The sequence below is a fragment of the Leucobacter edaphi genome, assembly GCF_016522535.1.
In the GTDB taxonomy this organism is placed as follows: domain Bacteria; phylum Actinomycetota; class Actinomycetes; order Actinomycetales; family Microbacteriaceae; genus Leucobacter; species Leucobacter edaphi.
In genome coordinates this window covers 226504-341846 of the sequence record NZ_JAEHOI010000002.1, presented here as the reverse complement: position 1 = coordinate 341846, position 115343 = coordinate 226504, and the positions used below count along the sequence as shown (strand labels likewise).

General features: G+C 70.5%; 98 protein-coding genes and 1 tRNA gene (2 of these 99 only partly in view). 37 read left to right on the top strand and 62 right to left on the bottom strand.

The window, feature by feature from the left end:
• Positions 1-128, bottom strand: the beginning of a protein-coding gene (gene rpsB / locus JD292_RS02900) for a 30S ribosomal protein S2 (protein WP_200131225.1). 721 nt of this gene lie to the left of the window's left edge; only the first 128 of its 849 coding nucleotides appear in the window; its start codon is at positions 126-128; its stop codon lies beyond the left edge, outside the window.
• A 294-nt stretch (positions 129-422) separates the two neighbouring features.
• Between rpsB and JD292_RS02895 the strand changes: the two genes are divergently transcribed.
• On the top strand, positions 423-1190 hold the full coding sequence (locus JD292_RS02895; RefSeq protein ID WP_200131224.1) for a M23 family metallopeptidase: 768 nt from the start codon (positions 423-425) through the stop codon (positions 1188-1190).
• Between the two features lie 11 nt (positions 1191-1201).
• Here the strand turns inward: JD292_RS02895 and JD292_RS02890 are convergent, their stop codons facing one another.
• From JD292_RS02890 to JD292_RS02870, 5 genes are all read right to left on the bottom strand, one after another.
• Positions 1202-2182 carry a tyrosine recombinase XerC gene (locus JD292_RS02890; protein WP_200131223.1) on the bottom strand — a complete coding sequence of 327 codons (981 nt, stop codon included), beginning with the start codon at positions 2180-2182 and terminating at the stop codon, positions 1202-1204.
• 519 nt (positions 2183-2701) lie between these two features.
• The gene (gene dprA / locus JD292_RS12095) at positions 2702-4129 is read right to left on the bottom strand and encodes a DNA-processing protein DprA (RefSeq protein ID WP_369411120.1); all 1428 of its coding nucleotides are present in this window, start codon (positions 4127-4129) and stop codon (positions 2702-2704) included.
• Positions 4126-5685: a YifB family Mg chelatase-like AAA ATPase gene (locus JD292_RS02880; RefSeq protein ID WP_200131222.1), complete on the bottom strand. Its 1560-nt coding sequence runs from the start codon at positions 5683-5685 to the stop codon at positions 4126-4128. Before JD292_RS02880 ends, dprA begins: the two co-directional genes overlap by 4 nt.
• Positions 5682-6074 (bottom strand): YraN family protein, encoded by a 393-nt coding sequence (locus JD292_RS02875; protein WP_200131221.1) that lies wholly within the window; start codon positions 6072-6074, stop codon positions 5682-5684. The genes JD292_RS02880 and JD292_RS02875 overlap by 4 nt, the downstream gene beginning before the upstream one ends.
• A 141-nt stretch (positions 6075-6215) precedes the next feature.
• Positions 6216-6539: a DUF2469 family protein gene (locus tag JD292_RS02870; protein WP_200131220.1), complete on the bottom strand. Its 324-nt coding sequence runs from the start codon at positions 6537-6539 to the stop codon at positions 6216-6218.
• A gap of 167 nt (positions 6540-6706) precedes the next feature.
• Here JD292_RS02870 and imuA' point away from each other — a divergent pair, with 167 nt between their 5' ends.
• Genes imuA' through JD292_RS02850 form a run of 4 tightly spaced genes read left to right on the top strand, consistent with a single transcriptional unit; the run spans position 6707 to position 13968 of the window.
• Positions 6707-7381 (top strand): DnaE2-dependent mutagenesis accessory factor ImuA', encoded by a 675-nt coding sequence (gene imuA', locus JD292_RS02865; RefSeq protein ID WP_200131219.1) that lies wholly within the window; start codon positions 6707-6709, stop codon positions 7379-7381.
• A complete protein-coding gene (locus JD292_RS02860; protein WP_200131218.1) occupies positions 7378-9069 on the top strand; it encodes a DNA polymerase Y family protein in 1692 nt (563 codons plus the stop codon). The genes imuA' and JD292_RS02860 overlap by 4 nt, the downstream gene beginning before the upstream one ends.
• Complete coding sequence (locus tag JD292_RS02855) at positions 9069-12611, top strand: error-prone DNA polymerase (RefSeq protein WP_200131217.1); 3543 nt, start codon at positions 9069-9071, stop codon at positions 12609-12611. Before JD292_RS02860 ends, JD292_RS02855 begins: the two co-directional genes overlap by 1 nt.
• Positions 12612-12651: 40 nt before the next feature.
• Positions 12652-13968 (top strand): nicotinate phosphoribosyltransferase, encoded by a 1317-nt coding sequence (locus JD292_RS02850; protein ID WP_200131216.1) that lies wholly within the window; start codon positions 12652-12654, stop codon positions 13966-13968.
• A gap of 102 nt (positions 13969-14070) precedes the next feature.
• On the opposite strand, the gene JD292_RS02845 is transcribed toward JD292_RS02850, so the two are convergent.
• Genes JD292_RS02845 through JD292_RS12420 form a run of 3 tightly spaced genes read right to left on the bottom strand, consistent with a single transcriptional unit; the run spans position 14071 to position 17328 of the window.
• Positions 14071-14346 (bottom strand): DUF3039 domain-containing protein, encoded by a 276-nt coding sequence (locus JD292_RS02845; protein WP_200131215.1) that lies wholly within the window; start codon positions 14344-14346, stop codon positions 14071-14073.
• A 40-nt stretch (positions 14347-14386) separates the two neighbouring features.
• Positions 14387-15958 (bottom strand): hypothetical protein, encoded by a 1572-nt coding sequence (locus tag JD292_RS02840; RefSeq protein ID WP_200131214.1) that lies wholly within the window; start codon positions 15956-15958, stop codon positions 14387-14389.
• The gene (locus JD292_RS12420; protein ID WP_369411119.1) at positions 15928-17328 is read right to left on the bottom strand and encodes an ATP-binding cassette domain-containing protein; all 1401 of its coding nucleotides are present in this window, start codon (positions 17326-17328) and stop codon (positions 15928-15930) included. Before JD292_RS12420 ends, JD292_RS02840 begins: the two co-directional genes overlap by 31 nt.
• A gap of 262 nt (positions 17329-17590) precedes the next feature.
• Between JD292_RS12420 and JD292_RS02830 the strand changes: the two genes are divergently transcribed.
• Positions 17591-18634, top strand: a complete 1044-nt coding sequence (locus JD292_RS02830) for a glycosyltransferase family 2 protein (protein ID WP_369411118.1) — start codon at positions 17591-17593, stop codon at positions 18632-18634.
• Positions 18635-18659: 25 nt separating this feature from the next.
• Here JD292_RS02830 and JD292_RS02825 read toward each other — a convergent pair whose 3' ends face one another.
• The 3 genes from JD292_RS02825 to JD292_RS02815 form a co-directional block, all read right to left on the bottom strand.
• Positions 18660-21050 (bottom strand): CDP-glycerol glycerophosphotransferase family protein, encoded by a 2391-nt coding sequence (locus tag JD292_RS02825; RefSeq protein ID WP_200131212.1) that lies wholly within the window; start codon positions 21048-21050, stop codon positions 18660-18662.
• 138 nt (positions 21051-21188) lie between these two features.
• Positions 21189-22874 (bottom strand): S1C family serine protease, encoded by a 1686-nt coding sequence (locus tag JD292_RS02820; RefSeq protein ID WP_200131211.1) that lies wholly within the window; start codon positions 22872-22874, stop codon positions 21189-21191.
• A gap of 155 nt (positions 22875-23029) precedes the next feature.
• Positions 23030-26173: a hypothetical protein gene (locus tag JD292_RS02815; RefSeq protein WP_200131210.1), complete on the bottom strand. Its 3144-nt coding sequence runs from the start codon at positions 26171-26173 to the stop codon at positions 23030-23032.
• Between the two features lie 169 nt (positions 26174-26342).
• On the opposite strand from JD292_RS02815, the gene JD292_RS02810 reads away from it, so the two are divergent.
• Positions 26343-26416: transfer RNA gene (locus JD292_RS02810), tRNA-Met, on the top strand.
• A gap of 421 nt (positions 26417-26837) precedes the next feature.
• On the top strand, positions 26838-27704 hold the full coding sequence (locus JD292_RS02805; protein WP_200131209.1) for a DUF4190 domain-containing protein: 867 nt from the start codon (positions 26838-26840) through the stop codon (positions 27702-27704).
• Between the two features lie 88 nt (positions 27705-27792).
• Here the strand turns inward: JD292_RS02805 and JD292_RS02800 are convergent, their stop codons facing one another.
• Together JD292_RS02800 and JD292_RS02795 are read right to left on the bottom strand one after the other, a co-directional pair.
• Positions 27793-30798, bottom strand: coding sequence for a UPF0182 family membrane protein (locus JD292_RS02800; RefSeq protein WP_369411117.1), 3006 nt, complete (start codon positions 30796-30798; stop codon positions 27793-27795).
• Between the two features lie 122 nt (positions 30799-30920).
• The gene (locus JD292_RS02795; RefSeq protein ID WP_369411116.1) at positions 30921-32018 is read right to left on the bottom strand and encodes a YlbL family protein; all 1098 of its coding nucleotides are present in this window, start codon (positions 32016-32018) and stop codon (positions 30921-30923) included.
• A 167-nt stretch (positions 32019-32185) separates the two neighbouring features.
• Here JD292_RS02795 and JD292_RS02790 point away from each other — a divergent pair, with 167 nt between their 5' ends.
• The gene (locus tag JD292_RS02790; protein WP_200131207.1) at positions 32186-33655 is read left to right on the top strand and encodes a zinc-dependent metalloprotease; all 1470 of its coding nucleotides are present in this window, start codon (positions 32186-32188) and stop codon (positions 33653-33655) included.
• A 181-nt stretch (positions 33656-33836) separates the two neighbouring features.
• Positions 33837-34733, top strand: coding sequence for a hypothetical protein (locus JD292_RS02785; protein ID WP_200131206.1), 897 nt, complete (start codon positions 33837-33839; stop codon positions 34731-34733).
• Here the strand turns inward: JD292_RS02785 and JD292_RS02780 are convergent.
• Together JD292_RS02780 and nudC are read right to left on the bottom strand one after the other, a co-directional pair.
• Positions 34723-36435, bottom strand: coding sequence for an ATP-dependent helicase (locus tag JD292_RS02780; RefSeq protein WP_200131205.1), 1713 nt, complete (start codon positions 36433-36435; stop codon positions 34723-34725). The genes JD292_RS02785 and JD292_RS02780 overlap by 11 nt on opposite strands.
• Positions 36425-37393, bottom strand: coding sequence for an NAD(+) diphosphatase (gene nudC / locus JD292_RS02775; RefSeq protein ID WP_200131204.1), 969 nt, complete (start codon positions 37391-37393; stop codon positions 36425-36427). The genes JD292_RS02780 and nudC overlap by 11 nt, the downstream gene beginning before the upstream one ends.
• 123 nt (positions 37394-37516) lie before the next feature.
• Here nudC and JD292_RS02770 point away from each other — a divergent pair, with 123 nt between their 5' ends.
• Entirely contained in the window at positions 37517-38803 is a 1287-nt protein-coding gene (locus JD292_RS02770) for a phosphotransferase (RefSeq protein ID WP_200131203.1), read from the top strand.
• Here the strand turns inward: JD292_RS02770 and JD292_RS02765 are convergent.
• Both JD292_RS02765 and JD292_RS02760 read right to left on the bottom strand, forming a co-directional pair.
• A complete protein-coding gene (locus JD292_RS02765) occupies positions 38800-42291 on the bottom strand; it encodes an ATP-dependent DNA helicase (protein WP_200131202.1) in 3492 nt (1163 codons plus the stop codon). The genes JD292_RS02770 and JD292_RS02765 overlap by 4 nt on opposite strands.
• A 38-nt stretch (positions 42292-42329) precedes the next feature.
• A complete protein-coding gene (locus JD292_RS02760; RefSeq protein WP_200131201.1) occupies positions 42330-45608 on the bottom strand; it encodes a PD-(D/E)XK nuclease family protein in 3279 nt (1092 codons plus the stop codon).
• Positions 45609-45770: 162 nt separating this feature from the next.
• Between JD292_RS02760 and JD292_RS02755 the strand changes: the two genes are divergently transcribed.
• A complete protein-coding gene (locus JD292_RS02755; protein WP_200131200.1) occupies positions 45771-45995 on the top strand; it encodes a DUF3107 domain-containing protein in 225 nt (74 codons plus the stop codon).
• Between the two features lie 111 nt (positions 45996-46106).
• Here the strand turns inward: JD292_RS02755 and JD292_RS02750 are convergent, their stop codons facing one another.
• The 3 genes from JD292_RS02750 to JD292_RS02740 are packed head-to-tail and all read right to left on the bottom strand — an operon-like array spanning position 46107 to position 49487.
• Positions 46107-47522 carry a bifunctional phosphopantothenoylcysteine decarboxylase/phosphopantothenate synthase gene (locus tag JD292_RS02750; RefSeq protein ID WP_200131199.1) on the bottom strand — a complete coding sequence of 472 codons (1416 nt, stop codon included), beginning with the start codon at positions 47520-47522 and terminating at the stop codon, positions 46107-46109.
• Complete coding sequence (locus JD292_RS02745) at positions 47519-48745, bottom strand: methyltransferase domain-containing protein (RefSeq protein ID WP_200131198.1); 1227 nt, start codon at positions 48743-48745, stop codon at positions 47519-47521. The genes JD292_RS02750 and JD292_RS02745 overlap by 4 nt, the downstream gene beginning before the upstream one ends.
• Before the next feature lie 19 nt (positions 48746-48764).
• The gene (locus JD292_RS02740) at positions 48765-49487 is read right to left on the bottom strand and encodes a ferritin-like fold-containing protein (protein WP_200131197.1); all 723 of its coding nucleotides are present in this window, start codon (positions 49485-49487) and stop codon (positions 48765-48767) included.
• A gap of 140 nt (positions 49488-49627) precedes the next feature.
• On the opposite strand from JD292_RS02740, the gene JD292_RS02735 reads away from it, so the two are divergent.
• Positions 49628-51178, top strand: a complete 1551-nt coding sequence (locus JD292_RS02735) for a DEAD/DEAH box helicase (protein WP_439649258.1) — start codon at positions 49628-49630, stop codon at positions 51176-51178.
• A 62-nt stretch (positions 51179-51240) separates the two neighbouring features.
• Here JD292_RS02735 and JD292_RS02730 read toward each other — a convergent pair whose 3' ends face one another.
• Positions 51241-52092, bottom strand: a complete 852-nt coding sequence (locus JD292_RS02730; protein ID WP_200131196.1) for a PHP domain-containing protein — start codon at positions 52090-52092, stop codon at positions 51241-51243.
• A 78-nt stretch (positions 52093-52170) separates the two neighbouring features.
• Complete coding sequence (locus tag JD292_RS02725; RefSeq protein WP_200131195.1) at positions 52171-52923, bottom strand: SDR family NAD(P)-dependent oxidoreductase; 753 nt, start codon at positions 52921-52923, stop codon at positions 52171-52173.
• Between the two features lie 140 nt (positions 52924-53063).
• On the opposite strand from JD292_RS02725, the gene JD292_RS02720 reads away from it, so the two are divergent.
• Positions 53064-54449, top strand: a complete 1386-nt coding sequence (locus tag JD292_RS02720) for an aminopeptidase P family protein (protein WP_200131194.1) — start codon at positions 53064-53066, stop codon at positions 54447-54449.
• Positions 54450-54494: 45 nt separating this feature from the next.
• Here the strand turns inward: JD292_RS02720 and JD292_RS02715 are convergent, their stop codons facing one another.
• The 5 genes from JD292_RS02715 to JD292_RS02695 form a co-directional block, all read right to left on the bottom strand.
• Entirely contained in the window at positions 54495-56108 is a 1614-nt protein-coding gene (locus JD292_RS02715) for a phytoene desaturase family protein (protein ID WP_200131193.1), read from the bottom strand.
• Positions 56109-56133: 25 nt separating this feature from the next.
• Positions 56134-56529 carry a YchJ family protein gene (locus JD292_RS02710; protein ID WP_200131192.1) on the bottom strand — a complete coding sequence of 132 codons (396 nt, stop codon included), beginning with the start codon at positions 56527-56529 and terminating at the stop codon, positions 56134-56136.
• Positions 56526-58235, bottom strand: coding sequence for a DUF885 domain-containing protein (locus tag JD292_RS02705; RefSeq protein WP_200131191.1), 1710 nt, complete (start codon positions 58233-58235; stop codon positions 56526-56528). The genes JD292_RS02710 and JD292_RS02705 overlap by 4 nt, the downstream gene beginning before the upstream one ends.
• Before the next feature lie 69 nt (positions 58236-58304).
• A complete protein-coding gene (locus tag JD292_RS02700) occupies positions 58305-58940 on the bottom strand; it encodes a response regulator (protein WP_200131190.1) in 636 nt (211 codons plus the stop codon).
• On the bottom strand, positions 58937-60310 hold the full coding sequence (locus tag JD292_RS02695) for a sensor histidine kinase (RefSeq protein ID WP_200131189.1): 1374 nt from the start codon (positions 60308-60310) through the stop codon (positions 58937-58939). The genes JD292_RS02700 and JD292_RS02695 overlap by 4 nt, the downstream gene beginning before the upstream one ends.
• A gap of 167 nt (positions 60311-60477) precedes the next feature.
• On the opposite strand from JD292_RS02695, the gene JD292_RS02690 reads away from it, so the two are divergent.
• The 3 genes from JD292_RS02690 (at position 60478) to JD292_RS02680 (ending at position 62599) form a co-directional block, all read left to right on the top strand.
• Positions 60478-61569 (top strand): ABC transporter permease, encoded by a 1092-nt coding sequence (locus JD292_RS02690; RefSeq protein WP_200131543.1) that lies wholly within the window; start codon positions 60478-60480, stop codon positions 61567-61569.
• Positions 61566-62294, top strand: coding sequence for an ABC transporter ATP-binding protein (locus JD292_RS02685; protein ID WP_200131188.1), 729 nt, complete (start codon positions 61566-61568; stop codon positions 62292-62294). The genes JD292_RS02690 and JD292_RS02685 overlap by 4 nt, the downstream gene beginning before the upstream one ends.
• 77 nt (positions 62295-62371) lie before the next feature.
• A complete protein-coding gene (locus tag JD292_RS02680) occupies positions 62372-62599 on the top strand; it encodes a hypothetical protein (RefSeq protein WP_200131187.1) in 228 nt (75 codons plus the stop codon).
• Between the two features lie 73 nt (positions 62600-62672).
• On the opposite strand, the gene JD292_RS02675 is transcribed toward JD292_RS02680, so the two are convergent.
• A complete protein-coding gene (locus JD292_RS02675) occupies positions 62673-64259 on the bottom strand; it encodes an aminotransferase class I/II-fold pyridoxal phosphate-dependent enzyme (protein ID WP_200131186.1) in 1587 nt (528 codons plus the stop codon).
• A gap of 124 nt (positions 64260-64383) precedes the next feature.
• Here JD292_RS02675 and JD292_RS02670 point away from each other — a divergent pair, with 124 nt between their 5' ends.
• Positions 64384-65298 carry a LysR family transcriptional regulator gene (locus JD292_RS02670; protein WP_200131185.1) on the top strand — a complete coding sequence of 305 codons (915 nt, stop codon included), beginning with the start codon at positions 64384-64386 and terminating at the stop codon, positions 65296-65298.
• 9 nt (positions 65299-65307) lie between these two features.
• Here JD292_RS02670 and JD292_RS02665 read toward each other — a convergent pair whose 3' ends face one another.
• The 7 genes from JD292_RS02665 to JD292_RS02635 all read right to left on the bottom strand — a co-directional run bounded on the left by JD292_RS02665 (position 65308) and on the right by JD292_RS02635 (position 73081).
• Complete coding sequence (locus JD292_RS02665; RefSeq protein ID WP_200131184.1) at positions 65308-66834, bottom strand: DHA2 family efflux MFS transporter permease subunit; 1527 nt, start codon at positions 66832-66834, stop codon at positions 65308-65310.
• Between the two features lie 66 nt (positions 66835-66900).
• Entirely contained in the window at positions 66901-67653 is a 753-nt protein-coding gene (locus JD292_RS02660) for an amino acid ABC transporter ATP-binding protein (RefSeq protein ID WP_200131183.1), read from the bottom strand.
• Positions 67650-68522, bottom strand: coding sequence for an amino acid ABC transporter permease (locus tag JD292_RS02655; RefSeq protein WP_200131182.1), 873 nt, complete (start codon positions 68520-68522; stop codon positions 67650-67652). The genes JD292_RS02660 and JD292_RS02655 overlap by 4 nt, the downstream gene beginning before the upstream one ends.
• Positions 68523-68535: 13 nt before the next feature.
• Positions 68536-69381: an ABC transporter substrate-binding protein gene (locus JD292_RS02650; RefSeq protein ID WP_200131181.1), complete on the bottom strand. Its 846-nt coding sequence runs from the start codon at positions 69379-69381 to the stop codon at positions 68536-68538.
• 123 nt (positions 69382-69504) lie between these two features.
• Positions 69505-70818, bottom strand: coding sequence for an amidohydrolase family protein (locus JD292_RS02645; protein WP_200131180.1), 1314 nt, complete (start codon positions 70816-70818; stop codon positions 69505-69507).
• Positions 70819-70827: 9 nt separating this feature from the next.
• Positions 70828-72480 (bottom strand): adenosylhomocysteinase, encoded by a 1653-nt coding sequence (locus JD292_RS02640; protein WP_200131179.1) that lies wholly within the window; start codon positions 72478-72480, stop codon positions 70828-70830.
• Positions 72473-73081 carry a hypothetical protein gene (locus JD292_RS02635; RefSeq protein ID WP_200131178.1) on the bottom strand — a complete coding sequence of 203 codons (609 nt, stop codon included), beginning with the start codon at positions 73079-73081 and terminating at the stop codon, positions 72473-72475. The genes JD292_RS02640 and JD292_RS02635 overlap by 8 nt, the downstream gene beginning before the upstream one ends.
• 77 nt (positions 73082-73158) lie before the next feature.
• On the opposite strand from JD292_RS02635, the gene JD292_RS02630 reads away from it, so the two are divergent.
• Positions 73159-73482 carry a GNAT family N-acetyltransferase gene (locus tag JD292_RS02630; protein ID WP_200131177.1) on the top strand — a complete coding sequence of 108 codons (324 nt, stop codon included), beginning with the start codon at positions 73159-73161 and terminating at the stop codon, positions 73480-73482.
• Between the two features lie 56 nt (positions 73483-73538).
• On the opposite strand, the gene JD292_RS02625 is transcribed toward JD292_RS02630, so the two are convergent.
• Both JD292_RS02625 and JD292_RS02620 read right to left on the bottom strand, forming a co-directional pair.
• The gene (locus tag JD292_RS02625) at positions 73539-74222 is read right to left on the bottom strand and encodes an asparagine synthase (protein ID WP_233613242.1); all 684 of its coding nucleotides are present in this window, start codon (positions 74220-74222) and stop codon (positions 73539-73541) included.
• A gap of 58 nt (positions 74223-74280) precedes the next feature.
• Positions 74281-74985 (bottom strand): metal-dependent transcriptional regulator, encoded by a 705-nt coding sequence (locus tag JD292_RS02620; RefSeq protein WP_369411115.1) that lies wholly within the window; start codon positions 74983-74985, stop codon positions 74281-74283.
• 71 nt (positions 74986-75056) lie between these two features.
• Between JD292_RS02620 and JD292_RS02615 the strand changes: the two genes are divergently transcribed.
• The gene (locus JD292_RS02615) at positions 75057-75470 is read left to right on the top strand and encodes a DUF488 domain-containing protein (protein WP_200131175.1); all 414 of its coding nucleotides are present in this window, start codon (positions 75057-75059) and stop codon (positions 75468-75470) included.
• On the opposite strand, the gene pdxR is transcribed toward JD292_RS02615, so the two are convergent.
• Both pdxR and JD292_RS02605 read right to left on the bottom strand, forming a co-directional pair.
• Positions 75427-76887 (bottom strand): MocR-like pyridoxine biosynthesis transcription factor PdxR, encoded by a 1461-nt coding sequence (pdxR, locus tag JD292_RS02610; protein ID WP_369411114.1) that lies wholly within the window; start codon positions 76885-76887, stop codon positions 75427-75429. The genes JD292_RS02615 and pdxR overlap by 44 nt on opposite strands.
• Before the next feature lie 32 nt (positions 76888-76919).
• On the bottom strand, positions 76920-77777 hold the full coding sequence (locus JD292_RS02605; RefSeq protein ID WP_200131173.1) for a DNA-methyltransferase: 858 nt from the start codon (positions 77775-77777) through the stop codon (positions 76920-76922).
• Between the two features lie 155 nt (positions 77778-77932).
• Here JD292_RS02605 and JD292_RS02600 point away from each other — a divergent pair, with 155 nt between their 5' ends.
• Positions 77933-78289, top strand: coding sequence for a VOC family protein (locus JD292_RS02600; RefSeq protein WP_200131172.1), 357 nt, complete (start codon positions 77933-77935; stop codon positions 78287-78289).
• A 24-nt stretch (positions 78290-78313) separates the two neighbouring features.
• Here the strand turns inward: JD292_RS02600 and JD292_RS02595 are convergent, their stop codons facing one another.
• Complete coding sequence (locus JD292_RS02595) at positions 78314-79423, bottom strand: enoyl-CoA hydratase/isomerase family protein (protein ID WP_200131171.1); 1110 nt, start codon at positions 79421-79423, stop codon at positions 78314-78316.
• Positions 79424-79490: 67 nt separating this feature from the next.
• A complete protein-coding gene (locus JD292_RS02590; protein WP_200131170.1) occupies positions 79491-80861 on the bottom strand; it encodes an MFS transporter in 1371 nt (456 codons plus the stop codon).
• 63 nt (positions 80862-80924) lie between these two features.
• Between JD292_RS02590 and JD292_RS02585 the strand changes: the two genes are divergently transcribed.
• The 5 genes from JD292_RS02585 to JD292_RS02565 all read left to right on the top strand — a co-directional run bounded on the left by JD292_RS02585 (position 80925) and on the right by JD292_RS02565 (position 85191).
• Positions 80925-81761, top strand: a complete 837-nt coding sequence (locus JD292_RS02585; protein WP_200131169.1) for a DUF3097 domain-containing protein — start codon at positions 80925-80927, stop codon at positions 81759-81761.
• A 128-nt stretch (positions 81762-81889) separates the two neighbouring features.
• Positions 81890-82771, top strand: a complete 882-nt coding sequence (locus tag JD292_RS02580) for an arginase family protein (protein WP_200131168.1) — start codon at positions 81890-81892, stop codon at positions 82769-82771.
• Positions 82768-83202 (top strand): Fe-S oxidoreductase, encoded by a 435-nt coding sequence (locus tag JD292_RS02575; protein WP_200131167.1) that lies wholly within the window; start codon positions 82768-82770, stop codon positions 83200-83202. Before JD292_RS02580 ends, JD292_RS02575 begins: the two co-directional genes overlap by 4 nt.
• Positions 83203-83244: 42 nt before the next feature.
• Complete coding sequence (locus JD292_RS02570; protein ID WP_200131166.1) at positions 83245-84342, top strand: alpha/beta fold hydrolase; 1098 nt, start codon at positions 83245-83247, stop codon at positions 84340-84342.
• Positions 84343-84453: 111 nt separating this feature from the next.
• Positions 84454-85191 carry a tyrosine-protein phosphatase gene (locus tag JD292_RS02565; RefSeq protein WP_200131165.1) on the top strand — a complete coding sequence of 246 codons (738 nt, stop codon included), beginning with the start codon at positions 84454-84456 and terminating at the stop codon, positions 85189-85191.
• Positions 85192-85202: 11 nt separating this feature from the next.
• Here JD292_RS02565 and JD292_RS02560 read toward each other — a convergent pair whose 3' ends face one another.
• Both JD292_RS02560 and JD292_RS02555 read right to left on the bottom strand, forming a co-directional pair.
• Complete coding sequence (locus tag JD292_RS02560) at positions 85203-85451, bottom strand: anti-sigma factor family protein (RefSeq protein ID WP_200131164.1); 249 nt, start codon at positions 85449-85451, stop codon at positions 85203-85205.
• Positions 85451-86077: a sigma-70 family RNA polymerase sigma factor gene (locus tag JD292_RS02555; RefSeq protein WP_200131163.1), complete on the bottom strand. Its 627-nt coding sequence runs from the start codon at positions 86075-86077 to the stop codon at positions 85451-85453. Before JD292_RS02555 ends, JD292_RS02560 begins: the two co-directional genes overlap by 1 nt.
• 105 nt (positions 86078-86182) lie before the next feature.
• Here JD292_RS02555 and aroA point away from each other — a divergent pair, with 105 nt between their 5' ends.
• The 3 genes from aroA to bcp all read left to right on the top strand — a co-directional run bounded on the left by aroA (position 86183) and on the right by bcp (position 89318).
• A complete protein-coding gene (aroA, locus tag JD292_RS02550; protein ID WP_200131162.1) occupies positions 86183-87658 on the top strand; it encodes a 3-phosphoshikimate 1-carboxyvinyltransferase in 1476 nt (491 codons plus the stop codon).
• Entirely contained in the window at positions 87655-88713 is a 1059-nt protein-coding gene (rsgA, locus tag JD292_RS02545; protein ID WP_200131161.1) for a ribosome small subunit-dependent GTPase A, read from the top strand. Before aroA ends, rsgA begins: the two co-directional genes overlap by 4 nt.
• A 131-nt stretch (positions 88714-88844) precedes the next feature.
• Positions 88845-89318, top strand: a complete 474-nt coding sequence (gene bcp / locus JD292_RS02540) for a thioredoxin-dependent thiol peroxidase (protein WP_200131160.1) — start codon at positions 88845-88847, stop codon at positions 89316-89318.
• Between the two features lie 98 nt (positions 89319-89416).
• Here the strand turns inward: bcp and JD292_RS02535 are convergent, their stop codons facing one another.
• Positions 89417-89851: a hypothetical protein gene (locus JD292_RS02535; protein ID WP_200131159.1), complete on the bottom strand. Its 435-nt coding sequence runs from the start codon at positions 89849-89851 to the stop codon at positions 89417-89419.
• A gap of 198 nt (positions 89852-90049) precedes the next feature.
• Here JD292_RS02535 and JD292_RS02530 point away from each other — a divergent pair, with 198 nt between their 5' ends.
• Positions 90050-90298: a WhiB family transcriptional regulator gene (locus JD292_RS02530; RefSeq protein ID WP_200131158.1), complete on the top strand. Its 249-nt coding sequence runs from the start codon at positions 90050-90052 to the stop codon at positions 90296-90298.
• Positions 90299-91091: 793 nt separating this feature from the next.
• Here JD292_RS02530 and argG read toward each other — a convergent pair.
• The 6 genes from argG to JD292_RS02500 form a co-directional block, all read right to left on the bottom strand.
• Complete coding sequence (gene argG / locus JD292_RS02525) at positions 91092-92513, bottom strand: argininosuccinate synthase (protein ID WP_200131157.1); 1422 nt, start codon at positions 92511-92513, stop codon at positions 91092-91094.
• 303 nt (positions 92514-92816) lie between these two features.
• The gene (locus tag JD292_RS02520; RefSeq protein WP_200131156.1) at positions 92817-93824 is read right to left on the bottom strand and encodes a malate dehydrogenase; all 1008 of its coding nucleotides are present in this window, start codon (positions 93822-93824) and stop codon (positions 92817-92819) included.
• Positions 93825-93889: 65 nt separating this feature from the next.
• A complete protein-coding gene (locus tag JD292_RS02515; RefSeq protein WP_200131155.1) occupies positions 93890-95113 on the bottom strand; it encodes a PQQ-binding-like beta-propeller repeat protein in 1224 nt (407 codons plus the stop codon).
• Between the two features lie 46 nt (positions 95114-95159).
• Positions 95160-95345 carry a hypothetical protein gene (locus JD292_RS02510; RefSeq protein WP_200131154.1) on the bottom strand — a complete coding sequence of 62 codons (186 nt, stop codon included), beginning with the start codon at positions 95343-95345 and terminating at the stop codon, positions 95160-95162.
• Positions 95309-96286 (bottom strand): hypothetical protein, encoded by a 978-nt coding sequence (locus tag JD292_RS02505; protein ID WP_200131153.1) that lies wholly within the window; start codon positions 96284-96286, stop codon positions 95309-95311. The genes JD292_RS02510 and JD292_RS02505 overlap by 37 nt, the downstream gene beginning before the upstream one ends.
• Positions 96287-96411: 125 nt before the next feature.
• Complete coding sequence (locus JD292_RS02500) at positions 96412-97248, bottom strand: aldo/keto reductase (protein WP_200131152.1); 837 nt, start codon at positions 97246-97248, stop codon at positions 96412-96414.
• A gap of 205 nt (positions 97249-97453) precedes the next feature.
• On the opposite strand from JD292_RS02500, the gene JD292_RS02495 reads away from it, so the two are divergent.
• Entirely contained in the window at positions 97454-101608 is a 4155-nt protein-coding gene (locus JD292_RS02495) for a DUF3418 domain-containing protein (RefSeq protein ID WP_200131151.1), read from the top strand.
• 58 nt (positions 101609-101666) lie between these two features.
• On the opposite strand, the gene JD292_RS02490 is transcribed toward JD292_RS02495, so the two are convergent.
• Positions 101667-102155, bottom strand: a complete 489-nt coding sequence (locus JD292_RS02490) for a YflT domain-containing protein (protein ID WP_233613241.1) — start codon at positions 102153-102155, stop codon at positions 101667-101669.
• 165 nt (positions 102156-102320) lie between these two features.
• Here JD292_RS02490 and JD292_RS02485 point away from each other — a divergent pair, with 165 nt between their 5' ends.
• From JD292_RS02485 to JD292_RS02475, 3 genes are all read left to right on the top strand, one after another.
• Entirely contained in the window at positions 102321-103589 is a 1269-nt protein-coding gene (locus JD292_RS02485; RefSeq protein ID WP_200131150.1) for a magnesium transporter MgtE N-terminal domain-containing protein, read from the top strand.
• Positions 103586-104290 carry a DUF1003 domain-containing protein gene (locus JD292_RS02480; protein ID WP_200131149.1) on the top strand — a complete coding sequence of 235 codons (705 nt, stop codon included), beginning with the start codon at positions 103586-103588 and terminating at the stop codon, positions 104288-104290. Before JD292_RS02485 ends, JD292_RS02480 begins: the two co-directional genes overlap by 4 nt.
• Before the next feature lie 119 nt (positions 104291-104409).
• Positions 104410-105498: a P-loop NTPase gene (locus tag JD292_RS02475; protein WP_233613380.1), complete on the top strand. Its 1089-nt coding sequence runs from the start codon at positions 104410-104412 to the stop codon at positions 105496-105498.
• A 147-nt stretch (positions 105499-105645) separates the two neighbouring features.
• Here JD292_RS02475 and JD292_RS02470 read toward each other — a convergent pair whose 3' ends face one another.
• Both JD292_RS02470 and JD292_RS02465 read right to left on the bottom strand, forming a co-directional pair.
• On the bottom strand, positions 105646-105870 hold the full coding sequence (locus JD292_RS02470; protein ID WP_200131148.1) for a hypothetical protein: 225 nt from the start codon (positions 105868-105870) through the stop codon (positions 105646-105648).
• 168 nt (positions 105871-106038) lie between these two features.
• Positions 106039-106413 (bottom strand): twin-arginine translocase TatA/TatE family subunit, encoded by a 375-nt coding sequence (locus JD292_RS02465; protein ID WP_200131147.1) that lies wholly within the window; start codon positions 106411-106413, stop codon positions 106039-106041.
• Between the two features lie 157 nt (positions 106414-106570).
• On the opposite strand from JD292_RS02465, the gene JD292_RS02460 reads away from it, so the two are divergent.
• Entirely contained in the window at positions 106571-107203 is a 633-nt protein-coding gene (locus JD292_RS02460) for an O-methyltransferase (protein WP_200131146.1), read from the top strand.
• 79 nt (positions 107204-107282) lie between these two features.
• Positions 107283-107501 (top strand): hypothetical protein, encoded by a 219-nt coding sequence (locus tag JD292_RS02455; RefSeq protein WP_200131145.1) that lies wholly within the window; start codon positions 107283-107285, stop codon positions 107499-107501.
• Positions 107502-107594: 93 nt separating this feature from the next.
• Here the strand turns inward: JD292_RS02455 and JD292_RS02450 are convergent, their stop codons facing one another.
• Both JD292_RS02450 and dapE read right to left on the bottom strand, forming a co-directional pair.
• Complete coding sequence (locus JD292_RS02450) at positions 107595-107765, bottom strand: DUF3117 domain-containing protein (RefSeq protein ID WP_200131144.1); 171 nt, start codon at positions 107763-107765, stop codon at positions 107595-107597.
• 155 nt (positions 107766-107920) lie between these two features.
• Entirely contained in the window at positions 107921-109027 is a 1107-nt protein-coding gene (dapE, locus tag JD292_RS02445) for a succinyl-diaminopimelate desuccinylase (RefSeq protein WP_369411113.1), read from the bottom strand.
• A 47-nt stretch (positions 109028-109074) separates the two neighbouring features.
• Between dapE and dapD the strand changes: the two genes are divergently transcribed.
• A complete protein-coding gene (gene dapD, locus JD292_RS02440) occupies positions 109075-110031 on the top strand; it encodes a 2,3,4,5-tetrahydropyridine-2,6-dicarboxylate N-succinyltransferase (RefSeq protein WP_200131538.1) in 957 nt (318 codons plus the stop codon).
• Positions 110032-110226: 195 nt separating this feature from the next.
• Here dapD and JD292_RS02435 read toward each other — a convergent pair whose 3' ends face one another.
• The 6 genes from JD292_RS02435 to argB all read right to left on the bottom strand — a co-directional run.
• Positions 110227-110634, bottom strand: a complete 408-nt coding sequence (locus tag JD292_RS02435; RefSeq protein ID WP_200131143.1) for a hypothetical protein — start codon at positions 110632-110634, stop codon at positions 110227-110229.
• A 183-nt stretch (positions 110635-110817) separates the two neighbouring features.
• The gene (locus JD292_RS02430) at positions 110818-112116 is read right to left on the bottom strand and encodes a citrate synthase (protein WP_200131142.1); all 1299 of its coding nucleotides are present in this window, start codon (positions 112114-112116) and stop codon (positions 110818-110820) included.
• Between the two features lie 183 nt (positions 112117-112299).
• Entirely contained in the window at positions 112300-113403 is a 1104-nt protein-coding gene (gene dapC / locus JD292_RS02425) for a succinyldiaminopimelate transaminase (RefSeq protein WP_200131141.1), read from the bottom strand.
• 1 nt (position 113404) lies between these two features.
• Entirely contained in the window at positions 113405-113725 is a 321-nt protein-coding gene (fdxA, locus tag JD292_RS02420; RefSeq protein WP_200131140.1) for a ferredoxin, read from the bottom strand.
• Positions 113726-113886: 161 nt separating this feature from the next.
• Entirely contained in the window at positions 113887-114498 is a 612-nt protein-coding gene (locus JD292_RS02415) for a hypothetical protein (RefSeq protein ID WP_200131139.1), read from the bottom strand.
• A 16-nt stretch (positions 114499-114514) separates the two neighbouring features.
• Positions 114515-115343 carry the 3' portion of an acetylglutamate kinase gene (gene argB, locus JD292_RS02410; protein WP_200131138.1) on the bottom strand. 74 nt of this gene lie beyond the right edge of the window, so only the last 829 of its 903 coding nucleotides appear in the window; its start codon lies beyond the right edge, outside the window; it ends in the stop codon at positions 114515-114517.

Here is a 115343-nt window from a genome sequence, read left to right as displayed (position 1 = left end):
AGGTCGATGATGTAGATGCCCGAGCGCTCGGTGAAGATGAAGCGCTTCATCTTCGGGTTCCAACGGCGGGTCTGGTGTCCGAAGTGGACGCCGCTGTCGAGCAGCTGGCGCATGGTGACGACGGCCATTGCCGGTCTCCTGTTCTGCGCACCCCTTCGGGCGCGCGCTTGCGGTTGTTATCGATCGCGGGTGCGATCAGATCCTGGTGCCCCCGGGTTCAGCCGCCCGAACCGAATGGAACGGGACCGATGGCGTCTCACCGTGGTGATGGGCACGCGAAGTCACCTCTTGCAAGGTGCCCGTCCAGTGTAGCACCCGGAGGCGTCGCTCACCGCAGTCCGACGCACGGTATTTCAGCGGCTTTTTCCACAGCCTCTCCGCCCCACGCACCCCGCGCAACGGTGCTCCTCGATGATTGCGGCATGAGCCCTCCCCCGATCGCAATCCTGCGCCTGATCGTGCGCCTGATCCTGCGCCTGTTCGCACGCTTCCTCCGGCCGCGGTCGCGACCGAGCAGCCCGACCGCCATCCTGCTGCTGAGCTGGGCTCTGCTCTGCGCGGCCGCTGGGACCGGCCTCCAAGCCCCGCCCTCCGTGCCGAGTGCCGGCGCGGCCGGGCGTGATCCGCGGGCGGGAACCGGGGATCCGGTGACGCGGGTCATCAGCGCGCGGCACTCACCGCGCCTCCCGGGCGCGTTCGACCCCGCGCCGGTTCACCCTCCGACCCGAACAATGCTGAGTGGCGGGGTCACGGAGGCGCCCCCGCCCGCGGCATCGGACCGCGTCCCGGATGGACTCTGGGTTCCCCCGTTCGGTCTCCCCCTGAGGATCACGGAGCCGTTCCGGCCTCCCGAGCATCGATACGGGCCGGGGCATCGCGGCATCGACATCGCCGCGGGCGAGGGTGAAGCCGTCGCCAGTCCGGTCACCGGGGTCGTCTCTTTCGCGGGAGACGTCGCGGCTCGCCCCGTGGTGACCGTTCGCTCCCCCGATGGCGCGCTCTTCTCGCTCGAGCCCGTTGGCGACGCACCGCCCGTCGGTACGGAGGTGGTCGCCGGGGACCGCATCGGCGCGGTCGGCACGGGCGGGCACTGCAGCGGCGGCTGCGTGCACCTAGGGGTGCGCGTGAACGGCGAGTACGTGGATCCGATGCTGCGTTATCTGGGGCGGCCGCGGCTCCTGCCGTGGTAGACGGGATCGGTTCAGGCGCGCGGGTGGGCTTGACGGTACCGTTCGGCGAGGCGCTCCGTGGAGACGTGGGTGTAGACCTGCGTGCTGGCGAGGCTGGAGTGGCCGAGCATCTCCTGGACGATGCGGAGGTCGGCTCCCCCGTCGAGGAGGTGCGTGGCGGCGGTGTGCCGCAGGGCGTGCGGGCCGCGGGGGCCGCCGCCGGGTTCCTGCTCGAGTTCGCGGGAGACGAGTCGATAGACGGCATTCGGGGTGAGGCGGCCGCCTCGGTTCCCCAGGAAAAGCGGCCGCTCGGGCGCCCCGGCGGCGGGGGCCCCGGAGTTCTCCCCTTTTCGCGGGCCGTGCACGCCCGCAGCCGCTGGGCGGTTCGCCGCTCGCGCGGCGAGCGCTGGCCGCCCGCGTTCGAGGTAGTTCCCGATGGCTTCCGCGGCCGGCGCCCCGAGTGGAACCACGCGCTCTTTGCCTCCTTTTCCGAGGACCCGTACGGTGCGCTCGCGCTGGTCGAGCCCGTTGACGGGAAGCGCGCACAGTTCTGAGACGCGCAGCGCCGAAGCGTAGAGGAGCTCGAGGATCGCGCGGTCGCGGAGTGCTGCCGGATCACCGGTGTCGGCTCGGTGCCCGGCCCGCTCGAGGATGCGGGCGACCTGTTCGTTGGCGAGCACTCGAGGGAGCGATCGCGGCGCCTTGGGCGCGCGGAGTCGCGAGGCAGGGCTGCCGGGAACGCGTTCGGTGCGTTCGAGCCAGGAACCGAAGGACTTCAGCGTGGCGACGTTACGGGCGAGCGTCGACGGGGCGAGACCGCGCTGCTGCCGGTGCCAGAGCCAGCCGCGCATGAGTTCGAGGTCGAGGCCGGCGAGATCTCCGACCCGCTGCTGTTCGGCGTATTCGAGCAGGTCGGCGAGGTCGCGGCGGTATGCTCGCGCCGTGTGCTCGGAGTAACCGTACTCCAGCTCGATGGCGCGGAGGAACCCCTCGATGGCCTCGTCCAGCTTCATGTCTCTATCTTCCCCTGATCCCTCCTCTCATCGGTCCGTGTTCCTCGCGCGCGGCGTTTTTTCTGTGGTGTCGGCCCCGGTGAAGCCCCGTGCACCGTCCGCTTCCCCTGGTACCCTGGCAACACTGGATGTGCCTCGTCATCGCAGAGCAGCGGGAGGAGTTGCCGGATGGTCGTCATTTCTCGAGTTGTTCCACGCGCAGGCGCGCGAGCCTCGCCTGCGGTGCGCGCGGCGGTCGCTCTGTCCGGGGCGCTCCTGCTGAGCGCCGCGGGGTGCAGCCTCGGCCCTGTGGAATCGCAGCCCCCTTCGGACCCGGCCGTCGTGTCCCCCGCGAACGAGCGGGAACCTCGCCTCGGTTCCGAGACGCACCCTCCGGGAGCCGAATCGAACCGCTCAGCGCACAAGCACAGGGCTTCGCTCGAGCAGCAGCACATGGCTGAGCTTGAGCAGCAGCGCAGAGGGGACCTCTCGCTCCTACAGGCGAACGGCTCCTCCCTGCTCCCCTGAAGTAACGCGGCATCACCCCCGGAGTTTCCACCTCCGTTCTTCGTGCGCGAAGGTTTCATCGCGGGCAACATGCCCGAGGATCAGCAGTTCCGCGTAGCCGACGCGTGCGTCCCTGTTGCTCACCCCGGCGAGCCGCGCCGCTTCGTGCTCCGACCGGGCCCCGCGCAGCGGGAGTGCATCGAGGAGGCGTCGGTGCAGCGCCGTTTCTCCCCTCGATTGACCGGCCTCCTGGCTGGCCACCGGCTCGGCGCGTTCTCCGCTCCCCGGGCGCCGCACGGGCTCTGTTCCCTGTTCCGCGCTCGCGCGCGAGCGCGAGCGCTGGTTCCCACCCCGAGAGGGAGCAGGCCCGCCCCTCCCCACCCGTTCGGGGCGCGCGAAACCGGATTCGGGCGCCCCTGCCAGGATCCGGAGCTCCTCTGCGTTGGTGATCAGCGCCGCTCCGTAATCGCGGATCAGCGCGTGGCACCCGGCGGAGGCCGAACTCGTCACCGGACCGGGCACCGCACCGAGCTCCCTGCCAAGAGCCGCCGCGTGCCCTGCCGTGTTCAGGGAACCGGAGCGCACCCCCGCCTCGGTGACGAGTGTCGCTGCGGCGAGCGCCGCAATGATCCTGTTCCGCTGGAGAAAACGCCACCGCGTGGGTGCGGCTCCCGGCACCATCTCCGAGACGACGGCTCCACGCTGGGCGATCGTTGCGAGCAGCTCGGTATGCGCCGCGGGATAGGGCCGATCGACTCCGCCGGCCAGGACGGCCACGGTGGCGCCATCGTTGCCGAGCGCGACTCGGTGCGCCACCGCGTCGATGCCGTAGGCAGCGCCGGACACCACCGTCGCTCCCATGTTGCACGCCGCGTCGGTGAGTTCTGCGGTCACCGTGGATCCGTAGCCCGTGCAGGCGCGGGCGCCCACGATCGCGACGGACGGCGTGCGCAGGAGTTCCGGATTGCCGCGCACCCAGAGCAGGATCGGCGCGTGCTCCCCGAGATCGGCGAATCCGTCCGGCCAGGCGTGGTCGCTGGGCAGGAGCAGCGACGCCCCGTTCCGGATGCTGGCGCGGAGATCCTGCCGGATCGCGTCGACGCTGTACCGGGGTTTCCAGCGGGCCAGTGCTTGCGCGAGCACCTTTGGAGTGAGCTCGAGGTCGCTCTCCGAGCGGATGCGCGCGTGGAGGGTGCGCGGATCCCGGGAGTCAATCGCCAGTTCCAGAGCTTTCGGAGCCCCGTAGCGCCCGATCAACATGCCGGCGATGCGGTCACCGGGTTCGGTCAACCTGGACCACGCCACGCGGGCGAGAGCCTCCAGGCAGGAGGCGTTCCCGTTCGCGGGCCCCTCCGCCTGTGTGCGGCCCGGTTCCCGATGAGTGCCGTTCAGCTTCCTGAGCGCTTGATCGACCTCGGCCACGCTCCCGAGTGCTTCGAGCACGCTGAATACTCCGCTCACAGCTGGCCGCCATTCCTCAGGGCGAGCGCCGCCCCGATCTCGGGTCGTCCGGGACGGTCGAGCTCGGCGAGATCCGCGATGCTCCACGCAACGCGGAGGACGCGATCGTAGCCACGAAGCGTCAGCGCGCCGAGCGCGAGGGCACGATCAAGGATCGCCGTTTCCGAGCGTGCGAGGCGGTACTTCCCGCCCCTGAGCCAGGTGCCCGGCAGTTCGCCGTTCACTTTCCACGGGGTGCCTGCGAGTCTGCGGGCCGAGCGTCTGCGGGCCAGGACAACGCGCCTCCGCACGCTCGCGCTGCACTCTCGATGGTCTTCGGAGGCCGCATGGGGGACCCGAGTGACGCGCTGCAGGCCGAGGCGCAGATCTATTCGGTCGCTCAGCGGCCCGGAGATTCGCTGCATGTAGCGGACTCTCGTGTTCGGGCTGCAGGTGCAGACGGTTTCTCTTCCCGGGGACCCCGCGTTTCCGCAGGGGCAGGGGTTCGCGGCGATCACCAGCTGGATTCGCGCCGGCAATGTCGCTCGAACCCGTGACCGTTGCAGTTCGACGACTCCCCGTTCGAGCGGCTGGCGCAGTGCGTCCAGCACGACCCTGTTGAATTCCGGTGCCTCGTCGAGGAAGAGCACTCCGTGACACGCGCGAGTGATCGCGCCGGGCGTGATCCGGTCCCCTGCGCCTCCCCCGATGATCGCCGCGGATGAAGCGGTGTGGTGGGGATGTTCGAACGGCGGCCGACGGATCAGTCCTGTGAGCGTTCTGCCGCCGAGCGAGGCGATACTGGACGCTTCCATCGCCTCGGCGTCGTCGAGGTCGGGAAGGATCGTCGGAAGCCGCTCCGCAAGCAGGGTCTTCCCGGCACCGGGCGGCCCGACCATGGAAATGTTGTGCCTCCCGGCCGCCGCGATGACGAGCGCTTCAACGGCTTCGCTCTGACCTTGCACATCTGCGATGTCGCGATCCTCCGGAGGCTCCTCAACGACCGCGCTCCGGGGCCGCTGAGTGACCGTCGACGTCACTACTCGTTCGGTGCGCTCATCTGCGGTGTGCCAGGCGACCGCGTGAACCAGGCTTTGAACGGGAATAGCCGTGATCCCCGGGACGAGCGCTGCCTCGGCCGCACAGCTCGCGGGAACCATGACGCGCGTGAAACCGTTCGCTCGCGCGGCGAGCACCGCTGAGAGAAGCCCTGCCGGCCGCCGAAGCCCCCCGTCGAGACCGAGTTCGCCGAGGTGTGCGACAGCGGACAGTCGATCGATGGGCAGTCGGCCGGAGGCGGCGAGGGCCGCGAGGGCGATCGCAAGGTCGAATCCCGTTCCGTGCTTGGGGAGAGAGGCCGGGCCCAGGTTCACGGTGATGAATCGGTCAGCGAGCGGGAGGCCGGCCTGGGTGGTGGCGGTGCGCACCCGCAGCTTGGCTTCGGCGAGCGCGGTGTCCGGAAGGCCGATGATCGCCATGCCCGGGAGCTGCTGGGATACCGCGGCTTCGACATCGACGACGGCTCCTTCCAACCCGGTAAGCGCGATCGAGGCCGCCCGGCACACTGCCCGGGTCACTGGATTCCCCGGAGATAATCGAGCTTGGGGGGCTCGCCAGCCCGGATCACGATCCCGATCACATCCATCCGGAGCGCGGCGCCCCGCATCTTGTGCTCCCGCACCCAGTCGAACAGGGTGCGCCGGATTCTCGCGGCTTTCTGGGGAGTGATCGCCTGCAGCGGGCTCCCATACCCCGTGCCGCTCCTGGTCTTCACCTCAACGGCGATGACATGGGTGGCGTCCTGCACGACGAGATCGAGTTCCCCATGCGTGCTTCGCCAGTTCCGATCGAGGATTCGCATCCCCCTGGCCGCAAGATAGTCGGCCGCGATCTGCTCGCCGCGGCGCCCGAGCTCTTGTTTTCCCGGAGCGTAGTCCTCGCGGGCAATGATTCCGTTGTCTCTCATAATGCACCTCCTGGTGCACCATCATGGGAGCGCGGGACGTCCTGCGCGAGAGCGCAAATGGTTCAGTGGATAACTTCCGCTGAAATGGGGGATTCGCCTCGCCTGTGAGCGAGGGTTATGGATCGCTGCGGGCCCCTCGGGCTACTCGTCGAGCGCGAGTTCCTGCGGCAGCGAGAATTCGCGGGCGGAAAGCTCCTCGACGTTCACGTCCTTGAACGTGAGCACGCGCACGGACTTCACGAAGCGATCCGCACGGTAGACATCCCAGACCCAGACGTCGGACATGCTGAGCTCGAAGTAGAAATCGGTGCCGGCGTCCTGACGCTTGAGGTCCACCTCGTTCGCAAGGTAAAAGCGCCGTTCCGTCTCGACGACATACCGGAACTGCCGGGCAATATCCCGGTACTCGCGGAACAGCGACAGCTCCGCCTCGCGCTCGTAATCGTCCAGCTCGTCTTCGTCCATCCCGACCATCCTACGCTGTTCCCGCCTCCCCCGCCCGCGACGTCTCATCGCTGGAATCATTGACACCTTCAGGGGCTTTCCCGAGCCTCTTGCAACGACGCGGCAAACGACCCGCGCGACGCAAAAACCAGATTGACTAATTCGAACATATGTTCGAACATTGCTGCATGAGTCAGTCCGCAACCCTCCACTCGCTGCAGCAGCGCATCTCCGAGATGCAGCCGCTGCGGCTCGGAGAACGCGGGCTGCCCACCCTGCCGGGCCTGCGCGGTCTGCTCCCTGGCGGTGCCATCCGCCAGGGAGCAAGCTACTCGGTCAACGGGTCGCTCCAGCTCTCGCTGTCAATGCTCGCCGCAGCCTCAACGGCAGGCTCCTGGTGCGGGGTGATCGGGTTCCCCGGTTTCGGGGCGGAAGCGGCCGCAACACTGGGGATCGCGCTCGACCGCTGCGTACTCATCCCTGATCCGGGCAGTGATGCGCTCGGATTCGCTGGTCTCCTCAGCGAGGTCCTCAGCGTCGTGTTACTCGCCTCGCCGAGATCGATCGGCTCGGGTGAGACGGAACGCATCTCCGCGCGGCTGCGGGATCACGGATCCGCGTTGATCGTCGCGGGCGCTTGGCCGCGCACCGAGAGCACACTCACCGTTACGAGCTCGCGCTGGAGCGGCCTTCGGCGCGGGGGCGGGCTCCTCGCGGATCGCGCGCTCACCGTGCAGTCCCAGGACCGCCGAGGCACGCGCACGCACACCGTGGCCTTCGCGGATGGGCGCGTCGCCGACCACGCCGATCCAGCAGCAGATCCGGGCTCCCTCCCCCGCATGCGCCTGGTGGCCTCGTCATGAGCCGCGGGGAACGAGTCATCGTCGTCCGCATCCCGGACTGGCCGATCCACGCTTTTTTCCAAGAGCGAGAGGAACTCGTGGAGGAGGGGCCCGCGGCGCCATCGCCGGGCGTCTCCGCTGCGCCTCCGATCAGGCCTGCAGCTGGGAGTCCCACGAGTCTCGAGGCGATCGCTTTGATCGCCGACCACCTGGTGGTCGCCTGCTCGGAGCGAGCCCGCGCAGAGGGCGTGACCCCGGGAATCCGCGAGCGAGAGGCACAATCCCGCTGCCCGAGTCTGGCGACGCATCCGCACGACCCGGAAGTCGATGAGCGCAGATTCGCGCCCGTGCTCGCAGCGATCGAGGCGCTCATCCCCGGAGTCGAACCACGCGTACCAGGCGTCTGCGCCATGCGCGCCCGTGGCCCCGCCCGCTACTACGGAGGCGAACCCCCTGCTGCCGCAACCCTCCTCGAACTCCTCACCGAACTGGGATACCCCGAAACGAGGATCGGGATCGCCGACGGCCTGTTCGCTGCCGAGCAGGCCACTCAAGCGGCGCAGGGCGCCCCCGGCCTCACCAACCCGGGACCGGGAATCGCGCTCGTTCCAGCCGGTCAATCCCCCGCGTTTCTGAGTCGGCTTCCCGTCGAACGGGCCACCGGAGCTACGCTCGCGAACACTCTGCACGGCCTCGGGATCCGAACGCTTGGCGCCCTCGCTGCGCTCCCGGAAGAGGCCGTGGAGCAGCGTTTCGGGCCGGCGGGGGTCGCTGCCCACCGTGCCGCCACCGGCCGGCCGGCACGCCAGGGTGCCGCCGAGGTCCGTCCCCGCCACGCACCCCGAGAGCTCACGGTCGAGCTCTCGTTCGAGCCCCCTATTGAAACCGCCGAGCAGCTCGGTTTCGCCTGCTCGGGTCTCGCCGAGCAGTTCATCACAGGCCTGATCCAGGAGCGCCGGGTCTGCACCTCGCTCCGCGTCTCCCTCACCGATGACACCGGAGACACCCACGAGCGCGAGTGGGCCCACCCGCGCCGGTTCACCGCCTCCGACACCGTCGGCAGAATCCGCTGGCAGGCGGCCTCGATAGCGCGAGAGACAGAACGCGGCGGGGCCGGGATCGTGCGCGTCCGCATCTCGCCCGTGCACACCGACCGCGCCGCAGCTCACGAGCCTGGTCTCTGGAACACTGAGCCCGATGAGCGCGTGCACCACCACCTCAGTCGCATTCAGGCCAAGCTCGGCCACACCGGCGTCGGCACGGCCGAGCTCTCGGGGGGCCGCCTACTCCTCGACCGACAACGCTTCCTTCCCTGGGGCACCGCGATCGCGCACGGCAGGAATGCCCGGGGAAACGCGCGCCGTCATCGTGCCGCAAGGGGCACGGGCCCCTGGCCCGGTTCCCTTGCCGGGCCTTCGCCGAGCCTGCTCTTCCCCGCGCCACTTCCCGCGAAACTTCTCGACCGCGCCGGGCACGATGTCCTCATCGACGAGGAAGATCTTCTCTCGGAGACTCCCTATCGGCTCTGCGTTGCCCGCACCGCGTTTCCCGCTGAGATCTCCGGTTGGTCGCTCCCCTGGGCGATCCGAGAGCGCTGGTGGACCGGCACACCCGCGCGGTTCCGGCTTCAGGTACTCCTCGAGAACGGAGATGCCTGGCTCCTCCTCCACGAAGCCGGCCGCTGGCTTGCAGAGGGGAAATACGACTGATGGGCTGGAACAATCCCCCGCTCCCCTGGCAAGAGTTCGAGCGACGGCTCTCCGGTCGCGGTCGAAGCAGGCTCCCAGGCGCAGACGGCCTCGAAGCGATTCCCGCCGATTTCCTCGAGACCGAGACGCTTCCCGCTGTCGAGCTGAAACTGGCGGCGGAGACGCGAGACGGCGCGGAGCAACCACCCGCCCGGCTCGCCGGGCCGAGCGGCCCCGTCACGCCCTACGCGGAACTCCACGCCCACTCCCACTTCAGTTTCCTCGACGGCGCCTCCTCGCCGGATGAACTCGCCGAGGAGGCGATCAGGCTCGGCCTCTCAGGTCTCGCGGTCACCGATCACGACGGCCTCTACGGTGCCGCGGTCTTCGCCGACGCAGCAGAACACGCCATCCGCGCGAGCGGCGCGGATCTGCTGACCGTGTACGGCGCCGAGCTCACTCTCGGCCTCGACGCACCCCAGCTCGGTGCCGCCGACCCCTCAGGAACTCACCTGCTCGCTCTTGCCCGCGGCACCGAGGGGTACTACCGGCTCGCCTCCGCAATCACCGAGGGCCAGCTCGCCGGCGGCGAGAAAGGACGCCCCAGCTATGACCTCGAGGAGCTCGCCGCCACGAGCGAAGGTCACTGGGCGATCCTCACAGGCTGCCGAAAAGGCCAGGTCGGACGCGCACTCGAACACTCGGGCACTCGCACAGCCGGCGATGAGGCGGCGCGGGCCGAGCTCGAACGCCTCATCGCGCTCTTCGGCAGGGACAACGTCCATGTCGAACTCACCAACCACGGCCATCCCGGTGACGAGCCGCGCAACGAGCGGCTCGCCGCGCTCGCGCACGCGCTGCACCTCCCCACGCTCGTGACCGGCAACGTCCACTACGCCACTCAGCGAGACGCCACCCTCTCAGAAGCGATGGCTGCGGTGCGCGCACGGCGAAGCCTGGAGGAGCTCGACCCGAACCTGCCAGCTTCAGGCGCCGCCCACCTGCGCAGCGGAGCCTCCATTCTTCGCCGCTTCAGACGCTATCCCGACGCCGTCGCGCGCACCGTTCCCCTCGCCGAAGAACTCGCGTTCCCGCTTCGGGCAGCCAGGCCAAAACTCCCCAAGCTGCCGGTTCCTGAGGGGCACACGCTCATGAGCTGGCTCCGTCGGCTCTCCTTCGAGGGGGCTGAACGCCGCTACGGGACGCTCACACCGCGCGTGAAAGAACGGCTCGAACGCGAGCTCGATGTCATCGAGGCGAAAGACTTCCCCGGCTACTTCCTCATCGTGCACGACATCGTGCAGCACGCCCGGCAGCTCGGCATCCTCTGCCAGGGGCGAGGCTCAGCAGCGAACTCGGCCGTGTGCTACGTCCTCGGCATCACCGCGGTCGACTCGATCTTCTACGATCTTCCCTTCGAACGCTTCCTCTCGAGCATGCGCGACGAAGAACCCGACATCGACGTCGACTTCGATTCCGAACGGCGCGAAGAAGTCATCCAGTACGTCTACGAACGCTACGGCCGCCGCAACGCGGCTCAGGTCGCCAACGTGATCACCTACCGTCCCAAGGCGGCGGTGCGCGATGCGGCGAAAGCACTCGGATACGGAACGGGGCAGCAGCGCGCATGGACCAAGGGGCTCGAACGCTGGAATTCCCTTCCCGACCAGGGCGAAAGCTCGCTCCCACCGCAGGTTCACGAGCTCGCGAACCGTTTCCTCACCGCCCCAAGACACCTCGGGATCCACTCGGGCGGCATGGTGCTCACCGAGCGGCCCGTCGGAGAGGTCTGCCCGATCGAGCACGCGCGCATGGAGAAGCGCACCGTGCTCCAGTGGGACAAGGAATCCTGCGAAACGATGGGCCTCGTCAAGTTCGACCTCCTCGGGCTCGGCATGCTGAGTGCGCTTCGCAAAAGCATGGACATCATCGCCGAGCACACCGGGAAACGCTGGACCCTCGACGAGATCCCCAAAGAAGAACCGGGAGTCTACGACATGCTCTGCCGCGGCGACGCCATCGGCGTCTTCCAGCTCGAAAGCCGCGCCCAACTCAACACCCTCCCGCGGCTTCGGCCACGCACCTTCTACGACCTCGTCATAGAGATCGCCCTGATCAGGCCCGGCCCTATCCAGGGCGGCGCCGTCCATCCCTACCTGCGACGTCGCAGCGGCAACGAGGAGATCACCTACGCCCACCCCAAACTCGAGCCAGTCCTCCGGCGCACCCTCGGCGTCCCTCTCTTCCAAGAACAGCTCATGCAGATGGCCATGGCCGTCGGCGGCTGCTCGGCCGAGGACGCCGACCTCCTCCGCCGCGCGATGGGTTCCAAGCGCGGCCAGGAGAAAATCGGTGGGCTCAAGGCGAAGCTCTTCGACGGGATGGCCGCGAACGGCATCGAGGGCGACGAGGCCGTTCACATGTACGAGCAGATCGAAGCCTTCGCAGGCTTCGGCTTCGCCGAAAGCCACTCCATCAGCTTCGCTCTCCTCGTCTACGTGAGTGCCTGGTTCAAGCTGCACTATCCCGGCGCGTTCCTCGCAGGGCTGCTCCGCTCGCAGCCCATGGGGTTCTACTCCCCGCGCACCCTCGTCGAGGACGCCCGCAGGCACGGCGTCGAGGTGCGGCCACCCGATGTCCAACGATCCAACGCGCACTCAGATCTCGAATCGCTGCGCCCTCACGCAGGCGCGGCCGACGAAAACGCCACCGCCGGCAGCGGCGAACCGCCCGAGCGGGAAGCCCGCCGCGCCCCGCAGCGCTGCACCGCACACGAACCAGCAGGTGACACACCACCGCAGGTGCCGCCCTTCGACCCGAAAGGGCCCGACGCCTCCGGCGCCCATCGCCAGGACCGCGGCTTCGCGGTGCGGCTCGGACTCACCGAGATCCGCGGCATCGAGACCGCCGCCGCCGAACGCATCGTGCGGGCCCGAGAGGACGCTCCCTTCGCCGACCTCGCCGACCTCGCCCGGCGCGCGGACCTCGACCGCACCCGCCTCGAGGCACTCGCCGCCGCTGGAGCCTGCGACGGCCTCGGCCTCGACCGCCGCGAAGCGCTCTGGGCGGCAGCCCCCGCCGCCGACAACCGCGAACGCTTCCTGCCCGGGATCGGCGTCCACGTGCAACCCCCGCTGCTTCCCGTCCTCAACCCGGCGGAACAGACCGCGCTCGACCTCTGGACCACCGGAATCGCCACGGGCACGCACCCACTCGCGCTCCTCAGACCCGGCCTCGACTCCCGCGGCATCGTCCGCTCCGACCGCCTCCGCACCGGCAGGCCAGGCACCAGCGTTCAGGTGGCCGGGCTCGTCACCCACCGACAACGCCCCAGCACGGCCGGCGGCGTCACCTTCATCACACTCGAGGACGAGTCCGGCAGCGTCAACATCGTCACCTGGGCCGACACCTGGGCCAAGAACCGGCTCGTCGCCCGCTCCTCACCCGCACTCATCATCGGAGGCACCCTTGAACGCTCGCCCGAAGGGGTCTACAACGTCATCGCGGAAACCTTTGAGCCCCTCGCGGCCCCGGCAGGAACCACCTCACGTGACTTCCACTGAGAACCCCCGGTCCCGCCCTCGGCACAGATATGCTGACCACGTGGAAACGTCAACCGCCCTCCTCACAGACCACTACGAGCTCACGATGGTCGACGCCGCCCTCAAGGCCGGCACCGCGAACCGTCGCAGCATGTTCGAGTTGTTCGCGCGTCGACTCTCCGGCGCCCGCCGCTACGGCGTCGTCGCCGGCACCGGCCGACTACTCGAAGCGATCAGGAACTTCCGCTTCGGCGACACCGAACTCGAATACCTCCGCGCCAACCGCGTCGTCAACGACGACACCCTCGACTGGCTCGCGAACTTCCAGTTCAACGGAAACATCTGGGGCTACGCCGAGGGCGACGTCTTCTTCCCGGGTTCACCGCTCATCACCGTCGAGGCCTCCTTCGCCGAGGGGGTCCTCCTCGAGACCCTCGCCCTCAGCATCCTCAACTCCGACAGCGCCGTCGCCACCGCGGCATCCCGCATGGTGCACTCCGCCGCCGGCAAACCCCTCGCTGAAATGGGATCCCGCCGCACCAGCGAACGCACCGCCGTCGCCGCGGCCCGAGCCGCCTACATCGCCGGCTTCAGCGCAACCTCGAACCTCGAGGCCGGTCGCAGCTACGGCATCCCGACCATGGGCACCGCCGCACACAGCTTCACCCTCCTCCACGACAGCGAACGCGAGGCCTTCGAAGCCCAGGTCGCCGCACTCGGAACCGACACGACCCTCCTCGTCGACACCTACGACATCGACGAGGGCGTCCGCACCGCGATCGAGGTCGCAGGAACCGGCCTCGGCGCCGTCCGCATCGACTCCGGCGACCTGCCCGTCGTCGTCGCACGCGTCCGGCGGCTCCTCGACGACCTCGGCGCCACCAACACCCGGATCACGGTCACCAACGACCTCGACGAATACACGGTCGCGGCACTCGCCGCCTCGCCCGTCGACAGCTTCGGCGTCGGCACATCCGTCGTCGTCGGCTCCGGCACCCCGACAATGGGCATGGTCTACAAGCTCGTCGCCCGCCAGGACGATGCGGGCGAGTGGGTATCCGTCGCCAAGAAATCCCAGGACAAGGCCTCAGTCGGGGGTCGCAAGAGCGTCCGCCGCAGCTTCAACGCGAAGGGCGTCGCCACCGCAGAACGCATCTACCTCGGTGACGGCCCCGACGGCGCCACCGAGGGCGCCGACACCGACGGCCGCGAGGTCCTCGTCCCGCTCATCCTCGACGGCGCGGAACAGCCGGGACACACCGGCCACGACGGCATCGCCGCCGCCCGAGAACGCCACCGCGAGCGGGTCCGCGAACTCCCCGCAGTCGCCATGAGCCTCACCCGCGGCGACCCCGCGATTCCCACGGAATACCGCTAAGCAGCCACTCGACGCACGAAGGGGCCCCGCGCGCTGTCAAACAGCGTGCGGGGCCCCTTCGCTCCGTCCCCCGCGCGACCGGGTCGCCGGGAGACGAGACGCCTACTTGCGCATCCGCTCGTACACGCGCTTGCAATCCGGGCACACCGGGAACTTCTCCGGATCGCGCGACGGCGTCCACTTCTTCCCGCACAGCGCACGCACCGGCTTCCCCGTCACCGCGGACTCCATGATCTTGTCCTTCGGAACATAGTGCGAGAACCGCTCGTGATCGCCATCCTCGATGTTCGCCTCGTCCTCGAGAAGCTTCTCCAGCTCCCGATCGAGCACGTCAGTGCCGCCGGCCGTCTCCGGCCCATTCCGTGTGAAGATACCCATACGCCCAGTGTAAACCCGACGCCGTAGCACCACCCGAGGATCAGTCGAAGACCTGCGTCACCGCGATCAGCTCGGGGCCGCTCCGATCGAAAATCTTCCCGCCGATGAAGATGCCGAGCACCAGCACCAGCACGCCGGAGCCGAGCCCGACCAGCAGGGCCAGCAGGTTCTCCGTCAGCGTCACATCGTGAATCGCCGAAACCGCAACCCAGGTCGCGGGAATCGAGAGCAGGATCGCGACCACCATCGACAGCGTCTGCGCCATCCCGGAACCGGAGCCCGACCACTGCGGCTGCACGAACGGGCTGTCACCGGGCCGCGTCGCCGGATACGGCATCAGCACCGAGAACACGCTCGACACACCGCAGGAAACGAGCAGCACACCGACATTCAGCCCGATCACCGCGGGAAGCACACGCCAGTCTCCCAGCAGCGTCACCGTGATGCTCGAGCCGATGAGGGCGAGCGGGACGCCGATCATCAGCACGGGAGCGAGACGACCCGCGCGATCAGCGCTGCCGCGTGTTCCGCTCGCCACGTGCGTCCAGATCGCCGTGGAATCCATGGCGACATCATTGTGCAGCGACCAGCCGAGCAGCAGCAGAATCACCGGCAGCGGGACGAGGGCCAGCATTCGCGGTTCAACACCCGCCACCCAGAAGGCCACGAGCATCAGGATCGGAGCGATGGGGATCGCCCACAGCGCCACCTTGTAGCGCGGGTCCCGCGCCCAGTAGGTCAGTTCGCGTGCCGCGATCACCTGAGAGGGACGCGCGGGGAAGCGCTCGAACCAGCCCAGCCCGGTGCGCGCAATGTTCTGATCGCGCGGGTAATCGACGCGCGTCGCAATCGCGCGGGCGAGCACCAGCCAGAGGGCCGCGAACAGGATCGCGCAGAGCGCGATCACGCCGAGGCGCATCGCCGCGCCAGCAGTGTCGCCCTGCGCGGCAAGGTCAGGGGCGGCGAAGGGAGCCCCGAACGGGGTCCACGAGAGCACACCGGCGGCATCCGTTGCCGCTTTCAACCCGGCCGGAGTGAACGCCGAAGTCACCGCGAACACCGCAACCGGAACGAACGCGACGAGCAGCACGACGCCGAGCGTTCGCACGATCCCCGCGTAGCGATCACCGACGAGCAGCTGGGCGAGCCCCGAAGTCACCCGCACCGCGCACAAAGCGAACACGGCGGCGAGCACGAGCGCGAGGGCCGCCACCCAGACCGGGCCGTTCCACTTCGTGCGCGTCAGCCCGAGCACCGTGAGCCACAGCACGAGCAGGAAAAAGGGCCAGGTCAGGAACGAGGTGACCAGCATCGAGAGGCCGATGGCACCCGGGGTGGTCGGATACTGCGCGAACTGGCGCGGCTCGAGCATGCGCCGGTTCTCGAAGAACGGCACGACACACACCGCGATCAGGATCAGGGAGCCGACGATGACGTCGACGAGCGCGAGCGCGCGACCGTCAGCGATGAGCATCGCGGGGGCCGCAGCGACCGCAACCGCGACCGCGGCGAGCACCACGAACACGAGGGCCGAACGGGCACCGCGCGAGGCCGAACCCCGGAAGCTACCGCCGAGCAGCGCTACTCGGAGTCGGAGGAGCCGTGCAACCACTCGAGTCCCTTCCTCGCGTCGCTCATGCCGGTCAGCTGCGTGAAGCGCTCCTCCAGGCTCAGGCCGTCGCGGACCGCGTCGACCGTGCCCTGCGCGATCACGCTGCCGTCGACGATGATCGAGACGTGGTCGCAGACCCGCTGGATCAGGTCGAGGCTGTGGCTCGACATCACGACGCTGCCACCACCCTCGACGTACTTCTCGAGGATCTCGGTCACGTTCGCGGCGGACACCGGGTCGATCGCTTCGAAGGGCTCATCGAGCACGAGCACCTGCGGCGCGTGGATCATCGCGCAGGCGAGCGCGATCTTCTTCTGCATGCCTGCCGAGTAGTCGGAAACCAGGCGGCCGAGCGCGGATTCGAGGCCGAACGCCTCGGCGAGCTCCGCCGAACGGCGGGCCACGGCGCTCTCATCCACCCCGGCGAGGACGCCCGAGTAGTAGAGCAGCTGCGCTCCGGTGAGCCGATCGAAGAGCCGCAGCCGGTCGGGCAGCGATCCGATCAGGCGCTTCGCCGCGGGGCCGTCGGTCCAGACGTCGACGTCACCGACCGAAACCCTGCCGGAGGTGGGACGCAGGAGGCCGCTGATCATCGACAGCGTGGTTGTCTTGCCCGCACCGTTGGGTCCCACAACGCCGGTGAACGAGCCAGCATGGACGTCGATCGATACCTCATTGGCGGCGATCAGCGGGCCGTAAGCTTTCGTGAGCATCTCGGTGCGCAGCACGACAGGGTTCTGCGCGGCGATCCGTCCGCGCTCGCGGGCGCGGACCACCGACGGGACGGGAACCTGGATGCGTCCGGTGCGCGGGCTGCTCCCGTCCTGCTGGGCGGCTTCACCGTGACCGGCTCCGCTCGCGGGCTCGGCGGGGGCCGAGGACTCAGCCGGCGCCGAAGCCCGGGCGGGTGCCGAAGCCTGAGCGGGCGCCGAGGGCTGAACGGAAGCCGGGGCGGGCACCTGGCGCTGGCCCTGAGGCTGATTCTGCGCCTGAACGGGCGCTTCCTGCGCCGGGGCGGGGCGAGGGTCCGGCTCGGGAGCCGGTTCCTGCGAAGTCTGCTGCGGCCGCTGCGCGGGGGCAGCCGGTGCCTCGGCTGCGGACCGCGAGGCCCATTCCGCCTGCTCAGCGCGCGCCTGTGCCTGGAAACGCGCCGCGGCCTGCCCCTGGACCGCCGGTCCCTGCCCGAAGTTCGGAGGGACCGCTCCCTGCCCGGGGCCGCCGGGTGCGCGGCTCGGCCTCACCCGAGGCGCGCCCTGCGCGGGCGGCACGGCTGCGCGGTCCTGAGGCTGCGCGCCGGTTCCCGGCTCACTCGACGCCGATGGCTCCGCCGGATCGGGAACGGGCATGGCTGACGAGGAGTTTTGCGGCACGCGACTAATTTATCAAACTCCGCACGCGGAGAGGACCGCGGACTCGGCCGGTCCGCGATCCCAGCACCCGATTGCACAGGATCCGTTCAGTTGCGGACCCAATTCAGCGGTCACCCATGTTCGGACCCGGTCCGACTTTTGCCGTTCGAAGAGAAAAATCCCTGGCCCCGGGTCTTTATCGAAACGATCGCCGGCACCGGCCAGGCCGCGCCGAGGGGCCATCGCAGAGGCTCGCGCCGGGGGCGTGTGGGAGGATCGTCGGGTGATCCTCAGCCCGCTCCCCGAGACCCCGGCCGTCAGCTTCGTGATGCCCGTGCTCAACGAGGCGGACTTCCTCGCGGACGCCGTCGGCACGATCCTCGAACAGGACTACGCCGGCGAAAAGGAGATCGTGCTCGCGCTCGGCCCCTCGACCGACGGGACCGACGAGATCGCGCGGGCCCTCGCGGCCCGGGATCCGCGGGTTCGTCTCGTCGCGAACCCGGAGCGCGACATCCCTGCCGGCCTCAATCTCGCGATCTCCGCGTCCTCGCACCCCGTGATCATCCGCGTGGATGCCCACTCCGAACTCACCCCGGATTACACCCGGCTGGGAATCGCCGCGCTCCGCCGCGAGGGGGCCGCGAACGTCGGCGGGATCATGCGCGCGGCGGGCCGCACGCCCGTGCAGCGCGCCATCGCGCGCGGCTACAACAGCCCATACGGACTGGGCGGCGGCGCCTACCACGGCGACGGGATCCCCGGCCCCGCCGAGTCCGCCTATCTGGGCATTTTCCGCCGCGAGGCACTCGAAGCGGTCGGTGGATATGATCCTCAGATCCTCCGAGGTGAGGACTGGGAACTGAATCTGCGCCTCCGCAGGGCAGGCTTCACCGTGTGGTTCGAACCGGAGCTCGGCGTCACCTACTGGCCGCGTGCGAGCTTCACGGATCTCGCACGACAGTTCTTCGCGACCGGGACCTGGCGAGCGATGCTCGTCCGGAAATACGGGCGCGCGAACCCCTGGCGCTTCTTCGTCCCTGGTGCGCTCGTGATCTCTCTCGCGATCAGCGCGATCGGGCTCGCCCTGCTGTCCGCCGGGATTCTCCCGTGGGGCTCCCCCTGGGTCCTCCTCCTCGCTCCGGCCGCGTGCTATCTGATCGGGGTCGCGTTTGCGACGATCCGGATCCCCGAACAGCACGGTCTCCGCGATCGCGCGCTCACCGCGTGGACGCTCATCACGATGCACCTGAGCTGGGGTTCCGGCTTCCTCCGCGGGCTCTGTTTCGGAGCAGGATCCGTCGTGGATCGCTCGCGAATCCGCTGAATCTGGTGCGCGCGAGCGCCCCGGCTCAGGCCGAGGCGACGCTCCTCGACAGCGCGCCGCGTTCCTCGAGCGCTACGACGACTCGCGCTGACGCACCGCCGTCGTCGTTCGGCGCGAATCGCCGTCGCCAGGACTCCGCGGCCTCTCCGAACCCCGGAAGCGCGCTCGCGGTCTCCCCTGCCGGCAGCTCGCGGAGGATCTCACGGAGTTCCTCCCGTCGGCTCAGGAGGGGGCCGGGGGCCACCCGCTCGAAATCGAAGGTGAAACCGCGCTCCCGGTCCCGATACGCGGGCAGATCAGGCACGAAAAACGCCTGCGGGACGCGAGCCACCGCGGCGTCGAACATGATCGACGAGTAGTCGGTGACGAGCAGATCCGCGGCGAGGATCACATCGTTGACGTCCGGGTGCCGCGACGCGTCGATCACCCGGCCGCCACCGGTGGGATAGGCCCCGAATCCGTGCGTACGTGTGTGCCCGCGCACCACGACGCACCACTCGGGCCCGAGCTCGTCGGCGAGGCGCACGACATCGAGGTCGTCGACGAGGGTCATCCCCCTGTCGCGCCAGGTCGGCGCGTACACGAGCACCCTGGCGCCGTGCGGAACGCCGAGAGCCGCGCGCGCTCGCGACACCGCGATCGGGTTCCGAGCAGTTCCGGCGACCGCATCGGCGAGGCGATCGTCCCGCGGATATCCGAGTTCGAGTATCTCCCCGCTGAACGCGTAGCTGCTGCGGAACTGCTCCGTCGAGTGGGGATTCTGGGAGAGCATGAGGCTCCACCGGCGACTCTCCCGCCGGATCGCGATGCGCGTGCGGAGACCGACGTTCGGGCGGCCGAGCGCGAGGTGCTTCAGCATCGTGCCGTGCCACGTCTGCAGCACGGTCTGTCCGGAGCGCCGACGGAATCCGTGCCGCAGCCAATCGTTCACCACGAGGAGCTGGGCCTGACGACGGGCCGCGAACCACTCGCGACCCCCGACGAGGACGGCGGTCGCCCCCTCGGGAACCGCCTGGGTCTCGCTCACGACACTCCAGTAGCGCGGGATCTCGGGGAAACGCGCCGCGATCTCCCGATCGATCGCGAGCGGATTGCAGGTCACCTGCCGCCCGTAGAAGCTCTCGAAGAACACTGCGCCTGGCGCGACGAGCTCGTGATCCGGGAGCGACATCCTGCGGATTCGCTCGAGCACGCGCCCCGCGGCACCGCCCTCGGGGTAGGCATGGAACCGGCGCGCGAGGGTCCGCGCCGCCTCCGCAGCGGCCCGCGCTTCTCGCGGGTCGGTGAGGAGGCCCTCGACCCGCGCGAGCACTCCGGACCAGGTGGATTCCACGCGGCCCCTCGCCGTCAGCTCGAGCGGCTCGTAGAGTCCACGAGTCGCGGTGTAGCTGGCGAGATCCGGAGCAAACCAGACGATCGGGCGCCCGAGCAACGCGAAATCCAGCGCGACCGAGGAGTAGTCCGTGATCACCGCGTCGAACGCGGCGAGCTCCGGGGTAATGTCGCGCAGCCGATCCGCGCCGAGCACGTGCACGTTCGGACCGACCAGGTGATCGTATGCGCCCGCGCCGAGCGGATGCGAGCGGAGCACGAGGTGAGCTCCCCGGCGCGCGAGCATCTCGGCGATCTCCCGCGCCTCCTCGGGGGTCGGGACCGCGGGATCGGGTGCGCCGTCCCGCCAGGTGGGAGCGTAGAGCAGCACCGGGGCATCAGCGGGGATCGTGTCTTCCGGCCCGTCGCCAGCGATGAGCGCGAGCACGCGATCTCGGGCGGCCTGCGCCAACACAGGATCGTTCGCGGAGGCCGCGAGCCGATCGTCACGCGGATCACCGAGGACAGCGACCCGGCCCGGATCGACGCGGAACGCGGACCGGAGGCGCTCCGCTGCGGTGACGGAGCCTGCGACATAGAGGTCGATTTCGTTCGCCCCGGCGAGATACATGCGGCGGAGCAGCGCGCGAACGGGAGCCGGCCCGCTCACCTGCGTCGTGACGGGCGAGTCGAGGTGCAGCCGCTTCAGCGGAGCGCCGTGCCACAGCTGGATGATGCGCGCGCCGTAGATGCCGAAGCGGTTGGCGTCGCCGAGTCCGTGGGTCACGACGATGGTCCGCGCACGGAGCGTCGCCCAGTACCCGCGCCAGCCTCGCCGCTGCACCGGTTCGAAGCCCTCGTCTCGCGCTCGCGCTGCCTCCGCCTCATCGGCGACCAACCAGGTGATCTGGGCATTCGGGTCATCGCTTCGCAGCTGTCTCGCGACCTCGAGCGCGCCCTCGCCCACGCCGGCTCCGCTGCCGAACACCCAGCGTCCTACGACCCGCGGGACGATCCACGCGAGCGGGATCGAGAGCAGGTACTTCGGGAGGGCGAGGAGCTTCGCGAGGTTGCCTCGTGCGAAGCCGAATCCGGCGGTACTCATCGCGACAAGACTACGGCATGGGGCCCGTCGCTTTCCCGTACCGCGGCAGCGAACGTGCGCAGCCCGCCCGCCGCTTCCCCGAGTTTGGGGAGCGACGGGCGGGCTGCGCCGAGACCGGGGCGTTCGGGACGCCTCGCGTTACTTCGAGCTCTTCCACTCGAGGTCGCCGAGGGTGGCCTTGGTCTCCCCTGGCTTGCCGTTCCTCGTGTAATTGACGGTGACCGTGCTGCCGCCCTCGTGCATCCGGACGAGCGCCGAAACGGAGGTGCCGTCGACCGCGGGGACGCCGTCGATCGCGGTGACCACGTCTCCCTGGCGGAGGCCGGCCTTGTCCGCCGCGCCACCCCTCGCGACCTCAACGAGGAGGCCGCCCGCGTTATTGGCGTCGGCGTCGGTGTCCTGCGAGGAGTCTGCGACCGAGGCGCCCATCAGGCCGTGGGTGGGCTGCTTGCCCTCCATGAGGTCGTTGACGACCCGCTTCACCAGATCGGACGGAATGGCGAAGCCGAGTCCGTCGCTGCCCGCGGTGCCCTGAGAACTCGTGGCCGAGGCGATGGCGACGTTGATGCCGATGAGCTCGCCGTGCCCGTTGAGCAGTGCGCCGCCCGAGTTGCCGGGGTTGATCGAAGCGTCGGTCTGGATGACGGGAAGCGTGGCCGTTCCGGCCGCCTGCTGCGGCTGCTGCTGCTGATTCGGGAGGCCGTAGCGGAAGTCCCAGGGATCTTCGCCTGAGCCGCCGTCCTGCTGGCGCTGCGCGCCCTCCTGCGGGATGAGCGGGCTCGAGACCGAGATGCCGCGGTTCGTCGCGCTGACGATCCCGCTCGTCACCGTGTTCGCGAGGTTCAGCGGCGCGCCGATCGCGACGGTGAGGTCGCCGATATTGAGGTCGTTCGAGTCGGCGTACTTGATGGGGGTCAGATTGTTGGCCTCCACCTTGATGAGCGCGAGATCCGCGTAGGGATCGAGCCCCACGACCTTCGCCGGCATGATGCGGCCGTCGCTCAGCTTGACCCGCAGGGACTGCCCCGTGGTGACGGCGCCGTCGAGGGTGATCACGTGTGCGTTCGAGACGATGTAGCCGTCCTCGGAAACGACGACGCCCGAACCTGAGCCGTTGCCCCCGCTCGAGGCGACCTCGATGGTGACGACGCTCGGGAGCGCGACCGCGGCAACGCCCGAGACCTCGGTGGCGTTCTCGGCGTTCTTCAGCGTGATCGTGCCGCCGGTGCCCTGCTGGGTGACCGTGTGCGATGAGCTCGTGTTCGACGCGACGACCGCGGCAACGCCGCCGCCGACCGCGCCGCCGAGGAGCGCGCCGATGGCGAGCCCGGCGAGCAGGGCGCCACTGCGGCTGCGCGGGTGCGGCTGCGCGGGCTCATGCTGACGCGGGGCCTCGGGAGGCGTCGTCCCCGCCCCGCCACCGCCAAAGCCGGACCCGGACGCGGCCTGATGCGCGTGAGGAGCTTCGTGCGCAAACGCAGACCCCGCGCCGTAGCCCGCTGCGGTGCCGTGGTGTGCGGGTGTCGCGTGCTCGGGAAGCGGCGTGGTCGCGTGCGTGTCGCCGGGGTAGGCGGGCGCGGGCGGCGCCGGAGCGGCCGCCCGGGTTTCCTCCCCGAAGGGCCGCGCGGACGCGGCACCGGAGGGAGCACCCTGCTGATGCTGCGACGGCACCGGATCCGGCACGGGGGTGGTGGGCAGGTGGTCGCCCGCCCGGGGCCGCTCGTCCGCCTGCTTCGGCGCGGCCGGGACGGATCCCTGCTGGCCCGCACCGGCGTCGGGCTGCTGCGACCCGGGTACGCGGTCCTGCTCGGGGTTCGTGGTCATTGGGGGCTCCCTTCGTACTCACACCAGCTTGGCCAGGAAATCTATGAATTAGATTTGCGCGGCCTGCAGAAGGTCTGCACAACATCGCGCTGACCGGGATCATTGCCGCTCCCCGCGCGGGCAACGGGCCGCCGAGGCGTTCCATCTGGCTCACCTCACGCCCCGGGCGCAGCCGAGCGGGAGGCGCGCCCCTGTCTCTGCCGCCGCGCGCCGAGCAGGAGCGCGCCACCCAGCGCGGCGACGGCCGCCGCGGCCCCGACGAGCGTCCACTGGCCGGGAGTATGGAGCCCCGCTTCGGGGAGGCGAACGGCCCGAGCGTGAACCGCGAATGCCTCGGCGGGATCGCCGCACTCCCCCTCGGCAATCGTCCACTCCCTGCCGTGGGCCCGGAGGATCAGGCTGGCGACGAATCCCCCGTGCCCGATGTGCTCGGCGGAGGTCTTACGCGCCGCTGAGCGCGCTTCACCGCTGACCACCGGCCGGCCTTCCTCGTCCGACAGCGCCGCGACCCGGTGCTCCGGTGTGCACGCCAGCTCGCCGTCCCGTCCGGCCAGGTAGGCGGAAAAACGGACGAGGTATTCGACCCCTTCCTGTCTCGGCGGCAGCCCGGCCACGATCGCGCGATCGGAAAGGCTCCCGCCAGCGACCACCGTCCCACTCGATTCGGTGCGGATCACCGGACGCTGGATCAGCGTTCGCTCGCCGCGTTCCCCGCATGCTCCCCTCGCCACCTCTTCCCATGCGCCGTCGCGTCCCCTCAGCTGCAGGCTGGCCACCCAGTGCACGGCGGGGCCGAACTCGGGGCTCGCAAACACCTCGGGCGAACGATAGCTCCCGTCGCCCCGGACCCGCACCCGTCCCGTCCGGAAGAGCTGCGTGCTCGCATCGCACGTCGGCGGCCGCTCGGCGTCGGGGGCGTCCTCCGCGCGGTATCCCGTGAACTCGAGCTCGTACTCCGGGTTCTGTTCGGAGGAAAACCGCCCGGAGACCTCGACGGTGTCGTGCATGCCGCCTCCCACGCTGACGAGCGGATCGGCCTGGGTCTCGAGAGAGATCCCCGATACCCGCGTCGTCTCCCGAGGCGCCCCGCACGTTCCGCGCAGAACCGGTTTCCGCACGCCGTCCTCGATGACCGTGAGCGTCTCCACCCACCACACCTCGCCGATCGCAGAGGCGCCTGCGATCACCGGCGGTGATTGCACGGTCCCCGGCCCCGTCACGGGCACCGCCTCCGTCGCGAAGACGCGGTTCTCCGGGGTGCACGCGGCCCGGAGATCACGCTTCCCGCGCCGCTCCTCCGTCGTGGTGCCGTCGAGGGCCCCCGGACCGCGGAAGCCCTCGAACGACACCTCCCACCGGATGTCGCCGCGGGAGTCGAACTTCCCGGACAGCTGCGCGCTATCTCTCATCGGATCGCCGACCGCGACCTCGGGAGTGGCCGTGGTGGAGATGGACGGACGGTTGACCGTGGTCATTTCACGCTGCTCGCCGCATCTGCCCCGCTCAACCACGTGACGGCCGCGCTCGTCCGTTGCGAACAAGGTCGCGACCCAGGCAACGCGCTCGGAGTGATCCCACCGGACGGTGAACCCGGGCGATTCGATCAGGGCCGCACCCGTGAGAGGCAGGAGTTCCGACTCGTATATGCGACGGCTCGCGTCGCAGCTCTCATTTGGCGCGGCACCCGGTGTGCTCGGCTCCCCCTCGAATCTGAAGGCCTCGAACTTCAGGAGATAGCCCGCCTGGGCCGTGAACGGGCCGGTCACGTGGGCCGAGTCGTACACGTGCTCACCGACACTCGCCTCCGGCGTCGCCGTGGTCTTGAGCCGGGGTCGATCGATCACCGTCGTCTCCTCCAGGATCCCGCACTGCCCCTCGTGGACCACCGCGGTTCCGGAGAGCACGCGCTCCACCCAGTGCACGCGGCCGGGCCCCCGGACCGGCACCTCGCGCGAGGACGTGGGGCCATCGCCCGCGATCGGGATACCGGTCTGCTGGCTCACGGGTTGCAGCATGCACCGCTCGCGTTCCGGAAGCGCTTCGAGTTCCGGAGCGGTCCAGCGCTGGACCTCGGGCTCACCCGTCGCGGGGTCTACCCGGCCCGTCCGGAGCGGCCGCCACTCCGCGTCGACCTTCGGCTGTCCCGGCTCGGGATAGAGATAGGCGCGGAACTCGGCGGTTGCGTCGGGCCACTTCCGGATCCGCGTGTCCGGCCGCGCCTCGAGATGGAGCGTGTCGGCCATGGTGCCGCCGATCACGGCTGTCGCTTGCGCCTCGGTGCGCGCCATCGGAGACGCGAACGGAGGAGGAAGCGCGACCGTCTTCGCGGGAAAGCGTCCGCGAGAGACGAGTCCGGCCGAGGAGCCGGCCGAGGCCACGATTCGCTGCCCGGCCCTCCCCTCCAAGGTCTTGGTGTCGAACAGGTGGACACTCGGCGACCACCCCGGCGCGCCCAGCGATTCCCACTCGCCGCTCACGGCCACCTTCTGGGCGTCCGCGTCTGCTCGAACCCCCGCCGTTCCCGCCCGTGTCGGGTCCACCAGGATCTGCGCGGCGCCGCTCTCCGCGAACACTCCGCCCTCGGCGTCGAGCCGTGTCGTCCCTGCGGGATAGGCCACGGTGAGCAACCGCTGGCCCTCCGGCTGATTCGGGTCGTCGAGCGCCGTGAGCTCGAGAGACCCGGTATGCGCGGGGCCCGGCACCGGCGCCGTCGCCTCCGCTCGAGCGCGCGCCATGAGACTGTCCGACTCCGCGATGAGTCGCCGGCCCTTCTCGGAGCCGCGCAATCCCGCGAGCAGGCGATCGAGCGGTTCGCTGCCACCGGCGGTCGCGCGGATCCGCCACACGACGAGCTGCACGAGTGCCGCCCGCCACGGGTTCGCCGTCTGCCCGTGCCGGTCGACCACGTAGTTGATCTGACGCATCCCCTCGCGTGAGGTGAACGCGTGGAAGAGCCCCTCCCGCCCGGGGAGGAACTCCCGCTCCCCCAGTGCCAGCAGCCCGCCCGCCGGGACTCCGATGTCGCGTTCGACGCAGTATGCACGTCGGCCGTCAGGGAGCAGGAAGTTCGAGATCCAGACTCCTCCGGGGAACGTCTCGGACTCTCCCCGAGTCAGCGCGGCAGCGGGCTTCGGAACCGCGGGGACGAGCGCGCACGCGAGCAGCAGTGCGATCACCAGGATGACCGCGTGCCGCCGAGGCCCCGGGACGCGGCCGGCGTTCTTCCCGAGGCGTCCGGAAACCCGGATCCAGGGGATCCCAGGAACCCCCTGACGCTTTCCACCCGTTCCACGCGTCATTCGCGCCTTCCTTCCGTCCGTACCGGCTCCCTCCTGGCTCGACGGAACGAGGAGTGCGATGTCGGACGATGGTGCCACCGCGCGGCGGCCGCGCGACACGCCCGTCCACAGGGCGCGGGCGGCGCGATTCGCGTCGCGGCGCGGTCCGTGCTAAAGTTAATTCTTGTGCCGCGGGGTGGAGCAGTTCGGTAGCTCGCCGGGCTCATAACCCGGAGGTCGTAGGTTCAAATCCTGCCCCCGCAACGAAAAACAGCCCCTGATCAGGAGTCATCTTGATCAGGGGCTGTTGGCTTTTCACCGAAAGGTGCCGAAGCACCCGCAAGAGTACCCGCATCACTTCGCGCCGGTACACACCGGCAACCTCGCCCCGCAGCAGCGATGTGATCACTTTCGACCAGTGCTTCTGCGCTTCCTGTGGACGACGATCGGCACCCCGCCTTCGAGCAGCCGCCGGGCGAGGGGGTGCCCCATCCCTGATGCGCTCGGCACACGGCACCGGAGCTGGGCAAGGACCGCTTGCCGCTTCACTCTCCGATCTCGAACTGCCACACCGGGACGCCCCGGCACTTCCGCTCCACAGGCAAACCTTAGTCACTGTTAAACTTTTCAGGATTCTCCCAGAATCCCGAAATGTCGGAGTCCTGAAACCCAAGGAGTGCTCACCGTGTCTGATCCCAATTTCCCCACGCCTCCCCCAGGCTCGGGCAACACGCCTCCCCCGCCGCAGCCGCCTGCGGCGCCGGGGCAGTTCGCGCCGCCCGCGGCCTACCCTCCGCCCACGGCGCCGAACCCGGGGTACCCGGCGGCCGGATACCCCGGGCCTCCGCCCGCGCCGAATCAGAACCGGGGCCTCGCCCTCTCGTCGATGATCGTCGGCATCGCGAGCCTCGTGCTCTGCGGAGTCCTCCTCCTCGGATTCGCCGGGGGCGTCACCGCGGTGATCCTCGGAATCGTCGCCATCAAGAAGTCCCAGTCGCGGGGCATGTCGCTCACCGGCATCATTACCGGCGGCCTGGCGATCCTCGCGTCGATCGGGATCTTCCTCGCTTCTCTTGCCTTCCTCGGGGGGCTCTCGAATGCCACGACGCAGGCGCTCGAGGAGCTCGACCGGGAAGCCTCCCAGAGCACCGAACAGGTGACGCCCGATGCTCCCGCGACCGACGATTCCGGCGATGAGTCGACGCCGGGCCAGGACTCGACCACGGACGCCCCGGCAGCACCCGGCACGTGGACCGAGGTCGCGACGATCACCGGGAGCGCCGATCAGCAGACCGACACCATCGCCCTGTCCGGCGGCAAGGTCCGCGTGAGCTACGACTTCACCGACACTGCGGGGATGGGCACCATTGTCGCCGCCATCTACGTCATGGACGAGGGCAAGGACCTCATGAAGGACGGGGGCATCCCCGACGTGATGGTCACCGAGGCCGGAGCAGGGGAAACGATCCTCCGCAAGTCCGCGGGCGACTACTACGTGCGCGTGACGGCCGCGAACGCCAGCTACACCGTGAAGATCGAGGAGCAGAAGTAGTCACGCGCTCCCTCCCCACGAGGGGACGCGAACAGGGATGGGCCCCGGTGGATTTTCCACCGGGGCCCATCCCTGTTCGCGTCGAGGCCTATTCCGCTGCGACGGCCGCCTCGAGCGCCTTGCGCAGCTTCTCGTCGGCCGCGCCGTAGGCGGTCCAGTCGCCGTCCTTCATCGCCTTGTCCCTGGCCTGAAGCGCGTCCTGCATGTCGGTGAGCGCCTTCGCGAGCTCCGGGGTCTGCTTTCCGCCGCCCGGCTTCGTGGTTCCGGCGCCCGCACCGGGCTTGGGGGTCTCCCCCGAACCCGTGGCCGTGGTCGGAGTGGTTCCCGTGTCCCCCGCGTTCGCTCCGGAGTTGCCCCCGAACAGCGAGTCGAGCGCGGCATCGAGGGTGTCCTCGAACGCGATCTTGTCGCCGAAGGAGACGAGCACCTTCTGCAGGATCGGGAAGCTCGTGCCCGACGAGGCCTTCACGTAAACGGGCTGCACGTAGAGCAGGCCGCCGCCGACCGGCAGGGTGAGCAGGTTGCCACTGATGACCTTGCTCTCGCCCTGGCGGAGGATGTTCAGCAGCTTCGAGACCTCGGAGTCCGTGGTGAAGCTGTTCTGCACCTGGCCGGGACCGGGGATCGGATCGCCCTTTGGCAGGTTCAGGAGTTTGAGCGTGCCGTAGTCCTCCGCGATCTTGCCGTCCGTGGATCCCGCGTTCGAGTTCGCAGCGAGGTATCCCGTGAGGATGTCTCGGGACGACTCGCCCTCACCCGCGGGGATGTACGTCGAGTAGATCGAGTAGTTGGGCTTCGCGTTCGCCCCCGCCGCGAGGGTCAGATAGTACGGCGGCTGGGCGAGCTTCTGCGCGGTCTTCCCGACACTCGAAACCGGATCGTTCGGCGTGCGCCACTTGTCCTCGGCCGAGTAGAAGGCGTCGGGGTCGGTGACGTGGTATTCGCCGAGCAGGGAGCGCTGCACCTTGAACATGTCGGTCGGGTAGCGAACGTGGCTCATGAGGTCGCCGCTCATGTCCTTCACACTGTTCAGCGTTCCGGGGAAGATCTTTCCCCAGGACTTGAGGATCGGATCCTCGGTGTCCCACGCGTACAGCTTCACCGAGCCGTCGTAGGCGTCGACCGTCGCCTTCACCGAGTTGCGGATGTAGTTGACCGGCTTCGGCATGGGGTCCTGCTGCTCATTGTCAGCGTCGACGAGCAGCTCGTTCATGTTCGTTCGCTGCGAGTAGGGGTAGTCGGCCGAGGTCGTGTACCCGTCGATGATCCACACGACGCGACCGTCGACGACGGATGCGTACGGGGACTTGTCAATCGTGAGGTACGGCGCGACGCGCTGCACGCGGTCGATCGGATTGCGCTCGTAGATGATCTGCGAGCCGTCCACGACAGCGCCGGAGAGCAGGATCTCCATGTCCTGGAACTTCAACGCGTAGATGAGCTTCGTGAAGATGTTCGTGAGCTCGGGCCCGCCGTTGCCCTTGAACGTGGTCATGTTCTGCTTCGTCGCGGTGTCCTCTTCCGAGACGGGAGCGTCGGGCTTGTTCTCCGCACCTGCCGCGCTCGGGTCTGCCGGCGCGGCGCCCTGGGCCGATGCCTCGGCGGTGCTCTCTGCGTCAGCGGGGAAATCGAGCTCGATGCTCTTGTCGCGCTTTCCGCCGACGATCGAGTACTTGGGCGAGTTCATGCCGAAGTACACGCGGGGCTCGAATTCGCCGAGCTTCCCGGAGGTGGGGATCCCGTTCTCGAGGAAGACCGGCTCACCTCCCGACGACCGCTGATTCCCGAAAGCGGCGACGAGTCCGTAGCCGTGCGTGTAGACCAGCGTGCGGTTGTACCAGCTCTTCTGGTCCGTCACGTCGATGTCACGGATCGCGGAGACCGTGTCCTCGACCTTGCCGTCGATCTCGTAGCGATCGACGTTCAGCGACTGCGGGAACTTGTAGTAGTTCCGGATCTGCTCGAGCTGCGCGAAGGTCGGCGAGACGACCTCGGGGTCGATGATGCGGATGTTCGCCGCGGTGACCGCGTCGTTGCGCAGCGCGCCGGACTCGGCATCGGTCTTGGCGTTATAGCGCTCCACCTGCACCTTGTCGATGCCGTAGGCCGCCCGAGTCGCCTCGATATTGCGCCCGATGTACTCCGCTTCGCGGCTCTTCTCGTCGGGCTTCACCTGGAACTGCTGGACGCCCCACGGGTAGGCAACGCCGATCACGATCGAGGACACCAGGAAGAGCGCCGTTCCGATGACGGGCAGCCGCCACTTGCCGGTGAAGGCCGTGACCAGGAAGAGCAGCGCCACGATGATCGCGATTCCGGCGAGGATCTGCTTGCCGGGGATCACCGCGTGCACGTCCTGGAACATCGCACCGGTACGGACACCGCCGACGGTCGTGACTGAGCGGTACTGATCAAGCCAGAGGCTCACGCCCTGCAGCAGCAGGTACAGCGTCGCGAGGATGGCAGCCTGGATGCGGGTGGACTTCGAGATCCGGAAGTCGCGGCCGGAGAAGGAGATGCCGCCGTAGAGGTAGCTCGTGGCGACGCCGGCGATCAGGGCGATGAGGGTGGCCGCCGAGGCGAAGCCGACGATGCCCTGCAGCACGGGGAGGTCGAACAGGTAGAACGACACGTCCAGGCCGAACTCGGCGTCCTTCTTCCCCGAGTCAGCACCGTTCAGCCAGAGCAGCACCGCCTGCCACTGCGTGGCAGTGCTGAACCCGGCGAAGATCCCGACCATCGCGGGAAGACCCCACTTGATCAGGCGCCTGATCGGTTCGAAGAGCTCCTGGTAGCGATCGAGCTGCGCCGTCAGCCGTGCGTAGACCGGGCGCTTGCGATAGGCGACCTCGATCGAGATGAACAGCGGGATCGCCATGCCGAAGAAGCCGATGAGGAACATCGAACCGGCGGCGATCCACTGCGTCGTCAGGACGGGCAGAAAGCCCAGCTGTTTGAACCAGAGCACCTCCGTCATCACTGCGGCGACGGCGAGGAATCCGAGGATCAGCACGACCACCAGGATGACGGTGATCGCGAGCGGTGAGATTCGTCGCTGACGGGCGGCCTGCGCTGGCGCGTTCTGGTCGGTCACGTCGGCTTCTTTCCTGTCCTTCATGCACGGCGGCGTGCCGGGCGGCGGTCGGTCCCCATCCTATCGACGGCCCCTGACAGGAAACCGGCCCCGTCCGCTGCGAGCGGACAGATCGGCGCAGCTCAGCCCGAGCAGCGCTCCAGCCCGCGAGGGGTTCCCCCCGAGTTCTTCTGGTCGATCGCGGCAATCGCCTCGCCGAGCGTGTCCACCGGAACGACCTCCATCCCGCCGGGAATCGAACTCGGAACGTCCGCGCAATTCCCCACCGGCATCAGGAACAAATCGGTACCAGCGCGCGAGGCGGCCCACATCTTCTGCTCGAGTCCCCCAATCGCGCCGACCTTTCCCGTCGGGCTCATCGTGCCGGTCCCGCTGACAGTCTTCCCCTCGAGCATTTCACCGGGAGTGAGCTTGTCGTAGATCGCGAGCGCGAAGGTCAGGCCGGCGCTCGGCCCCCCGATGTTCTCGAGCGAGAAATGCACGTCCTCGGGAAGCTCGATCTTGAGCGCCACAGCGATCCCGATCATGGGCGTTTCCGCGCCCGCGACGCGGGTCGGCGTGATCTCGACCGTGCGCGCGGCTCCGTCGCGCACGATCCCGATCGAGAGCGCCGTGTCCGCAGGGGTTGCCGCGACCGTTTTCTGGAACGCCTCGAAGTCGGCGATCCGCTGCCCGTTCACCGTGCGCAGTTCGTCCCCCTCCTCGAGCTTGCCCGCTGCGGGTCCGTCGGACGCGAGCTGTGAGACCAGGAACTGCGTGCCGACCGGCTCTTTCAGCTCGTGAAAGGCGGCTGCGGCGGCTGCGGTCTGCGACGAGTCCATCTCGACCGCGTTCATCTTCGTGCGATCCTCCGTGGTGACTCCCCGCGGGAAGAACTCGTCACGCGGAGCGATCCGCTGCGAGGGATCCAGCAGCGCGGGAACGAGCGACAGCCAGCTCGCTGGCTTATCCGGCGTCCCCATGATCGACACCGTCAGCAGATTCAGCTTGCCGCTCGTGGGGTAGGTCTTCGCATCGTCGATCTTCACGACGGGGGCCTCCTTCCCCTTGATCTCGACCGATCCGAGCGTGTCGACCACGGGCCCGGGCCGTTCGATCGAGTAGGGCGAGGGGATCACCGCGGCGAGCAGCACGATGACCGCCGCGATCGCGATCCTGATCAGCCACCGTGACGAGCGCTGCTCGCGGGCCAGATCGTCCATTCCCTCACCGAAATCCACCGGATCGCTCCTCCGTTCGCGCCGTACGCTGCTGGTGTCGCGGAGGTGGCCCGCTTCCCCTGTTCGCAGTGGGCGCAACCGAAAACGCCATGCGTCGGCAAATCTAGCAGCGCAGGACTGAACGCGTGCCGTAGCGTTGAACCCAAGCAGTTGACGAGGGAGCACCGATGAGCGCGAACGACGACGGCACCGGCGAAAACAGCCGGGGCGAGGACTTCGAGGAGCTGCAGCGCATCCTCCGCGAGATGCTTTCGGGCGGGCAGATGCCCGAGGGCGGCATCGATCCGGAGCAGTTCGCGAAGGCCGCCGGGATTCCGGTCGATCCGAGAGCCCTTCAGGGGCTCTTCAGCACGCTGCAGGGGGCGATGCAGAACCCGAGCGAGGGCATCGACTGGTCTGTTACGCGGAAGACGGCTATCGAGGTGGCGAGCGGCGACGACTCGCACGCGGATCCCGCCGCCGCGAACCGGGCGTTCCCCGTCGCGGCCCTGTGGCTCGATGAGGCCACCGAGCTCGGACCCACGCCGGACGCCCCGCGCACGCTCACGCGAATCGAGTGGATCCAGCAGAGCGTCGACACCTGGATCGGTCTCGCGGAGCCCGTGGCCGAGTCGGTGTCGCGCGCGCTCATGGACGCGCTGCAATCCCAGATGCCCGAGGAACTCAGCAGCGCGCTCGCGGGCGCGACCCCGATGCTCCGGAGCGTGGGGGGCGCGCTGTTCGCCGTGCAGCTCGGAACGATCGTCGGCAAGCTCTCCGGCGAGGTCGTCTCCGCGGGCGACATCGGGATTCCCCTGCTCGCGGGACCGGGACGCGAGGGCGGAGCGCTCCTCCCCGGAGGGGTCTCGGCGTTCGCGGACGGCCTCGATCAGGATTCCGAGGCGGTCACCCTCTATCTCGCGGTCCGCGAGCTCGCGCACGCCCGCCTGTTCCGCCACACGAAGTGGCTGCGCCTGCACCTGCTGAGCGCGATCGGGGACTACGCGCGCGGGATCAGCATCGACACCTCGCGGATCGAGGACCTCGCGAGCGAGATCGACCCCTCCGATCCCAGCGGGATCCAGGAGCTCATTTCGAACGGGGCCCTGATCCCGCCGAAGACGGAAGCCCAGGAAGCTGCGCACGCGCGCCTCGAGACGATGCTCGCGCTGATCGAGGGCTGGGTCGACGTGGTCACCGCGGACGCGGCGAAGCGGATCCCCGGCGCGGAAGCGATCGCCGAGATGGTGCGCCGACGCCGCGCGACCGGCGGACCGGCCGAGCACGCTTTCGCCGCGCTTGCCGGTCTGGAGCTTCGGCCGCGGCGGCTGCGCGAGGCCGCGGCGCTGTGGCGCCTCGTCGCGGATCGCAGCGATGTCGCGACGCGCGACGGGCTGTGGGCCCACCCGGATCTGCTCCCCTCCTCTGAGGAGCTCGATCACCCGGCCCGCCTGCTCGAGCGGCTCGGCCTCGCCGGCGCCGCGCCCGAGTCCGAGGTGGACGACTTCGACGCCGCCCTCGCGCAGCTGCTCGACGGCGAACTCCCGCCGCACGCCGGCGGCGAGGACGGTCGTTCGGAGTCGGACGGCGGAGTCGGCGAGACCGGCGAGGCCGGCGGCGCTGACGGGGCCGGCCCCGACGCTCCGTCGCGCGACTAGAGGTCTCGTCGGGAGCGGTCGCCGGTCGTCGCGAGCCGCCTCCCGATGCACGCGGCGTTCGCCCCGAGTTTTCATTGCACTCGGGGCGAATTGCGTCGCTCAGATGAGCGCATCGGCGCAGAGCCCCGGCCCGGACTGTGGATAACTCCACAGCGTCCATCGCGGGATCCAAACTGCCGGAATGACCACACACTTCATCCGCCTCGATCCCGCCCTCCCGATCTGCTGGGAGGACCTCGACACGCTCCGGATCGGCTTCGACCGAGCCGTGGCGCGCGTGCGCGCGCCCGGACCAGCGGCACACCGGCTGGTCACCGCACTCCGAACCGGCGTGAGCGCGGCGCAGCTCGACCGCACCCTCGAGACCGCTGGTCCCGAAGAGGCCGCACTCCGCGGGCTCCTCGCCGCGCTCGGGCCGGCGCTCGCACCGATTCGCAGCCGGGAGCACTGCGCGACGGAAGCCTCTCCCCCGCTCGACGTCGGATTCGCACAGGGGCGCCGGAGTGCACCGGCGCTGCGGGAAGCCCTGAGCCTCATCGAGCGGATCTCGCTCCGAGGCTCACCGGACAACACGAGTTCCGGACCACCCGGGCTCGTGATCCAGGTCGAACGCTACGCCGAACCCGCCGACCGGGCCCACCGCTGGCTCATGGCGGGGATTCCCCATCTCCTCGTCAGATTCTCGGATCGAGAGGTGTCGGTGGGGCCGCTCATCGGGGCGGCCGGTCGCCCCTGCCACCAGTGCCTCTGCCTGCATCGCGTCGAGGCCGAACCGGCGCTTCCCGTCCTCGCGGCGCAGCTCATCGGGTCCCGCCCGGCGAGCGAGAGCGGGCGGATCAGCAGGATCGTCGCCGTGCTCGCCGAGGCCGCGATCGAGCTGTGGCTCGCGGGCGACCCGTCCGTCCACCGCACGATCCGGGTGCTCCCGGTGGCGGGCGATCGGCCCGAGGGGCCTCCCCGCGAGGAAACCGCGGCGCCGCACCCCGAGTGCGGGTGCGGCGCGACGCCGGGAGGCCCCGGGCCCGCGGACGGGCCAGCGGCGACCGACGGACTCCCCCGCCTGGTTCCTACGCGATGATGCCGGCCTCGGCCACGAAGCGCGAGGGAGCGCGGCCGCCGCGGGCTCCTCCGGCGGCACCCGAGAGACGGAGCACATCCCGCGCGCGGGTGAACGCCACGTAGCACAGGCGGCGCTCCTCGGCGATCGCCTCGTCATCGACGGCGTGCGCGATCGGCAGCAGCCCCTCGGTGAGACCCACCACGTGCACCATGCCCCACTCGAGTCCCTTCGCCGCGTGGATCGCGCTCAGGGTCACCGCCTCGAGCGTCGGCTCGTGCTGGGTCTTCTGCCTCGCCACGAGTTCCTCGGCGAACTCCCTGATCCCGGTCCCTTCGGGCATTTCATCGACGAGGCTGAGGATCGATCCGAGCGCCTCCCACTTCTCGCGCTGCGCCGCCCCCTCCGGAGCCTTCGCGCTCCACCCGGAGGCGCGGAGCACGTCGCTCACAATCTGAAACAGCGGCCGATCGTCCGCGACCTTTGCCTCACCGCGAATGAGCATGACCGCCTGACGCACGTCGGCGCGCTCGAAGAATCGCTGCGCCCCGTGTACCCGCGTACTCACTCCGCGCTCCTGCAGCGCGCGTTCGAAGCGCTCGGACTGGGCGTTCGTGCGATAGAGGATCGCGATCTCCGAGGCGGGAACGCCGCCGGCGATCGCGTCGGCCACCGAGGCCGCGACGCCCACGGCCTCGTCGTGCTCAGTCGCGAACCACTCGAAGGTGGGCGCCGCGGCGTCGCGGGCGGCGGCCGCCGTCGTGGCCGCCTTCTCTGACGTGCGGACCGCGGTGAGCGTCAGCGCCCCCGGCCGATCCCGCATGAGGCGATTGGCGAGCCGCACGACCGGTTCGACCGAGCGGTAGTTGCGTTCGAGGCGGATCTCCCGCGCGTGCGGGTATTGCGACCCGAAGCGCAGGAGGTAGGAGCTCGACGCCCCGGCGAAGGAGTAGATGGTCTGGCTCGCGTCACCCACGACGCAGACGTCGTCGCGGTCGCCGAGCCAGACGCCCAGCAGGGCGTGCTGCAGCGGCGAAACGTCCTGGAACTCGTCCACCGTGAAGAAGCGGTACTGCTCCCGCACCTGCATCGCCGCGCTCGGCTCCGCCTCCAGCATCCCGGTGAGCAGGACGAGGACGTCCTCGAAATCGATCTGCCTGCGCTCCTCCAGAATGCTCGCGTACGAGCGATGCAGCTCGACGAGCTGCTCGGGAGTGAGCCCGCTCGGGATCGCCCGGTGCTCCAGCACCTCCGCGTACGCGTCGATCCCGAGCATCGAGGTCTTGCGCCACTCGATCTCGGCCGCGACGTCCCGCAGCGCCTCGCCGCCGAGGCGGATCCCGAGGGACTCGACCGCCTGCGACAGCACCGCGACCTTGCCCGGCAGCATCTGGGGCGCGGCACCGCCGACCACCATGGGCCAGAAGTGCGACAGCTGGGCGAGCGCCGCGCCGTGGAAGGTCCTGGCGCGGACGCCGTCGGCGCCGAGGCCGCGCAACCGCCCCTGCAGCTCCCCCGCAGCCTTGCGCGTGAAGGTCACGGCGAGCACGCGCTCGGGAGCGTACACACCGGTTCTGACGCCGTACGCGATGCGATGCGTGATCGCCCGGGTTTTCCCCGTTCCGGCGCCCGCGAGGACGGCCACGGGGCCGCGGAGGCTCTCCGCGATCTCGCGCTGCTCCGGATCGAGCCCGGACAGCACGTCCTCCGCCTCAGTCCGCATGCACGTCACCCGCGTCGATCCAGCGATCGATCAGCCAGCGCGCGATCGACAGCGGCATCGGGAGGATAAGGCCCTCGACCGGGTTCCGCAGCTCGTCGCGGGTGAACCAGCGAAGTTCGGAAATCTCCTCCGGATCGGCGACGAGCGCGTCCGGATCCTGATCGTCCGCGAGCTTCGCGGTGAAACCCAGCATGAGGGAGCGCGGGAACGGCCACGGCTGCGAGGCGACGTACCGGATCTCGTCGAGTCGCATTCCGGATTCCTCGAAGACCTCGCGGGAAACGGCCTGTTCCAGCGACTCTCCCGCCTCGACGAACCCGGCCAGCAGGGAGAAACGGCCAGCCTCCCACAGGGCGTTGGACCCGAGAAGAATGCGGTCCCGGTGCTCGATAACCACGATGACCGCCGGATCCGTGCGCGGGAACAGCTCAGCGCCCCGCGCGTCCCTCCGCGCCCACCCGCCGAGGATCACGTCGGTGGCGCTGCCGTCACGCGACGAGCGCGGAGCCGAGGCGTGCCAGGCCGCGAGCGCGGAAAGGACCGCGATGAGCTCGCGTTCGGTGTCCTCGAGCGCGTCGCCGATCTCGAACGGGTGGCGCCAGGTCCCTCCGGAAACCGGGTCGGCGGACGCCCGCTCGTCGCCGTCGCCGTCGGCTCCGGCCGCGCGGACGGCCTCCCCGAACACCGGGGCGCCCGCGATGCGACCGAGATACAGGTGGCCGGCTGCGCCGCCGTCGCGGGCGGCCACGTAGTCGCCCTCGGTCGGGACGAGCGCGAGCCGCACCCCCGCGTCGTCGCCGTCCGCTCGCGCGACGACGGGGACCTCGACGCCTCTGATTCGAAGGAGCCGCGCGCGAGGATCGCACCAGGCGGCGCTCAGAAGCTCCTGATCAGCTCGTGTTGCGGCGTCTCGGTCGAGTGCGCCTCGTCCGAGCGGCGGGCGATTGCTCTCGGTCACAGGTCCTCCGCGAGATGCTCATCAGGGGTGGGAACGGCTCTGCCGACGCGTGAGACGCGGCGAGGTGAGCGGTGGTGCGCGTGGCGCGGCTCCGACCGCCCATTGCGTGCATACCCTGTGTTCATGGCCAGCATTCCCTTCACTCTAGCCGCGCTCGCGACCTCGGCGGTTCCCGGGCTCTCGGTGTTCGGAGTTCGCGCTCACGACGACGATAGCTTCGTCGCGGCCGTGATCGTCGGGGATGACGGTGAGCTCCTCGTGCGGGTGCCGCGTTCCCAGCCCGCGGAGGTCCTCCAGTCGGCCGAGCTGCTGGGCCTCGCAGCGCTGACCGCGGGTCCGCGGAGCCGCCTCCCGTTCCGCGTTCCGGCCGCGCTGGGCATGACCCGCGCCGGGGATACCCGCGCCGTCGTCACGACCCTGCTCCCCGGCGAGCTGTTCGAAACGGCTGATCTGACCGAGGATGCCCTGCTCATCGAGCCGATCGCGGAAATGCTCGCTGCGATCCACACGCTCCCGCACACCGTGGCGAGCGAGGGCGGTCTGCCGCAGCGCACGGCGCAGGATCTCCGGCTCGCAGCGACTCGCATCATCGACCGCGCCGAGGCGACCCGGCTCGTCCCCGAGACGGTGTTGCGCAGGTGGACCAGGGTGGTCGAGACCGCTGAACTGTGGGACTTCGAGCCGACCATGGTGCACGGCTCCCTCGATGCCGAGCAGCTCCGCGTCGACGATGGGCAGATCGTCGGGGTGATCGGGTGGTCCGAACTGTCCGTCGGCGATCCGGCCTCCGATCTCGCCTGGCTCCTCACCGCCGGAACCGAGGTCCTCGAATCGGTCCTCGCCCGGTACTCGCGCGCCAGGAACGTCGGCTCGATCTCCTCGCTGCGCACGCGTGCGGCGCTCTACTACGAGCTCGAGGTGGCGCGCTGGCTCCTCCACGGCACCGAGTCGCACGATCAGTCGGTCGTCGATGACGCCGTGAGCATGCTCGATCGGCTCGTCGGCCGGCCCGGCATCCTGGGCGACACGCTGGGTGCGCAGGACGCCCGGGTGCCGCTCGACGAGGACGAGGTGTCCGCGTTGCTCGACGAAACCCCGGAGGTCAACGACCTGCTCTCGGAGACGGCCGCGTACGAGGCGCTCGACGAGGATCGCATGTTCGGCATGGACACCGACTTCATCGAGCCGCTTCCCGAGGACGACCGCGGCGCGGGCGCGGGTGCGCACGCGGGGAAGCGGGAGGCTGAGCTCACCGCCGGCCCCTCCGCGGCGGGCGTCGGCGAGGCGGACGGGGCGGAGTCGCCTGACGCGGCAGCCGATGCAGCGGCCGAGGAGGAGCCAGCGGGCGAGCGGAACGAGGATGAGCACCTCACCGAGCCGATCGACCCGAAGGACCTGCCCCGGGACTAGCGCGATTCGGTCCGCGTGCCGCGATCGGGCCCGCTCCCCGCGGCCGATTCGCGCATTCCTCCGGCTGCCTCGATCCAGATCCGCTCGAGTTCCGCGAGCGTCCTCGAGGTGTTCCCGCTGAGTTCGACGCCCTCCGCGACGTAGAAGAGGGTGACGTCGATGCGCTCGGGATCGATGCCGGCCCAGGCCGCGTAGGCGTGCCGGTAGAGGTCGAGCTGGAAGAAGCGACTCTCCCGCTCCGCGTCCGTCCGTGGCGAACGCCCGGCCTTCCAGTCGACGACCTCGAGCCGGTCCGTTCCCTCGACGCGGTAGACGGCGTCGAGCTTGCACACGAGGGTGCGCCCGGCGAACGGCAGGGTCACCTCCTGCTCGACCGCGATCGGCGCGAGCCCGGCCCACCGCGACCGCTCGAAGACCTCGATGAGCGGCTGCAGTTCCGCTTCCGTGTCGAGCTCCGGACTCCGGTCGAGCTCGTCGAGCCCCGCGAGCGGGAGGGCACGGCCGGCCGCCGTGGTGGCGCGCCGCTCAACCCACTCGTGGAAGCGATTGCCCACGCGGGTGCGGCGGTAGGGGCGCTGCGGGATGGGGCGCAGGCGGTTCCGCTCCGCGCGCTCCGGATCATCGACGAACTCGTGGAAGGTCGAAGCGGTGATGCGCTCCGGCAGCGCGACCTCCTCGTCCCCGCGGCTCGGTGCGAGCGCGGCGCGGCGCTCGGCGATGAGCAGGGCGATGCTCTCGTCCACGTCGGCCGGGAGACTCTCGGACGGCCCAGGGGTGTCCGCCTGCTCCTCCAGCGCTGCGCGGAGGCGCTCGGCCGCCGCTTCGACCGCTGCGGCGCGGGTACCGAGCGGATCGAGCGGCCACACGAGACGCTCCTCCTCCAGCGCGCTCGGATCGGATTCGAACTCGGAGGCCTCGGGAAGACCGCTGATGAGGCCCCGTTCCGCGAGTTCCGTGAGGTAGGGAGACGGGGTGCGCTGACGCGTTTGTCCTCCCCAGAACGACCCCGTAAGCAGGAGGCGATCCGCTGCCCTGGTCACCGCGACGTAGGCAAGACGACGCTCCTCCTCGGCGAATCGCTCCTTCAGCGCTGCGCGGTACTCCGCGATGCGCTCTTTGAGTTCCTGCTGGGTGTCGGCGATCCGCCAGTCCAGCCGCGGCCTCGCGGCGGCGTCGCCGCGCAGTTCATCCGGCAATTGCCCGGTGCGGAGCCATCCACCGCCCTCCTTGGGCGTGGACGGGAACTCCCCGGTGACGAGTCGCGGCACGGCGACGAGATCCCACTCGAGCCCCTTCGATCCGTGCGCCGTGATGAGCTGGACCGTTCCAGGCACGGGCTCCGGGACGTGCTCGGCGACCTGGTCACCCTCCGTTGAGCGTTCGATCCACTCCAGGATCGACGCGAGCGTGCCCCGCTCGTCGATGGCGAGCTGACCCTCGACGAGTTCAAGGAAGCGGTCAACGTTCGCGTGCGCGTTCGAGGTTCCGGCGAGCGGGGAGCGCTCGTTCGCGTCGAGCTCGATGTCGATACGAAGCGCCTGCACCACCGCCGAGATCAGCTCGGTGATCTCACCGCCGACGAGCTGACGCAGGGCCGCGAGGAGGCGCCCAGCCTCACGGAGTCGCTCGCGTCCGACCGGGCTGATCTCGCGGAGCGCGCCGTGGTCGAGATCGCGCAGCTGGGCGATCCGATCCAGCGCGTCGACGAGCGTGACCTCGCGATCGGGATCGGGAAGCACCGCGTCAGCGGCACGATCCTCGGGGGTCAGCGGCTGCATGGCCGTGTCCCGCTCAGCGAACCAGCGCCTGGCGCGGTTCAGGCCGGCAAGGTCAGCTGCACCGATCCGGAATCTCGGGCCCGCGAGCACGCGGATGAGCGCGCTCCCCGCGTCCGCGTACCAGAGGCACCGCAGCGTACTCACGATGTCGGTGACCTCCGGCGTCGTGAGGAGCCCGCCGACGCCGACGATCCGCGCGGGGACCCCGACGTCCGCGAGCGCCGAGGCGAACGCAGCCATGTGCCGACGATTGCGGAAGATCACCGCGGCGGTGGCCTGCTCCCCCGTCGCCGCGAGGTGGCTTTCGCGCGCATCCCGCATCCACTCGGCGACGGCGATGCGCTCCTCGTGGATGGTCTCCGGGTACCGCCAGTCGACTGAGCCGGCACCGGCTCCCGGGCGCGGCCCCAGTTCGGGCACCGCGATCGGTGATTCGGCGGCGAGGGGAACCGCGATCACGTTCGCGGCCGCGAGCACCGATTCCGGGTTGCGCCAGCTGGTGGAGAGCGTGAGCGTCGAACCGCCCTCGCCCACGGAGGGCGCGGCTTGCCGCGCCTCCGCATCGCTGCCCGCGGAGCCGCGCCGTCCGCGGAAATCGCGGTGGAAGGAGCTGAGCCCGGCCGCCGAGGCCCCGCGCCAGCCGTAGATCGACTGGTGGGGGTCCCCCACGGCCATGACGGATCCGCCCGCGAAGATCCGAGACAGAAAGCGGGTCTGCCCCACCGAGGTGTCCTGTACCTCGTCGAGGAGCACCGCGCGGTGCCGAGCGCGCAGCACGGCCACGGCGTCAGCGGAGCGTTCCAGGGCCAGCGTGGCGAGCGCGAGCTGGTCCGAGAACTCGAGCACCCCCCTGCGCTGTTTCTCGGCAGCGTACTCGCGTGCGAGGCGCGTGATCAGGGGGTTCTCCGAGAGCGCTGCGACCGCGTCGCGCACCGGCGCGTAGACCTTGCCGCTGGGTTCGCCGCCGCGATCGCGCTCTTTCCGGTCGTAGGGCAGGCTCGTGACGCGGGCGAACTCGGCGACGATCGCGTCGACGCGCTCGAGCGAGCTGAGGTGGTCGGAAACGGCGTGATCCATTTCGATGACCTTCTCGGTGAGCGCGGGGATCGATAGTTCGCTCGTGACGAGCGCGGGATCCGTGCTCCCGACCATCACCTCGCGCGCGATGCGCCAGGCCGTGGCCTCGTCGATAATCGCGGCACCCGGCGCCAGCCCGGCCGCGGCGCCAAACTCCTGGAGCACCCCGGCGGCGAAGGCGTTGTACGTGCTCACCTCGGGCAGGTCGAGGCCGTCGCCCAGCAAGGCCTCGAGTTCGTTCGCCCGGATCAGCTCCGCTTCGCTCAGCTTTCCGAGCGAGGCGGCGTCGGCGAGCCGCTCGACGAAGGTGAGCAGGCGACCCGTGATGCGCTCTCGGAGCTCGCCCGCGGCCTTCCGGGTGAAGGTGAGGCCCAGGACGTGATCCGGGGCGACGAGCCCGTTCGCCACGAGCCAGACGACCCGATTCGCCATGGTCTCGGTTTTTCCGCTGCCGGCGCCCGCGACGACGAGCGTGCTGCCCGATAGCGGGTGCTCGATCACGCCACGCTGCTCGGAGGTGGGAGTGATCGTGGGTTTCGGCGGCACTGCAAGGAGTTCCGCGATGCGGGCGGCCGAGAACACGGGCGCGAGCGTCTCCGCTGACTGCGGGGTGGTTCGGCTCGCGTCGGTCATTGCTCTGGTTCCCGTCGGTTCAGGGGCGTCGTTCGGTCTCATGCGCGGCTCACCGCCGGGATGATGTGGAGGCTGCACTCGCCCGGCGCGTGCGGGTCGCTGCAGTGGTGCTGGACGCGCGCGTCGAAGGTGCCGGCGGCCATGACCCGCGCAACCGCGGCGACGCGCCCGGCGAAGGCCTCGCGCATCTCCTCGGTCAGGGGTGCCTGCACGCGCTCGACGAAGGCATTCTTGCCGCGCGCTTTCGGGTGCACGTAGAGCAGGCGGGCCCCGCCCGTCGTCTCCTCGCCGGTGAGCGCCGGTGCTCCCGGCTCTGCCGGATCGGGCACCGGCGCCGGATCGGGCACCGGCACCTGATCGCCCACGGGCGCCGGGCCGGGAACCGGGATGTCGCCGTCGGACGGCGGCTCCGGGGCGAAAGCGCCGAGCATGACGCCCAGCTGATACGCCTGCAGCTGCGCGTTCTCCTGGGTCGCGGGCGCGCTCGGCGCGTTCCCGCCCGTCTTCAGGTCGAGCACCGTCACCTCCGCGCGGCCGTCCGCCGATTCGCGCCGCTCGAGCCGATCCGCGATCCCGCGGAGCAGCGCGCGCTCGATCGGCACCCGGAAGCCGGCCTCCCGTCCGACGAGTTGCCGATCGGACGCCTGGAACTCGGCGAGATAGGCGGCGACGCCCTCCGTCATGGCGCGCGCGAGCGCGAGCGCGCGCTCGGACTCCCACTCCGCATCGAACGGCAGCTTCCGCCACTCCTCCCGGACGACTGCGAACAGCTGTTCAGGATCGGGATCCGACACCGTTTCCATCGCGTGGTGCACGAGGGTTCCCAGGCTGGCCTGCACCCCGCCACCGCCACCGCCGAGCGCTCCGATTGCCCAGTTGAGCGGGCATTCCTCGGCCCGCTCGAGCTGCGATGGCGAGACCGGAACCACCGCTTCCGGATCCCCGTCAAGATCGATGAGCGGCGCGCTCGTACTGGGCGGAAGCACGCCGTACCACTCGTCGGGATGCGCGCCAGCGACGCCCTCGCGCGTGAGCGCGACGAGCGCGGCGAGCGCCTCGTCGCGCTGGGGATCGAGCGCGAGTTCGCGCCGCGCCCGCGCCGTCGCCCCACGGAGCGTGAGCCGCGAACTCGGCAGCCCGTCGACGCGGTGTGCCGAGCCGAAGCGGAAGAACGGGCTCGGCTGCTCGTCGTCGTCGGCGATGGCCACGACGAGGAGTTCGCGCTTCGCGCGGGAGGCGCTCTGCGCGAGGAGCCGCAGCTCGTCGTGCATCGTGTCTTTCCGACTCGGCGGCAGCGCCTCGCCGCCCTGCAGCAGCCGCTCGAGGGCCGCCGTCCCGAGGAGGGAACCGCGCGTGCGGAGGTTCGGCCAGCCGCCGTCCTGTAGCCCGACGATGGCGACGACGTCGAATTCGCGGCCAATCGCACCCTGCGGCGTGGTGATCGTCACGGCGTCACCAGCGGCGCGGCGCGCGAGCGTGTCCTCGGGGACCGTGCTGGCGAGCAGTTCGTCGAGCAGCTCGGCGATCGGCTGTTCGCTGTCCTGCTCCTCGTGCCGTTGGAGGGCGAAGAACAGCGCGAGCACCGCATCGAGCGAGCGATGTGCCTCGTCCGCGCGGGCTCCACGTCCGGAGAGGGCGTCCTCCTGCCACCCAGCCGCGAGCTTCGTGGCGTCCCAGAGCGCCCAGAGCACCTCGCGCGGGGTCCCGCCCGCGGCGTTGACGGACGCCCCCGCCGCGGCGACGAGGCCGAGCCTGCGCAGCACGCGCCCGCCCCGGCTGTCGACGATCGCCTCGACGCCGGGGAAGGCGAAGGCCTCGGCCACGACCGCCTCGATCGAGGCGGCTTCCCTGCCCTCTGCGCGCGCCGCCCGGCGCTCCTGCAGCAGCAGCGCGCCCCTGAGGCGGCGCACCGCGACCGGGTCCAGTCCCCCGACCACGCCGCCCACGAGACCGAGCACGTGGTCGGGGGTGAGCGGTTCAAGCCCGAGGGCGTGACGCAGCAGGGCGACGAGCTCGTGCACGAGGCGATGCTCCCTCAGCACGACCCCGCCAGCTGCGATCCCCGTGGGAACCTGGTGCAGCGCCAGCTGGCGCGCGATCCGTGCCGCCTCGGCGCGGCTGCGGCAGATGACGGCCATGTCTTCCCAGCGCACGCGGTCCGACCCGCCGAGCCCGAGGTGACGCGCACGGAAACGGTGCGCGATGATTCCGAGCTGTTCGGCGGCCGATGCGGCGACGGCGAACTCCACGGCGCCGCCGGGCCCGGAGGGCGCGCTCTCGGCGCGCCGCTGTGCCCCGGCGCCCGCAGCGCCGATCCTGCCGGTGAGACCCTGGACCAGCCCGCGGAGCGCTGTTCCATGACGGTGGACCGTCTCCAGTACGACGAGCTGCTCGGCCCCGTCCCCCGGCGTCTCCGGAGCGCCCTTTCGCCGCAGCTCGTCAGTGAGCCGGGCCATGATGAGCGTGCGTTCGCCGTGGAATGCCGCCGTCGAGAGGTCGGGGTCTCCGAACGCCCAGATCCGGCTGCCAGCGCCGGCGCACGCCGCGAGCAGGGCGACCTCCCCCTCGCCGAGCTCCTGCGCATCGTCCACGAGGATCAGCCGGGGAATCCGGAGCAGCGCACCGGCCCCGGTGCCGCCCTCCGCCCGCACGGCCTCCGCCGCGGCGCGCAGCAGCGCGCTCGAGCTCAACTCGGAGGGCCGCTGCTCCGCGAGCACCTCGTCAACCGCGGCGAGAATGCTCAGGCCATCACGCCAGCGCTGCACCAGCGTTTCCTCTGGCGCGGACTCCCTCTCGCCCCGCACCGCGGCGAGCTCCGCGCCGAACGACGAGGCGTCGAGGCCGAAGTCGTCGAGAATTCTCCTGAGCTCACGCAGCTCTCCGCGCAACAGGGGCGTTGCCAGCACCTCCGGCTCGATCCCCTGGACCTCGGCTCCCGCGGCCGCTCCGCGCTCCAGCACCGAGGCGATCGCCTCGTCCTCTGCCGTTCCAGTGAGCAGCCGCCAGGCCTCCGCCCCCGCGAGCGCCCGGCAGCGCCCCAGGAGCGCAAAGGCGAGCGAGGCCGGCGTGCGCACCGGAGTTCCCCCGATCGCGCGATCAACCGCTCGCTCGACCTCCGCTCTGAGCGCGCTCGCGACCAGCCGATTCGCCCCGATGCCCAGCACGTCTTCCTCTTCCCACCCCGGGAGATCGAACGCGGCGGCGTACGCGCGCACGAGCACCGCGGTCTTTCCGGTGCCTGGCGCCCCGAGCACCCGAGCGTGACGCTCGGGATCGAGGCCGAGCGCGCGCGACTGGGCAGGGTCGGGAGTGAACATGCGGCAAGCCTACTGAGGACCACCGACACGGACGGGACGATCCGATCCGCGGCTGCGCTGACGGCGAACGCCAGCCCGGAGCGGGTGCCGAGGCGGTGCCGCGCCCCTAGACTCGATCGTATGCAGACCGCGGCATCCGCCGCGTCATCGGAGGAGGCACCCGTGGAAGTACGCATCGGCATCAAGCACTCGCCCCGCGAGCTCGCATTCGAATCGAACGAGGCCGCGGAGGAGCTCCGCGCGTTCGTCGACGACGCGCTGACGAAGGCCGCGCCGGTCGTGACCCTCACCGACGCGAAGGGTCGCACCTTCCTGATCAGCACGGATTCGATCTCCTATGTGGAGATCGGCGGAGAGACCGAGCGGAAGGTCGGCTTCATCAGCTAGTCGCCGCTGGCGACGAACACGAAACGCCGATGGCGGGCGGGACCACGGTCCTCGCCCGCCATCGGCGTTTCACGCGCTCGTGCACCGGCACCGGCAGCGGCGCCGGATCGCTCAGATCGCGTGCAGATCCTGCAGCACCGTGTCGAGCAGCCGTTCGGCGGTCTCGCGCTTCGATCCGGCCGCGCGTGCTGCGACCTGGCCGTCGCCGTCGAGCACGACGAGTGCGTTCTCCTCGGTCTCGAAGCCCTCGCCCCACCCGACGGCGTTGACCGCCAGCAGGTCGACCCCCTTGCGAGCGAGCTTCCGTCTGCCGCGCTCGAGGAGTTCCTCCTCGCTCTCGACGGTCTCGGCCGCGAAGCCGACGATGACCTGGCCGGGGCGGCGCTCGTCGACGAGGCCGACGAGAATGTCGGGGTTCTCGACGAGAGAGATCGTCGGTGCGCCGCCGTCCTCCTTGCGGATCTTCGCCTCGGACACCTCCGCGACCCGGTAATCGGCGACGGCGGCGGCCATCACGATCACCTCGGCGCCAGTGGCCGCCGCGATCGCGGCGCGCTCGAGCTCAGCGGTCGTCGAGACGGGCACGATCCGGATGCCCTCCCTGCGACGCGCTTCTGCGAGCACCGACTCGTCGATATTCGCCGAGAGCAGCACCACTTTCGCCCCGCGGTCCGCCGCGGCGAGCGCAACGGCGACTCCCTGCTTGCCGCTCGAGCGGTTTCCGATGTATCGAACGGGGTCGATCGGCTCCCTGGTTCCTCCCGCGGTCACGAGGATCCGCAGGCCGGAGAGGTCTCCGCTCGCGGGCGGCACCGGGACCGCCCGCGTGGCGTCGTCCTCGGGAACGGCGTCGAATGCTTCGGTGAACGGGTCTTCCGCCGGAGCATCGCCCACTCCCGGGGCTGGCGATGCGGAGGAGCCGGCGCGCGCGCTCAGGTCGACGGCGCTCGCGAGGGCGGCCTCGTGATCGGACTCATCGTCATCGGGGGCCGCGGCACCGGCGGAGCCGAGCAGCTCGGCGATGCGCGCGGCGATGGCCTCCGGCTCGCTCATGCGCCCTGGACCGCTGTCGTCGCCGGTGAGCCGCCCGCTCTCGGGCCCCTGGAAGGACACGCCGCGGGAGCGCAGGATCGCGACGTTGTCCTGCGTCGCCGGGTGCTGCCACATTTCCGTGTGCATCGCCGGGGCGACGAGCACCGGTGCGCGGGTCGCGAGGAGCGTCGTTCCGAGCAGGTCGTCCGCGATCCCCGCCGCCATGCGCGCGAGCGTGTTCGCGGTCGCCGGAGCGACGACGACGAGGTCGGCGCGCTGCCCGAGCGCCACGTGGCGCACCTCGGGGACGTCCTCGTGCACCGAGGTCGTCACGGGGTGCCGGCTGATCGCCTCCCAGGTGGGCTTTCCGACGAAGCGGAGCGCGTCCTCGGTGGGGACGACGTGCACGTCGTGCCCCTCCTCCACGAGAAGCCGGGCGAGCAGGACGGCCTTGTACGCGGCGATGCCGCCGGTCACTCCGAGGACGATATTCACGTGCCCATCATCCCATCCGATCCCGATCCTCGGGTGAGCAGCACCATCACCTCGAGGTGATTCGTGTGCGGGAACATGTCGAACACGCGGGCCTCGGCGATCTCGTAGGCCGGCATGCGGGTGAGATCCTTCGCCAGGCTCTCCGGATTGCAGCTGGAGTAGACGACGAGGTCAACCCCGGAGTCCTCGATCCAGTCGGCGAGTTCCGCGCCGATCCCGCGCCGCGGAGGGTTGACGATGATCGCCTCCGGCCGGTCCTCGCGCGCCGATGCGAGCGCGAAGGCCGTGGCGTCCTCGGCCAGGAACGCTGCCGCGAGCCCGGCATCGGCCGCGCTGCGCCGCGCAGATCGGACGGCCTCCTCCGAAATCTCGACACCGAGCACGCGGCGTGCGGGCGCAGTGGCCGGCTCGGATCCGGATCCGGGTCCCTGTCCTGCTCCGTCGCGCCGCTGCTCGGAGGGCTCCGCGAGGTGCAGCGCGAACCCACCGACCCCGCAATAGAGATCCCACAGCGACCGGGGATTGCGTCGAGCCACCCAGTCGGCGGCCTGCGCGTAGAGCTCGCGGGCAACGGCGGTGTTGGTCTGGAAGAAGCTCCGCGGCCGCAGGTGCAGGTCGATCCCGCCGAGCTGCATGTCGAGCGAGGTGCCGTGCAGCACCTCTTCTCGTTCGCCCTCGAGCACCGCCCGATGCTCGGGCAGCAGGTTCACGGAGACGACTCGCGCCTCCGGCAGGGCGCGCAGCAGCTCCGGGAGCCGCGCGCGCAGGCGGTCGAGCCCCTCCTGCGTACGCGAGACGAAGCGCACCATGAGCTCGCCCGAGGGCGCCTCGGTGAGGTGCGCGAACTTCAGCTCACCCCGCCGGGCCGGGACGTCATACGGTGGGAGTCCGGTGGCATCGAGGAAGGTCGCGAGGCGCGGGATCGCCGCCCGCAGGCCGGGCGACTGGATGAGGCAGTCCCGCAGATCGACGCCCGAGCCGTCAGGGCCGAGGATCCCGAGGGTGACCGCTCCCGCGCCTCCCCCGACGACGAGCTTGGCCTTGTTGCGGAAGTCCCGGTCCCCGCCTTCGACGCTCGGCAGCCACCGACCTGGGCCCAGCTCCGGAAGCAGCTCCCTGCACCTGGCCTCTTTCGCGCGCAGCTGCTCAGCGTAGGGGGTTTCGATCAGGGCGCAGGAGCGGCAGCGCCCCGCCTCGAAGTAGTCGCAGTGCGGGAGGGACATTCTGGATCCGGATCGATGATCAGGCCGTCAGCCCGAGGGCGTCCATTCGCCTGATGTGGTCCGCGATGAGCTCGGTGAAGACGGGCTCGACCTCGCTCTCGTCGAACGCGCGGTGCTCACTGAGGTTCAGGACCGCGCGGGAGACGAGAAGCGTGTCGCCGACGAGCCTGCGCCCCCACAGCGCGAGCCAGCTCCCGAGCTTCTCGTCGCTCTCGAGCTCGGCCTCGAGCAGGGCCTTGAGCTCGGCCCGACCGGTTTCCCGCTGCAGGATCGAGATCGCCTCGGCGCGGAAGCTGTCCTTGAGCCCGCCGGCAAGACTCGCGAAGAAATCGTCGAACAGGCCGCCGACCAGGTAGAGAGACAGCAGATGCTGGTGCCAGTCCGTCGTGTCGATGCGCTCGACGTAGTCCTCGATCACCGAGGAGAACGGCGCCATGACGGTGTGCGGTTCGACGCCGCGCGCCCGGAGCTCAGCGGTGAGTCGCTGATGCTTCTCGAGCGTCTGCCCGGCAACGCGGGCGAGCACGTCCTTCGCCTGCAGCGTCGCTGCGCCGGAGACGGCGCGGGTGGCGGCCTCGTAGAGCTCGAGCTGGAGGTAGGCCGTCAGACCGAGAAACGGGAGCATGCCGGGAGCGAACTCCGCGAGCTCGACCCGCTCGGTGTCTCCGACGTCGCCGCGGGAGCGTAGCTTGCGCGCGGGGGCTTTCGATTTGCCCCTGAGGCTCTGGATCCACTCGAACACCCTGCCAGCTTAGCGCCGCGGGAGACGCCTCCTGGAATAGACTGGGCCGCGTACGTATTCATCGTCGGCGCCATCGGAGCGCCGGCCGCTGCGCCTCGGGTGAGATCGGCGCGGCACCGCACCCACGAAGAGAGACGCACGTGACGACTTTCCAGGAACTCGGCGTTGACCAGGACATGGTCGACGAACTCGCGAAGCGAGGCATCATCGAGGCCTTCCCGATCCAGGAGCAGACGATCCCCCTCGCCATCTCGGGCCAGGACATCATCGGCCAGGCGAAAACGGGAACCGGCAAGACCTTCGGCTTCGGGCTGCCGCTGCTGCAGCGCATCGGCAGCGAGCCGGGCGACGGCGTGCAGGCGCTCGTCGTCGTTCCGACCCGCGAGCTCTGCGTGCAGGTGTACGAGGACCTCGAGCTGGCCTCCGAGGGGCGCGCGGCCACGGTCGTCCCGATTTACGGCGGCAAAGCGTACGAGGGCCAGATCGAGCAGCTCAAGGCCGGTGCGCAGATCGTCGTCGGCACGCCCGGCCGCCTCCTCGACCTCGCGAACCAGCGTCTCCTGAACCTCGGCAACGTCCGCGAGATGGTGCTCGACGAGGCGGACAAGATGCTCGACCTGGGCTTCCTCGCCGACATCGAGAAGCTGTTCTCGCTCACGCCGCCCTCGCGCCACACGATGCTGTTCTCGGCCACGATGCCCGGCACGATCGTCACCCTCGCGCGCCGCTTCATGTCGAACCCGATCCACATCCGCGCGACCGACCCCGATGAGGGCGTCGCTCAGGCGAACATCGAGCACATCATCTACCGCGCCCACTCCCTCGACAAGGACGAGGTCATTGGCCGGATCCTGCAGGCCGAGGGCCGAGGCAAGACCGTCATCTTCATGCGCACCAAGCGCGCAGCAGCGAAGCTCCAGGAGGAGCTCAACGATCGCGGCTTCAACGCGGCGTCCGTGCACGGCGACCTGAACCAGGACCAGCGCGAGCGCGCCATGTCCGCGTTCAAGGCGGGCAAGAAGGACATCCTGATCGCGACCGATGTCGCCGCGCGCGGGATCGACGTCGACGACGTCACCCACGTGATCAACCACACGGTTCCCGACGACGAGAAGACCTATCTCCACCGCGTCGGGCGCACCGGCCGCGCCGGCCGCACCGGCATTGCGGTCACGTTTGTCGACTGGGACGATCTGCACAAGTGGGCGCTCATCGACCGCGCGCTCGAGTTCGGGATCCCCGAGCCGATTGAGACCTACTCCTCGTCTCCGCACCTGTTCAGCGACCTCAACATCCCCGAGGGATCGAAGGGCCGCCTGAAGGCGACCCCGGTGAAGGAGCGCACGGGCCAGGGCGGCGATCGGGGACGCGGCCGTTCGGGCCGCGGAAGCGGCGAGGGATCCGGGTCCGGCGACTCCGGCGAGGGGCGCACGCGCACCCGTCGCCGCACCCGCAGCGCGAACCCGCAGGGTCGCGGCCGTCACGAATCGCACGGGCACGAGCAGCACGGACACGACGCGGAGGGCGGCGGCGAGCCCGGCGCTCCCCTGGCCTCGGAGAAGCCGTCCGGCGAGGACGCACCCCGCCGCAGGCGCCGTCGCCGCCGCGGCGGTCGTGGTGTGGCCGGCGGCGAGACGCAGGGAGCCGCGAGCCCCGAGTCCGGCGCGAGCGAAGCAGTCTCCGCCGAATAGTCGAATCGCGCCGAGGGCCCTCCAGGGAAGCTCCTGGAGGGCCCTCGGCGTTCTCGCGGGGTTCAGCGCGGTTGAGCGAGCCCCTCGCGCAGCCGCGCCACCGTCTCCGCCGTCGTGCGGCACGCCCCCAGGCGGTTCGGCTTGCCCGCCCCGTGGTAGTCGCTCGACCCCGTTGCGAGCAGGCCCAGCTCGGCAGCCGCGGCCCGCAGCGGGGGCACCCAGTCGGCGCGGTGCTCGGGGTGCTCCAGCTCGACGCCGCGCAGCCCGGCCTTCGCGAGGGAGGAGAGGTCGGCGACGCTGACCGGCTCGCGCTGACGCTCAGCTGCGGGATGCGCCAGTACCGCCGCCCCTCCCGCGCGGTTCAGGAGCCTGATGGCTTCGTCGGTCTCGATCGCGTGCGTACCGAGGTAGTACGGGGATCCCGGGTACAACACCTGGGCGAAGGCCGCGGAGCGGTCGCTGACGTACCCGGCAGCCACGAGCGCGTCGGCGATGTGGGGGCGGCCGATCGTGCGCTCGTCGTCGTCGCCGATGACGTCCTCCCAGGTGATCGCGAAGTCCCGCGCCACGCGCCTGACCATCTCTCTCGCGCGCTCGATCCGCGATTCGCGCACCTCGGTGAGCGCGGCCCCGAGCTCAGGATCGGCGACGCGGAACCCGTACCCGAGCAAGTGGCGGGAGCGGCCCCTGAACTTCGTGGTGATCTCGATGCCGGGCAGGAAGTCGATGCCAGCAGCCGCGGCCGCCTCGCGCGCCTCGTCCCAGCCGTCCATCGTGTCGTGATCCGTCAGGGCGAACCCCTCGAGGCCGATCGCCGCGGCTTCGAGGGCGATCTCGGCCGGCATCGTCGTGCCATCGGAGCGCGACGAGTGAGTGTGCAGGTCGTATCCACCTGAGGGCGCGGACTCGGTCATCCCCTCATCATATGCACGGCCGAGCGGGAGTCCCGGCGCGCGGCCCGGGCTGTGGCACTCGCCGGGCCGCCCAACGGGCTACTGCGCGGTGTAGCCGCCGTCGACCAGGTGATAGCTGCCGGTGACGAACGAGGCGGCGTCGCTCGCGAGGAACGCGACGAGCTGGGCGACCTCTTCCGCCGTGCCCAGCCGCCCTATCGGGTGCTTTGCGACCAGGGCGGCGCGTCCGGCGTCGTCGAGCGCGGCGAGCAGCGGCGTGTCGATGTATCCGGGCCCCACCGAGTTCACCCGCACGCCCTGGGTCGCGTACTCGAGGGCGGCGGTCTTGGTGAGGCCGACGACGGCGTGCTTCGTAGCGACGTAGGCCGGGGAGCCCGGCGTTCCGACGCTGCCGAGGATCGAGGCGAGGTTGACGATCGCCCCGCCGCCGTGCTGCGACATGGCGTTGACCTGGGCGCGCGTGCCCTTGAACACGGCGCTCAGGTTGATGCCGACAACTTTCTCCCAGCCCTCGTCGCTGTACTCCCCCGTCGGCGCCACCGGGCCGCCGATGCCGGCGTTGTTCACGCCGATCTTCAGCGGGCCGAGTGCTTCTGCGGCCCGGATGGTCTCCTCCACCACGGCCGTGTCTCCCGCGTCGCCCACGACGGACGTCGCGGTTCCGCCGGCGGCCCGGATCTCCTCGACGACGGCCTCGGCTGCCTCCGCCTTGAGGTCCTGGACGACGACGCTCGCACCGTTCTCGGCGAGGAGCAGCGCGACGGCCCGGCCGATCCCGGATCCCGCTCCCGTGACGATGGCGGAGCGATCGGATACCTCGTACGTTGCCATTGAACAGCCCTTTCTCTCAAACGAGCCGGGCGACCGGTCGTGCCCGGTGCTCCGACGCTAACCGAGAATCCTGACCGCCCGCGGGGCGTCGCCGGGCACCTCCGTCCCTCCGTGTCAGCGGTGAGTGGCAGGATGGAAGCATGACCGAGACCGCGCAGCAGGCCACCCACGAGGTGGAGATCGATAACAGCAATCGCAACACCACCCCGAAGACGGACGTCTTCGTCGACTACATCTCGTCGAACTGGGCCGAGCGCGAGGCCGAGACGCCCGCGCTCATTCCGGCGGCGCCGTTCGCCGCGCGCCGCCGCGAAGCCCTGTCCGCGCTGTTCCCCGGAGAGCGCCTGGTCATCGAGGCCGGCCCCATGAAGCAGCGCTCCAACGACACCTTCTATCAGTACCGCGCGCACAGCGCCTTCGCGCACCTCACCGGCTGGGGCTCGGAGAGCGAGCCAGGCGCCGTGCTCGTGCTCGATCCCGTCGAGGACGGCCACCAGGCCACCCTGTACTTCCGCGAGCGCGCGGGCCGCGACAGCGACGAGTTCTACGCGAACCCCGAGATCGGGGAGTTCTGGATCGGTGCGCGCCCCTCGCTCGGCCAGGTGGCGCAGGCGCTCGGCGTCCGCACGGCCCACATCGACGAGTTCGCGGCTGGCGATGCCGACCGCACGCTCGCCGATGATGAGCTCTCCTGCGCCGCGTCCGAGCTCCGCCTCGTGAAGGACGAGTTCGAGCTCGCCGAGATGCAGGCCGCCGTCGACGCCACCGCGGCCGGGTTCGCCGACGTGCTCGGCGCGCTTCCCGCCGCCAGCGCGCACGCCCGCGGCGAGCGGATCGTGGAGGGCGTGTTCAACCAGCGCGCCCGCCTCGACGGCAACACCGTCGGCTACGAGACGATCGCAGCGTCCGGCCCGCACGCCTGCACGCTGCACTGGATCCGCAACGACGGTCCGGTGCTCGAGGGCGACCTGCTTCTCCTCGACGCCGGCGTCGAGCTCGACAGCCTGTACACGGCCGACATCACCCGCACCGTTCCCGTCTCGGGAACGTTCTCCGAGGTGCAGCGCCGCGTCTACGAGGCCGTCCTCGAGGCAGCTGACGCCGCGTTCGCGATCGTCCGGCCGGGCATCCGCTTCCGCGACGTGCACGCCGAGGCGATGAAGGTCATCGAGCGCCGCACCCGCGAGTGGGGCTTCCTCCCCGAAGAGGACGGCACGGCGTACTACCGCCGCTACATGGTGCACGGCACGAGCCACCACCTCGGCCTCGACGTGCACGACTGCGCGCAGGCTCGCCGCGAGATGTACATGGACGGCGTTATCGAGCCGGGCATGGTGTTCACGATCGAGCCGGGCCTCTACTTCCACTCCGACGACCTGACGGTGCCCGCGGAGTACCGCGGCATCGGCGTCCGCATCGAGGATGACGTCGTCGTGACCGAGGACGGCTGCGTCAATCTCTCGGCGGGCATCCCCCGCTCCGCGGACGCGGTCGAGGCCTGGGTTCAGGGCGCACGGACCGTCTGAGCGGTGACGCCCGGGCCGGCCCGTTCGCGGCCCGGGCATCCGCGCTCACGCTTCGGAGAGCATCTCCAGCGCCGCCTGCGCGGCGTTGTGCCCGCCGATCCCGCTCACGGCGCCCCCGCGCCGCGCCCCCGAGCCGCAGACGAGGAGCGACGGCAGCTCGGTCGCCACGCCCCACCGGGCAGCGGGGGTATCGAGCGCCTCGTCGTCCTCCGCGAACGGCCACGAGAGCGCGCCGTGGAAGATGTCCCCGCCCACCATGCCGAGCGATTCCTCGAGATCCCGCGTGGTCCGCGCCTCGACGCACGGGGAACCGTCGGGCGCCCGGAAGATGCAGTCGGCGATCGGCTCCGCGAGCACGGAATCCAGCGAGGCCTGCGCCGCGGCGAGCAGCTCCTCCCTGCGCTCGGCGTTGTTCGCGGCGTCGACGAGCCGATCCGGCACGTGCAGCCCGAAGAGCGTGAGCGTCTGCGCCCCCGCCGCCCGGAGTGACTCCCCCAGGATCGACGGATCGGTGAGCGAGTGGCAGTAGATCTCGGAGGGGAGCGGATCCGGCAGCTTGCCGGCGGCGGCGGTCGCGTGCGCAGCGTCGAGCTGCGTCAGCGTCTCGTTGATGTGGAACGTCCCGGCGAACGCGGCACGCGGGTCCACGTCCGCGTCGCGCAGCTTCGGCAGGCGCGTGAGCAGCATGTTGACCTTCACTTGAGCTCCCTCGGGACGCTCGGGCGCCTCGAACACCGAGGCGCGCGGGGCGCCCCCGGCAGCGAGGAGGCGCTCGAGCACGGCCGGACCCACTCCCGACATGACGATCCGCCCGCGGAGCGCCGACTCTCCCGCGGCCGAGCGGAATCGGACCGTCCCGTCCTCGGTGATCGCGAGCACCTCGGCGCCCGTCGCGAGCTCCGCCCCCGCCTCCCGCGCAGCGCGCTCGAGTTCGCCGCTCACGCGTCCCATACCGCCGACTGGCACGTCCCAGTCGCCGGTGCCGCCCCCGATGACGTGGTAGAGGAAGCAGCGGTTCTGCCGCAGCGACGGATCGTCGGCCGTGGCAAATGTCCCGATCAGGCCGTCGGTGAGGGCGATGCCGCGCGCAATATCGGTGCTCAGCGCCTCCCGGATCATGCCGCCGAGGGGGCGCTCGAAGAGGTCGGCCCAGAGCTCGTCGTCGCCGAGTTCCGCCCGCACTTCGGAGCGGCGGCGAAGCGGCTCCGTCACGGTCGGGAACAGCTGCCGCGCGACCGGGGCGAGCCGCTCGGAGAAGGCGGCGAAGCGCTCCGCCTCGGCCCGATCCCCCGTCACCCGCTCGAACGACGCCGCGGTGGCCTCGGCATCGCCGTTGTCGACGAGGATCCCGCGATCTGGATCAGCGGGGTCGGGCGTGTAGGACGAGTAGCGGCGACGGGCGAGCTCGATCCGCAGGCCGAGATCGTCGATGATGCGCCGCGGCAGCAGACTCACGAGGTAGGAATAGCGCGACAGGCGAGCCTCGACTCCCACCCACGGCTCCTCGGAGACGGCCGCGCCCCCGAGGTGATCGAGCCGTTCGAGCACCGCGACCGATCGCCCGGCTCGCGCGAGATAGGCGGCCGCGACGAGCGCGTTGTGCCCGCCTCCGACGATCACGACATCATGGGTGAGTTCTGCGCTGTCCACATTGACCATGAGCACCACCCTAGCGGGCCGCTGATCAGCCGATCTCACCGTCCAGATAGACCCAACGCCGATCGTTTCCCTCCCGCACGAAGCGGCTGCGCTCGCGGAGTTCGATCCGTCCCTCCGGCCCGCGAGCGATCGCGGTGAACACGACGATCCCGCTCTCATCGAAGGGACCACCGGCCTCGGTCTCCTCGATGAAGAGCCGCAGCCAGCGTGTGTCCGGATCCGGATCGAGTTCCGCGCGATCCGGGCGGGTCGCGCGAGCCCAGCTCGCGAAGAGGTAGTCGCCCAGGCCGAGGGAGAACGCGGAGAATCGTGAGCGCATCAGGCGTTCAGCGGTGGGCGCCTGCACGCCGGCGTGGAGCGGTCCACAGCACTCCGCGTAGCGGACGCCGCGACCGCACGGGCACGGATCGTCGGGGCTCACGCGCGTCCCGACGCGAACTCGCCCCGCATGGCGCGCTGCAGCGTGTCGAGTCGGACGCCACCGAGGCTGAGGGCGTCGCGGTGAAAGTCGCGCACGGAGAACTCCCGCCCCTCGGACTCGGCACGCTCGGCGGCTTCGAAGCGAAGGTTTTCCCAGATCCGCTGCCCGATCTTGTAGGCGGGCGCCTGCCCGGCCCAGCCGAGGTAGCGAAGCACCTCGAAGCGCAGGGACTGCGGGTCGATGTGCACGTGCTGCGCGAAGAACTCGAAGGCGGAATCGCCGTCCCAGACGCGACCGTCGGGTCGCCGCTTGCCGAGGTGCACGCCGATGTCGAGCACCACGCGCGCCGCGCGCATGCGCTGCCCGTCGAGCATGCCGAGGCGATCGGCCGGGTCGTTCAGATAGCCGAGCTCGTCCATGAGGCGTTCGGCGTAGAGCGCCCAGCCCTCCGCGTGCCCCGAGGTTCCCGCGAGCTGGCGCCGCCACTCGTTGAGGGAGCCCCGATTCACCGCGGCCTGTCCGATCTGCAGGTGATGGCCGGGAACGCCCTCGTGGTAGACCGTCGTGAGCTCGCGCCAGGTCGAGAACTCCTCGACGCCGGCGGGGACCGACCACCACATCGTTCCCGGCCGCGAGAGGTCATCGCTCGGGCCCGTGTACATGACCCCGCCCTCCTGGGTGGCGGCGATCCGGCAGTCGAGGCGACGGATGCCGGACGGGATATCGAACTGGGTGACGCCGAGCTCCTCGACCGCCCGGTCGCTCTTCGCCTGCATCCACTCGCGGAACGCCTCGGTTCCGCGGATGCGGCGCGCAGGATCCGCGTCGAGCCGCGCGATGGCCTCCTCGACGATGCCCGAGCGCAGCGGCCCGCCGACGATCTCCGCCGCGATCCGCTCCTGCTCGTGCGTCATGCGCGCGAGCTCCTCGAGGCCCCACTCGTAGGTCTCGTCGAGGTCGACGCGGGCGCCGAGGAAGCCCTCGGAGGCGAGTTCGTAGCGCTCGCGGCCGAACGCGTCGCTCGCGGCCCCCTGCGGGGCGACCTCGCGCGCGACGAACTCTGCGAGCTCCCGGTATGCGCTCGATGCGGTTGCCGCCGCGGCGGCGACCTCGAGCGCCACCGAGGAACTCGCGCCGGAAGCGGGATCGGCAGAGGCGGCGAGCTTCCCGAAGAAGCCCGGTTCGTTGGGGGTCCCCGCGGTGCGCCTGAGCTGCGCGACGACCTCCTCGATCTGCCGGATGGCGGGCGTCTGTCCACGCTCGACGCCCTCCGCGAGCGAGCGACGATAGCCCGCGAGCGAGTCCGGGACCGCGCGCAGGCGCTCCGCGACGAGCGCCCACTCCTCGTCGTTCGACGTCGGCATCAGGTCGAATGAGTCGCGGATCCGCTGCGGAGGCGATTCGATGACGTTGAGGTCGCGGCGGTACTCCCCCGCGTCGTAGAGCGCGAGCCCGTGGCGCAGGACCGATTCGAGGTCGGCCCTCGTGACGGCATCGACCTCATCGACCGGCGAGGTCGAGAGCAGGCTCACCAGGGTTTCGCGGGTCGCGTGGGACAGCGCGAAAGCCCCCTCCGGCGAGAAATCGGGCAGCGCGGCGTTCGCGCGGCCGATGTACGTGCCGATCGTGGGATCGTGGGCGACGAGGGTGGTGACCCAGTGTTCGGCGACAGCGTCGATCCGGGTCGGGGTTCTGGATTCGGTCACCCCATTACCCTATGACCTTGCAATGAGCGTTGTGCGCAGGACGCCCCGAAAAATCGTCCTGAGTTCACCTCAGCGCAGCACCCCGGCCTCGCGAGCCGAGGCCACGGCTGCCGTCCGCGAGGAGACCCCGAGCTTCTCGTAAATGTGCACGAGGTGCGACTTCACGGTCGCGTCGCTGGTGAACAGCTCGGAGGCGATCCGCGAGTTCGACGCGCCCTCCGCGACGAGACCGAGCACCTCGATCTCCCGCGCGCTCAGGCTGAGCTGCGGGGCCCTGAGCCGCGCGAGCAGCCGCCCGGCGATCGCCGGAGCGAGCGCGCTCTCCCCCGCGGCGGCGGCTCGAATGGCCGCGATGAGATCGGCCGGCGGCGAGTCCTTCAGCAGGTAGCCGCTCGCACCGGCCTCGACTGCGCCGAGGATGTCCCCGTCGGTGTCGTAGTTCGTGAGCACGAGCACGGCCGGCGCGGGGAGCTCCGCCCGGATCCGCCGCGTCGCCTCCGCGCCCGTCGCCGCAACATCCGAGGCACTCGCCCCGAACTGCAGGTCCATGAGCACCACATCCGGGTTCAGCGACGCGGCGAGCGCCACGGCATCCGCGGCGGTGGCGGCCTCGCCGATCACCTCGAGGTCCTCCGCTCCCTCCAGGAGGGCGCGGATGCCGGCGCGAACGACCGGGTGGTCATCGGCGAGCAGGATCCTGATCATCGTTCTTCCCCTTCTGCCGTGAGCGGCGCGGGACGGTGCTCCCCGATCCGCACCACGAGTTCCGTACCGCGCCCCGGGTGCGAGTGCACATCGAGCACCCCGTCGAGCTGTTCGACGCGCTCGGCGATCGCGCGCAGCCCGAAGGACTCGCCGGCGCCCGAGTGCTCGGCGGCACGCAGCGGATCGAAGCCCGTGCCGTCGTCCTGGACGGTGAGCGTGGCCGAGCCGGATCGAGCCGCTCCCGCGGCGGCTTCCCCCGGCCCCTCCGCTTCGGCGAGCGCAATCCGCACCCGGTTCGGCGACGCGTGCCGCACCGCGTTCGACACCGCCCCCTGAGCGATCCGCAGCAGCGCGGACTGCACGTCCATCGGCAGCTCCGTGCGGTCGGGCGCCTCCACGATGAACTCGATCCCGGTGCGACGCTCCTGCTCTTCCGCCAGCCGGCGCAGGGCCGACGGCAGCCCCTCGTCCAGGGCGGGCGGCGCGAGTTCCCTGATCAGGCCGCGGGTCTCGGCGAGGCTCTCGGCCGCGGTCTCGCGGGCGAGCCGGATGTGCCGCACCCCGGCGCCCGCCGGACCTGCGTCGCGCTCGGCCGCGTGGAGGAGCATCTGGATGCTGGAGAGTCCCTGGGCCACGGTGTCGTGGATCTCCCGCGCGAGGCGCGCCCGCTCGGCGATCGCCCCGCGTTCCCGCTCGGTTTCCGCCAGCCGCTCGCGGGTCGTGAGCAGTTCGCTCAGCAGTTCCTCACGCTCGCGCGCCTCGCGAACGAGCGCGCGATAGCCGAGGCCGATCAGGATCGCGACCCCCGCTCCGAGCAGCGGCCCGACGATCACCCCGAATCCGAAGCCGAGATGGGTGCCGAGGCCGAGGATCGCGAGCCCGGTCGACAGCACGATCGCCACATAGCCGAGCGGCCCGGGGATCAGATGCAGGAAGAGGAAGAACAGCGGGAACACGATGTATGCGCCCTCGGGGGCGAGCCAGACGAGCCCCGCCCACAGCGCCGTGAGGGTGAGCACCCAGATCACGCCGCGGATTCCCGGTCCCGCGGCCGGCGCAGCAGCCGCCGCACCCGGGGCAGCAGGAGCGGCCGTGGCTGCGGCTCGTGACGAGCCCGCGAGCCCCGCCGCACCCGCGAGACCCGCCGAACCCGCGGAGCGATCCTGGCGGGCGCGCATGCGCCGCGCGCCGATCGCCCCGGCGAGATACACGACGATCAGCAGAATCGCGAGATCGCCTCCCCAGGCGCCGGCGTGCCCGCCGCGCAAAAACGAGGCGATCGCCGCAAACGCCGCGAGCCCGAGGAAGAGCGCGTGCAGGCCGATCCGGAGCACGGTGAACATCGGGGCGAGCGCAGCATGAGGTGCCATTAATCCCCCAGCGTATTCCCGCGGCGCCGATCACGCATCAACCGAAAGTTCGAGCGGTCGTCGCCGGATGGTGCACCCGGGAACCGTGCGAAGCCCCGATGCCGGAAACCGTGCGCCGCGGGAGCCTGGATATGGCGTCGCAGACGGCGTCGCCGGAAAGGTCTCACGTGTTCGTCGCTTGGAGGGATCTGCGGTTCGCCCGCGGACGATTCTTACTCATCGGGGCGGTCGTCGCCCTCATCACCCTGCTCGTCGGCTTCCTGTCGGGACTCACCGGCGGGCTCGCCTCGCAGAACATCTCCTCGGTGCTCGCGATTCCCGGCGACCAGCTCGTGCTCGCGAAGCCGGCGACGGGACAGCCGTCGTTCGCGAGCTCCACGATCACCGAGGACCAGGCGGCCGCGTGGGAGAACGCCTCCGGCGTCGACTCGGTCCTCCCGATCGGGATCACGCAGAGCCGCGGCGAAAGCGCGGACTCGGAGGGCACGCAGGGCATCGCGCTCTTCGGCATGCCGAGTCCAGCTAGCCCGGCGCAGGAGACCGAGCTCACGAGGCTGACGCCCTCGGCCGACGACGAGATCGGGCTCTCCAGCGGCGCGGCCTCCGCCCTGCGGGCGAAAACGGGAGACACCGTCACGATCACCGGCAACGACTACACGGTCGCCTCGGTTGGCGGCGACTCCTGGTACAGCCACACCCCCGTCGTCGCAATGACGCCGAAGGCCTGGTCGGACGCGAACAAGCGCGTCGGAGGCACCGGCGAGGCCACCGTGCTCGCCGTGACGGGAGACGCCGACTGGGCGACGATCGCGAGCGACACCGACACGAGCGCAGCAACCGTCGTCGGGAGCCTCACCGCACTCGAGGCGTTCAAGTCCGAAATCGGGTCGCTCGGGCTCATGATCGCCCTGCTCTTCGGCATCTCGGCGCTCGTCGTCGGGGCGTTCTTCACCGTGTGGACGATGCAGCGCGCCGGCGATGTCGCCGTTCTCAAGGCGCTCGGCGCGACCACGTCGTCACTCGTCAAGGACTCGCTCGGCCAGGCGCTCGTTGTGCTGCTGCTGGGCATCGGCGTCGGGCTCCTCGCCGTCGTCGGATTCGGATCGCTCGCGGGAACGGCGCTGCCCTTCCTGCTGAGCCCGCTCACCACACTCGCGCCAGCCGCGATCATGACCATCCTCGGCCTGGGAGGCGCCGCTGTCGCGCTCCGCTCCGTCACCAAGGCCGACCCCCTCACCGCACTCGGGAGCCACCGTTGATCTCACTCGAAAACGTCACCCTCACGTTCCCCGACGGCGATAGCCGCGTCACCGCGGTCGACGACGTCACCCTCGCGGCGCCGGCCGGCGTCGTGACCGGCATCACGGGCCCCTCGGGCTCCGGGAAGTCGAGCCTCCTCGCCGTCGCGGCGACCCTCATCAAACCCGACTCCGGTCGGGTCATGATCGACGGCACCGACGCGGCGAAGCTCGGTAAGCGCGAAGCGGCGGCGCTGCGCCGCGAGCGGATCGGCATCGTCTTCCAGCAGTCGAACCTCCTGCCCTCGCTGACGGCCCGCGAGCAGCTGCACGTCATGGCCGAGCTCGGCGGGGAGCACACCGGTCCGCGAACCCGCCGCGCGATCCGAGCACGCGCTGACGAGCTCCTCGACGCCGTCGGACTCGCTGCGCAGGCGGGCAAGCGGCCCGCTCAGCTCTCGGGTGGGCAGCGCCAGCGCGTCGCGATCGCGCGGGCGCTCGTGCACGAGCCGGGCGTCCTCCTCGTTGACGAACCGACGAGCGCGCTCGACCGCGAGCGCGGCGCGGAGATCATGGGGCTGATCGCGCGGCTCACGCGAGAGCAGGGCACGGCCACCCTGCTCGTCACGCACGATCTCGTGCACTCGGGCGCTCTCGACGCTCTCGTGACGGTGGTCGACGGGGCGATCGTGTCGAGCGTCGACGAGCCAGGACTCCTGCGCGAAACGGCGGCCGCGGCGGTGTGAGCGCACGCCGCCCCTGATCCGGGCTAGGATGGGGGTATCGGCGCGCCGCGCCACGTTCGACCACGCGAGGAGACACCGTGAAGTTCCGCACCCGCATCGCAGCTGCCGCCGTCGCAGCGACCGTTTCGCTCTTCGTCGCGACGCCCGCGTTCGCGTCGGGCGGCGGCGACGACACCCACTCGATGTTCTCCTCGGCGGGCCAGCCCGTCGACGTGGTGGCGATCTCGATCACCGGCGTGATCATCCTCGCGGTCGTGCTCATCGGCTCGACGCTCATCGGCAACCTCTTCGAGAAGAAGAAGTAACCGCAGCGCCAAACGCGTGAAGGGGAGGGACTTCGGTCCCTCCCCTTCGTCGTTTTCGCGGACCGCTCCTCGGCTACTCCTTCACGACGCGGATCGCGCTCACGCGCTCGTCGACGGCCCCGCGGACGTATCCCGTCGGTGACGCGGCGACGGCCGCGAGGAACGCAATCGTCTCCTCGGTGACGACCTCCCCCGGCAGCAGGTTCGGAATTCCAGGCGGGTACGCCGCGAGCGTGTCGGCGGAGATGCGGCCGACCGCCTCGGCCGCGGGAACCGTCTCGCTCTCGCCGAAGTACGCGTCCCGCGGCAGCATCCGCAGCTCGCCCGGTTCGGGAAGCTCAGGGAATTCGACGGCCTCCTGCGCTGCCTGCTCGGCCGCGGAGTCCGCGACGGCGGATAGGGCCGCCATGAACCGGTCGACATCGATGTCGCGGAGCGCCCCGATCACGGCCACGACGCTGGTCGCGGTGGACATCTCAAGGTAGATGCCGTGCTCCCAGCGCATCTGTCCGCGCACCCAGTGGCCGCTCTGCCCGGTGCCGGACACGTCGATCGGCACGCGGAGCTCATCGGTTTCGACGATGTCGGGAAAATCGCCGAAATCGTCGCTGATCACGCGGTAGCGCGAATCCAGGCGGACGCGCTCGCGAATCTCGCGAGCCGACGCGAGCGCGAGTTCGATCCGGTCGGCCCCCGTCGCGATCGCGCGCCTTGCCGCGTCGAGCGAGGCCATGAGCACGGCGCTCGCAGACGTCGAGGAGGTCATGGAGAAGGCGCGCTCGACGAGGGGTTCGAGACGCTCGGCGAAGGGGCCGTGTCCGAGGTGCAGCATCGCGGACTGCGTGAGCGAGCCAGCGAGCTTGTGGGTGCTCGACACAACGAGGTCGGCGCCGAGCCGGACCGGCGACTCCGGAAGGTCGGGATGGAACCCGAAGTGCGCGCCCCACGCACCGTCCACGATGAGCGCGGCACCGTGCGCGTGGGCTACCTCGGCGAGGCCGGCGACGTCGGCGGTCGAGCCGAAGTAGCTCGGCGAAACGACGTAGATGCTGGAGACCGCGCGGCCGGCGCCCGCTTCGCGTTCGAGGGCGGCCTCGAGCGCGGCGGGCGTGAGCCCGTGGGCAATCCCGTGCACGCTATCGACGTTCGGGGCGACGAACGACGGGATCAGCCCGGAGAGCAGCACGCCGTCGGTGAAGCTCGAGTGCATGCTCCGCTGGATCATCACCCGTTCCCCGAGCCCGCGCGCGGCAATCGCTGCCGTGCGGTTGGCCTGCGATGCCCCGTTCGTCAGGAACCAGGTGCGCTTGGCGCCCCAGGCGTCGGCTGCGAGGCGCATGGACTGCTGCAGCGGCGTGTCCTCTCCCAGGTCGATGCCCTCGAGCATGAGCGGGACGTCCCGCTCCGCGATCATCGGCCCGAACAGCTCGGCGATGTGCTGCGCCCCGTTCTCGGGGTCGTTTCCGTGCCCGGGAACCATGAGCGAGTGCGGGTTCGAATCGCCGAAACCCGCGATCGCATCGGCGTAGGGTGCGGTCCACTGCTCCGGCGCGACGGGTCGCGCCTCGCGCTTCCCCGCGCGGGAATCGCGCGCCGGTGCTCCGCTTCCGTTCGATACGGTGTCGGACTGGGGACGGGTGGAGTCGGTCTGGTGCAGCATGTCGCCAGAATGGCGCGAGAATCCCGGGAAAGGAATCCCCGAACCGTCACGATGGCACCATATACTGTCTGGAGCCAATGCGGGCGATTCACCCCCGCGGCTCCAGAGGAAGCAGGGACCAACGATGATCGATCTCCGACAGTTGCAGGCCCTCAGCGCCGTCTCCGCGGAGGGATCCGTCGCCCGCGCCGCTGCGCGACTCGGCTGGAGCCAGCCCACGGTCGACTACCACCTGCGCAACCTCGACCGACTCGTCGGGACCGACCTCACCACGCGGAGCACGCGCGGATCGAAACTCACGACGGCGGGAACGCTCATGCTGGAACGCGGTGAGGAGATCCTCTCGCTCGCCGATCGCGCGCTCACCGATGTGCGCGACCTCGCGCAGCTCGGGCGGATACGCCTCCGCTTCGGGACGTTCCCCACCGCGGCCGCCCGCCTGCTCCCCGGGATCTCGAGCCGCGTCGCAGAACTCGGCATCGAACTCGACGCCACCCTCGAGGAGCTGCAGCCCCTCGTCACGCGAGTCAACCAGCACACGCTCGACGCGGCGCTCGTCTACGCCGCGGGCGGCTACCAGCTGCCCTTCCGCTCCGAGGTCCACACGACCCACCTGTTCACTGACCCGATGCTGCTCGCACTACCGGCAACGCACCCGGCCGCGAAGCTCCGCTCCTTCGACCGCGAGGCCCTGCTCTCCCTGTCCGACGAGAGCTGGGTGATCGGCTCGACCCCGGGCGACACGCTCGACGACCTGCTCCGGGACCTCTTTCAGACGGAGGGCCACAAGGTTGACGTGGCGATCCGCACCGACGATTACTCCGTCGTGCTCGGCCTCATCGCCGCGGGCATGGCGGTCGCCCTGGTCCCGAGCATCGTGGGCAACAACCCGCCGGAGGGCGTCGTCCTGCGCCCCATCGACGACCCGCGCTTCGCCAGGGAACTCCTGCTCGCGGCCCCGGCCGGCCCCGGAGGCCCCTCGGCGGCCGTTCGGCAGCTCGCCGAGGCGGTGAGACGCTCGATTTCGGCGCTCGGGTGAACCGCCGGCCTATTCCTTCGGCGCCTCGTCCCGCACGAAGAAGGCGATGAGCACGCCGACCGTCGCGGTCGCGCCGCCGAGAAGGAACGCGGCCCGCGTTCCCGCCGACAGCGCGTGCGGATCGATCTGCGCGGCGCCTCCCGCCGCCTGCACCGAGACGAGGGTCATCACCGTCACGAACAGGGCCGTCCCCGCGGCGCCGGCGACCTGCTGCACCGTCGAGATCATCGCGCTGCCGTGCGATGCGAGCCGCGGCGGCAGCGAGCCGAGCGACACCGAGAACAGCGGGGTGAAGACGCCCGCGAGGCCGATGCTAAGGAGCACGTGCGTGCCGAGCACCTGCCAGGGCGTCGTCGTGTCGGTGAACAGGCCCATGGCCCACAGCGCGAGCGCCGTCACCATCGTCCCGGGGATCAGCACGAAGCGCGCGCCTCGCGTGTCCACGAGGCGTCCGACCCACGGCCCGAGCAGGCCCATGAGGAGGCCGCCGGGCAGGAGCAGCAGACCGGTGCCGAGCGTGTCGAGGCCGAGCACCGTCTGCGCGTAGATCGGCAGCAGGATCAGGGATCCGAACAGCGCCATCGAGCTGAACACGAAAAGGACGACCGAGAGCGCGTACGGCCGGGACTGGAAGGTGCGCAGATCGAGGAGCGCCCCATCGCCGCGCTGGAGCACGATCTGGCGCCAGATGAACAGGCCGAGCGCCACGACACCGGCGCCGATGGGAGCCGCTGGCGGCACGGGCGGGGCCCCGTGAGCGACGTCGCCGATGAGGCTGAGCCCGTAGACGAGGCCGCCGAACGCGAGCGCGGAAAGGAGCACGGAGAGCAGGTCGATTCTGATCTTCCGGGGCTCGCTGACGTTGGGCATGCGGGCCATGCCGATGAACAGCGCGGTCGCCGCGATCGGGAGCACAAAAATGAAGAGGAAACGCCAGTTCAGCGAGTGCAGCACGAGCCCGGAAATGGTCGGGCCGAGCGCGGGGGCGACGGACATGACGATCGCGATCCGGCCCATGATCCGGCCGCGCTGATGCTCGGGAACGAGGGTGACGACCGTCGTCATGAGCAGCGGCATCATGATGGCGGTGCCGCTCGCCTGCACGATCCGGCCGACGAGGAGGAGTTCGAATCCCGGCGCGCACGCCGCGATCGCGGTGCCGAGCGTGAACAGACTCATCGCCGCGATGAACAGCGGACGCGTGTTGATCCGCTGGATGAGGAGGCCCGTGATCGGGATGACGACGCTCATGGTGAGCAGGAATGCCGTGGTGAGCCACTGCCCGGCCACGGCGGTGATGCCGAGGTCGGCCATGAGCTTCGGCAGGGCGACGCCCATGACGGTCTCGTTGAGGATCACGACGAAGGCCGACGCGAGGAGCAGCCACACGGCGAGCTGTTCACGCGCGCCGAACACCCGCTCCCGCGGCTCGGGGGCGGGGACGGGGACGGGAACGGGGCCGGTGCTGAGACCGTATTCGGGGACCGGAATGGAACCGGTAACGGGCTCGGACGGCCCCTCGACAGAATTCGACATAAGGGGTCTATGGTACCCGGTCCGAATGCCCCAACACACCGGACACGGGTGAACTGCCCGTTGCGGCTACCCGAACGGCGTGTGGAGCCGCCTGAGGAACTCCCGGGTCTCCTCCCGCTCGGGATGCGCGAAGATCTGCTCGGGCGGGCCGCTCTCGATGATCACGCCGTCCTTCAGGTACACGACCCGATCGGCGACCGCGCGCGCGAACGACATCTCGTGGGTGGCCATGACGATCGTGGAACCCGCGTCTTTCAGCTCGCGGACGAGGTCGAGGACCTCGCCGACGAGCTGCGGGTCGAGGGCGCTCGTGATCTCGTCGAGCAGCAGGAGCTCCGGATCCGTGGCGATCGCGCGCGCGATGGCCACGCGCTGCTGCTGGCCGCCCGAGAGCCGGTCGGGGTACTCCCCCGCCTTGTCGGAGAGGCCGATCCGCTCGAGGAGTGCCCGCCCCTTGCGCTCGGCCTCGGCGCGCGGCGTGCCGAACACCTTGCGGTCCGCGAGGGTGACGTTGTCGATGGCGTTCAGATGCGGGAACAGGTTGTAGTGCTGGAACACGACGCCGATCCTGGCGCGCACGGCGTCGGCGTCTGCGCGCGGATCGGTGATGTCGTCGCCTGCGAGCAGGATCCGGCCGTCATCGACCTGCTCGAGCAGGTTGACGGTTTTCAGGAGCGTCGACTTGCCCGAGCCGGAGGCGCCGATGAGCACGACGACCTCGTGCTTGGCGACGTCAAGGTCGATCCCCCGCAGCACCGGGTGCTCACCGAAACGCTTGTGCACGCCCTCGATCGCAAGGACAGGTCCTGACTCGTTCATACGGATCCCCCGATCTGCTCGCGTTTCTGGGCGCGCGCCGTGATCCAGTCGGTGAGCCGGATGAAGGGCAGCGACAGCAGCACAAAGAGCACGCCGGCGAGCACGTAGGGCGTGAAGTTGTAGCTGGAGGCGACCTCGATCTGGGCCGCGCGAATCGCATCGACGGCGCCGAGGACCGAGATGAGGCCGACGTCCTTCTGCATCGACACGAAATCGTTCATGAGCGCCGGCGTCACCTTCCGCACCGCCTGCGGGAGCACGACGAGACGCAGCGTCTTCCCGTGGCTCAAGCCGAGTGAACGCGCCGCGAGTCGCTGCGACGGGTGGACGGCCTCGATGCCGGCCCGGAGCACCTCGGCGACGTACGCCGAATAGCACAGGATCAGGGCGATCGTGCCCCAGAACTGGGGCGGCATGCGGCCGGTGATCTCGAGACCCGGCACGCCGAAACCGACCAGGTAGAGCACGAGCAGCACCGGGATGCCGCGGAAGAAGTCGGTGTAGACGGCGGCCGCGAGCCGGATCGGCGTGAACACCGCCCCGCGCAGCGTGCGCGCCACCGCGAGCAGCGTGCCGAGGATCGCGACGCCGATCGCGGCGATCACGAGCACCTGGATGTTCAGCCAGAGCCCCTCGATCACGCGCGGGAAGGCCCCCATCGCGACGTCCCAGTCGAAGAACGTCTCCCGCACGCGCGCCCAGCCGGGGCTGTTGACGAGGACGAGGACGAGGACCGCCGCGAACACGAGGGTGCTCGCGACGCTCACGAGCACCGAGCGCGCCTTGCGCGCGCGGCGGAAGGCGCGCCGTTCGAGCTCGATGGCACTCGGCTCGAACGGCGCTGCCCCGCTTCCGGGTGTGCGACTCACGCTGCGCTGCGGCTTACTTCAGGACCGGAGCGCCCTGATCGGCGATCCACTCCTTCTGGAGCTTGTCGAGCGTGCCGTCCTCGCGGAGGGCATCGACCGCCTCGCTCGTCTTCTTCGTGAGCTGCGAGTCCTTCGGCAGGACGAAGGCGAACTCGTCGCCACCGGCGTCCGACTCGAGCTGGCCCACGATGACGCCGTCCTCCAGCTGAGCGCTGCTCACGTAGAACGCGCCGGGGAGGTCGGTGACGAGGGCGTCGATCGTGCCGCTATTGAGTGCCGCGACCGCGTCGTCGACGCTGTTGAACACCTGCAGCTTCTTCTCGGGCGCCATGACCTTCTCCGCGACGGTGAGCGAGGTCGTGCCGGAGGCGACGCCGATCGTGGCCGACTTGAGGTCTGCGATGCTCTTGGCGCTCGCCGCCTTCGTGCCCTTTGCGGCGACGACGGCCTGCGTGGTCTCGTAGTACGGCGAGGAGAAGTCGACGGCCTTCTTGCGCTTCTCATCGACCGAGAACTGCTGGATGTTCAGGTCGAAGTCCTTCGGTCCCGGGGCGATCGCCGCGTTGAAGTCGGTGCGCACCCAGACCACGTCCTCCTTCTTGTACCCCATCTTCTCCGCGACGGCGTAGGCGACGGCGGACTCGAAGCCCTTCCCGTTCTCGGGATCGTTGTCGATGACCCACGGGCCGTAGGCGGGCTCGCCCGTGGCGATCGTGAGCTTGCCCTCGGTGACCGGGCCGGGACCCGAGGCGCCCTCCGAGGGGGAATTCCCGCCGCCGCCGGCGGTGCAGGCGGACAGGGCGAGGATGGCCGCGGCGCCAGCGGCGAGCACGGCGACGAGACGGGACGGACGTGACATTGAGGCTCCTAGTGACGGTGGTGTCCGCGCCGGGCTGCGCCGGCGCACGGGTTCATTCTACGGATCGCGGCCCTCTCCGCAGCGGCGCGTCGTCATCTGGGGACGCACGCGCCGGGCCGGGCATCAGGCGGTGCCTGTGGAGAACCGTTCGGTCCCGCCGATGATCGTGCGGCGGGCACGGCCAGCGCCGTCCTCGACGAGCGTCGCGAGCGCGACGTCCGGGTCCCGGGAGTCGACCTCGAACATCGCGAGATCGGCGACCGCTCCGACGCCGAGCTGGCCGATCCGTTCCTTCCCCACGTGCAGGCCGAGCGCGGTGGCGCCTCCGAGGGTCGCGGCGACAAACAGGCGCTGGTGCAGATCATCGCCGCGATATCCCTGTTCGCGAGCCACGCGGTAGAGCACAGCGACGTCCGCGAGCAGGTCGAGGGAGGGCGATGAGGAGAGCGAGTCCGTCCCAACGGCGATGGGGTTCCCCTCGCGCAGGTACGCGGCGACGGGCGGCATGTCGAGGCCGATCACGGCGTTGGACCGCGGGCAGAGGGCCACGCTCGTGCCGCGCGTGCGCAGCAGCGCCCGATCCTCCGCGCTCACATACACGCCGTGCGCGATGTGGCAGTCGGGGCCGAGCACGCCGAGGTGGTCGACGAACTGCGTGGAAGACACTCCGATGCCGTGGGAACGGAGCGCGCGGAAGCTGTCGGCCCCGAGTTCGGGCCATTCGCCGTGGCCGGCAGGCCCCGCGTAGCCGTCGATGCCGTCGAACTCGCGCTCCATGTGCGCCTCGGCGAGGTGGATATGCAGTCGCAGCCCCTCCTCGCGCACGATGTCGGGAAGCTCAAGCAGCGGCTGCACCTCGAGCGAGTAGGGGGCGTGGGGCGATACGCCCGCGCCGGGAGGCGAGGGGATGCTCCGGATCTGGGCCCGCACCTCGTCGCGCGCCCGCTCGTCCCAGTCGGCGTTGCTCTTGCCGTAGACCTCCCAGTAGGAGATGCCGTGGAGGCCGGCATCGTGCAGCGCCCCGATCGCCTCGCGGTCGGTGACCACGTCGGCCGCTGCCGTCACGCCCGCCGCGATGCTGAGCGCGGCGCCCTCGGCGGCCGCGGCCGCCCAGTCGTGCGGTCCGCGCTCGTAGACGACGTCGAAGGCGTCACCCCAGTCGTCGAAGCCCGTGTAGTCGCGCGCAGCGACCTCGGACATGTGCGTGTACTGCAGGTGCGTGTGCGCGTTCACGAGCCCCGGGGCGATCACCCCGTCCCAGCGCTCCTCCCGGAACGCCGATCCGCGCGCCGAGAGGGCCTCGAGCACCCAGCGGCGATCCCCCACGTGCAGGATCCGGCCGTCGCGGACCGCCACCGCCCCGTCCTCGATTCGGGGACTCGTCACCGGGAAGACGAGGGACGCGCTGTAGACGACGGTTTCGGAGGGAGTGATCACCCGTCGAGTCTAGGCCCGGCTCCCGTACCGGTGCGTGCGCCAGTGCTGCGCCGCGCCGCCCGGCCGAGCGCTTTCCACCTCGGCTTCGGCCTCCGCGCCGCGGGCCGCGAGGGAGGCCCGGGCAACGGCCGCCTCGTCCGCGGCCGAGACGGTGTGCACGCCCGCGGGAAGATCCTCGGAAATGAGTCGGATCAGGGCCGCGAGCTGCGTTGCGAAGGAGAGGTCCATGATCTCGACGGGGTTTCCCTCCCCCGCCGTGTAATTGACGCCGCCGCCATCCGCGAGCACGATCGGTCCGGACGCCTCACCCGGGGCGATCCACTCGGAGCGATCTTCGCCGAGTCGACGCTCCGTCCACCCCAGTGTCCGCAGCGTCCCGAGCGCGAGTTCGTCGTCGATGCCGCCGGCCACCGCCACCGCGGTGCCGGGGGCGAGCGCCGCGAAGTGCTCGGCGGTGAGCGTGTGCCAGACCCCCGTCGCGCTCACGACCACGTCCGCACCGGCGAGCCCCTCCCGGAGCGAGACCGCCGCGTGCCCGTCCAGGTGCGCCGCGAGCGCCCGCACCGGATCCCGCTCGACGACGCGCACGCGCGCGCCGAACGCCGCGGCGAAGCGCGCGACGCCCTCGCCCACAGGCCCGTAGCCGATCACGGTCCACGCCTCCCCCGCGGCCCCGACGGCCCGCTGGCGGGGATCGGTCCCCGCCGCGGCAGGCGGGTCGAGCAGATCGAGGATCGCGGTCACGCACGTCTGCCCCGTGCCGATCCGGTTGTCGAAGCCCGTCTTCGTTCGCGCGTCATTGACGGCGATCACGGGGATCGCGAGCGATCCCTCCGCCACCATTTCCACGAGCGGGCGGACGCCGCTCGTCGTCTCCTCCGCCGCCCCGCGGAGCGCGTCAAGCGCCCCGTTCCGCTCCGTGTGGGCGAGCCGAAGGAGGTGGGATCCGTCGTCGATCAGGAGTTCAGGCGCCCAGTCCAGGATCGCGGCCGCGTTCGCGGCGTCCACGCGCCCCGCGTCCTCCTGGTCGACGGGAGCCGTCGGCGCGAACACCGCGACGCCCCCGCCGAGCTCGAGCGCCGTAGCGACGGAGGGATCCGTCTCCGAGACCGCGCCGAACACCGCGACCTCGCAGCCCGAGTCCGCGAGCGTGCGCGCGAACGCGGCCGTCTTGGGCTCCAGCACGAGGCTCACCGCGAGCCGCGGACGATCGCGGGCAGAGGCGGCCAGCAGCCGGGCGGCGAGCGCCGCGGTCGCCGGCATCCCCGCGGCGGCCCACGCGATCCGCGACTCGGCGTCGGCCGCGCGGGAGGACCGCGAGTGTCCCGCGGGATCGGCGTATACCGGCGGGAGCCCGCGGGCCTGCGCCGCGGCGGCGATCGCGGAGTCCGGGACCGCCGCGACATCGTCGACGAACACGAAACCCGGCCGGTCCGGCCCGTTCTCGGCGTTCTCGGTCGCGCCGTCCCGCGCCATCCGCCCGGTCGCGCCGTCCTGCGCCAGCCGGACGCCGCAGGCGGTGAGGATCCCGCGGAGGGACCGGGCGATCTCCGGGTCGCTGACGCGGACCTCCGAGACACCGCCGGAGAGCAGTTGATTTCCCTCGCGGGCGGCCGCGCGCACCGCTCGGGCTGCCGCTCGGAACGCGTTCGCCTCAGCCATCGCTCGGCTGCTCCCGCTCGTCCTTCTGCCCCGGTTTCGACCCCTGTTTCTGCCCCTGGGCCTCCCACTCGGAGCACGCGAACGCGGGATCGTCCGGGAGCGCGAGCGCCTTCCGCGCCGCGGCGGCGGCCTTCCCGGACTCCTCGGCGCCCTTCCAGGTGTAGTTCGCGAGTTCTTCGGCCGAGAGCTTCGCGACCCGTGCGGCCTGCCGCTCATCCTCGATCAGGGTCTGACGCACGTTCTCGACGGCGGGTGCGGCCGCTTCCGGCCACTCGGACACCGCGGGATCGAGGCGCTTCGCCGCCGTGGCGCTCGCCGTCCCGGCGCTCACGAGTGCGCGCTGCGCCGCCTCCGGGCTGCCGTCGCCCCGCTCGAGCGCGAGGCGCAGCCGGTCGATCTGCACGTCGGCCTCATCCCAGGCCGCGTTCACGGGACAGACCGCATCCAGATAGGCGCCTCCGGCCTGGCTCGCGCTGAGCTTCCTGGGCTCGGGCGGCGCGGCCGGGCCGGCGGAGCAGCCGGCGAGCGGGAGGGCGAGCGCTGCGCCCGCCGCGAGGAGCGGGAGCGCGGCTCGCGGCCGGGATCGGGTTCCGAAGGTCACCCCATCAGGGTAGCCACCGCTGGATGGATCCGTCGCGCACGGTTCCGCGATCCGCGCGCTCGGCATAGGCTGAGCGCATGGCCAGATACGCGGATGAGCAGCAGGCGGCGGCGGACGGTTTCCGGATCGTGCACGAACCGGAGAAGTCGCGATACGCGGTGATCACGGGTGAGGGCGACGACGCGAGGCTCGTCGGCGAGGCGCACTACTCACTCATCGGCGACGACGCGATCGACTTCGATCACACGGTCGTGGTCCCGGAGCTGCGCGGCTCCGGCCTCTCCGGGCTGCTCGCCCGTCACGCGCTCACGGGCGACGCCGCGAAGGGTCGCCGGATCCTCGCGTCCTGCTGGTTCATCGAGGGATACCTCGCCAGGCACCCCGAGCTCGCCTCCGACTGAGGCGCTGCCTCGGCGCAGGCCACTCGAGCCTCGACGCAGGCGACTCGAGCCGCGGCTCAGGAGTCGTCGCGATCCTTCTTCAGGAAGCGGCGCGTCTTCTGCGGTTTCGGATCCTGCTTCTGAATGAGCGAGGTGAGGTCCTTCTCGATGAGCTGCTGGATCCGCTCGTCCCTCGCCTCGCGATACTCGTCCGAGTCGCCCCCGCTGTAGTACGGGTGCGTGGCCCGGTCGGCGAGTGAGCCGCCGATCTCGTCCCACGCGAGGTTGCGCGAGCGGGTCGCCGTCTCCTGCAGGTATTCCGGATCGTCCGCGCGCTTACGGAGCTCCTCGGCAACGCGCTCGTACACCTCCTGGCGGTGGCGCAGGGTGCGATTGTCGTCGTTGCCGTAGTCGGATTCGCTCCACGAGCTGCGGCCGGTGTCGCGGATCTCATTGCGCATCCGCGAGATGTGCCTGGCATCGCGTTCGCGCTCAGCCGCGAGCTCCTCGGTTGCCGATTGCACCATGTCGACGATCTGACCGGCGTCGTAGGCAACGCGCTTCTTCAGCGCGTTCATGATGATGGCGTTCTTGACGCTCATCCGCACGGCGACCTCGGCAACGAGAAGTCCCTGCTCGACGATCTCCTCGACGGGCGCGAGCACGCGTCGCGGGAGCCGGCGCGCAGGGCGCGGCTTCGCGCGACTCTTCTTCTTGAACCAGCCGAACACCGCACTCCTCTCGAGCCCTTTGCGGGCCACTTCGATTATCCCCTATCGGAGCCGTGCGTGACGCAAGGATCTCGAATCGTGTCCTGCGTCAGGCCCGAGCGGGCGCGTCTGCGACCGCAGCGCCCGAGGAGACCCACACGGACGATGCCGCTGCCGCCCCGAGGCTCACGACCTCGTTCGTTGCTGCGATGCGCACCGTGACCGTCTCCGAGTACGGCTCGGCGGGGAGCACCTCGAGCTCGGCGTCCACCACCAGCCCCTTGCTGGCGAAGTACTGCAGCATCTCCGTGTTCGAATCGGAGATGCGCTCGACGCGGGCGGAGCACGGCGAGGGGACCACGGCGAGGGTGACGGCGTCGGGCCGGTGCACCCGGCCGTCTGCGCTCGGGATCGGGTCGCCGTGCGGGTCGCGCGTCGGGAAGCCGAGGACGCGGTCGATCCGGTCGATGAGTTCATCGGAGACGGCGTGTTCGAGCCGGTCGGCCTCGTCGTGCACCTCGTCCCACTCGTAGTCGAGGTTGCGCACGAGGAAGGTCTCGAGGAGGCGGTGACGACGGATCATCGACACGGCGTTCTCGCGCCCGGCATCGGTGAGGGTCACGCTGCCGTAGCGGGCGTGACCGATGAGCTCCAGGTCGGCGAGCTTGCGGAGCGCGTCGGAGACGGTCGAGAGACGAACCCCTGCGGACTCGGCGATCGCCGAGTTCGAGACGGGCACGTCCGACCACTCCTGCAGGCCCCAGATGACCTTGAGGTAGTTCTGCATGCTCGGGGATAAATCGTCGACACTCACACGGTTGATTCTATCCATCGGGCCCCGAATCGGGGCTTCCCTTCAGGACAGCCCTCGACAAGACTGGGGCGATGGACATCTCGATGGAGCGGGTCTATGAGTCCCCGGATCCCGGCGCCGGTCAGCGCGTCCTCGTCGACCGCCTCTGGCCGCGCGGCGTTTCGAAGGAGCGCGCCGATCTCGACCTGTGGGCGAAGGAGGCGACGCCGAGCACCGAGCTCCGGCATCGCTGGCACGAACCCGGTGCGACCGACACCGCCGCGGGCAGGGAACTCCTCGCCGCAGCGCTGCGCGCGGAGCTCGAGTCCGGCCAGCAGGCCGTCGCGTTCGCCGAACTGCTCGCGTTCGTGCGGAAGGCCGACGCGGTCGTCCTGCTCACCGCCTCGAAGATCATCGAGCGCAGTCACGTCCCGGTGATCCGAGCGCTGCTGCTCGAGCGGCTCACCGACTCGGAGTCTCCTCGATCCGCGCCGCGGCGTCGATAAGATCGCGCAGTCGCCCGAGCGCGCGAACGAACTCGGCGTCGTCCGAGCCTCCGATGCCCAGCACCAGGCCGCGCATCGCGGTGTGCGCACCATCGTGCTGCCAGTAGCCGCCGAGCCCCTCGGCGCCAAGGCCCTCCTCGGCGACTCCCGAGAGGAGCGCGGCCTCGCGCAGCGCCCGTGTGCGCGGATCCCCCGCGACGAGCTCGATGACGGCGTGCAGGCCCCCGTCCATGGGACGCACCCGAACCCCGCTCGCACCCGCGAGGGCGTCCGAGACCGCGTCGCGGCGTGCGGCGTAGCGGCGGAGCATGCGGGCCGTGTGGCGCCTGAGCTCCCCGCTTCCGAGGTACCGCGCGAGGGCTCCCTGCACGACGCTCGACACGGGGCCGCCGAGATCGCGGCGCACCGGTTCGAGCCGGGAGCGGAGTCGCTCGGGCGCGAGCAGGAAGCCCGCGGAGAGCGCTGGCGAGAGCGTGCGGGAGAACGTGCCGAGCAGCACGACCGAGCCGTCGACGGGATCATCGAGCGCGGCGAGCGCCGGCAAAGGCGACCCCGTAAAGCGCAATTCGGAGTCGTAATCGTCCTCGATCACGATCACGCCGGTGCGGTGCGCCCAGCTGAGGAGCTCGCGTCGGCGCGGCAGCGGAAGAGATCCGCCGAGCGGGTACTGGTGGCTCGGGGTGACGATCACGGCGTCGAGAACGCCGTCGGGAAGTCTCGCGGTGTCGAGGCCCTCGTCGTCCGCGGGGAGCGCGACGATGCGGGCGCCGTGACGCGCGGCCGCGCCGCGCAGGGTGGGCAGGCCGGGATCCTCGACGCCGATCACGAACTCGCGTCCTCGGCCGCCGCCGAGCGCGTCGATGAGCAGGCCGAGGCCGTCGCGCGTTCCCGCCGTGACGATCACGTCGCGCGCCGGGCGGGCGGTGCCGCGGGTGAGCCTGAGGTGCTCGGCGATTCTGGCCCGGAGTTCCGGATCGCCGAGCGGCGGGGCGACCTCGGCGAGACGGCTCGCCGATTCCTTCCACGCGGCTCTCCACGCGGGACCCGTCACGGTGTCCGCGATCGGAATCCCCGGGGCGAGCGGTCCCGGCCGTGACTCGTCGGCCGGCGGCTGGCCCGTCGTCGAGCCGTCAGGACCCGCGAGCGGGGCGTCCGCCGCATCCCCTCGGGACCATGCCTCGGCGAGCGCGGGATTCACCGCCGTGCCGCGGCCGTGCACCGCGGTGAGGTATCCCTCGGCGACGAGCTGCTCGTAGGCCGCGACGACGACCCCGCGCGCGATACCGAGCCGCCTGGCCAGCTCCCGCGTCGCCGGAACGGCCTCGCCGGGGCGCAGTGTGGCCGCATCGATCGCCTCGCGCAGCGCGGCGGCGAGCTGCACCGGCAGCGGCACCCCCGTCGAACGGTCGAGGCTCACGGGAAACTCCGCCCGCGCCCGGGGCCCCGCGCTCATCGGAACGCCGCCCCGGTCGGGGCGAGCCGCCCGCGCATCACCGCGAGCGCCTCCGGATTATCCTCGAGCAGCACGAACTTCCGCCCGAGTTCGGCGGCGGCGGCCCCCGTCGTCCCGCTGCCCGCGAACGCGTCGAGCACCCAGTCCCCCGGCCGCGAGGACGCCTGCAGGATGCGGCGCAGGATCCCGATGGGTTTCTGAGTCGGGTACCCCGTCCGCTCCTTGCCGGTCGGCGAGACGATCGTGTGCCACCAGGTGTCGGTGGGCAGTTTCCCGCGGATCGCCTTCTCCGCGGTCACGAGCCCCGGCGCCATGTACGGTTCCCGGTCCACGGCCTCTGCATCGAAGAAGTAGCGGTCCGGATCCTTCGCGTAGACGAGGATGTTGTCGTGCTTGGGCGGCCAGCGGCGCTTGGTGCGGCCGCCGAAATCATAGGCCCAGATGATCTCGTTGACGAAGCACTCCGGGCCGAACATCGCGTCGAGCAGCACCTTCGCGTAGTGCACCTCGCGATAGTCGAGGTGGAGGTAGAGGGTGCCGTCCGGCGCGAGCAGTCGCCAGGTCTCCTCGATCCGCGGCTCGAGGAACCCCCAGTAGTCCGCGAAACGGTCATCGTAGGCGAGCGTGCGCTCGCGCGTGACGGCGTAGCCCTGGCCCCGGAAACCCAGGCGGCCGCCCTCCTCCGGCGAGGCCCGCACGCCGCGCACGCGCTCGGCCTGCCGGGCGCGCCCCGTGTTGAAGGGCGGGTCGAGGTACACGAGCGTGAACGCTCCGTCGGGAAGCGCGCGCAGCACCGGGAGGTTATCGCCCTCGACCACGAGGTCGGGGCCGCTCGGATCCCAGGGCGCGCTCACCCGCCCAGCGTATCGGGCGCGGCGATCCCTGAACCGCCGAGACCACCCCACGGAGCGAAAACCCTGGTGCGACGCGCGATCACCGAATACGGTCGAATCGGGCGCGGTTCCGCGCCCCTCGTCAGCGGCCCGGCCGCGCGCCCCCAGGAGGAACCATGGCCCGACTCGGAATGATCACGTTCGACACCGCGGATCCCCGCCCACTGGCCGCGTGGTGGGCCGAGCGGCTCGGCGGGAAGATCGTGCACGACATGGACGGCTGGTTCTGCATGGTGCAGGCAGATGCGGTGCCGGTGGCGCTCGGCTTCCAGAAGATCGCGGACCCCACGCCCGGCAAGAACCGGGTCCACCTCGATCTCGAGCGCTCGCCGGGCGAGGAGCGCGACGCCGTGGTCGCGGAGTGGACCGCGGCGGGTGCCACCCATCTCGGCACGCGGGGCGACGAGAACTTCGCCTGGGACACCTTCGAGGACCCGGCCGGGAACCAGTTCTGCATCAGCGACACGCACTAGCCGGGGCCGTCCGGTGCCGCGAGCCTAGGCGGGGAGCTCGAGCGTGGGCTCCCCCGCCACCGGCTCGGGGTTCACGAAGCGAGCGAATTCTTCGGGGTTGAGATCCTCGATCCGCGCTGGGCTCCACCGCGGGCTGCGATCCTTGTCGATGATCTGCGCCCGCACCCCCTCCGCGAAGTCGGGACGGGGCGCGATCCGGCCGAGCAGGCGCAGATCGTCGCTGAGGACCTCGCGCAGGCCGAGCCCCTCCCTGCGGGTGCGGTCCAGCTGCGCGAGCGTCACCGCGATCGAGGCGGGGCACATGGCGCGAATCGTGCCGACCGCCGCCGCGACGCGCTGGTCCGCAGCGGCCGTGGCCTCGAGCGCCTCGATGAGGCGCAGAGCCGCGGCGGCCGGGTCCTCAGAGGCCGCGGGGTGATCCGCCCCGAGCGCCTGCTCGGCGATCGGATCCCACCACTCGCGAACGCCGAGCACCGGAGACGCCTGCGGCATCGCAGCGAGTTCCGCAATGGCGGAGGTCGGCTCCTGGCCGGCGGCGAGCGCCCCGCGAAGCTCGGCGAGGCGCTCGGAGGGCACGAGCGCGTCCGCGAAGCCGAGTGCAACGGCGTCAGCGCCGGACATCTCCCCCGCGGTCACGGCCAGGTACTCGCCGAGCCTGCCGGGAGCGCGCGCGAGCAGCAGGTGTCCCCCGACGTCCGGGGCGATGCCGATCCTCGCCTCCGGCATGGCGAGGCGACTGCGCTCCGTGACCACGCGGTGCGCGGCGTGGCCGCCGAGACCGATTCCGCCGCCCATCGCGATGCCGTCCATGAGCGCGACAACGGGGACGCGCGACGCGGCGATCGCCCAATCGACGCGGTATTCGCGGGCGAGGATGGCCGCGGTGTCCGCGCTCGAGAGTTCCTTGACGTCGCCGCCGCCGCAGAATCCGCGATCGCCAGCGCCGTCGAGCACGATCACCCGGCTGCCATCGGCGTTCGCTGCGGCGATCGCCTCATCGAGCAGCGCGAACATTTCACTGTTCAGCGCGTTGATCGCGCGGGGACGATTGAGGGTGATGCGGGTCGCGACGCCGTCTCGCGCCGAGAGAACGAGGGGCTCGCGCGGCGCGTCGGGGATGCTCGGACTGGTCATGCCGCCACGGTAGCAGCAGCCCCCGACAACGGGGGCGGCCGTGCCGGGCGCGAGCGGCCGCCCCCGGCTACGGCGTCGGCGAGTGCGCGTCGTAGCGCTGGAAGCCGCGCGCGAAGCGGAGCAGCAGGAGCATGATCGCGACGATCACGACCCCGCCAAGCAGCGCGGGGGCCCAGATCGCGATCAGGGTGGCGATCCCGCCCGCGAGCAGATCGCCGACGCGCGGCCCGCCAGCGACCACCACGTAGAACAGGCCCTGCATGCGCCCGCGGACGTCGTCGGGTGCGGCGGCCTGCAGGATCGTCGTGCGGAACACCGCGCTCACGTTGTCGGAGGCCCCGGCGCCCGCAAGGGCGATCCCCGCGAGCACGATCGCCGGGATGATCGGCTCGGACGGGGCGATCCCGCCGCCGGCGAGGCTCGTCACGAGAAGGACCACTCCGAACAGTGCGGTGCACACACCGAAGGCGGCGATCGCGAGCGTGACCGCGCGCCCCTGCCGACGCACGAACCCGAGCGGCCCAGAGAACAACCCGCAGATCAGGGCCCCGAGCGCGAAACACGCCGTCAGCACGCCGACGGTCACCGGCCCGCCGCCGAGCACGAGCGCGCCTGCCGCAGGGAACACCACGCGCGGCGTACCGAAGATCATCGCGGTGAGATCCCAGACGAACGTCGCGCGAATATTGGGGGCGCCGCGGAGGAAGCGGATGCTCTCCACCACCGAACCGAACCCGGGCGCCGACTTCTTCCCGTCCGGCACCATCGCTGGCAGGCCGAGAATCCCGACGAACGCGCCGGTGAAGAGGACCGCGTCGAGGAGGTAGGTCCACGGCACCCCCACCGAAGCGACGAGGATTCCGGCGATCGCGGGCCCCACGGTCACCGCGAGCCCCATCGTGATCCCGTTCAGCGCCGCCGCCGCGGGAAGCAGCTGCGGCAGGAGCAGCCGCGGCAGCATCGCCCCTCTCGTGGCCCCCATGATCGTCGCGCTCGCCGCATTCACCGCAGCGAGCGCGTAGTAGGGCCAGGTGAGTTCGACCCGCAGGAACGCGATGAGGGCCATCGTGCCGATGCTCGTCCAGGCGATCACCGCCGTGATCAGGGATACTTTGCGACGATCGAAGGTATCGGCGAGGGCTCCCCCGACGAAGCCCGCGAGAATCATCGGGCCGAGCGCCCACAGCGCGACGAGCGACACGGCGAGCGTCGAGTGGGTGATCTCGTAGATGTGCAGGCCGACGGCGACGATCGTCACCTGCGCCCCGATCTGCGCGATGGACGTACCGATCCAGAGCCGCGCGAAGGCCGGACTCTGCTGCAGCGGGCTCAGGTCGACGAGCAGTGACCTCAGCCGCGATCCGCGCCGCGGGGATGCCTGGCCGCCGTCCTCCGGCGCAGCATCGGAGCCGCCTTCCCCGTCGCGCCTGTCGTCCACCGCATCAGCCTAACCGAGCGCGCCGCGGCCGTCTCCCCCCGTGTCGGAGCTAGGCTCGGCTGCGTGTTCGACGACCGCTACGATTCCGATCCCCTCGCGCGCATGAAGCCCCGCCGCGGCCCGGTCGCGCGCACCGACGTGCCCCTCGCGAAGGGGCTCGTGATCGAGCACACCGAAACCGAGTGGTGCGGCGCCGTCGTCGGCGCCCGCGAGGGACTCGTCCAGCTCGAGGACTTCCGCGGAAGGGTGCGCGCTTTTCCGCTGAGCGACGGCTTCCTCATCGACGGGAAGCCGATCAGGCTCGTGGCGCCGAAGAAGTCCCCGGCGGGGCGGACGCGGACCGCGTCGGGATCCTTCGCCGTGGCGCAGGAGCGCGCGCGGGTCGCGATGCCGAGCCGGATCTTCGTGGAGGGCAAGCACGACGCCGAACTCGTTGAGCAGGTGTGGGGCGCCGATCTGCGGGTCGAGGGCGTGGTCGTCGAGATGCTGCAGGGCGCCGACAACCTCGCTGAGGTGCTCGGGGAGTTCGGACCGGGACCGGATCGTCGCGCGGGCGTCCTCCTCGATCATCTCGTTCCGGGGAGCAAGGAGAGCCGCATCGCCGAGGCGATCGCGCGCGGACCGCACGGCGCGAACGTCCTCATCGTCGGGCACCCGTTCGTCGACATCTGGCAGGCGGTGAAGCCCGAGCGCGTCGGGCTCGAGGCGTGGCCGACGATTCCCCGCAGCATCGAGTGGAAGCGGGGCATCTGCCTCGCCCTCGGCTGGCCGGGGGACGAACCGGCCGACATCGCCGAGGCGTGGGCAAGGATCCGCGGCAGGGTGCGGCACTTCCGCGACCTCGAACCCGAGCTCGTCGGCCGCGTGGAGCACCTCATCGACTTCGTGACCGTCGGCTGAGCCGCGGCGCGGCCGCTCCGGTTCCCGCTGTTCGCCCGCCGCGGATTCTCCGGAATTCGAGCGATTGATCAGGGCGGCACGGGCGTATTCTGAGTCGAGGAGAGTCACCACGACTCGCAGGAGGTTCCGTGTCCACAGCCATGTTTCTCGTCATGCCCGAGTGGCAGGGATCGCCCTCGTCGCGCGCCATGCGCATCGCAGAGGGAGCCGCCCTGCTGCGCGAGGATCTCCCCGCAGCGTCCCGCCGAGACGTCGCCGTCCCGCTCGAGGCCGGCGACTCGCTCGGCACCCCGGTCGCGCGCCTGAGCGGCCTGCTCCGCGCTCAAGAGGCGGCGCGCGAGCCGCTCGCGGAGGCGGCGGCAGCTGGGCGGCCCGCGATCGTGCTCGGCGGCGATTGCGCCTCATCGCTCCCCGCACTCGAGGCGGCGCAGCGCGGCGCGGACGACCGAGGCGAACGCCTCGCCGTGCTCTGGTTCGACGCGCATCCCGACCTGCAGGACCCCACGACCTCGCCCTCGGGAGCGGCCTCGGGAATGACCCTGCGGCACGCCCTGGGACGCGGCGCAGAAGATCTCGCTTCCGGATCGCCGGCGGCCGTCGAGCGCGTCACGCTGATCGGCACGCGCGCCGAAGATCCCGAGGAGGTCGCCGAGGCCGAGCGGCTCGGGCTCCGCCGGATCTCCCCCGAGCGGCTCGGCGCCGAAGACGAGGCGATCGCCGCGGCGCTCGCCGACGCCCTCGCCGACGCCGATCGGGTCTACGTGCACATCGACCTCGACGTGCTCGACCCCGCGGAGTTCTCCTCGGTGCACAGCGCGGAACCCTTCGGTCTCACCGTCGCCCAGCTCACCGCGGCCGTGCGCGCCGCCGTCGCCCGGCTCCCGCTCGCCGGTGCCGCGATCTGCGAGTTCGCACCGGCCGACGAAGCCCAGGCCGCCGAGGATCAGCCCTCGGTGCTCCGCATTCTCGCCGCGCTCACCTCCGGCGGCGGCAACGGGGCCCCGGCATGACCCACGCCGCCTCAGACCCGGCAGCAGCGCCCACCGGCGATCCCTACCGGGGCAGGAAGCCGCTTCCGCTCGCGTGGCTCGGATACGCCTACGCCACCGCCGTCGGCCTCGCGTGGGGGTCGATACTGAGCACCGGAAGGATCGAGCGCCGTGACGGGCTGTGGATCTTCCGCGGGATGCCGAACTGGGCGTTCGGCCGAGGCGGCAGCTGCGTCGGGGCCTGCTACCTCACCGACACGAACATCAGCGAGGCCGTGATCAGGCACGAACGGGTCCACCGGAGCCAGTGGCGGCACTACGGCCTCCTCATGCCCCTCCTGTACTTCCGCGCCGGCAGAGATCCGCTGCGCAACCGCTTCGAGATCGAGGCGGGGCTCGAGGACGGCGGCTACCTCCGCAGAGTGCCCGACGCCGAGTCCGAGGGCGTCTGACACCGGGAGCGCGGATCGCGCGCGAGCGACTAATCTGAGCGCATGACCGCCGCAGGTGACCCCGCAGACGATGAATTCCGCTTCCTTGCCGATGACGCGAAGCGGATCGGCCGATCAGCGCCGCTCCCCGAGGTGCGCCGAATCTCCCTGCCCGACGGCGAGGGCCGCACCATCTCAGCGCTCGCCTTCTCCCCGGAGGACCCGCCAGAGCTCGCGGCGCTCCACGGCGCCGGACTGAACGCGCACAGCTTCGACCCGATGCTCCTCGCACTCGCTCGACCGGCGCTCGCCGTCGACCTGCCAGGGCACGGACGCAGCGACTGGCGCTCCGACGCCGACTACCGGCCGCAGACGATCGCGCCGGCCGTCGCGCACGCGCTCGCGGCGGCCGGCGTGAGTGCGGAGGCTCCCGTCCACCTCGTCGGGCACTCGCTCGGCGGCCTCGTCGCCGCCATCGTCGCCGCGAGCAGCCCCGAGCTCGTATCGCGGCTGACGCTCGTCGACATCACCCCGGGGGTCGCGCGCCGCGCGGCCGCCGCAGCAGTTCCCGGGCCCGATGACGGCGCCGATCCCGATCCCGATGCCGCCGCTGGGGGCCCCGCTCCGGGTGCTGCCGACGCTCCCGGCGCTCCCGGCGGACCGGGGGCTCCCGACGCTCCCGGCGGACCGGGGGCTCCCGACGCTCCCGGCGGGGTCGCGGAGTTCATCACGGGCCAGCGGGACTACGGGTCGATCGAGGAGATCGTCGATCGGGCGGTCCGCTTCGGGATCGGATCCGATCGTGCAGCGCTCACCCGCGGTGTCGCGCTCAATACCCGGCGACGCCCCGACGGTCGGCTCGAGTGGACGCACCACCTCGCGCACCTCAACGGGCTCCCCGGCGGGGTCACCGCGGCCGCGGCGGAATCACCCGGCGACGCGGCGACGGATCCCGCCGAGCCGCTGTGGCTGGCCCTCGCCGGGCTCTCGGCCGCCGGCCTCAGGATCGGGCTCGTGCGGGCCGACCAGGGAATGGTCGACGATTCGCTCGAGACCGAGTGGCGGGAGCGACTCCCCCGCGCCGCGGTCGTCACCGTCGCCGGCCCGCACAACCTCCACGAGGCGTGCCCTGGCGAGCTCGCGGCGGCGCTCCGCGACTAGCGCCCAGCGCCGGGCCCCCCGGGCGCCCCGGTCCGCTCGCCTCGCTCCGGGCGCCCCGTGCGTCCCGGTCCACTCGCCCCGCGCCGCGCGCGGATCTGCGAGGATGGCGGAATGGCCAACGCTCCGCTCCCCATCGCAGGCACCTGGAACCTCCGTGACCTCGGAGGGTATCGCGCCGACGGCGGTTCGATCCGCCCGGGAGCGTTCTACCGCTCCGACGCGCTGGCAAGGATTGGTGAGCCGGGCCGCGCGCAGCTCGCCGAACTCGGCATCGCCAGGGTGATCGACCTGCGCGACGACTCGGAGCGGGCCTTCGCCCCCGACGACGTCGACGGCGTAACCGAACTCCTCGCGCATCCGATCTTCCCGAGCGCTGGCGCCCACGTCGCCCGGAGGCTCGACGTATTCTCGCTCACCGAGATCATCTACCTCGAGCACGCCGACACGCTCATCGAGGCCCTCCGGCTGCTCGGCGGTGGCGCCGGGGACCTCCGTCCGGCCGGAGCAACCCTGTTCCACTGCACCGCAGGCAAGGACCGCACGGGAGCGGTCGCGGCGCTCGCGCTGCTCGCAGCCGGCGTGGACCGCGACGATGTCGTCGACGACTACGTCGCGTCCGAGGCCAACCTGCGGGGCGCATGGCTCGAGGCGCACCTGGAGCTCGTGCGGCAGCGCGGACTCGAGATCACCCCGGAAATCCGCGGGCTGATCGGGAGCACACCCGCGCGCGCGATCGAGAACGCGCTCGACGCGGTCGAGACGCGCTTCGGGAGCGTGCGCGACTATCTGCGGGCGCACGGCATGACCGACGCGGAACTCGCGACGCTCCACGCCGCGTTCGTCGCCTGACGGCGCCGGGCTCAGACCCGCTCGCGCAGCCCCTTCAGGATCGCGTCGCGCAGCTCCTCCGGCGGGCAGTTCGCGATGTTCTCCTCGTCGCAGGCGCGCTTCACGACCTCAGTGAGGCTGGCGCACGCGTTCCGCTCGTCTCGGCAGCCGTCGCAGTTGGCGATGTGCTCGCGGATCGGGGCCGATTCTTCGGCGCAGAGCTCACCGCGGAGCAGCTCGTACACATTGGCCTTCGCCTTGTCACAACCGCAGTCGCTCATCACGCGTCTCCCTTCGCAGCCGTTTTCTTCGCCGCTGACGTTTCCTTCGTACCCAGTCCAACGCCCTGCTCGCCCGCGTATTCCCCGAGCGTCTTGCGCAACCGGGCCCGGCCGCGGTGGAGACGGCTCATCACCGTGCCGATCGGCACCTCTGCGATGTCGGCAATCTCCTGATAGCTGAACCCCTCCACATCGGCCAGGTAGACGGCCATGCGGAAATCCTCCGGCAGCGCGTTGAGCGCCTCGGTCACGACGGTGTCCGGGGTGCGGTCGATCGCCTCGGCCTCGGCGGACTTCGCCGACATCGCCGTCGTCGATTCCGCGCCGCCGAGCTGCCAGTCCTCGAGATCCTCGACCACCCCGAGGAAGGGCTCGCGCTGTTTCTTACGGTAGGTGTTGATGTAGCTGTTCGTCATGATCCGGTACAGCCACGCCTTCAGGTTGGTGCCCTCCTGGAAGGACGCGAACGCCGAGTACGCCTTGAGGAAGGTCTCCTGCACGAGGTCCTGCGCGTCCTGCGGGTTGCGGGTCATCTTCATCGCGGCCCCGTAAAGCTGGTCGAGCATGGGCAGCGCCTCGTCCTTGAAGCGCGTTTCGAGACGGGTCTGCTCGGCGGAATCACTCACATTTCGATCCTATCCCGCTCCCCCTGGGCGCTGCGCGAGCGCGGCGGTGCTCGCGCCATGCCCGATCCCGGGCCTTTGTCGGCGGTCCCGGATAGACTCGTCTCGATGCTGATCGCGAAGATGAACTCGGGCAAAGATGACGATGGCGCGCGCTCGGAAGAGGGCGCGGGAGAAGTGACGCCCCCGTGGGCCGCACCCGTGGCGGAGGGGCCGCTGCGCGCCCGCGTTCCGCTCCCCGGCTCGAAGTCGCTGACCGGCCGCGAGCTCGTGCTCTCGGCGCTCGCCGAGGGGCCCGGCACGCTGAGCGCCCCGCTGCACTCGCGCGACTCTGCCCTCATGATCGATGCCCTGCGCGCGCTCGGCACGCACATCGAAGAGCTGCCTGGGGGCGGCGAATTCGGGGGTGACCTGCGGATCGAGCCCGCGGCCGAGCTCCTCGGCAGCACATCGATCGCGTGCGGCCTCGCGGGAACGGTGATGCGTTTCGTGCCGCCGATCGCCGCGCTCGCGCTCGGACCGGTCGCCTTCGACGGCGATCCCTACGCGCGGAAGCGTCCGATGCGTCCCCTGCTCGACGCGCTGCGCGCGCTCGGAGCGGACATCTCCGACGAGGGGCGCGGCTCCCTGCCGTTCACGGTGCACGGCACCGGCGGGCTGCGTGGCGGGCGCGTCGAACTCGACGCCTCGCTGTCGAGCCAGTTCGTCTCCGCGCTGCTCCTCGCCGCCCCGCGCTTCGCCGAGGGCGTGCACGTCGTGCACACGGGCGACCGCGTCCCCAGCACACCGCACATCGAGATGACCCTCGCGGCGCTTCGGGCCCGCGGTGTCGCCGCGGAATCCCCCGCCCCTGGCGAGTGGACGGTCGCGCCCGGGCCGATCGCCGCGCGCGATGAACGGATCGAACCCGATCTGTCGAACGCCGCCCCCTTCCTCGCCGCGGCGATCGCCGTCGGCGGGGAGGTCTCCGTTCCCGGCTGGCCCGCAGAGACGACCCAGGTGGGCGATCAGCTCCGCGAACTCCTCACCGCGTTCGGCGGCACCGCCGAACTCGACGAAGCAGGCACCCTCACCGTCTCCGGCTCCGGGCAGATCTCCGGCGCACGCCTCGACATCCCCGAGGCCGGCGAACTCGCGCCGACGCTCGTCGGCCTCGCCGCCCTCGCCGCGCAGCAGGGACACGAGAGCGAAATCACCGGGATCGGGCATATCAGGCATCACGAGACCGACCGGATCGCCGCACTCATCGCGGAGATCAACGGGCTCGGCGGCTCCGCGGAAGAGCTTCCCGATGGGATCAGGATCCGGCCGGCCGAGCTTCACGGCGGCGTGTGGAAGAGCTACGCCGACCACCGGATGGCCACCACGGGGGCCCTGATCGGGCTCTGCGTTCCCGGCGTCGAGGTCGAAGACGTCGCGAGCACCTCGAAGACCCTGCCGCAGTTCACCTCGCTCTGGCACCGCATGCTCGGAATCGCCCCCGCGAGCGGAGAAACCGCCGACGAGAGCACGCTTCCTTCGAACGGCAGCCTCGCCCTGGGCGGCTTCCTCAGCGGCATCTTCGAGGGGCTGGGCGGCTCGTGAGCTGGCTCCCGATCGACGACGACGAGGACGTGCCGTACGGGGAATACGCTGACCACCAAGTGCGCCAGCGCCCCAATCCGAAAGCGAACCGGCCGCGCACGAAACGCCGCCCCGACCACGCGAATGCCGTAACCGGCATGGTCACTGCGGTGGATCGCGGCCGCTACTCCGCACTGATCCCCGAGGGCGCCGACGCGGAGGACCCGACGGAGCGCGACATCATCGCCGCCCGAGCAAGGGAACTGCGCCGCACCCCGATCGTGATCGGCGACCGCGCCCAGCTCGTCGGAGACACGAGCGGCGATCCCGGGACGCTCGCGCGCATCGTCGGCATCGACGAGCGCCGCACGCTGCTCCGGCGCAGCGCGGACGACAGCGACACCGTCGAGCGAGTGATGGTCGCGAACGCCGATCAGATGCTCATCGTCGTGGCGGCAGCCAACCCGGAGCCGCGGGTGCGGCTCGTCGACCGCTATCTCGTCGCCGCCTACGACGCGGGGATCCAGCCCCTCCTGTGCATTACGAAGACCGATCTCGCCGATCCCGAGCCGTTTCTCGCGCACTTCGCCGCCCTCGAGGTGCCCGTGTTCCGCTCCGCGATCGGCCACGAGCCGCTCGCCGAGATCCGGGAGGTGCTCGCCGGCCGCACCACGGTGTTCGTGGGGCACTCGGGCGTCGGCAAGTCGACGCTCATCAACTCGCTCGTTCCAGATGCGGCGCGCGCGACGGGGCACGTGAACGAGGTCACGGGCCGAGGCCGGCACACCTCGTCCTCCTCCGTCGCATTCCGCGCCGCGACGCCGGGGTGTGCAAACGGCGACTCCGGCTGGGTCATCGACACCCCCGGCGTCCGCTCGTTCGGGCTCGGCCACGTCACCACCGACGGCATCCTGCGCGGCTTCACCGACCTTGCGGCGATCATCGACGGCTGCCCGCGCGGATGCACCCACCAGGCAGATTCCCCCGATTGCGAGCTCGACGCTGCGATCGCCGATGGCCGACTCGACGCGATGGGCGCGGCCCGCGTCGAATCGCTGCGCCGCCTGCTGAAGTAGGCCGCGCCGATCCGCCGCGCACCGGCCGGTCAGCCGCGCACCGGCCGGTCAGCCGCGCACCGGCCGGTCAGCCACGCACCGGCCAGTCAGCCGCGCACCGGCCGGTCAGCCATCTTCGCTAGGCTGGGGGCATGGCCGCACGCGTGATTCTCGAACCAGGTATGCCCGCCCCCGACTTCTCGCTTCCCGATCAGGATGGCAAGACGCGGACCCTCGCGGAGTTCCGCGGCTCGAAGGTCGTGATGTTCTTCTATCCCCAGGCCATGACCCCGGCCTGCACGAAGGAGGCCTGCGAGTTCCAGGAGTCCACGGCCCCCCTCGAGGCCGCGGGATACCGCGTGATCGGGGTTTCTCGGGACGCCGTCGAGCGCCTGCGCCGCTTCGCGGACCGCGACGGGCTCGAGTACCCGCTGCTCAGCGATCCCGAGCTCGTCACGCACAAAGCGTACGGGGCGTTCGGTGAGAAGAACAGCTACGGCCGAATCGTCGAGGGCGTGATCCGGTCCACCTTCGTCATCGACGAGGAGGGCACGATCGAGCACGCGCTCATGAACGTGAAGGCCACGGGCCACGTCGCGCGCGTGCGCAAGATGCTCGGCGTCTGAGGCCGGGCGAACGCGCAACTGCTCACCGCTGGCGCACCCGTCGCGGTGTCCGCAGCGCGCCCGTCGTTGAGTTCGCAGCGCGCCCGTCGCGGCGCGCTTCAGCCGTTCGCGGTCTCGCCGCTCGCGACCGACCCCTGCTCGAGGTTCGGTCGCGCCAGAATCGCCGCGACGAACCCTATGAGGGCCGCCGCGAGCAGGGCGACCCCGAGACCCACCATGGGTCCGAGGATCCCCTGCAGCACCCCCGTTGCCGCGGCAAAGAGCAACACGTGGATGGTCAGCGCCGATCCGCGCACCCAACTCGCCCGCCCGCGCAGGGCGCCGAAAAGCGTGATCGCGATCCACAACCACCAGATCGCCACCGCGAGCAGCAGGCTCAGGCGCTGCGTCAAAGGTTCGTCCGCGGCACGGATGAACCCGACCACGACGTCCCACAGCAGCACCCCGCCCGCGATGGTCTCGAGCGCGAGCAGGACGCGCAGAATCACCCACGCAGCGCGTGAACGAAGGTGTTCTGCAGGTGTCGAGGTCATTTCGGCTCTCTTTCGGGGCGATTTAACATTACCTATTGATTTGCGCTTGTAACCGTGAAACTATATAACCCGTCGAGTTTCGCGCACACCGAGGTGGGCAATCTCAGCCACAACACAGGTGATCACGGCGCGAGTTCTAGGCTACCCGGCCTCTCATGTATTCGCGCCTGTGCGAAGTACAACTAGGAGGACCCCACGATGGATTGGCGTGAACAGGCTGCGTGCCTCACCGTTGACCCGGAGCTCTTTTTCCCGGTCGGCAACACCGGCCCTGCCGTAGAGCAGATCGAGCGTGCGAAGGCCGTCTGCGCCCGCTGCACCGTCACCGAGATGTGCCTGCAGTACGCAATGGACACCGGCCAGGACTCCGGCGTCTGGGGCGGCCTCAGCGAGGACGAGCGCCGCGCCCTGAAGCGCCGCGCCGCCCGCGCGCGCCGCGCCTCCTAAGCGCAGCGCGTCCACGACGAATGGCCCCCGGGAAACCGGGGGCCATTCGCGTGTGCGGGGGCCCTCCCCGGCCGCGCCGCGGTGCGTCGGCCTCGGCCCTGCCCTCGCCGAGCTCCTGCCCTCGCCGAGCTCCTGCCCTGGCCGAGTTCCTGCCCTGGCCGAGCTCCTGCCCGCCGCCCTCCCTGCCCTGGGCGTGCGTTCCATAAGCAATGTGCGTTAGATAAGCCCGAAATCGCGTTTTTCGACTTATCTAACGCACATCGCTTATTTTGTGATCGCCTCCAGCGGGTTCCACGCGTGGGAAACCCGCGCGCCGCAAGGACAACGCACCGGCACCGGTATCGGCCGCAGACGATCGAGACATCAGCTCCGTCCGGTCCTGAACCCAGCCCCGTCCGGCTCCGACCCTTCCGCCCTTGGCATCGCCCGGGACCGCTCCTGGGCGTGCGTTCCATAAGCAATGTGCGTTAAATAAGCCCGAATTCGCGTTTTTCGACTTATCTAACGCACATCGCTCATTTTGTGAACGCTTCCAGCGGGTCTCCCGCTGGGGTCCGGGCACCGGTTCGAGCGCCACCTGCCTCGGCCCGCAGCACGCGCCACCTGCCCCGGCCCGCACCCGCGCAACCCGCACACGCGCAACCCAACACACGCGCAACCCAACACACGCGCAACCCGCGCACGCGCCACCCGCACACGCGCAACCCGCGCACCGCGACCGCGCACTCGCGAAACCCCCGGTCGGCCGCGAGTGTTCTCGCTGCCGACCGGGGGTTTCGCTGCGACCGAGCGCCTAGTCCGTGCCGGTGTCGAACGCGGCCGAGAGGCCGAGCACGTCGGCGTGCTCGTTGATGCCGGTGACCGCCTCGGCGATCTCCTCTGCACCACCCTTCTCGAGCTCGCCCACGAGCTCGGCGGTCGCGCCGCCGACGAGGCCGAGCTGCGCGTACTGCTCGAGGCGAGAGCGCGAGTCGGCGATGTCGAGGTTGCGCATCGTGAGCTGGCCGATCCGGTCCTCGGGGCCGAAGGCGGCACCGACGGTGCGCTCCATGGAGAGCTTCTCGGGGTGGTAGCTCAGGTTGGGGCCCTCGGTGTTGAGGATCGTGTAGTCGTCGCCGCGGCGCAGGCGCAGCGTGACCTCGCCCGTGATGGCCGAGCCGACCCAGCGCTGCAGCGCCTCACGGAGCATGAGCGACTGCGGGTCGAGCCACCGGCCCTCGTACATGAGGCGGCCGAGGCGGCGGCCGTCGTTGTGGTAGCTGGCGAGGGTGTCCTCGTTGTGGATCGCGTTGACGAGCCGCTCGTACGTGATGTGGAGCAGCGCCATGCCGGGCGCCTCGTAGATGCCGCGCGACTTCGCCTCGATGATGCGGTTCTCGATCTGGTCGGAGACGCCGAGGCCGTGGCGGCCGCCGATCGCGTTCGCCTCGAACACGAGCGCCACCGGGTCGTCGTACTCGACGCCGTTGATTGCGACGGGGCGGCCCGCCTCGAAACGCACCGACACCTCCTCGGTCGGAACCTCGACGTCCTCGCGCCAGGCGGCGACGCCCATGATCGGCTCGACGATGTCGAGGCCGGCGTCGAGGAACTCGAGCTTCTTCGCCTCGTGGGTGGCGCCCCAGATGTTGGCGTCGGTCGAGTAAGCCTTCTCGGTGGCGTCACGGTAGGGGTAGCCGTGCGCGACGAGCCACTCGCTCATCTCGTGGCGGCCGCCGAGCTCCTCCACGAACTGCTTGTCGAGCCACGGCTTGTAGATCCGCAGCGACGGGTTCGCCATGAGGCCGTAGCGGTAGAACCGCTCGATGTCGTTGCCCTTGTAGGTGGAGCCGTCGCCCCAGATGTCGACGCCGTCCTCCTTCATGGCGCGGACGAGCAGCGTGCCCGTCACGGCGCGGCCGAGGGGCGTCGTGTTGAAGTAGGTCTTGCCGCCGGAGCGCACGTTGAACGCGCCGGTCTGGAGGGCGACGAAGCCCTCTTCGACGAGGGGTCGCTTCGCGTCGACGTAGCGCGCGATCTCCGCGCCGTACTCCTTGGCGCGGTCGGCGACGCCGTCGATGTCAGGTTCGTCATACTGGCCGATGTCAGCGGTGTACGTGCAGGGCACCGCGCCCTTCTCGCGCATCCACGCGACCGCGCAGGAGGTATCGAGGCCACCGGAGAAGGCGATGCCGACGCGCTCGCCCACGGGAAGAGAAGAAAGTACCTTGGACATACTCTCTATCCTAGGGCGCGCACGCGGCACGCTTTGACCGGACCGGGCGTGAAACGGCGCCGATCCGCCGCGGATCCGCCGCGGATCCGCTCCGAATCGGATCGGGATCCGACTCGAAACGGATCGGGACCTGACCCAAACCGGGCCTGCGCCCGCCCCGAAACCGATCAGAACCCAACTCACATCGGATCAGGATCCGCCCCGGCCCGAGAGCGCCGAGCCGTTCCCGCGGCACGCGCAGGGCACGAGGTACGAGGCACACGCAGGGCACGAGGCACGAGGCACGGCCGCGCGCCCTGCGCCTCAGACGAGCCCGAGCTCCTCGACGGCCTCGCGCTCTGCGACGAGCTCCGCGACGGAGGCATCGATCCGGCCCCTGGAAAACTCGTCAACCGACAGCCCCTCGACGATCTGCCACTCGCCGCCGGCGGAGCGCACCGGGAACGAGGAAATGAGCCCCTCAGGCACTCCGTACTCGCCGCGCGAGTGGATCGCCGCGCTCGTCCACGGGGCCGGTCCCCCGTCCCGCGCGGCAGGCGTGCCGAGCACCCAGTCGCGCACGTGCTCGATTGCGGCGTTCGCCGCGGAGGCAACGGAGGATCCGTCGCGCACCTCGATGATCTCGGCGCCGCGCTTCGCGACGCGCTCGATGTAGGGGCCGCGGCCCCACTCGGCGCCGACGACGTCGATGGCGGGTGCCCCGTCGATGGTCGCGTGGCTGAGGTCGGGGTACTGGGTGGCCGAGTGGTTTCCCCAGATGGTGATGCCCTCGATCGCGGTGACGGGCCGCGATGCCTGCGCGGCGAGCAGTCCGACGGCCCGGTTGTGGTCGAGGCGGGTGAGCGCGGTGAAGCGTTCGGCGGGCACGTCGCCAGCGTTGCGCTGCGCGATCAGCGCGTTGGTGTTGGCCGGGTTGCCGACGACCGCCACGCGGACGTCGTCTGCGGCGTGCACCCCGATGGCGCGGCCCTGCGGCCCGAAGATCGCGCCGTTCGCCGCGAGGAGGTCGCCGCGCTCCATCCCCGGCCCGCGGGGCCGCGAGCCCACGAGCAGCGCGACGTTCGCCCCGTCGAATGCGACGTTCGGATCGTCGCTCAGCTCAACGCCCTCGAGCAGCGGGAACGCGCAGTCCGCGAGCTCCATCGCGGCGCCCTCGGCGGACTTCATTCCCTGCGGAATCTCAAGGAGCCGGAGCCGCACGGGCCGATCCGGCCCGAGCATGTCCCCCGCCGCGATCCGGAAGAGCGCCGCATAGCCGATCTGGCCGCCGGCCCCGGTGAGGGTGATCGTCGTGGGGGTATTCCGTGTCATGCCGAGCTCCTTATGTCGATCCTGCGTCCGAACGGGAAATTGTGCACTGGGGTGATGGGCCGAGCCTACTTCTTCGGCATGACCAGCACACCGGCGCCGGTCGCGCTGTCATAGGAGCGGATCACACCATCGATGATCTCGAGTGATTGTCCCGGTGCGGGGGCCGAGCCGTACTGCTTCCCCTTCGCGTCGAAGAACTTCGCCTCATTGTCGTCCACGACCAGGACCGTGTTCCCCGAGGCGCTCGATTGAACGTCGGGGGTTGAGTACGACTCGTACACGGCCCCTGAAGGAAAGAACTTCACGCCGTTATCGTCGAACGCGGCAACCGGCTTCCCCTTCGCGTTGACGGCATTCACCGTGTTGCGTTCCTTGGCGTCGGCCATGGAGTAGAACACGCCAGCCGGCGCGCCGGGCAGGATCACCGTGCCGTGCGATTCGAGTTTCTTGCCCGTGTAGTCGAAGTAAGTGGCCTCGCCGTCCTTGTACGACTGCGGGCCGAGCGAGAACCCATCGGAGAACCACTCAATCGACGCGACCTCGCCCGACTTCGGGGTCTCTGGCACGGTGAGCTTGCCCGTGCTCGTGTCGACGACCTTGTAGGTACCGAGATCGCCCGTGGTCGCGCAGCCGACGTATTTCCCGTTCGGGATGAGCACGCAGTCGGTGGACTCCTGGGGCGGATCGGTCTGCCAGTCGATCTTTCCGTCGGTCGCTTTCACGACGAGGCCATTGTTCACCGAGGCGTAGACCGATCCGTCGTGCTCGCCGAGCACCTGGAAGAACTGTGCCCGATCCGCGACCATGTACGGCTGCCCGATCTGCTTGCCCGTCTTCGGATCCGCCCGCCAGTAGTTACGGTCGTCCATGTCGCTGATCGGGCTTTCCCCGTACCACTGGTTCGGCGACATGTAGAGCACGCCGTCGATCATGTCGGTGGGGTTGCACGCGCGGCTGGGGAGATTCCAGAGTTCCTTGCCGGTCGCGGTGTCGATCCCCACGATCCCCGAGCGTGCGTACCCGGCCTTGCTTGTGGGGCGCGGAAGCATGCGCACGAGAACCGTGTGGTCCTTCGAGAAGCCGCACACGTCCTCGCCTTCCTTGATCTGGATCGTCTCGCCGGGACCGTTCTTGTAGTCCTCGAGCATCCAGCCGGATTTCGTTCCCTCGGGATGGAACGTGAGGCCGTTCGGGTCGGGATATTTGGAGCACCCCGCGAGGAGCAGCGCCGCCCCGATTCCGAGTGCCGTGAGCGCGGCCGCGCTCCGGCGTCGCACCTGCGTGTTCATAGTTACTTCCTGTTCCGTTCGACTTCGGCCGCGGCCATTTCCGATGTCACGCCTTCGGCGGGATCACCGTTCCCCCGCTGCCCGCGTTGCGAGCGACGAGGATCCCGTTGATGCAAACGATGTCATCGACGTTGTACGTGGCCGATTCGCGCTTCGTGCCCTTCGCGTCGTAGAGGACGACGTTTGCCATGTCCTTCACCACGATCGCGTCACCGCTTGCGTCGGTGACCACCGTCGCTGCGGAATCGGTGTCGATTTCGCGGTCGCCAAGGCGTAGAACGCGCCCGTCGGGGAGAACGGCATGACGTCGGTGGTTCCGGTACCGAGCTTCTTCCCCGCGTAATCGAAGTAGCTCACCTCGCCCTCTGAGGATGATTCGGGCCCGATGGAGTAGCCGTCGGTGTACCACTCTGGTGAGGTTGCTCCCGCCTTCTTCGCGGTCTCGCGCACGAGAATCTCTCCGGTCTTGGCGTCGAGCACGCGATACGTGCCCTCGTCCGCGGGCGTCTCGCAGCCGATCTTGTCGGCGCCGAGGATGTAGACGCACTCCTCGACTTGCTTGCTTTCCTCGGACTGCCACTCGATCTGGCCGTCCTTGGCCTTGACCACCAGGTGATTGTTGATTTCCAGGAGCACGGCGCCGTCTTCGTCACTGAGGACCCGAATCGTCGCGGGCGCCTCCGCGCGCAGATAGGGTCGGCCGATCTGCTGACCCGTCTTCGGGTCGATCCGGAGATAGTTCTGCTCGTCGCCGGCCGCGATCGAGGCGCCTGGATAGATGTCCTTGGGCGAGAGGTGGAGCACGCCGCCGGCGAACTGGTCCTCGTGGCATTGTCTGCCGGGGATCTTCCAGAGCTCGGATCCGGAGGCGAGGTCGATGCCGACGATTCCCATTTTCGCGACTTCCTCCTCCGACATCGGGCCGGCGAGTCGCTTCACGAGCACGGTGCCGTCGTCGGAGACGCCGCAGATCGACTCCTGGTCGTCGAGCTCGATGGGCGTGCCGAATCCCTGTGCGTAGCCGGGCGTGAGCCAGCCGCCCTCCGGCGCGGTGAACGAGAACTTCAGGGTGCTCGGATCGGGGCCCCCTCCGGAGCAGCCGGAAAGCAGGAGCGCCGCGGCGGCGAGCGCCGCGAGTCCCGTCCCGATTGCGGTCCGGCGTGTGCGCGGCATGGGTCCTCCTGGGTCTCGCGAGTGGGTCGCTCGCCGCGGTGCGTGGCGACCCACTGATGAGAATAACGCAGGAAACACCCTGCGAATCCATAGGAAACGCAGAATTTACCCCGGACCCCTCCTGGTTACCGGATGTCGAAGGTCCTCGGATCGGGGCCGAGGTTCGTTCCCGCCTCGTAGGCGTCGATCGCGGCCACCTCGTCGTCGCTCAGCGCGAAGTCGAAGATGTCCGCGTTCTCCACGAGGCGCTCGCGGCGCGTCGTCTTCGGGAAGATGATCCGACCCTGCTGCACGTGCCAGCGGAGCAGCACCTGCGCGGGCGACTTGCCGTGCGCCTCGGCCGCGGCCAGCACCTCGGGGCGCTCCAGCAGGTCCGACTTGCCCTGCGCGAGCGGACCCCAGGCCTCGATCGCGATGCCGTTATCCCGGCAGAACGCGGTGAGCTCGGGGCGCTGGTGCAGCGGGTGCAGCTCGATCTGATTGACGGCGGGCACGACCCCGGTCTCGTCGATGATCTGCTGGAGATCCTCGATCTCGAAGTTCGAGACGCCGATCGACTTCGCGCGGCCCGACTTCTGGATCTCGATCAGGCCCTTCCACGCCTCGAGCGCCTCGCCGAACATCGCCTGGGGCCAGTGGATCAGGTAGAGGTCGACGTACTCCAGCCCGAGCTTCTCCAGGCTCTCCTCGAACGCCTCGACGGCGCGCGTCTGATCCGAGTTCCAGAGCTTCGTCGTGACGAAGAGCTCCTCGCGCGGGATCCCGCTGTTGCGAATCGCCGCGCCGACCTCGGCCTCGTTCCCGTAGATCATGGCCGTGTCGATGTGGCGGTAGCCCGCTTCGAGCGCCTCGGCCACGACGCGCTCGGTGTCCTCCGGCGCTACGAGATAGGTGCCGAGCCCCAGCTGCGGGATCGAGGTCCCGTCGCGGAGTTCGATGCGGGGAATGTCGAGTGCGGTCATCGTGCGCCTTCCGTCCGTTGGAAATCGTTCCACAGCATATTCGTCGTGAATACGTCGCCTATACATTGTTGCGGATCCGGCGCCGCTCGAAGGCCCGTTCCGCGGACCGGTCAGGGACTTCGCAGCGAGCGCTCCGCCGCACGCGCGCGCAATCCCGCGACACTCACGCCGCCCGCCCGCGCGCCCCTGCGATAATGGGCGGGTTATGACGAACCCCGTGCGCATCGAGCTGCCAGAGCATCTTCCGGTCTCCCGGATGCGGACCGAGATCGAGGCCGCGATCCGCGATCACCAGGTCGTGATCGTCGCGGGCGAGACCGGATCCGGCAAGACGACGCAGCTCCCGAAGATCGCGCTCGCGATGGGGCGCGAGCGGATCGCGCACACCCAGCCGCGCCGGATCGCCGCGCGCACGATCGCGGAGCGCATAGCCGAGGAGCTCGGCTCCGAGCTCGGTGGGCTCGTCGGCTACCAGGTGCGGTTCACCGACAAGGTCTCGGCCGACACGAAGATCCGCCTGATGACGGACGGCATCCTGCTGAACGCGATCCACCGGGACCGCGATCTCACCGCCTACGACACGATCATCATCGACGAGGCGCACGAGCGCAGCCTCAACATCGACTTCCTGCTCGGCTACCTCAAGACCCTGCTGCCCCGCCGCCCCGACCTCAAGGTCATCATCACGAGCGCGACGATCGACCCAGAGTCGTTCGCCCAGCACTTCGCGGACCACGCGAGCGGCGAGCCCGCCCCCATCATCGAGGTCTCCGGGCGCACGTATCCGGTCGAGCTGCGCTACCGGCCGCTCGTCGAGAAGGTCGAAGTCCCTGATCCGAAGGGAGGCGCGCCGAAGGTTCGCACGGTCGAGCGCGACCTCTTCGACGCGATCGGCGAGGCCGTCGACGAGCTCGGTCGCGATGCGCCAGGCGACGTACTCGTCTTCCTGTCGGGCGAGGCGGAGATCCGCGACGCCGCCGACGCGCTCAACGGTCGCCTGCGCGGCGGCTCGCGGGGCCGCGCCCAGCGCACCGAGATCCTCCCCCTCTACGGCCGCCTGAGCGCCGCCGAGCAGCACCGCGTCTTCGAGCCCGGCGCGGGTGGCACGCGCCGGATCGTGCTCGCCACGAACGTCGCCGAGACCTCGCTGACGGTGCCGGGTATCCGATACGTGATCGACGCCGGCACCGCCCGCATCTCGCGGTACAGCGCGCGCAGCAAGGTGCAGCGGCTCCCCATCGAGGCGATCTCGCAGGCCAGCGCGAACCAGCGCTCCGGCCGCTCGGGCCGCACGAGCGACGGCATCGCGATCAGGCTCTATTCCGAGGAGGACTTCCTCGGCCGGCCCGAGTTCACGGAGCCCGAGATCAAGCGGACGGGGCTCGCCTCGGTCATCCTGCAGATGCTCGCGCTCGGCCTCGGCGACATCCAGGGCTTCCCGTTCCTCACTCCCCCCGATCAGCGCGGGATCGCCGACGGCCTCGGCCTCCTCACGGAGCTGGGCGCGGTGCGCGCGGCCGGATCCGGATCGGCACCGGCGAACGGGCGACCGGGCGAGCGCGGCGAGGATCGCAGCGGCGAGCGCGGAACGGGCCGCGGGCGCGGACGCGGCGGATCAGGCCGCGGCGGCTCCGGGCGGGGCGGCGCGAGCCGCGGCCGCACGCGCGGCACCCACGAGATCACGGGCGTCGGTCGCGAGCTCGCCCGGCTCCCGATCGAGCCGCGCTTCGCGCGCATGGTCGTCGAGGCGCGTCGGCACGGCGTTGTCGACGAGGTGCTCGCGATCGTCGCCGGCCTCACGATCCAGGACGTGCGCGAGCGCCCGCAGGCGGAGCGCGGCCGCGCCGACGAGCTGCACGCCCGCTTCGCCGATCCGCAGGGCGACCTCATGACGCTGCTCAACCTGTGGAACTATCTGCAGGAGCGGATGGATGAGCTGTCGTCGAGCGCGTTCCGGCGACTGTGCAAGGCCGAGTATCTGAACTTCCTGCGCGTGCGCGAGTGGATGGACCTGTTCCGGCAGCTGCAGCGCGCCCAGCGCTCCGGCGGCGATCGGCGCGGCGGCAACGGTGGCGAGCGCGGCGGCAGCAAACGCCGCAACGCCCCCGAGGGTCCGCGATCCGGCGCGGGATCCGTCGCCGCCCGGATCGACCCGAACGCAATTCCGGCGCCCGCTGGCGGCGCCCCGTTCGAGGCGATCCACCGATCCGTGCTCGCGGGCCTCCTCTCGCAGCTCGGCGTCCGCGACGACCGCCAGGATCGCCGCGTCGCCCAGGGCCGCAACGTGCCGGGGGCGGTGAAGCGCAAGCCGGCACAGGAGTTCCTCGGCTCCCGCGGCACCCGCTTCGTGCTCTATCCCGGATCCGTCCTCGCGAAGAAGCCGCCAGAGGTCGTGATGAGCGTCGAGCTCGTCGAGACGTCGCGCCTGTTCGCGCGCTCGAACGCGGTCGTCGATCCGGCGTGGGCCGAGGAGCTCGCAGGCCCCCTCGCGAAGCGCCAGATCGGCGAGCCGCACTGGGAGAAGTCGCAGGGCGCTGCCGTCGCGCTCGAGCGGGTTACGCTCTACGGCGTGCCGATCGTGCAGGGCCGGCGCGTGCAGCTCGCCCGCACCGATCCCGAGCACGCCCGCGAACTGTTCATCCGGCACGCGCTCGTCGAGGGCGAGTGGGATTCGCCGCAGGCCTTCGACCGCGCGAACCGGCAGCTGCGCCGCGAGCTCGAGCAGCTCGAGGAGCGCACGCGGCGCCGTGACATCCTGATCGACGACGAGGCGATCTTCGAGTTCTACGACGCCAGGATCCCCGCCGACGTGCACTCGACCAGGGGTTTCGAGGGCTGGTGGAAGGAGAAGCGGCGGCAGGACCCGCAGTTCCTCCACATGCGCCGCGAGGACCTCATCGAGGACGAGGCCGACGAGGTCGACGAGGCCGAGTTCCCGCGCCAGTGGCGGCACGGCGACCAGACGCTGCGGCTGAAGTACCGCTTCGACCCGACGTCGGAGGAGGACGGCGTCACGGTCAACGTTCCCCTGCCGCTCCTCCCCCGGCTCGACGGCGGCGACTTCGAGAAGCTCGTGCCCGGGCTCCGCCAGGAGCTCGTCACGGCACTGATCAAGACCCTGCCGAAGGCGATCCGCAAGCACGTCGTGCCGGCGGCGGACTGGGCGAAAACCCTGCTCGCGGCCGTGGGAACGAATCTCGACGCGCCCGTGGCTCCCGGCACGCCAGCACCAGCGATCACGCAGCTGCTCGCCGACGAGATCCGTCGCCGCACGAGCGTCGTCGTCGCCCCCTCCGATTTCGATCCGTCGCGCCTGCCCGCGCACCTCACCCCGACCTTCCGCGTCGTCGACGGCCGCGGCCGCACCGTCGGCACCGGCAAGGATCTCGCCCAGCTGCAATCCCAGCATCGCGAGCAGGCGACGCAGGGCGTCGCGAAGGTCGCCGCAGCCGCGATGCCGAAGAGCGGCCTCGAGCGGACGGGCGTGACCACCTGGGAGTTCGGCGATCTGCCCCGGCACGTGGACAGCCAGTTCGCGCGCGGCCGCGGCGGCGCCGGTGCCGGGGTCGTGCGCGCGTATCCGGCGATCGTGGATCGCCGGACGGGCGTCGACCTCCGCCTCGTCGCCGACGAGGCCGAGCAGCGCAGGGTCTCGGTGCGCGGCATCCGGCGGCTCGTGACGCTGAGTTCTCCCTCGCCAGCGAGCTACGTCCGCGACCACCTCTCGAACCAGGAAAAACTCCTGCTCGGGGCGGGCCCATATCGCACGCTCGAGCAGGCGATCGCTGATGTCTCGCTCGCCGCGGCGGACCGCGTGATCCGACGCCACGCCCCCGACGGACTCGTGTGGGACGCCGCGACGTTCCAGGCCATCACCGACGACTACGCCCGCACGCTCATCGACGAGATCTACGCGGCCATCTCGCTCCTGGCGCGCGTGCTCGATGGCGCCCGCCTCGCCCGCAAGGCGATCGACGCGGCCAAGTCGATCCAGGTGCTCGGGCAGGTCGCCGACGCGGCGAAGCAGATCGACGGCCTCGTCTTCGACGGCTTCGTCTCGCGCACGGGCCTCGACCGGCTCGAACGGCTCCCCGTCTACCTCGACGGGATCGTCGCCCGCATGAAGGGGCTCACCGAGCAGCCGGGTCGCGACCGCGCCTGGCAGAACGACATCGACCGCGCGCTCGCGCTCTACGCCGAGGCCGGGGGCCAGATCCCGCTGCCCGCAGACGCGCCCGAGCGGCTCGTGCGGGCGCGCTGGCAGCTCGAGGAGCTCCGGATCAGCCTGTTCGCGCAGCACCTGCGCACGGCCGAGCCGGTGTCGCTGCAGCGGTTCCAGAAGACGCTGCGCGCGGACTGATCGTCCCCGGAGCCGGCGACCGTGCCTCGGTCGGCGCCTCGCTCCGATCGGGCCGTGATCAGGCGGTGAGCATGCGGCGCGCCTCGCCGATGAGCTCCGGCTCCGTCACGAGGTCGTAGCGGCCGGCCACCATCTGCATCACCGAGGAGAAGTCGCGCCGGTTGCGATTCATCGCGTAGGACAGCACGCCGAAGAGCATGCCGAAGCCCGCGCCGATCGCGACGGCCGCGGCGAACACGCCGAGGATCGCCGCGTTGTCCGGCTGGAAGATGAAGAGCAGCACACCGAGGAAGAGACCCAGATAGGCGCCGGAAAGCGCGCCCATGAGCGCGACCCGGCCGTAGGTGAGCCGGCCCGTCACCCGCTCCACGCTACGCAGCTCGTTGCCGACGATGCTGATCTGCTGCACGGGGAATCCTGCGCGCGCCAGCACGTCGACCGCGTGCTTCGCATCCTCGTAGCGGTCGTAGGTCGACACGATGTCTCCCTTGGGCAGCTCCGGCATCATGGGGGCGCGGTTCGAGGGGACGGGACCAGGGGTACTCATGTCACCAGTCTCCCATGCGCCGCTGCGAACCGCGATGGAAGCGGCGCCGGGCCCGCGCGGATTCCCGCGAGAAACCCCGTCCGCGAGCGCGACACCCGGGCATGCGGAGCGCGCGTCGGGGCAACACGTCTGCCGATCGGCGATCCGGGGCGGTAGTTTATTGGGGTGAGTACTTCGAGGGTGTTTGTGGGTCGGCTGGCCGGGCGCGGGGTCTTCGATCCCGTCGGCGACCGGATCGGCAAGGTCCGCGACGTGCTGGTCGTCTTCCGCGAGGCGGCCGCGCCGCGCGTGGTCGGCCTCATCGTCGAGATTCCGGGCAAGCGGCGCGTCTTCGTCCCCATCTCCCGCGTCACGTCGATCGGTTCGGGCCAGGTCATCACGACCGGGCTCATCAACATTCGCCGCTTCGAGCAGCGCGCAGGAGAGGCCCGGATGATCGCCGAGCTGATCGGCCGAGATGTCGAGCTCCTCCCCGAGCGCCCCGGCGATCCGACGATCAAGGCGAGGATCGAGGACGCCGCGATCGAGCGCGCGCGATCCGGCGAGTGGATCGTGTCCGAGGTGTTCGTGCGGCTTCCCAAGACCGCTGGCGCCTTCACCCGCGGCGACTCCCGCATCGTCGGCTGGAACGATCTCAAGCTCCCCGCGCAGAACGCGACGGCGCAGTCAGCGGAACTCCTGATCCGAACGCTCGTTGATCTGAAGCCGGCCGACCTCGCCGAGGCGCTCCTCGAACTGCCGAGGCAGCGCATGCTCGAGGTCGTGCAGGAGCTGTCCGAGTCCCGCGTCGCCGACGCGCTCGAGGAGATGGCCGAGGCGGATCAGCTCGCGCTGCTCGCTCAGCTCCCCAAGGATCGCACGGCCGACGTGCTCGATCGCATGGAGCCCGACGACGCGGCCGACCTGATCGCCGCGCTCCCCGCCGCACAGGGCGAGCAGCTGCTCGACCTCATGGAGCCCGAGGAAGCCGAGGATGTGCGGCGCCTGCTCGTCTACGACGCGGACACGGCCGGCGGCCTCATGAGCCCCGTGCCGATCGTGCTGTCCGGCGAGTCGAGCGTCGCCGAGGGGCTCGCGATGATCCGTCGCGCCGAGATTCCGCCGGCGATGGCCTCCGCCGTGTACGTCACGCATCCGCCCTACGAGACGCCCACCGGCGAGTACGTCGGGATGGTGCACTTCCAGCGCATGCTGCGCTTCCCGCCCCACGAGAGCCTGTCCGCGCTGCTCGACCCCGAGATCGAGGCCGTCGCAGCGACCGCGAGCGCCGCCGAGGTCTCGCGCAGGCTCGCGAGCTACGACCTCGTTGCGCTCCCGGTGATCGACGAGCAGGATCGCCTCGTCGGCGTCGTCACGGTCGACGACGTGCTCGACCACCTGCTCCCCGACGACTGGCGCCACGCCGACGACGAAACGCCGGAGGCCGCCCGATGAGCCTGTTCAAAAAGTCCCCCGGCCTCGATGCTCCGCTCGCGACCGGCGGTCGCGGCCCCCGCGGCGCAGTCGATTCCGGCGGCGGCACCCGCGGCAGCAGCGAGCGCTTCGGCCGCTGGACGGAGAGCATCGCGCGCGGCATGGGCACGCCGTGGTTCCTCCTGATCCTCACCCTGATCTGCCTCGCATGGCTCGCCTGGAACTCCTACGGCCCCGAGGAGCTGCGCTTCGACTCCGCGGCGCTCGGCTTCACGGCGCTCACCCTCATCCTGTCGCTGCAGGCCTCCTACGCCGCTCCCATGATCCTGCTCGCGCAGAACCGGCAGGACGATCGCGACCGCGTGCAGATGGAGCAGGACCGGCAGCGCGCCGAGCGCAACCTTGCCGACACGGAGTTCCTCGCCCGCGAGGTCGTCGCCCTGCGTCTCGCGCTGCAGGAGCTCCCCGACCGGGAGATGCTGCGCACCGAGCTGAAGCAGCTCCTCGCCGAGCTCGAGGCGACGCGGGAGGAGCTCTCCGACGATCGCGAGACCGCCGCGCTGCGCGCCGCCGATGCCGTCGAGGCCGCGCACGGTGGCGGGAGCGGCACAGGTAGCGACGCCGGTAGCGGCAGCGACCCGGGCGCCGCGCCCGCCCCCGCTCGCGGCGCTGTTCCGGGCTCCGCTCCCGCGGGGGAAGGCGACGCGGAGCCGAAGCCGTGACCGGCGGCGAGCGGGAAGAACCCGCCGTTCCGGTGGACCCCGCAGCGGCCCGCGCCGCCGCGAGCCCGGCGGAGCGCGCCGTGTGGGCCGCGCTCGATCGCGTCCGCGACCCCGAGATCATGCGCCCGGTCACCGAGCTGGGCATGGTCACGGAGGTCTCCGTTGACGAGGCGGGAACGGCGAGCGTCGAGCTCCTGCTGACGATCGCCGGCTGCCCCGCCGCGCGCCGCATCGAGGAGGACACGGTCGCCGCCACCGCCTCGGCCGATGGCGTCACCGCAGCTGACGTCCGGATCGGCGTCATGACGCCAGCGGAGCGCCGCGCGTTCATCGAACGCGTGCGCGGCGACCGCGGCGCACGCGCCCCGCAGTTCGGGCCGGACTCGCTCACCCGGGTGATCGCCGTGACGAGCGGAAAGGGCGGCGTCGGCAAGTCCTCGATCACCGCCGGACTTGCCGTTTCGCTTGCCGAGCAGGGACTCTCCGTCGGCCTCGTCGACGCAGACGTGTTCGGCTTCTCGATTCCCGGCATCCTCGGGCTCGCCGCCGATGGCTCCATCACGCAGCCCACGCGCGTTGACGACATGATCCTGCCGCCCGTCGCTTTCGGGGTCAAGGTCATCTCGATCGGCATGTTTCTCGGCGACGCCGACCCCAGATCAACCGCGGTTTCCTGGCGCGGACCGATGCTGCATCGCACGATCGAGCAGTTCCTGCGCGACGTCTGGTTCGGCGACCTCGACGTGCTCCTCCTCGATCTGCCGCCCGGCACCGGCGATATCGCGATCAGCGTGGGGCAGTTGCTCCCCCAGGCCGAAGTGCTCGTGGTCACGACCCCGCAGGAGGCGGCCGCCGACGTGGCCGTCCGGAGCGCACTCGTGGCCCGCCAGACGGGTCAAACGGTGATCGGTGTGATCGAGAACATGGCCGGCCTCGCGCAGCCCGACGGTTCGGTGCTCGACCTCTTCGGCACCGGCGGCGGCGCGCTCGTCGCCGAGCGGCTCAGCGACGAGGAGCACGGCGAGGTCCCCCTCCTCGGCAGCGTCCCCCTGAGCCCCGGCTTCCGGATCGGCGGGGACACTGGCGAGCCCGCGGTGCTCAAGAACCCCGAGGATCCCGCCGCCGCCGAACTCCTCCGCGTCTCCCGCGCGCTGGCGCAGCGCGGCCGCGGACTCGCGGGGCGCTCGCTCGGCATCGCCCCGCGGTAGGCAGGAACGTTGTGAGGAGCGGCCTTGCAGTGCTGCTCCTCTTGTTCATCACTGTGCTCACTGGTGGCTCGCTGGCGCACCCTTCCGGTTCCTGAGAAGCTCGGGCTCTCACCGTCACCGCAAGTCGGGTGCCAGCCCGATGGAGGCCTACGCCGTGTCGGCGGTCACGGAGTGCTTCGGGCCACGACTCATCATTGCGGAGGCCGCAAGGCCAGCGAGCGCGAGAGAGACGGACGCAATCGGCCCGTTGGTCCAGTACCCGATTGCGGCGCCGCCGACGATAAGGGCTGACTGCAACGCGATTCGCGTCCACTTCGCCGTCGTGCCACGGATGGGTTTCGTATTCTCGTGGTGATCGAGGGGATGGGACATTCGCGTCTCCTTCACGATTTCATCGCGGAAAACCACCGGGAGATCGCAGCCTCCCTCCGAGCCAGGAGCGGCGATCAGTGAGGTCAAAGATACCGTGAGCCGGCGGCCATGACGAGAGTCATTGCGCAAAGAACGCGGCAAGCGCCTCGCCACGAGGAGTGAGTGCCCCTACGTCGCCTCGTCGTCGTAGCGCAGCCCGGGGTTCTCCGCGGCCTCCTCTTCGGCGACCCTGCGGCGCGATTCGGCGGCATCTTCCGCCCGCTTGCGCCGGGCCGCGAGCCGGGCGTCGGCCTCGTCCTCGACGAGGGCGTCCCGGATGATCCTGCGCGGATCGTACTGCCGCGGGTCGAGCTGCTTCCAGTCGACCTCGTCGAATTCCGGCCCCATCTCCTCTTTGAGGCGATCCTTCGCCCCGTCGGCCATCCGCTTGATGCTGCGGACGAGCTCTCCGAGCTTCTTCGCGTAGACGGGGAGACGCTCGGGACCGAGGACGAACATGGCGATCAGAAGAATCACCAGGATCTTGTCGAAGGTCAGGCCCATGATGCCCCATCGTAGCGCTCCTCGGCGGGCCAGAAGTACACGGGGCGCACCTTATTCCCCGGGAGTCGCGCGTGTGCGAATGATGGATCGGCCGCGCGGCTCTACTCTGGGAGATGCCCGCGCGGGGAGTGCGCGCTGGGCGAGATCCGGAGGAAACGTGAGCAAGCTCGAACGCAATTGGCAGTACGCGGAGCAGTACCCGACCGAGACCGCGGCCATCAGCCGCGCCCGTCGGCTCTCGCTGGAGCTCGGGATCGAGCCCGTCAGCCGCTCGGTCGGCGCCATGCTGTCCGGCCTCACGGTGCTGTCGCGCGCGGAGGCGATCTGCGAGATCGGCACTGGCGTCGGCGTCAGCGGCCTGTCGCTGCTGCGTCACGCCCCCGAGGCGACACTCACCTCCATCGAGATCGAGCCCGAGCATCTGCGCGAGGCCAAGACCGTGTTCGCCGAGGCCGGTATCCCCGCGGCGAAGCTGCGACTCATCGAGGGCGACGCGATGCACGTGATGCCGCGGCTCAACCTCGCCGCATACGATCTCGTGCTGCTCGACGCGGATCCCACCCGGCTCCTCGATCATCTCGAGCACGCGCTCGCCATCGTGCGCCCCGGCGGCAGCATCGTCGTGCCCGGTGCGTTCTCGCACGGCCGCGTCCCCGATCCGGCGGCGCGCGACGAGGCGACCCGGTCGATGCGCGATCTGCTCGCGGTCGTCGCGGACTCCCCCGCGATCGCTCCGATTCTCTCGCCAGCGGGCGATGGCGTGCTGACGCTCGTTCGCCTCGACGGGTAGCGCGTTCGGAACCCTTTCCGATCACCCTCGACACCTATGAGCTACACTTGTAGCACAGCATTCGAGGAGGTCGGCGGACATGCCCGGGAAGCGGAGGCGAGAGCCACGCTACTTCCTGTGGCTCGGGATCATTCTCTTCCTCGTCGGCGGCGCACTGGCGGTCGGTTCGGCGATGGCGGGCCCCGTGAGCCCGATCGGCATCGTCGTTCCGTTCTCCCTCGCCGCGCTCGGCGTCGGGTTCCTCTGGCACTGGCGGACCGAGCGCAGCCAGCGGCCTCCCGGCCCCGGTGATCCGTAGCTGCCTCCGGCCGGGCAGCGAAAAACCCCCGCGGATCAGGCGATCCTCGGGGGTTCTCGGGATGTATCGACGCGGGGCGTCGGGGTCGCTTTCCTAGCTGTCGAGCACGTTCGCGAGCACGTCGCGAAGCTCAGCGGCTTCCTGGTCGTTGACCGAGACGACGAGGCGTCCACCGCCCTCGAGGGGAACACGGACCACGATCAGTCGGGTCTCACGAACCGCTTCCATGGGTCCATCCCCGGTCCTCGGTTTCATCGCAGCCATGACGCCTCCTCGCAACTTTTGGTTTCTCACAGCCATTTTATCGGAAGCGGTCAGCCGGAAGCGAACCGGGTCCTGTGGAACACCGCGGAAACAAGCCGGAAACAGCCGATACGCGCTCCGGAATGCGCCCGGAGCGCACCCCTGACGGAGCGGCCTCAGGCGCCCCGCTCGAGCCAGGCGCGCAGGCCAGCGTAGCCCGCGTCGATCTGCGCGACGGGCACGCGCTCGTCGTCAGCGTGCGCGAGCAGCGGATCGCCCGGGCCGAAGTTCACCGCGGGAATCCCGAGAGCGGAGAAGCGGGAGACGTCGGTCCAGCCGAGCTTCGCGGTGGGATCGCCGCCGACAGCCGCCGCAAACCCCTGCGCGAGCGGGGCGTCGAGCCCGGGGCGGGCCCCCGCGGCCGAGTCGACGATCTCGACCGAGTCGGCATCGTCGAAGAAGACGCGCACCACATCGGCCGCCTCCTCCGGCGTGCGACTCGGGGCGAAGCGATAGTTGACCTCGATCGAGCAGTCGTCGGGGATGACGTTGCCCGCCACACCGCCGTCGATGCGAACCGCGTTGAGGCCCTCGCGGTACTCGAGGCCATCGACCACGATCCGCGCCGGCTCGAACGCCGCGAGCTTCGAGAGCGCGGCTCCCGCCCGATGGATCGCGTTCACGCCCATCCAGGCGCGCGCGGAGTGCGCACGCTTGCCCGCGTAGTGCACCCGCGCTCGCAGGGTACCGTTGCAGCCGCCCTCGATCCGCCCGTTCGTGGGCTCGCCGAGGATCGCGAAGTCCGCCTCGAAGAGCTCGGGGGCGTTGCGCATCGCGCGGCCGAGACCGCTGAGCGCGGACGATACCTCTTCGTGGTCGTACCAGATCCAGGTCACGTCGACGGCCGGTTCGGCAAGCTCCACCGCGAGCGCGAGTTGCACGGCCACCCCGGCCTTCATGTCGACGGTGCCGCGGCCCCAGATCATCGCCTCGCCGCTCACGTCATCGACGATGTCGCGCACGGGGAGGTTGTCGTTGATCGGCACCGTGTCCAGGTGGCCGGCGATCGCGACGCGACGCGCGCGGCCGAGCTCGGTGCGGGCGACGATCGTGTCGCCGTCGCGGTGCACGCTGAGGTGCGGTGCGCGCTCGGCGAGCAGGCGCTCCACGGCGTCGGCGATCGCGCGCTCATCCCCGGAGACGGAGGGGATGTCGCACAGCTGGCGGGTCAGGGCGACGGGGCCCTCGGACGGATCGATCACGGGAACGGGATTCTCAGGCACGCGTTCCAGCCTATCCCCGCGCCGATAGCATGGGAGCCATGACTGCCATGACTGCACCTCGACTCGCCTGGTCCTCTGGAATCTCCACCGTCGCTTCGGACGGCACCGTGCTCGACGCCTGGTTCCCCGCTCCCGAGCTCGGCGCGCGCCCGGAATTCCGCGACCCGTGGATCGCGCCGGCTGAGCTCGAGGAGCTGATCGGCAGCGACGACCGCCGCGGCGTCGAACTGCGCTTCGTCTCGCTCGAGATCGATCTCGACGCGGCGCCCGCCAGCACCGAGGACGCATACCTGCGCCTCCACCTGCTCTCCCACTGCCTCGTGCGCCCGAACGAGCTCAATCTCGACGGCGTCTTCGGCAAGCTGCCGAACGTGGCCTGGACCACCGCCGGCCCGATGCTGCCCGAGACCGCAGCCGAGCGGCTCCCCGCGCTGCGCCGCGCCGGCATCACGCTCGTGGGCCTCGACAAGTTCCCCCGCCTCACCGACTACGTCGTGCCCGCTGGCGTCCGGATCGCTGACGCCTCGCGCGTGCGCCTCGGTGCGCACCTCGCGCCGGGCACGACCGTGATGCACGAGGGCTTCGTCAACTTCAACGCGGGCACGCTCGGCGCCTCCATGGTCGAGGGACGCATCTCGCAGGGCGTCGTCGTGGGCGACGGCTCGGACATCGGCGGCGGTGCATCGATCATGGGCACGCTCTCCGGCGGCGGCACGCAGCGGATCACGATCGGCGAGCGCGCCCTCCTCGGCGCGAACTCCGGCGTGGGCATCTCGCTCGGCGACGACAGCGTCGTCGAGGCCGGCCTCTACGTCACCGCGGGAACGAAGGTCGTGCTCCCGCGCGGAACGGCCGATCGCCCGGGCGAGTCGGTCGAGGTCAAGGCCGTCGAGCTCTCGGGCCTGCCGCAGCTCCTGTTCCGCCGCAACTCCCGCACCGGGGCCGTCGAGGCGCTCCCCCGCGAGGGCTCGGGCATCGTGCTGAACGCCGCGCTGCACGCCTAAGCAGCTGCGAACGCGAGCGGGGGGGCCCCCGGGGGGGTGGGGCGGGGGGCCCCCCGGCAGACAGTGGGGGGGGCGCGCCCCCCCGCGCTCCACGCCTACCCCGGTGCTACCGCGTGGGGGCGCCCCCGTGGTTTGTCCCGGGGGGCCGCCCGCTGCCTTCCTGTGGGGAGCTCGACCCGCTCAGACTCGACCCGCTCAGACGAGTCTGGCGGCTCCCGGCAGCTCGATCCGGGCCGTCTCGGCCCGCTCCTCGGTGCGCTCAGAACGCGAGCGGCCGAACGCGACACCGCAGACCGCCGCGGTCGCCGCGATCGCCGCGCCGAGCAGGGCGAAGTCCTGAACGCCCCAGCGGTCGCGATCCGCAACGGGCCCGGTGCGGGGCGTCTCGAGCACGACCGGCTCCGCGGACGCGCTGGTGGTCTCGGGAATAATCTCGGCCTGCGTGGCGGGACGCTCGATCGACGCGGCGTGGGCGGCGGGGGCCGCGCCAGGGGCGAGCGCGGCCGTGGCGAAACCGGCGGCGGCGAGCGCGCCGGCGGCGATCAGGATCATGGTCGTTCGGCGACGGGAGAAGGCTGGGCGGCTGGCGAGACGCTTCGGCATTGCTGCTCCTCTGGACTCGTGGTGCGTGACCACTCCATTGGAACAGGCCAGAATGGCCGCGAGACGACGCCGGGGTGTCCCCCCGGTAGCCGCCGTACGGCGAAGCGGTCCAGAGGGAACGCCTCAGCGGCCGCATTGGGCCACACGGCGAAGGGGCCGTGCCGTTCGCCCCGGGATCAGGGGTTAGCGCTCGAGATGGCGCTCGCCCGAGCCCACGTACAGCTGCTGCGGGCGGCCGATCTTCGTCTGCTTGTCCTCGCGTGCCTCGCGCCACTGGGCGATCCAGCCGGGAAGCCGGCCGATCGCGAACAGCACCGTGAACATGCGCGTGGGGAAGCCCATCGCCTTGTAGATCACGCCCGTGTAGAAGTCGACGTTCGGGTAGAGCTTGCGCTCCTTGAAGTAGTCGTCCTCGAGCGCGATCTGCTCGAGCTCCTGCGCGAGACCGAGCAGCGGGTCGTTGACGCCGAGCTCGTCGAGCACGCGGCTCGCGCTCTCGCGCACAATGCGGGCGCGCGGATCGTAATTCTTGTAGACGCGGTGGCCGAAGCCCATGAGCTTCACCCCGTCCTCCTTGCGCTTCACCTTCTCGACGAAGGTCTCGACGCTCTGGCCCGAGTCACGGATCTGGGCGAGCATGTCGAGCACCGCCTCGTTCGCCCCGCCGTGCAGCGGCCCTGAGAGAGCGTTGATGCCCGCGGACACCGAGGAGAACATGTTCGCGCCGGTGGAGCCGACGAGGCGGACCGTCGAGGTCGACGCGTTCTGCTCGTGATCGGCGTGCAGGATGAGGAGCTTGTCGAGCGCCTCGACGAGCACGGGGTTCATCTCGTACTTCTCGGCCTTGTTGCCGAAGTTCAGGCGGAGGAAGTTCTCGACGAAACCGAGCTGGTTGTCCGGGTACAGGAACGCCTGCCCGATGGTCTTCTTGTGCGCGTAGGCCGCGAGAACCGGAAGCTTCGCGAGCAGCCGGATCGTGTTGACCTCGACGAACTCGGGCACGTTCGTGTCGAGCGAGTCCTCGTAGTAGGTCGACATGGTCTGGAGGCCGCCCGAGAGCACCGCCATCGGGTGCGCCGTGTGGGGCACGCCCTCGAAGTAGTAGCGCATGTCCTCGTGCAGGAGCGTGTGGCGACGGATCTCCTCGTCGAACGCCGCGAGCTGATCCGGCGTCGGGAGCTCGCCGTAGATGAGCAGGTACGCGACCTCGAGGAACGTCGACGCGCGCGCCAGCTCCTCGATCGGATAGCCGCGATAGCGGAGGATCCCCTGCTCACCATCGATATAGGTGATCGAGGACTTGGTCGACGCCGTGTTCACGAAGCCGTAGTCGAGCGCCGTGAGGCCCGTCTGCTTCGTGAGCGTGCTCGCGTCGAGCGCCGAGTGACCGTCAACGGACGAGACGATCGGGAATTCCGCGGTGCCTCCCGGGAAGCTCAGCTTCGCGGTGGGCTGGACCTGATTCTGGACCGAATCCGTCACATCGTCTCCTTGTGGGGTCTCGTGCAGGCTGGGGTCGGGTGCGACTCAGCCTTCCTCATACACCTTATCGGCTCTGCGGTGAGCGATTTCGCGTCTTCGGGGACGCGGCCGCCCGCCCAGAATATCTTGACGTCGAACGAAATGTCGATTCGGCGGCGCGCCATGACGCGGTGGGCCGCTCGATCAGACGGAGGATCGGAGCCGCTCGGCGGCCTCCGCGATCGCGTCGTCGCTCGCGGTGAGCGCGAGCCTGACGTGGCGCGGCGAGTGATCCCCGTAGAAGTGTCCGGGGCCGGCCACGATCCCGAGCCCGGCGAGGCGGTCGATGCTCTCCCAGGCGTCCTCGTCGCGCGTGGCCCAGAGGTACAGGCCCGCCTCGCTGCCCTCGATCCGGAACCCAGCGGCCTCGAGCGCGGGACGCAGCACGCCCCGACGCGCCCGATAGCGCTCGCGCTGCTCGGCGACGTGCGATTCGTCCGCGAGCGCCGCGAGCATCGCGGCCTGCACCGGCGCGGGAAGCATGAGCCCCGCGTGCTTACGGACGGTGAGCAGGCGCGCAACAAGCTCGGGGTCGCCCGCGAGGAACGCGGCGCGGTAGCCAGCGAGATTCGACTGCTTGCTCAGCGAGTAGACGCCGAGCACGCCGGTGTGGTCCGCGCCGGTGACCCGGGGATCGAGGATCGACGGGATCGGCTCGGCATCCCAGGGGGAATCCCAGCCGAACTCGGCGTAGCACTCGTCTCCCGCGATCACGGCCCCGAGCTCTCGCGCGCGATCGACCGCGCGGCGGAGCGCGGCGACGTCGAGCACGCGCCCGTCGGGGTTCGATGGTGAGTTGACCCAGATCAGACGGGCGTTCTCGGGCCAGTTGGCCGGATCGTCCTCGGCGACGGCCTCGGCCCCGACGAGGGCGGCGCCCATCGCATAGCTCGGGTACGCGATCCGCGGGAAGACCACGGCGTCGCCCGGTCCCAGACCGAGCAGCATCGGGAGCAGCGCGACGAGCTCCTTCGAGCCGACCGTGGGCAGCACGGCGTCGGGCGCGACGGTGACGCCGCGCCGCCTCCGGTACCAGTCCGCGATCGCCTCGCGTAGCTTCGGGGTTCCGGCCGTGGCCGGGTACGCGTGGGCGTCGGTCGCCGCCGCGAGTGCCTCGCGCACTCCGGCAGGGCTCGGATCGACGGGTGACCCGACGGAGAGATTGAGCGCTCCGCCGTCGTGGCGGGCCGCACGCTCGGCGTACGGCTGCATCGCGTCCCAGGGGTAGTCGGGCAGCGGCCCCCGCACGTTATTCGCCCTGCGGCGGGAGCGCCGCGATGATGGGGTGGTCGAAATCGTAGACGCCGGTCTTCGCCGCGCCGCCTGGTGAGCCGATCTCGTCGAAGAACTCGACGTTGGCCTTGTAGTAGTCGGACCACTCGCTCGGCAGATCATCCTCGTAGTAGATCGCCTCGACGGGGCACACGGGCTCGCAGGCTCCGCAGTCGACGCACTCGTCGGGGTGGATGTAGAGCGAGCGCTCGCCCTCGTAGATGCAGTCCACGGGGCATTCGTCGACGCAGGCGCGATCCTTCACGTCGACGCACGGGAGCGCGATCACATAGGTCAAGATGCCCGCCTTTCACTCGGGTGGAGCCTCCTGGGGCTCCCGGTCCGTTTCATCCTACTCTTGCGGACGGGGTCTGCTGCGCCGCGCCGTTGGCGCGTCAGGAGTCGGCCGGGATCGCGCGCGTCCCGAAGCGGTCGATTGCTTGCGGGATCGGGGCATCTTCACGGAGAAACGCGGGCGAGGAGCATCCCGGCGTCGACGACGAGCACGAGCCACGCTCCCCCGAACAGCGCCGGGGCGAACGGGAGCGCGCGGGCGGCCGGCCCCGCGCCGGCACCGCGCGGGGCCCGCACGCGCCGCCGCGCGATCCCCCGGAGGGCGGCGATGACGGCGGCGATGGCGGCGGCGAGCAGCATGCCCCAGAGGACGCCGGGCCAGCCCGTCGCGAATCCGAGGGCGAGCCCAGCAAGGGGTGCGGCTTTGACGTCGCCGCCGCCGAGGTGTCCGGGCGCGGCGAGCCAGAGCGCGAGCGCGCCCGCGAAGCACGCCAGGGCGGCCCCGAAGGTCTCGGCAAGCCAGGGCAGCGCGGGTGCCGGTGAGGGCCACGCGGCGGCTGCGCCCCCGGTCGCGGCCGGTTCTGGACCGGTCCACTCCCCCGTGGCCGCGCCGTGCGCGATGATGGCGGCCCCGGTGAGGCCGGCCGTGATGGCGAGGGCTGCGACGACGCCCCTGTTCGGGATGGTGCCGTGGCGCACATCGTGCGCGGCGAGCCCGGCCGACGCGATCGCGAAGCTCAGCAGGCCGAGCGCTGCGAGGCCCGCTGACACATCCACTGGCGGATGGCGCTGGCTACGGGGTGACCTCGGTGCCGATGCCGCGCTCGGTGAAGATCTCGAGCAGCACCGAGTGCGGCTCGCGACCGTCGATGATCGCGGCCTTCGGAACGCCGCCCTGCACGGCGTCGAGGCAGGCCCGCATCTTGGGGATCATCCCGGACTCGAGCTCCGGGAGGAGCGCTTCGAGGTCGGGGCTGGAGATCGACGACACGAGCGAGTCCCGGTCGGGCCAGTTGGCGTAGAGGCCGGCAACATCGGTCAGGATCACGAGCTTCTCCGCGCCGAGCGCGACGGCGAGCGCGGAGGCCGCGGCGTCGGCGTTCACGTTGAGCGAGTCCCCCGGGCGGTCGGCGTCGGGAGCGATCGAGGAGACGACGGGGATCAGACCGGCCTCGAGCAGGGCGAGCACCGGTTCGACGCGCACGTCGACGACGTCGCCGACGAGGCCGAGGTCGATCTGCTCGCCCTCGATGTCAATGGGAGCCCGGCGGCGGCCGATGAACAGGCCGGCGTCCTCCCCCGTCGTGCCAGCGGCGAGCGGGCCGTGGGCGTTGATCTGGTCGACGAGCTCAGGGTTCACTTTGCCGGTGAGTACCATGCGCACCACGCTCATCGCCTCCGGGGTCGTGACCCGGTATCCGCCCTTGAACTCGCTCTCGATGCCGAGCTTGCCGAGCATCTCGCTGATCTGCGGGCCTCCGCCGTGCACGATGACGGGCCGGATGCCGGTGTGGCGGAGGTACACGACGTCCTCGGCGAAGGCCGCGAGCAGCGCCTCGTCGACCATGGCGTTGCCCCCGAACTTGATCACCATGATCGCGTCACGGAACTTCTTGAGCCAC

Coding starts and splice junctions, on each gene's coding strand:
- JD292_RS02825 (WP_200131212.1), bottom strand. CDS start 21,050: ATGAGTACCGCCGGATTCGGCTTCGCACGAGGCAACCTCGCGAAGCTC.
- dapD (WP_200131538.1), top strand. CDS start 109,075: ATGACTGCACCTCGACTCGCCTGGTCCTCTGGAATCTCCACCGTCGCT.
- JD292_RS02595 (WP_200131171.1), bottom strand. CDS start 79,423: ATGACCAGTCCGAGCATCCCCGACGCGCCGCGCGAGCCCCTCGTTCTC.
- JD292_RS02715 (WP_200131193.1), bottom strand. CDS start 56,108: ATGGTCAATGTGGACAGCGCAGAACTCACCCATGATGTCGTGATCGTC.
- JD292_RS02860 (WP_200131218.1), top strand. CDS start 7,378: ATGAGCCGCGGGGAACGAGTCATCGTCGTCCGCATCCCGGACTGGCCG.
- imuA' (WP_200131219.1), top strand. CDS start 6,707: ATGAGTCAGTCCGCAACCCTCCACTCGCTGCAGCAGCGCATCTCCGAG.
- JD292_RS02745 (WP_200131198.1), bottom strand. CDS start 48,745: ATGTCCCTCCCGCACTGCGACTACTTCGAGGCGGGGCGCTGCCGCTCC.
- JD292_RS02695 (WP_200131189.1), bottom strand. CDS start 60,310: ATGGCACCTCATGCTGCGCTCGCCCCGATGTTCACCGTGCTCCGGATC.
- JD292_RS02760 (WP_200131201.1), bottom strand. CDS start 45,608: ATGTTCACTCCCGACCCTGCCCAGTCGCGCGCGCTCGGCCTCGATCCC.
- JD292_RS02465 (WP_200131147.1), bottom strand. CDS start 106,413: ATGGGCCTGACCTTCGACAAGATCCTGGTGATTCTTCTGATCGCCATG.
- JD292_RS02450 (WP_200131144.1), bottom strand. CDS start 107,765: ATGGCTGCGATGAAACCGAGGACCGGGGATGGACCCATGGAAGCGGTT.
- JD292_RS02640 (WP_200131179.1), bottom strand. CDS start 72,480: ATGGCTGAGGCGAACGCGTTCCGAGCGGCAGCCCGAGCGGTGCGCGCG.
- JD292_RS02615 (WP_200131175.1), top strand. CDS start 75,057: ATGGACATCTCGATGGAGCGGGTCTATGAGTCCCCGGATCCCGGCGCC.
- JD292_RS02665 (WP_200131184.1), bottom strand. CDS start 66,834: ATGTCGAATTCTGTCGAGGGGCCGTCCGAGCCCGTTACCGGTTCCATT.
- JD292_RS02480 (WP_200131149.1), top strand. CDS start 103,586: ATGAGCCTGTTCAAAAAGTCCCCCGGCCTCGATGCTCCGCTCGCGACC.
- JD292_RS02520 (WP_200131156.1), bottom strand. CDS start 93,824: ATGACACGGAATACCCCCACGACGATCACCCTCACCGGGGCCGGCGGC.
- JD292_RS02505 (WP_200131153.1), bottom strand. CDS start 96,286: ATGCCGCGCACACGCCGGACCGCAATCGGGACGGGACTCGCGGCGCTC.
- JD292_RS02565 (WP_200131165.1), top strand. CDS start 84,454: ATGGCCAACGCTCCGCTCCCCATCGCAGGCACCTGGAACCTCCGTGAC.
- JD292_RS02600 (WP_200131172.1), top strand. CDS start 77,933: ATGGCCCGACTCGGAATGATCACGTTCGACACCGCGGATCCCCGCCCA.
- JD292_RS02455 (WP_200131145.1), top strand. CDS start 107,283: ATGCCCGGGAAGCGGAGGCGAGAGCCACGCTACTTCCTGTGGCTCGGG.
- JD292_RS02570 (WP_200131166.1), top strand. CDS start 83,245: ATGACCGCCGCAGGTGACCCCGCAGACGATGAATTCCGCTTCCTTGCC.
- JD292_RS02535 (WP_200131159.1), bottom strand. CDS start 89,851: ATGACCTCGACACCTGCAGAACACCTTCGTTCACGCGCTGCGTGGGTG.
- JD292_RS02560 (WP_200131164.1), bottom strand. CDS start 85,451: ATGAGCGACTGCGGTTGTGACAAGGCGAAGGCCAATGTGTACGAGCTG.
- argG (WP_200131157.1), bottom strand. CDS start 92,513: ATGTCCAAGGTACTTTCTTCTCTTCCCGTGGGCGAGCGCGTCGGCATC.
- JD292_RS02470 (WP_200131148.1), bottom strand. CDS start 105,870: ATGTCCCATCCCCTCGATCACCACGAGAATACGAAACCCATCCGTGGC.
- JD292_RS02845 (WP_200131215.1), bottom strand. CDS start 14,346: ATGGGTATCTTCACACGGAATGGGCCGGAGACGGCCGGCGGCACTGAC.
- JD292_RS02435 (WP_200131143.1), bottom strand. CDS start 110,634: ATGCCGAAGCGTCTCGCCAGCCGCCCAGCCTTCTCCCGTCGCCGAACG.
- JD292_RS02890 (WP_200131223.1), bottom strand. CDS start 2,182: ATGAAGCTGGACGAGGCCATCGAGGGGTTCCTCCGCGCCATCGAGCTG.
- JD292_RS02660 (WP_200131183.1), bottom strand. CDS start 67,653: ATGAACGAGTCAGGACCTGTCCTTGCGATCGAGGGCGTGCACAAGCGT.
- JD292_RS02790 (WP_200131207.1), top strand. CDS start 32,186: ATGAGCGCGAACGACGACGGCACCGGCGAAAACAGCCGGGGCGAGGAC.
- JD292_RS02895 (WP_200131224.1), top strand. CDS start 423: ATGAGCCCTCCCCCGATCGCAATCCTGCGCCTGATCGTGCGCCTGATC.
- aroA (WP_200131162.1), top strand. CDS start 86,183: ATGCTGATCGCGAAGATGAACTCGGGCAAAGATGACGATGGCGCGCGC.
- JD292_RS02855 (WP_200131217.1), top strand. CDS start 9,069: ATGGGCTGGAACAATCCCCCGCTCCCCTGGCAAGAGTTCGAGCGACGG.
- bcp (WP_200131160.1), top strand. CDS start 88,845: ATGGCCGCACGCGTGATTCTCGAACCAGGTATGCCCGCCCCCGACTTC.
- JD292_RS02675 (WP_200131186.1), bottom strand. CDS start 64,259: ATGCTGCACCAGACCGACTCCACCCGTCCCCAGTCCGACACCGTATCG.
- JD292_RS02730 (WP_200131196.1), bottom strand. CDS start 52,092: ATGACCGAGTCCGCGCCCTCAGGTGGATACGACCTGCACACTCACTCG.
- JD292_RS02820 (WP_200131211.1), bottom strand. CDS start 22,874: ATGACCACGAACCCCGAGCAGGACCGCGTACCCGGGTCGCAGCAGCCC.
- JD292_RS02650 (WP_200131181.1), bottom strand. CDS start 69,381: ATGTCACGTCCGTCCCGTCTCGTCGCCGTGCTCGCCGCTGGCGCCGCG.
- JD292_RS02780 (WP_200131205.1), bottom strand. CDS start 36,435: ATGCGGACTGAGGCGGAGGACGTGCTGTCCGGGCTCGATCCGGAGCAG.
- JD292_RS02770 (WP_200131203.1), top strand. CDS start 37,517: ATGGCCAGCATTCCCTTCACTCTAGCCGCGCTCGCGACCTCGGCGGTT.
- JD292_RS02630 (WP_200131177.1), top strand. CDS start 73,159: ATGGCCAGATACGCGGATGAGCAGCAGGCGGCGGCGGACGGTTTCCGG.
- JD292_RS02700 (WP_200131190.1), bottom strand. CDS start 58,940: ATGATCAGGATCCTGCTCGCCGATGACCACCCGGTCGTTCGCGCCGGC.
- JD292_RS02765 (WP_200131202.1), bottom strand. CDS start 42,291: ATGACCGACGCGAGCCGAACCACCCCGCAGTCAGCGGAGACGCTCGCG.
- JD292_RS02530 (WP_200131158.1), top strand. CDS start 90,050: ATGGATTGGCGTGAACAGGCTGCGTGCCTCACCGTTGACCCGGAGCTC.
- JD292_RS02475 (WP_233613380.1), top strand. CDS start 104,410: ATGCGCCCGGTCACCGAGCTGGGCATGGTCACGGAGGTCTCCGTTGAC.
- JD292_RS02815 (WP_200131210.1), bottom strand. CDS start 26,173: ATGACGCGTGGAACGGGTGGAAAGCGTCAGGGGGTTCCTGGGATCCCC.
- JD292_RS02725 (WP_200131195.1), bottom strand. CDS start 52,923: ATGGCAACGTACGAGGTATCCGATCGCTCCGCCATCGTCACGGGAGCG.
- JD292_RS02785 (WP_200131206.1), top strand. CDS start 33,837: ATGACCACACACTTCATCCGCCTCGATCCCGCCCTCCCGATCTGCTGG.
- JD292_RS02490 (WP_233613241.1), bottom strand. CDS start 102,155: ATGAGTACCCCTGGTCCCGTCCCCTCGAACCGCGCCCCCATGATGCCG.
- JD292_RS02495 (WP_200131151.1), top strand. CDS start 97,454: ATGACGAACCCCGTGCGCATCGAGCTGCCAGAGCATCTTCCGGTCTCC.
- JD292_RS02670 (WP_200131185.1), top strand. CDS start 64,384: ATGATCGATCTCCGACAGTTGCAGGCCCTCAGCGCCGTCTCCGCGGAG.
- JD292_RS02500 (WP_200131152.1), bottom strand. CDS start 97,248: ATGACCGCACTCGACATTCCCCGCATCGAACTCCGCGACGGGACCTCG.
- JD292_RS02875 (WP_200131221.1), bottom strand. CDS start 6,074: ATGAGAGACAACGGAATCATTGCCCGCGAGGACTACGCTCCGGGAAAA.
- JD292_RS02515 (WP_200131155.1), bottom strand. CDS start 95,113: ATGAACACGCAGGTGCGACGCCGGAGCGCGGCCGCGCTCACGGCACTC.
- JD292_RS02575 (WP_200131167.1), top strand. CDS start 82,768: ATGACCCACGCCGCCTCAGACCCGGCAGCAGCGCCCACCGGCGATCCC.
- JD292_RS02720 (WP_200131194.1), top strand. CDS start 53,064: ATGACCGAGACCGCGCAGCAGGCCACCCACGAGGTGGAGATCGATAAC.
- JD292_RS02870 (WP_200131220.1), bottom strand. CDS start 6,539: ATGGACGAAGACGAGCTGGACGATTACGAGCGCGAGGCGGAGCTGTCG.